A 112,460-nucleotide genomic window follows, 5' to 3' on the forward strand; every position below is an offset into this window, starting at 1 on the left:
GCCATGGGAAGCGCGCCGGCCAGAAACGCGGCCACGTCTTCTGCACGGTCTTCCTTGGCGACAATTTTCACAACGAGGGCGTGGGTAAGCATCGGTTCTCTCCTTGGGTAGGTCGTCGCAGCCACCGTGGCTGCGACTAAGCGAAACATACGCGTTCCAACCGAAAAGACTATTGCCATAATCGACAATAAAGGTATTGTTTGCGACATGCGTATCGCGATCATGGTTCTCGACGGGATGTTCGACACCGGCCTCTCCTCAGTGCTCGACACCCTCACGATGGCAAACGAGCTCGCCCCGCTCCAGGGCAAGCGGCCGCCGTTCGTTATCGAGGTCATCTCGGTGCGAAAACGCGTTCGAACTGCACTGGGGATGGAGATTCCAACCGTACGATTTGACGCGGATCAGGGTTTCGACTGGGTGCTCGTCCCCGCCCTCGGAAGCAAGACCCCGGAGACGTTGGACGCCGCACTGAAGCGCCCGGACGTTCGGGATGCGATCGCCGCCCTGGTCAAAGCCTCAAAGCGCGGGGCCAGGCTCGCCGCCGCGTGCACGGGTACCTACGTTCTGGCCGCGACGGGCATGCTTCGCGGGCGTGCCGCAACGACTACCTGGTGGCTCTCCGCCGACTTCCGGGTGCGTTTTCCTGCGGTCACGCTCGACGAAACCAGAATGGTCGTGGAAGACGGCCACTGCCTGACCGCGGGCGCCGCGCTCGCCCATGTCGATCTCGCGCTCTACCTGGTCCGGCAGCACAGCCCGTCGTTGGCGCACCTCGTAGGCCGCTACCTTCTCGTTGACGACCGACCGTCCCAGATGTCGTACGCGCTCCTCGATCACCTCTCCCACTCCGACCCGGTGGTCGAGCGATTCGAGCGCTGGACACGCGAGAACCTCCGCGACTTCTCAATGACCGAGGCTGCGCGGGCGGTCGGCACCACCGAACGAACGCTCCAACGACGCCTTCGTAAAGTTCTCGGCCGCACGCCCATCGCCTATGTGCGGGACTTGCGGGTCGAGCAGGCGATTCACCTGCTCCGCACCACGGATCAAAGCGTGGACGAGATTGCCGAGATCGTCGGGTACCAGGAGGGGGTCACGCTCCGGACCCTGCTGCGCGACAAGACCGGTCGAGGGGTGCGTGAGCTCCGGCGCTGGACATAGCCCGACACCCTACTGATCTCGTTTCTTGCCCCGCCGAACGACCGGGATGTTCTTCGCCGCTGCTTGAGCGCGACGGCGAATCGCTTACGCGTTTTCGCCGGGATCGACCACGCGAGAAAGCTGCCGCCGCCCGGCGGGCGCGCGACGTTGGCCGTCACGCCACGGTCCACCGTGGCGATGTCGAGCCCGTCGTTGAGGAAGGTCCAGTCTGTCGATGCCATCGCCCGAATCTCCTTTGAAGAGGTTGCTCTTTCAGATCGTGGTGGCGGGGTCCCAGTCGTTCTCGAAGTCCTCGCGGGCCTGCGCCCCGGCGAGGCACCTCGAGTCCTCGCGGACCTGCGCCCCGGGGAGGCACTATGAGGGCTGGTACGGGGCGCTGGTCACGGCGCTGCGAGACGCCGGCTGGCGTATTGCCCCGGGAGACCTCAAGCCGGTCCGCGTTGCGACGCTCTTCGCGGAGGGGCGGCAGCATGAGCTCGCGTGGTCCTTCGACGCCGCGTTGGAGCGCTACATCCTGACGATGTCCAGCCCGCCGTGGCCGACCGAATCCGGGTTCAGCGGAGGAGCACGCCGCCGCCTTGTCGGGCGCAGCTGTCGGGTGGAGACGTTCACGAGGCTGCTCGCGCCCACGCCCGCCGAAGGGCTCGACGAGGACGCGATCGCGCGCCTGGTCGAGGCGCTCGACGGAGCGTCACCAAGGGCACGGGAAGACGCCCGGCCTTTTTGGGAGGCCGCGCTGTCGGCGGTTGGGAACGGCGGGGTCGAGTGGCTCTCCGAGCACAAGGCTCGGGTGGTTGTCCCTCGGGGCGAGCGGGCGCACCAGATCACCCTCTACGCCTACGAGAGCGGTGTTCGTATCGTGGGCGTCGTCGCCGCCATCGACGACCTTGGCTTCCGGACCGCGTGGGGAGGCCCCCCGAACCTGGACCGGGTCCGGGACTGGGCGTTGGACGCGACCAACGAGCTCGCCCTGGGCTACCTCGATGTGCACGAGCGCGACAGTTTGGTCTTCGGCGTCCATGTCCTGCATGGCACGTTCACCGAGGAAGCCCGACGCCGCCTCGTCGTGGAGGTCGCGTGGCGGGCCGACGTCTGAGAGGCTGCGCTAACGGGCGCCGACCGTTGATAGATCAGGGCTCACAGCCGCTCGGCGAGCCCCGCCTCCAGCATCGCCCGCACGAGCGACTTCGCCTTCTCGTCGTCGGTGTCTCCCTCGACCTGCATGTCGATCTCGTTCATGCGCCGAGCCTGATCGACCGCCCAGTCGATGTACTCCGGGAGCGTGCGGTTCTCCTGCCCGAAGGCCAGCGCGTGCATGGCCTCGGCGATCTGCTTGGCGGTGCCCTCGAGCACGCGCCCGTCTGCCATCATTCGGATCCTCATCTCCAGTTCTCCTTCGGTCTGCGTCCGTCCAGTCGACGCTGGGGATGCGGGTTCGCCCTCGGGCCTGCTCCGGCGAGAGCAGGTAGGCCAGGACCTCGTCGCCGCCCTCGAGCCGGATGGCCGTGCGCTGGTAGAAGCGCGGGTGGCCTTCGAGGCGGTCGAGCGCGGCGAGGGTGACCGGGTCGATCTCGTAGACCTCACCGACCACTGCTGTCGTCCCGCCAGCGATCATCGCCGGGAACGCGCCCAGGCTCACGAGCTCGAACGCGGCCTCGGTCCGCGCGCGAGCGACGAGGTCGTGGTGGTCGAGCAGGTAGTGGTTGGGCTCGCCGGCGCGGAGCGTGCCGTAGACGAAGACCCTCGCGCGCGTCTCCATCATCGCTCACCTCCCAGGGCCAGCGAGAGCCCGTGCTCGTCGAAGCCGTGCCGCCGGTAGGCCCGCCAGATCACGCCGAGGTACGCCTCGGTGGGCAGCGCCTGCTCGGCGTCGTCCTTCACGTAGACGTGGACCCGGCGCCGACGTGCCTCGCCGGTGTCGACCAGCAGGCGCTTGCGGCGGTAGGCGAAGGGGTGCCCCTCGCAGCGGTCGAGGCGCTCGAGGTCGTCGGCGCTCACGGCCCACACGAGCCCCGGCACCCGCCCCTCGCGGTCGCGGACCACCGTCGCCACCGCGCCGCCGCTCCTGGTTCAGAGCTACGGGATCTTTGCCATCACGTACGGCATGGCCCGGGTGCTCAGACTTCCCTTCAACGTGGCGGCACCCGCCGCGATGATCGGCACCTCCAACTTCTTCGAGCTCGCCGTCGCCGTGGCGATCAGCATCTTCGGGCTCTCCTCGGTCGCGGCGCTAGCCACGGTGGTGGGGGTGCTCATCGAGGTCCCGGTCATGCTCTCACTCGTCGCGTTTGCCAACCGCACCCGGGCGTGGTTCCCGGCCACCGCCTCCGCGTATAGGTCGCCTTATGTCTGGACTACCCTTCAAGAGCATTCTCTTTCTCTGCGTGGCCAACTCCGCGCGCTCCCAGATGGCCGAGGGGCTGGCGCGCCAGATCTTTGGCGACGACCTGCGCGTGCAGTCGGCCGGCTCGGAGCCCTCCCGGGTCAACCCCTTTGCTGTGAAGGCGATGGCGGAGCTCGGCATCGATCTTGGAAGCCATGCTTCAAAGTCGGTGGACGCCATCGATCCGGAGAGCGTTGACCTTGTGATCACGCTCTGCGCCGAGGAGGTCTGCCCGGTATTTCACAGCAACTCGCAGCGGTTGCACTGGCCGCTTCAGGACCCGGACCGCAAAGACGAAGATCTGAGCGACGAGGAGAGGTTGCAGCACTTCCGCGTCGCCCGAGAGCAGATTCGGGAGCGTCTTGAGGTGTTGGCGGCGTTGTGCGACGCGGTGCCCGGGACCAATCTTCGCTAGACCTACGATCGAGTTCGCGCCTCGGAGGTGGTGACGCCGCCGATGAACCTATCAAGGAGGAGTGCTCTGGAGGGGCTAGGCTGGCATGTCACGCGAGCGCTGCGGTGAAGATGATGACCTAAGGAAGGTACCAACGGAGGCCGTGTGAGCTTATGGAACGCGCTTCATGGAGTTCAGTGGCGGTGTCTTGCTGAACGCAACGAAGAGATTCCGCGTGGCGCTGCACTCCCTCCCCACATTCCCCCGAGTTGTCTCGACGTATTCGGCAGTCGTGCAATCGTATCACTCATTCACGGAACGTCTTCAATAGTGTGTGCGTTGACGAGTAGAGATCTATCGTTTAATTGCGATAAGGTCTAGTTCTTCAGAGAGCCCTCTATGACACGATACGCCTCAGAATGCTGCCCACCCTCCCAAACCTCCAGCGAGCCTCTGCGCGATGAAGATGCCGCAAACGCGCAGCTCGCTCGCCTGGCCAAAGCGCTGGGGCATCCGGCTCGGGTGGCGATCATCCGTCTGCTCTTACGGCGCGACGCGTGCATTTGCGGCGAGATTGTCGAGGAGCTTCCGCTGGCCCAGTCGACGGTGTCGCAGCATCTGAAGCAGCTTAAAGAAGCCGGGCTTATCCGCGGCGAAGTGGACGGGCCGCGAGTCTGTTATTGCGTCGATGAAGGAGCGATTGCGTTGCTCCGGGCATTGATTGAGGGGTTGGGCTGAGCTGCAAGGGATACCGGGTTCGGTGCCAGATCGTCATAAAGCTACGGATCGAAAATCGTAATTCGACGATGGGCGATGGTGTCGGTGAGGAAACATCCACGGTTGCATTGACGCGGTGGTAACGACCGCTCACGGTCTACAAACTACGCAGGACATCATGGGAATCTTTGAGCGTTTTTTGTCCATCTGGGTCGCGTTGGCCATCGCTGCCGGTGTGGGGCTTGGCTTGCTCTTTCCGGGAGGGTTCGAGCTGATCTCTCAATTGGAGATCTTTCGGGTGAATCTGGTCGTAGCGCTGCTCATCTGGCTGATGATCTACCCGATGATGCTTAAGGTGGAGCCCTCGTGTTTGAAGGATGTGGGCAAGAAGCCAAAGGGGTTGGCGCTAACGCTGACGGTCAACTGGCTGATCAAACCCTTTACGATGGCCGCGCTGGGCGTGCTCTTCTTCAAGGTCGTGTTCGCGGGCATGGTGCCGGCCGATGATGCCTCGCAGATCATTGCGGGCATGATTTTGCTGGGGGTTGCGCCGTGTACGGCGATGGTCTTTGTGTGGAGTCATCTCACCAATGGGGATGCCAATTACACGCTGGTGCAGGTCTCTGTGAACGACATCATCATGGTGTTTGCGTTTGCGCCGATCGCCGGGCTTTTGCTGGGCGTCACCGACATCACAGTGCCCTGGGGCACGCTCTTAATCTCGGTACTTCTCTTCATTGTGGTGCCGCTGGCGGCGGGCATTGTGACGCAGCGCGCGCTCACACGTGAGCGGGTCGAGGGGCTGGCACACCGGCTCAAACCCACTTCCATTCTGGGGTTGCTCCTGACCGTCGTGCTGCTCTTCGGCTTCCAGGCCGAGACGATCATCGCACGTCCGCTGCTGGTGGTGCTCATCGCTGTGCCGCTCCTGATTCAGAGCTACGGGATCTTCGCCATCGCTTACGGGATGGCGCGGGTGCTCAAACTTCCTTTCAACGTGGCGGCGCCGGCGGCGATGATCGGCACGTCGAACTTTTTTGAGCTCGCGGTCGCTGTGGCGATCAGCCTGTTTGGACTCACGTCTGCGGCTGCGTTGGCCACGGTGGTGGGTGTGCTGATTGAGGTGCCCGTGATGCTTTCGCTCGTCGCTTTTGCCAACCGCACCAAGCAGTGGTTTCCGGCCACGGCTTCAGCCTGAGAGCTTTTCAATGAGTGGACTTCACTTCGATAGCGTTCTCTTTCTCTGCGTCGCTAACTCCGCGCGCTCGCAAATGGCCGAGGGGCTGGCCCGCGGGATCTTTGGCGACGCGGTGCGCGTACAATCGGCGGGCTCCGCGCCATCCAGCGTGAACCCCTTTGCCGTCAAAGCGATGGCCGAGCTGGAGATTGATCTTACTGACCACAGCTCCAAGTCGGTGGACACCATCGACCCTCAGAGCGTGGATCTTGTGATCACGCTCTGCGCCGAGGAGGTCTGCCCGGTCTTTCTGTCAAATGCCGCGCGGATGCACTGGCCGCTTCAGGATCCTGACCGCAAGAACGAAGATCTGAGCGACGACGAGCGTTTGTCGCATTTCCGCACCGCCCGCGATCAGATTCGGAGGCGTCTCGAAGTTCTGGCAGCGTTGCGGGAGGTGGGGGAGGGGCTTGAGCCGCAGGAGTTTCACGCCAGTATCCGGGTTCCGGATCTCGCTGCAGGTGCGCGCTTTTACGCGTGGCTTCTGGGGGTGACACCAAAGGCCTGGACGCATCGCTACGTGACCTTTGTGAGTGAGGCCCTGCGCACGAACTTTGTGTTGCTCGTCTCCGATGGAAAAGAGCTTCATCAGGATACGCTTTACCATCTGGGCGTGGATGTGGGCTCTCGGCAGGCGGTCATCGACGCTCACCATCGCGCGCGCAACGCGGGTTGGACGATTCATAAACCTGCGCGAACCACCTGGCGCGGCACGCCCTTGCATGAGCTCTGGCTCAAAGATCCAGGGGGCAATCTCATTGAGATTTACGCGCGGCTCACCGATGCGGAGCTCGGGGAGATGCCGGCGGATCAAGAACCTCTCGTACTTGCGGAGGCGTGATGAGTTATCGTGATGGCAACCCGCCACCCCTGGCCACACCGGAGCTTTCGGAGCAGTCGATTCGCACCGATCCTCCCAAAATCCTGATGCTCTACGGGTCGCTGCGCGAGCGTTCCTACAGCCGTCTTCTGGCTGAAGAAGCCGGTCGAATCCTCACCGATCTTGGCTGTGAGGTGCGCTTCTTTGACCCGAGAGGTCTTCCCGTGAAAGCGCCCGGGTTCGAGGAGCACCCCAAAGTGCAGGAGCTTCGCGAGCTTTCGATGTGGTCGGAGGGGCAGGTGTGGTCGTGCCCGGAGATGCACGGTACGATCACCGGTGTGTTCAAAAATCAAATCGACTGGATCCCGCTCTCCATCGGTGCGGTGCGACCGACCCAGGGGCGCACGCTGGCGGTGATGCAGGTTAGCGGTGGCTCGCAGTCCTTTAATGTGGTGAACACGCTTCGCGTGCTGGGCCGCTGGATGCGGATGCTGACCATTCCCAACCAGTCTTCGGTGCCCAAGGCCTATCAGGAGTTTCATGAGGACGGGCGCATGAAAGATTCCGCATATCGCGATCGCGTCGTCGACGTGATGGAGGAACTCTACAAGTTCACGCTCCTGACGCGTGACCGCCGTGACTTTCTGGTGGACCGCTACAGCGAGCGACGCGAAGCGGCGGCGAAAGAGGCGCTTGAGGCTGAGAGTCCGAAACATCGGATTGGGAAAGATGGCCTCTGAGGCCATCGCCTTCCGAGGAGAGCTTATCAGGGTGGACCGTTGAGAGTGGAAGGCAAGGGCGCGAGCATGCGCCCCCGTAGTTTCGCTTAACCTCTCAAGGAGGCGTGCTCTGCAGGTAGCCGTTGTCACCCCAGCAGGTCACCTCTCCGGCGTTGTTGATCGCACAGGAGTGACGGTGCCCGACGCTGATCTGGGCAAAGGTTGCGGGGGCTGCGGGAGTGTCGGTGATCTGGTCATCATCATCGCGGCCCCAGCAGGTCACGGTGCCCGTGTCGTGGAGCGCACAGGTGTGGAACGTCCCCGCGCTGACCTGCACCACTGCGGCAAGCGGAGAGGGGACGTCGGACTCGCCATAGCCATTGTACCCCCAGCAACTTACCGCCCCCTGTGCGTCGACGGCGCAGGTATGGAAATCTCCGGCGTAAAGTTGCACAACGTCGCTAAGGCTGCTCGGTACCGCCAGCTGGCCTTCGTCGTTATCTCCCCAGCAGGCGACGGTGCCATCCCTTTTGAGCGCGCAGGTATGGCGGGTACCTGCGCTGACGTGCTTCACCGCCGAGAGAGAAGCGGGCACGGTGCTCTGGTCGTAGTTGTCGCGACCCCAGCACGTCACCAGGCCATCTTCATCGAGCGCACAGCTGTGGTCTCTGCCGGCGCTGACCTGCACGACCTCGTCAAGAGCTGCGGGCACATCGCATTGGCCATAGTTGTTCATTCCCCAACAGCTCACCTGACCATCTGTGTTGAGCGCGCACGTCGAGTTGTACCCGGAGTTCACCCGGGTCACCGTACCGAGGGAGCCGGGCACGGTAGTTTGACCGTAGTCATTGTTGGCGTTGGGTTGCCCCCAGCAGATCACCTGGTGGTTGTCGTTGACCATACAGGTGTGGGACGCCCCGGCGCTCACGTGCGGGCGAAAGGTTGAGGTGCACTCGCGGTCGCTCGTCGGGGTCGGCGGTGTGGACTCACTCTCGCCGGGCGAGCAGACCGTGAGAGGTGTGCATTCGCGGTCGCTGGTGGGAGTGGGGGCTGTCGACTGGTACTCGTCTGAGGTGCACACGGTGAGCGCCGTGCATTCACGGTCGCTGGTCGGCGTCGGCGGCGTTGATTCAAATTCGTTGGAGGCGCAGACACTCAGGGCGGTGCACACGCGGTCATGTGTCGCATCACCCTCATCGTCGGCGTATTGGGTGGCGGTGCATGAGGTGCGCGCGACACACTCCGTGGCAGGGTTGGCGTCGTGATCCCAGGTGTCAGCCCCGGCGCCGCAGTGCGTGATCGGGGCCTCGCCGCCGGCGCAGTATTGACCCGACGCGCAGGCGTCGCAGTCAGTGGATGAAGACGCAGATTGGACCGTTCCGGCGGGGCAGACGTCAGGCTCAAGGCACACCGTCTGGTTGGGACCCGAGGTCGACGTCCCCTCTTCGCAAGGCGCGCATTCGCGATCGCTTGTGGGGCTGCCTGCCGAGACCACAAACTCGCCAGCCACGCACACCGTCCAATCCGTGCAGGTTGCTGCATTGGTCTCGGTGCTGAATGTGCCGCTCGAACACGCGGCGCACTCACGGTCGCTCGTGGCGTTGGCCGCAACGCTTATGTACTCGCCAGGAGCACAGTCGGTGATAGGGAGGCATTCGTCATTATCACCTGCGTATTCCCCGGAATCGCATTCCGGGATGGGGAGGCACTCCGAGCCGTCATCGGCCAGGTATTCGTCGGGACCGCAGTCGAGCACATCCTCGTCGTCGACGTCGACGTCGCCACCGGCATCGGAAGTCGCGTCGTGCTCTGCGTCCAGGCCAGCATCTTCATTCTCGCAACCAGCACCGTCAGGGCAGGGGGGCGAGGTCTGTGGATCCTCGCCACAGCTCGCACCGAGGAGCGCGATCATAAGCAACGCCACCGCCATCCAGGAGCGCGTTGAGGTGGGTGACACGCATAGCGTGCGTCGACGGTTTTTAGGATATCGCGCCATGAAAGGAGGCCTGTTTCAAAAGTGTATTTGATTCGCGGCTTAGGGGGGCGCAGCACGACGCCAATCGTTTTTAGATTTAGAACATAAACCAGGCGTCGTCATGGTGCGGAGCAATCTGGAGTGCGATGCCAACGTACTCAAGCGACAAGCGTATGTCACGCTACGCGCTTCGGCTGAGGTGGGGAGAAGGTTGCGTAGCGCGTGGCGCATTGGAGCCATCGGACTGGCGAACTCGGATGTGACGCTACGCGCTTCGGCTGAGGTGGGGAGAAGGTTGCGTAGCGCGTGGCGCATTGGAGCCATCGGACTGGCGAACTCGGATGTGACGTTGTGGGACGGCCATTCCTTCCCGAGTTCACGAGCAAGCGGCAAGAGATTCGATTACCTTGCGCGGGCAGCTTGCGGGGTACCTTCGTGCCGGATGAGTGTGGGTAGGGGGACGCCGACTTCGTTGAGATGGGGAACATGTTGGTGTGAAGCGGGTTGACTTGTTATGACGACCGGTCTACTTTTTGCCCGGTCAGCTCGAACGGACGCACTTGTTGAGGCGAAGATGAGCAAAGGCGACGACACACGCGAGAAGATGATCGAGACGGCGACACGTCTTTTCCAGGCGCAGGGGTACGCCGCAACGGGGTTGAAGCAGATTCTCAGTGAGAGCGGCACACCGCGTGGCTCGATGTATTTTCATTTTCCCGACGGCAAAGAAGAGCTCGCCGAGGAGGTTGTGACCCGCCATGGCGAGGACTTCGGGATGATGTTGGAGGAGGTGCTCGATGGCGCCGGCGATGTGGTCGAGGCGGCGCAGCAGATGGTGGATGTGCTCGCCAGCCAGTGCGAGGCCACCGGCTGCCAGACCGGCTGTCCGGTGGGGGCGATCGCGTTTGAGATGGCCAACACCTCGGAGCGGCTGCGAGAGGCCGCGCGTGCGGTCTTTGAGCGCTGGAGCGGCATCCTGGCCAGGCGCCTGAGCGCGGAGGGCATGCCCGAGGACGACGCGCGCCAGCGCGCTCGCGCCGTGATCTGCGCGATCGAGGGAGGGCTTGTTCTTAGTCGGGCGTATGGCGACGCCAGCATTCTTTGTGATCTTCGGACGAGGCTTCCCGCGCTGCTTTCCGACTGATCTTCACGGCAGATACCCGATGCGCGTGGACTCACGCGTTTCACCAACGGGCCCGCTTCAGGGCCCCTTTTTAGGAGTGTAAATATGATGACCGGTCTACATTTTAGTGTCGCTCTCGTCACGGGTGCCACCGGCTTTATTGGCCGCTGGCTGATGCTGGAGCTGACCTCCAACGGAGTGGAGGTGTGTGCGCTGATTCGAAACCCCGAAGATCGTTTGCCGAAGCTGCGGGCGTGGGTCGACGCGCGTGGCGGCGATGGCAGCAAGCTGCATGCGACCCCCTTCGACTTAAGCCACCCCGACCTCGGGCTCAATGAGTCGGGGCGAGCGTGGCTGATGCGCGCGGAGGCGGTCTACCATCTGGCGGCACGGTTTGATTTTGGAATGCCGCTGGAGGTCACGCGTCGCGACAATGTGGATGCATCGGTGCGCCTGGTGGAGCTCCTTGCGTCGAGTGAGCGCCTTCAGCGTCTGGTCCACCTCAGCGGCTACCGCACCGAAGGCCGGGAGGCGCGCGAGTTGGATGTGCATGATGCCCGGGCGCTGGCGCGCTTCTACCGGGCGCATGGTCCTTATGAGGGCTCCAAGGTCGAGGCGCATTACCGCGTCGCCGAGGCTGCTGCGGCTTTTGATGTGCCGCTGACCCGCATCAGCCCTGCCGTAGTGATCGGTGATAGTCGCAGCGGTGAGACCACGCAGTATCTCGGTCTGGCGGAGACGTTGCAGCGCCTGCACGCCGGAAAACTCCCGGCGCTTCCGGGAAATCGTCACACCTGGCTCCCGGTCATCCCCGTCGACACCCTGGGGGCGTTGCTGGCCAGGGTGCCCGACGACGCCGGTTCGCTCGGAGGGCATGTGGTGGTTCTCGACGAGCACACCCCGAACTTGCGCGAGCTTGTTGCCCTTGCCGCTCGCCAGATGGGGGCCACCGCCCCGCGTTTTTCGGTGCCGGTCGGCATCTTGCGTTGTCTGCCGATGGCGCTCTCGGGCGTTCACCCGGAGGCGCTCACGTTCATCAGCGACGATCGTTATGACGCGGCGCCCGTCGCCGAACTTGCTGCCCGCGTTGGCATCACGCTGCCGGATGTCGAGACGAGTCTTACGCGCTGGATCGACTATCTGGTCACGACAGACTTCGGGCAACGCGAGCCTGATGGGGGCGCGACGACACAGGGTGCGGCGTAAACGACCGAAACCCGATGCGAGGTTAGGGCGGAGACGTTAAGCTACCGCCAGCACACAGGAGCGTGCCAGGCTCCGACGAAGCCCGGGTGGCTCAGGCCACGACCTCGCGGCCCGGGGGGAGGGCACCGCAAGTGTTGTCGGCCGGCTATCTTTCGTAGGATGCGTCTCGAGACGCTACTTCTCGCGCGATGAATGGCGCTCAGGTTGGTCGTGATGGTCGAGTATCTCCCCCTTGTTCAGTCGATGGTGCATTATAGCCTGCATCTACTCGCGCCCGGGCTTATCGCCTGGATCGTCTTTCGGAAGCAGTGGAAGAAGGCGTGGCTGATCATGCTGGCGACGATGCTCGTCGACCTCGACCACCTCTTCGCGTGGCCCGATGTGTTTGTGCCCGATCGGTGTGGGATCGGATTTCATCCGCTGCATTCGTATCCGGCGATCGCCGTGTATGCGGTGGGATGCTTCTTTCGCCCGCTGCGCATCGTCGCGGTCGGACTCCTCTTCCACATGGTCACGGATTTTCAAGATTGCGTGTGGATGCGGTGTCTGAGTTCGATGTGAGGCCGGAGGGATCTGGATGAAAGGGGGGATCGCATGCACCGGAGGGCATGTACGTCACAGCCCGCACGTGAGCTGGCGTGGGTGTATGAGGCCAGCACCGACGTTTGCTATCGTGTCATGGTGCGCCAAACACATCCGGCTGGCACGCCAGAAGAGTTCATCATGAGGAGAGCGTTTATGAGCGGCCTGCGACACATCCTGCTGATCGTTTCCCTCTTGCTCTCGCCGGGGTGTGGAGGCGCGTTCACCTCCACGATCGTGCGAACCGACGGCGCCACGTTGGAGGCGGTTCCAGGCTGCGTGACCCCGGGCGCCGACGGCATGCGTATGTTGCGTGGCACGGGTTTGGGAGATGGCATTGCGGCGAGCAACGTGGAGACGATTCGCAGCCACGCGGGGATGGAGGGCGAAGTCGAAGGGCTCGTCTCCGAGGATCGGGCGCTCAAACTTCGACTCACGACCGGCGAGTCGCTTGAGGTGCAGCGGGTGCTTCTGGCAACCGGTTTCCGGTCGGAGCGACCCGGCGGAGCGATGCTCGATGAGCTGATTACTTCGGCATCGTTACCCTGCGCGGACTGCGGCTATCCCATCGTCGATGCCTCGCTTCGCTGGCATCCAAGGGTTCATGTCTGCGGCCCCCTGGCGGAATTGGAGTTGGGGCCTGCGTCACGAAATATTGCCGGTGCTCGGCGGGCTGGCGATCGGCTCGTTTCGGTGGCGCGTGCGCAGCGTACGACGGGGCGGTGGCAGGCGTCGTGAGCCCACGAGCTATGGGCTGAGGGGGGAGTTTGCGGGTGCACACCTCAACGACGCCACCTGCCTTCCGGAAAAAGTCGCGGCACGCATTCAAACGATTCAGCTCTTGTCCTCAACATCCTCACATCGAAACACTCTCCCCGTGCCGCTGTAGAGGTTGTCTTCCAACACCAGCGTGATGGGAGGGAAGGTTCCGTGTGTGGCCGACGTGAGTGCGAAGATGCCCCTGCTTGTTGTATTCGGGATGAAAGGTAGGTACGTTGCGTTACGTTTTTTCACCTCAGGTCGCTCACGCGGCGCTTTGTTTTTTCTCCGGTGCTTCTCCGACATGTCGGAGGCCCCCTTCGTCGCAAAAGGTAGTTCATGATCTGGTCGAGTGTGTGTCGATCGTTCTGCTCGGCTCTCATCATTGCGGGTGTGTCGGCGAGCGTCATCTCAGGCTGCTCAGGTGACCCTTCAGATGCCGAAGACGTCGTCACGTCAGTGCAAACGACGCCGATCGACGGGCTGTTGCTGCTCTCCTACAATTCAGCAAGTGAGCATATCGCGCTGTTGGACCCCTCCACCGGGAAGATGTCGCCGATGTACGCGACGCGCTCGGCGGCCGGCGTCGCCATCTCGCCGGACAGCTCGCGGGTGGCTTATGTCGATGACTTCGGAATCACGATTGCGCGCGTCGTCGTCAACGGAAGTGGTCCTATGCTGGTGGAGGAAAAGAAGTTCGCGCAGACGCGAAACATCATGTCGCAATGGACTCTGCGCTGGACCCCCGATGGGCGAAGGCTCGTGTTTGATGACGGTTTCATCGATCCCGATCAGGAGATCCTCTATCCCTGCCCGGACCTTGACCCGCTGCGAGTTCGCTACGCGACGGTGGTTCCCGGCAGCCATGACGTTGTCTGTCAGACGAATTACACGCTGCGCCGCGACGACCAGATCATCGCCTCGGGGGCCTTTGGCTTTCCAACTTCCGATGGGCAGCTGCTTCAAAACGGAACCGTCGTCGCTCACGGCGCGCAGCCAGTGCCCCTACCCGAGGTTGGCGCCAGCACCGTCCCGGCATTGCCGGAGGGCTCGTTTGCGAACTTTCCGCCCGGTGTTCACGGCAAGTACATCGTTGAAGAGGCCGCAGGGTTCGTGACGCTTTATAAGGTCGAGGAGAATCTCGGTGCGCCTGCCGACGGCAGCGTGATCTCCACTGGCGTCGAAGTGTCCGGGGCGTCCAGCGGCGCATCTGAAACCTGGCCATTGGCGGAGGCGTTGATGCCCTGGTTCACCGACGGGGAGGGACGGCGCTTCACGCATCTGGGGACTTCGCCGGATGGGGAAGAGGTCTTTTACGGGATTGTCTCGTATGTCATTGAGTCCGATCTCATCACCAACGTGCTGCGGGCGACTCCCGTGGAAGGGGCGCTGGTGGGGATCCGTCGCGACGGGACCTCGCGCGGATTTCGGACCTCGACTCTGGGGCGCACGACCATCGCTGGCGGTGGCCTGCCGGATCCCGGTGAGAGGTTGAATCAGATTCCGCCGCATCTGATGCCGGGCCTGGTCATGTCGTTTGGTAATGGCGACACGCTCGTTGCCATCGATATCGACATCAACGGGCGTCCCGACTCCTGGATTGGATGGCGCGGTGGCGAGCCGTGGCTTGGCGAGCGCATTGGCATGGTGTCGCCCGATGGCCGCGACTTTGCGACGGTTGTCGACGAGGGGACGACGGTGCCGCGCAAGCTCTGCGTTTCTCGGATCTCCGAGGGCCTGCGCACGCAGTGCCTGGATGTCCCTTACGACTTCACGCACGCCCGCGTGCTCGGCATCGTGGGCGTGGGGAGCGATGCGGGTTATGCAGGCGACGCGCCGCGCATCCTGCATACCTCGCGTGCTGCGGCGTATCCCGGATCGACCGTGGAGGTCTTTGGCGTGCGCTTTGGTCAGAGCGGGGAGTTATTCATCGGGGACATGGCGGTCCCGCAGTCGGCGATCACGGAGTGGACCGATCGCCGCATTGCGTTTGTGATGGACGCGGCGATGCCCCCGGAGGGGCCGCTGATGGTTCGCACGGACGCCGGCGATAGCGCGTCTCAACGCGAGTTCTGGCTCCATCGCACCACGCAGGTGCAGACCCCCTTTGACGATGTTCCCACGGGCCGGGTCGCGCTTGGTCAGGGACTCAACGCGCTCGATCTCGGGTCGCTCACCGAGTTCGAGTTTCAGACCGAAGGTCATCGGCGCTGGGTGCTCTCGCAGGACATGCATGACGATGAAGGACATTACTATGCGTATGCTGAGGGCGCTTCGGAGACCTACCAGGACAGCGCCCGGCTGGTGAGTGGCGACTACAGTCGCGAGATGTTCTTTGAGCATGGTACGGGTTTAAGTGACGGCTCGCGCTGGCAGCCGGTGGCTCTGCAGTATCGCCAGCCCGGACAGCCGACGATCATCGCCCGCGAGCTCGGAGAGCTGCGCGCGCTCGGCCCCAACGGACGCTTTATGATTCCCCTGGACGAGCGTGTTCTGCCGGTGGAACCCTCGACTCAGGACCGCTGGTCCTTCTCGCGTCCTGTGGAAGATGGCAGCGGGATCTGGCGGGTGCGCGAAAACCGTGGTTTTCCGTCGCGTCTTCTCCTCCAGACGGGATGGAATCGGATCGAGCAGCCCCCTGAGATGCGTGCGGAGTACGCCCAGGAGGTCACGTCGTTGCCGATTGGCATGTCGGCCGTGGAGCAGGCCGGCGATGTGATGATCGCGACCGGAAGCGTCGGTGGCGTGGGCGCCTACGCGATGAGCAGCGACCGGGGCGCAACGTTTGGGGAGCCTGTCGCAGTGCCGACCGTTGCAGGGCAGTTGCGAGAGCCTATCCGGGTGCACGCTTCAAGCGGCACGTTTTTCCTGGTGTTTAGCAGCCCGGCGAATTCGGCCGGCCTTAGCGGGGTGCACGCGATCACGCTCGATGGAACGTTCATCGAGCTCGTCGGAGATCTTCCGAACGGACAGCTCGGGGGTGGGCTCGCGCCTGATATCCGACCTCTGACCTATGCGGAGCGTGAGGGTGAAGTGCTCGTCTATTTTCCGCAAACGAATGTGCTGGTTCGTTCCGACCTCTCCGGCTTCTCGCCAGCGGCCAACACGGTCTCCTGGGAGGTCGTGCCGAGCGCTGCGGCCGACGAGCAGGTGGTCAGTGTGTACTACGATGAAGATAGCCAGACCTTCTACGCGCTCCTGGACGATGGCACGGTCATGAGCGCGAGCGAGGACTGGAGCGCCTGGTCGGTCGAGGACTTCGGGTTTGATCTGGCGCTGCCGACGCAGGTTGTTCCGCGCGGTCTGGGTCGAATGAGCGATGGTCGCTGGTTGATCGAGGCGAGGCTTTTTGATGCGCGAGCCGGTGCGGCACCGCAGACTCCAAGCCCGCTGCGTCAGGAGGCGTTTCTGGTTTCTCCGCTCTGAGTCCGGCGGCGTGATGCTCGACCGTCGATGCCAGGTGCAATCGCTTGTTCACGTCAGCCTGCACCTGGCTCGCGCTCGGGATTCTCTTCCACATGCTTACGGGGGTTACGAGTTGCGTGTGAATGTCGTGCTTGACCTACATCTGATGGTCGACGACGAGCAGCGGTGTCAGGTTGGTGAGTTAGTTGTCATAATATTGATTATCGAGGGTGCGTCGTCTGGAGGGTTGCTCAGGTCGTGCCCAGGGTCAGCACAAACACGCCGTCCTCAAGCGCGTGCACGTCATGGGGGAGGTCTTTGCCCAGGGCCAGAAGGTTGCCTGCGAGAAGCTCCACCTGGCGATCGGGGAGTTGCAGGCGCAGTCTGCCGCTCAGGCAGTGGACGGTCACCGTGGCGCTGGCGTGGTGCTCAGCGATGGTGCGGTCGGCGGCCAGGGCGATAATGACCACGCGAAGATCCGGGGTGTGTACGAGGGTGCGCGCGAGCTGACCTTTGCGCTGGTAGTTTTCGTCGGAACGCAGGTCGGCGGCGAGTGTGTTGAGGTCGATGAAGTGTCCGTTTTCGGGGGAGTTCAGGCTGCTCATGGAGGCTCCTTTGCGCGATGCGTTAATAGAATCTACTTGTATAGATTAAATTCGAGACTAGTCTGGGCAAGGGGGGAGTGCATCGCTTCGTTGAGAGCCAGATCGGCTGCAGGCGTTCGTCTGAAAACCCATGTGCAGGTGTGGACCATGCTACGACCCGTTACTCCCAAAGTTGAAGAGCGCCGCGAGCGCTTTTCCATCGCCGACATCAACCTGATGGTGCACACCTTCTACGCGCAGGTGCGCGACGATGAGGAGCTGGGGCCGATCTTTGAGCGTCGCATCGACAGTTGGCCCGAACATCTGGAGCGGATGGTGCTCTTCTGGCGCGCGGTCTTGCGCTCCGAGCCCACCTTTACGATGTCGGAGCGTGGGGCGCCGCCGGTGTTGCACTGGTCGATGGAGGAGGTGGAGCGCCACCACTATCAGCGTTGGCTCTCGCTCTTCTCGGAGGTGGTTGAGGGCATCTACGAGCCTGACGACGCCGAGCAGGTGTTTGCAGCGGCCAGCCGCATCGCGGAGGCGTTCTCGCGTTATCTGCCAGCGGATGCGAACGAGGGTGAGCGATGAGCACGGAGGGGTTGAGCGATTCGCGGCGAGTCGTTCTGGATGTGTTGCGCCAGCACCGGGCCACGACGATCGACGCGCTGGTGGAGGAGACGGGGCTCTCCAAGACGGCGGTGCGGGCGCATCTGGTGCGCCTGGAGCGGGATGGTGCGGTGGAACGTACGTCGCTGGAACACGAGGGGCCGGGGCGGCCGCCAGTTGCGTTCTCGCTCACCGAGCAGGGGGCGGCCCTTTTTCCGAGCAGCGACGCGGCGATGCTCTCCGGGCTGCTCAAGTACCTGAAGGGGCAGGGCGCCGGTGAGCTCGTGGAAGGGTATTTCGCCGAGGTCTGGGCGGATCGAGCGATGGATGTCTTAGAGGAGCTTCAGGCCTCGGACTTTCGGAGCTCGCCGCTTGTCGAGAGGTTGCGGGCGTTGGAGGCGGTGCTCACGCGTAGCGACTTTATGCCGCGGATTGAGCGTGAGGTGGACGGGAGCGGCACGGAACACGTGCGCGTCTGCGAGTGCAACTGCCCCCTTCCGGCGGCGGCCCAGGCCAGCCGCGCCCCGTGCCGGCTGGAGGTGCAGTTTCTCTCGGAGGTGATCGGCGCCAGGCCCTCGTCGGTGAACATCTGCACGCGGCGACGGGAGCCCTGTGTGTTTGAGTTCAGGTTGCAGAGGCACGAGAACTAAGTGGCGTAAGTGACGACACGACGGCCATCGAAGATCCTCGGCGGCTCGGCCAGCGACTGTGGTTTTTGCGACGCATGTACAGGGGGGCGCAGAGTTGGAGTTGGGGTCTGCGTCACGAAATATTGCCGGTGCTCGACGGGCTGGCGATCGGCTCGTTTCGGTGGCGCGTGCGCAGCGTACGAGGGGTCGGTGGCAGGCGTCGTGAGCACACGAGGCATGGACCGAGGGGGAGTGGGCGCACACCTCAACGACGCCACCTGCCTTCCGGAAAAAGTCGCGGCACCCGGTCAAAAGGTTCAGCGCTCGTCCTCAACATCCTCACATCGAAACACTCTCCCCGTGCCGCTGTAGAGGTTGTCTTCCAAGACCAGCGTGTCTCGAAGCACGACGTTGGCATCGTAGTTGGTCGCAGCTTCATTGCGCAGGTAGACGTTGACGTCGTTGGGCTCACGGAACCAGTGGTTATTTGTGGTGACGTGACCCACTTCCGGGCAGTCGGGCTCGGCGTTGGTCATCAGTCGAATGGCGCTTCCTTCATCGCTGAGGACCGGTTGGGTCACGCAGGCTGCGCTGGCGCAGATGAGCGTGAGCAGAGCAATGGTTTTCATAAGGCTATTCGTGGCTGTAATCCGGGTCGGTGTGGGGGCAGGTTTGGTGATGGTATCAGTTCTATATTTCTATAACGGACGTCCCGATTCCTGGATGGGATGGCGCGGTGGTGAGCCGTGGATTGGCGAACGCATTGGTATGGTGTTTCTCGATGGCCGCGATATTGCGACGGTTGTCGACGGCGCCACACAAACTCCGTGTCTCCCGCATCACCGGGGGGCTGCGCACGCAGTGCCTCGACGTCTTATACGACTTCACGCACGCTGGCGTGCTCCGTCCGCGTTGTCGATTGGGCATTTTGGGGCAGTGTGCTGAGCATGTGAAGATCGGTACGTGAGGGCATCCAAAAATACCCTCCGCCGCGAACTTTAACGCACGAGGCCCAGGGAACCCGAATGCGGAAGGGGCGCGCCGGAATGGTGAACCTTTCGGTGACCATACTTTGGATGCCCCCGCCGGTGATGGGGTCGATCTCGTCGTGAAGGCCACGAAACTTCGGGTTGTTGAGCCAGGTTTGTTGAATGAACTCAAATTGCCGCGAGATGTCGGAGTTTAAACACGCAAAGAGCAGACCTCGCTCCTGAGATTCACATCGTCCGAGCTCGTTGGGTTCAATGCTGAGATCTGCCGGAAATGCCTGGGAGGGAGCAGCCGGCCCGTAGACGCGTCCTCGGCGAGCGATGCGATGTTGAGCAGTGTTGTTGTGATGACTGCTTTCGTCCCGGGGATTGGAGCGACGAATATGGGCACCAAGAGGGCAGCGATGGCCCAGCGGATCGTCATCAAAGGAGTCGATAGCAAGGGAGGGCGACGCTGGCGGCATCGGGCAAGGGGCTGTCGCGTTCATCGGCATTCCGTTTGGCCAACGACCGACGGCTTTGGACGCAAGCCAGATGGCGAGCGTGCTGTCTCCCCGGGCTGCATTGAGCCACATGCGCCAGAAGGCGTGCACGTTCTGCTGCAACTGGCGAATGACCAGATAGGTGCCGTTGGCGTGTGCCTGGACGCGGCCGAGATCTGGGCCGTCAGCGTTCTGTCCTCGGGCGTCGCGATAACCGAAGACGAAGTCTCCGGTCACCGCCCCGTTTGCGTCTCCCTGGCCCGGCCAGGGAAGACGATGAGAGGTGATGCCGTCGCGAAAGCCGAAATGTTCGCGTTGATCGGGAAGTGCAAGGGTGGCGATGGAGTGCTCGACAGACCATGCGGTGTCGTCTCCCAAGATGTCTTTAAGTTGGGCCTGGGCGTGGGCGATAGTAGGAGCGAAGGTCCAGATCGCGAGGTGACTCGTCGCATCACTGAATCGCCATTGCGATGGCGAGTTTTGATCGATATCGCCCAGCGCACGACTTCGAGCCGCGGCGGTCATGCCCTCGGTAAAGGGCCGGTGCAGAGGGTCTACGGGAAGGTGGGCACAGCCCAGAGCTTCAAGCCCTTTCGCGGTAAACGCCACTTGAGTGACGGCGCCTTTGGACTTCTCGGGGAGCCCGAAGCTGACGCGTTCGCTCACCTTTTGCAGTGTCGACGTCGGGTCGCCTGTGAAACGAATCAAGGTCAGCAATGAAGCCGGCAGATAGCTCAGGCCGGAGAGAATATAGGTTTGAATCTCGTCCACATCCAACTCGGTCATCGTGGTGTCCCTCACGGCGTTTTAGCGGTTTAGAAGATCCAACCATAGCTGCGCATCGTCGCGGGTCATTGACGGCTGGAAGAGGCCATCTCGCAGCGCCTTGTTGCTGAGCTTGTTCGGCATGCTCACGTTGGGATAGGCGCAGAACCACAGGAGCGGCTCAATTTGTTGAGCACGTGTAAAGCGAAGGAAGGCCGAGGCGAAGTCTGGGGTCGTTTTAAAGAGCCAGCGCGTTTTAGGGCAGCCAGCGAGGTTGGACCAGATGGGGACAACAGCGCGACTTCCCGGGCCGAGAAAATCGCCCAGATAACGTCTCCAGGTACCGTCATAGTCGCTCATAAAGAGGAGGCGTCGTCCGCCATCAAGGCTCAGAAAACGGGCGAAATGAATGGTATCGATGCCTGCCAATTCGCCGTCCACCCAGAGGTGGCGACTGCCACGCTCGGCCCCGTTGAGAATAATGCGAAGGAGCATGCGACGAAGGCGGCTCCCCTTGACCGGGGCGAGGAAGGTGAGGTTGTTCATTAAGCGATGATCTTCGCTCGCTTCCAACTGAGCCAGTCGCTCGGGGGAGAGCTCCGCAGGTTGTGCATCTGGCTCCCTGGCCTCCAGGAGTCGAATAAGCGTGAGAATCACAAGGGTGGGTAGCGCCGTGTATAGCCCCCACGGTATCAACGCGAGTCCAAGGAGGACCCGTTTTTGAAGCGGGCGGCGACCGACCCAGCGTAGAATATCCCGCGCCAGAAGACCGGAGACGGGATTGGCCAGCGAGTACACAAGGTCGAGCCCGGCCCGAGCGCGTGCCAAAAGGCTGAGTGCAGCCGAGGGGGCCTGGGGCAGTCCTTCGTAGGGGGCTGCGTCAAGAATCACTCGGAGGAGGTGTTGGCGAATCGCTTCGGGGTCCATCGAACGCAGAAGACCATCGTGGGCGCTTAACTCATCGTGGAGTCTCAGCCGCAGGCGTTGATTCTCTAAGATCTCCGAACGAGTCTGGCCGACGGCTCCGACGTAGAAGGCGTTTTCTTTGAGCGAAGTCTTCAAAAGCCACTCTCGGAGCCGATGTGGGTTCGAAGAAGGGCCACGGATGACCGCTTTTAGGACGTCGCCGAAGAGTTCGCTTGAATCAAAGATCAATTCATCGAGGTGGTCGCGAAGCTCACCGTCATAGACCGTATTGATCATGAGCATCGGCTGCGCTTCGCTGTCATCGGCGTCCAGTACGCAGAAGCGAAGGGAGTGAAGTGTCGTGATATCAGGCAGCGTCTCATACCATTGCTCGCGCGAGGAGCGCAGCAACGCCTGGACCTTCTGGTGTTTGGCGGATGAGAGGGGAATGGCAAAGGTCGCAGTGCGTGGCGTGCGAAAGCGCTTCCAGACGGCGAGTTTCGGGCGGTCCCATTGCACGGGCATTCCGAGTCCAAGTGACACGCGGGTCCGCTGGAGCAGGGCGCGCCAGGACTGAACAACGGGATAGATTCGTGCTCGCATCCAGCCAATCGACCGATAGTCGATGGGGCTCAATGGCTCGGGGAGGCTTAACGCAGGCGGGAGATGGGAGACGCGAAAGCGCAGGGACTCGGTGGTTGAGGAGGAGAGGGGCTCGGTGAGCGTGAGCCGGCCGAGATCCATCCAGGGGTGTGTCTCCGGATGCCAGGCCCGGCCGATATTATAGATGGCCTGGGTGTCCTGCGGAGCACATTCGTGGATCTGGATCTGAAGCTGGTACTCGATGCTCCCCTGCTGGGTGAGACGTTGGTGGTACTCGCGGCGCAGGTGGTCGGGGGACTTCCACTCCTGGGGGCGTCGGCGTTCGTTCCAGGGCTCCTGCCGGTCCTGTGTATCGGGCAGGCCCGATTCCTCGCCGCCGTCCAGGGGGATGACGCGAAAGCGGCACAGGCGCCGTCGGCCGTCATCGGCATGAAAATCAAATGAGAGAGCGGCGTAATAATGAAGGCGCGCGTAGCTGGAAGGCGCGCGCCGAATACCGTCATTGACGTTTTGAAAGGCCGGCGGCTGCGCGCGAATATAGGCCTTTCGTCCTCGCTGACCGAAGGCCCCACCAAGCACCCCGAGCAGAAAGTTAGGTGCGTGCCAGAATCCCTGAACGGTGCCCGTGTTCATGATCAGGTCAAAGGGGCTTTCCTGGGAGTGATGGGAGAACTTAAGAGCGATGCTCCGAAAATCTTTGGAGGCCTCGTCCGCTCGAAGCGCCGTTGCGTGCCGAATCTGCACAGGGAATGTGCGTCCGGGACGAAACCATCGGTTCGATGGAAATTGTGGAGTATCCACGATCTGGACCTGCCCTTTTGCCCCGACGCCGAGTGTGTGGGTGCCACGTCCGCCTCGCACCAGGGCACGGCCGCAGAATGCGCCGATCAGTACCCCCGTGCACAGGTGGAGGCCCGCGTGGCCAAGCCATTTTCGCGCTGTTGAGGGGGAGCTGGTTGAGTTGGGTACTACCAAGGACTACCCCGCTGCTGAGGACGGTGTTGGCTGTTTAAAGAAGGCCGACAAAAGTGCGCCCACCTCATCGGGGGCTTCCTCTTGGAGAAAGTGGCCGCAATGCTCGAAGGTGTGGAGTCGAGCCTGGGGCAGGTCTCGAAGAAGGCGTGCCGCAGTCTGGCCCATCTTTGGGAGAATGCGATCGCCGGCGCCGTGGATGATCTGCACCGGGATGTTCAGCGCTGGCAGCCAGGCAACGATGTCGGAGAAAGCGTCGGTGTCGAGGTCGTTGAGGGTTCGCATCAGGGCTTTGCGTGAGGGGCGATCGGGGTAGGGCGTGCAGACCCCATCGCAGGCGCGTTGATCGATGCATGTTTGGTTTCTGACGCCAAAGCGAAGCGTCTGCCGAAGGGACCAGGGGGTCGCCAGGAATCGACTCAGGCCGGGAGTGCGGCAGGCCAGAAGAAAGGCGCGGACCATCAGCGAGAGATCGGGGTAGAGGAGGGTGTTCAACACAGCCAGTCGCTCCAGGCGGTAGGAAGACCCCATGGCCCAATGAAGCCCAATGGGTCCTCCGATGTCATGAACGACCAGGCTAAGTGTGGGACCGATACCGACGAGATCGCAGAATTCTTCGAGGACGGAGCCGTAGAACGCCATGTCGTATGTGAGGTTCAGGGGCTTATCTGAGCCCCCAAACCCCGGCAGGTCGATGGCCACCGCGCGACAGGATACGCCGATGTAAGGCATTACGTTTCGCCAGACGAAGGACGAGGTCGGCCATCCATGGATCAAGAGTACCGGCGGCCCCTGGCCCAGCTCACGGTAGCGGATCGTCAGCCCCCTGGCGGTGACGCTCTTGAGCTCCGCGTGCGCACTCATCATAGCTCATCTCCCTCGGGTGGACGTAGAAAGGAGAGCTTAACGAGCAATTGGCGATCGCGCCAGCGGCTCGGTGCGAGGGGAGCGTTAGGCGCAAACACGTCGAGGTGGGGCGTCAGTCGTTGTAGCAGTTGTCATCGTACGGATTATCTCGCGTAAATGACGAGCGGCCTTGAGCACAACGCACCCAGGGTCTGCACGAACACTCTGTCGTTGAGCGCATACATGTCTTGGGAGAGGGCTGCGCCCAGCGCCTCAGATCTGCGCCAGGCGGCGCGAGCCCCGGAGCTTCGAGTTTGAAGTCTGCCTGCCGAGAGAGGGATAGGCTGGCGATGCGCCATTGCTTCGTCCGGGGGGGAGCCGTGTTTGGCGTGCTCCTCCCATTCTGGGAGCTCTGGCAGCGATGCAGGCGCACGCGCTCGAGTTGCACCTTGCAGGGGCCGCTATTGCATCGGGCTAACGTCAGACCCTCGGCCGTATCCCTGACCCGAAACGCCTTGCTCCTCGTGTTTGCCTTCGCAGAACTCTTCAATCGCTTTGGCGATGAAGGCGTCGAGGTCGCCGGGGTTGCGGCTGGTCACGAGGCCCTCGTCGACGACGACCTCTTCGTCGACCCAGTTGGCGCCGGCGTTTTTCAGATCAGTCTTAATTGATGGGTAGGAGGTGAGTTTGCGGCCTCGCACTACATCGGCTTCGACCAGCATCCACGGCCCGTGGCAGATCGAGGCCACCGGTTTATGCTGCTCAAAGAAGGCGCGCACAAAACGCACCGCGTCCTCATTCTGACGCAGAAAATCGGGGTTCATCACGCCACCCGGGATGAGCAGCCCATTATAGTCCTCCGCGCGGGCCTCCGAGACGGCCACATCGACCTTGATATGGGTGCCCCACTGGTCCTGGTCCCAGGCTTTGATCTGGCCTTCTTCGGGGCTGATGATGTGCACGGTGGCCCCTTCGTCGCGCAGGGCTTTGACGGGCTCGGTGAGCTCCACCTGCTCGAATCCGGTGGTGGCGAGTACGGCAATCGACGTGTTGTTCAGTCTCCTGTTCATGGTCGGAACTCCTCTTGGAAAAGACGGCAGTTTTGCCCCGAATGGGACAGGCTTGAACCTTGGGTCAAGTGCCGAGAAGTCCAGTAAACGGGCCATGAAGGGCGTGTGCGAGGAAGGTGTACGCTGTGGTAGTTTGGGGGACGCGCCGAGCGCTCAGGGCGGTCTTCTCGGCGACGCAACGATGAGCCATGGGAAGGGAGATAGTGGATGAATACCGGTGATGTGGACTCTTATCTCGAAGAGGGTTGTGGGCGCTGCAAGCACTACCAGACCCCGGAGTGCAAAGTGCATCAGTGGGCCGAGGGGCTTCGGGCGCTTCGGGAGGTGGTGCGCTCCACTGAGCTCGAGGAGCAGCTCAAGTGGGGTTCTCCCTGCTACTCGCTGCAGGGGCAAAATGTGGCGATGATCGGCGCGTACCGCGACAACTTCGTGTTGAGCTTATTGAAAGGCGCCGCGCTGCCGGACCCGACGAAGATTCTGGAGAAGCCGGGGCCGAATACCCGCTACGCGCGGGTGGTGCGATTTCGCTCGGCGGAGGAGGTCGTGGAGCGACGCGAAGCGCTGGCACAGCTTCTTCACGAGGCGCTCGTTTTTGAGCGCTCCGGGAAAGAGGTGGAGGTCGATGACGACGACGCGCTTCCCGCGGAGTTGGAAGAGCGTCTGGAGAGCGATCCCGACTTTAAAGAGGCGTTCGAGGCGCTGACGCCCGGGCGCCAGCGCAGCTACCAGATCTACATCGGAGGAGCGAAGAAGCGGGAGACACGCGAGGCGCGCGTGGAGCGCGCCGTGCCGAAGATCATGGAAGGCAAGGGCTGGAACGAGCGCTGAGAGCGAGGGGCCAGAAGGGGGCGCGTCGCCACGTGACGCTGGCCGGGGGAGGTATTCAAGAGGTTGGTTGAATAACTGCCTGTGCGCCTTGTTCAAGTGTTTGTTTGAACGCTTGATCTTTGCGCGCGGAGTTTTATATGGCCTCATCCTCTTTTCGACACTTTAAAGACACGGCCTACGCCCATCTGGCACAGGTGGGTAAGGCGCTCTCCAGCCCGGCGCGGCTGGAGATTCTTGAGCTTCTGGCTCAGGCCCCGCGCACCGTGGAGGTGGTGGCCGGCGAGATCCATCAGTCGGTGGCCAACACCTCGCACCATCTTCAGTCGTTGAAGCGCGCCGAGCTGGTGCGCTCTCAGCGTGATGGGCTGCATGTTCGCTACTCGCTGGCTGGCGATGATGTAGCCGCCCTGCTGGTGCGGCTTCAGGCCGTCGCTCAGCATCATATTGCGGGGTTGGAGAAGTTAACGCGGGAGTTTTTCGACGAGCCGCAGGACCTGGAGTCGCTGGACGCGGCCACGCTCCGGGCGCGCATGGATGCTGGCGAGGTCGTGTTGATCGACGTGCGGCCCCGGGTGGAGTTTGAGGAGGGGCATCTTGCGGGGGCGTTGTCGATTCCGCTCTCCGAGCTTGAGGCTCACCTCGATGAGCTGCCGCGTGATCGGGAGATTGTGGCGTACTGTCGCGGACCCTTCTGCACGTTCTCGGCTGAGGCGGCGCGCAGGCTACGCGAGCTGGGGTATGACGCCCGCCGCGCTGATATCTCGGTGCACAGTCTCGGGGAGTCGGGAGCGCGGGCATGAAGAAGTCATCGAAGAATGCTCCCGAGGTGCGATTGGGCCTGCGCGAGAACCTCGCGCAGTTCTCGTTGCTGGTGCTCGTCAACGCCTTCGTGGGCGCGATGATCGGGATGGAGCGCAGCATCCTGCCGGCCATCGCCGAGGAGGAGTTCGAGCTGGCAGCGCGCACCGCCATCCTCTCGTTCATCATGGTCTTCGGGGTGACCAAGGCGCTGACCAACTACATGGCCGGGCGCTGGTCGGACCGATTCGGGCGCAAGGCGGTGCTGATTGCCGGGTGGCTTGTGGCCGCGCCGGTGCCTTTTTTGTTGATGTGGGCGCCCACCTGGAGCTGGATTCTGGGGGCCAACGTGCTGCTCGGCATCAGCCAGGGGCTGACCTGGTCGACGACGGTGATCATGAAGATCGACCTGGCCGGTCCCAGAAACCGGGGCCTGGCGATGGGGCTCAATGAGTTTGCGGGATACTTCGCGGTGGCGCTCAGCGCGCTGGCCACCGGGTTCATTGCTGCGGAGTATGGGCTGCGACCGCAACCCTTCTACCCGGGAATTGTGTTTGTGGTGCTGGGCACCTTGCTCTCGATTTTTGCCGTGCGGGAGACGAAGCATCACGTGACCCTGGAGTCGTCTCAGACCACGACGACGGACGCCGCTACGTTATCGGCCTTCGGGGTCATCAAGCGCACGAGTTTCACCGATCCGGACCTCTCGTCGGTGAGTCAGGCCGGGTTGGTCAACAACCTCAACGACGGGATGGCCTGGGGGCTCTTTCCGCTGGTGTTTGCGGCCGCCTCGATGTCGCTCGGGGAGATTGGCACCCTGGCGGCGATTTACCCGGCAGTGTGGGGGCTGGGGCAACTCTTTACCGGCGCGTGGAGCGATAAAGTAGGTCGAAAGGGGCTGATTGTGGCCGGGATGTGGACGCAGGCCGCGGGTATCGTGGTCATCGCTTATGGTGCAACCTTCTGGGTGTTTGCGGTGGGCGCGGTGCTGCTGGGGCTGGGGACGGCGATGGTCTATCCCACGTTGCTCGCTGCGATTGGCGACGTGGCCCACCCGAGTTGGCGAGCGTCCTCGGTGGGCGTCTACCGTCTGTGGCGCGATATGGGTTACGCCTTCGGCGCGCTTGTGGCGGGGATCGTGGCCGACGCGTTTGGGCTTTCGGTGGCGACGCTGACGATCGCGGCGCTGACCTTTGCGTCAGGTGGTGTGGTGGCGGTGCGGATGCGGGAGACGTTGCGTACCCACGCTGCGGCGAGCACGACCGGTGCGCTGTAGGTTTCTTTCGGGGGGGAGAGGTCGCCCAGGTCTTGGTGTGCTGACCGCCTTTAAGGCGCGGGCTGAGGCTCCAACCCGGGCGTTGAGGCGTCGTCTCTCGTGGTGGCACCGTGTCACGACGACCGAGCAGGAGGATGTCGGTCGTCGTCAAAATAGAGGGTCGCCCGGGAGGTTCGCTGCCTGCGCGATCCAATCTCCGAGTTGCACTTCATCGAGGGGCTCGTCTTCGACGAGGTGCAGGTAGCGTACGCGCTCATGTTTCGAGTCGACGGGAGGTCGGGGTCGCAGCTCGTCGCCGTTGAGGAAGGTAACCTTGATGTAGTTGGTAAAGCAGTGAAAGGAGAGAAACCACCCCTGCCCCTTGATGCCGTAAAAGGGGGAGTTCCATCGCACCGCTTTTTGAACGTCGGGGATGGCTCGTTCGATGAGGGCGTCGAGCTGGCGGCCGACCTCTGACTTCCAGTCGGGCATCGCCGCGATGTAGGCCTGCACCGGGGCGTCGCCATCCCCTTTGGGGATCTGCGGGTTACCGCCAGCGAGCAGGCGAGGCGCTTCGGGAGAGTCTGGGGAGGAGGGGGGCATGGTGGTCTCCGGTGGGTGGACAACGTGAGACGACTCAGAGCGGCGCGATCAGCATTCGACCCAGGGCGATGAAGACGCACAGGGCAGCAACGACGAGCCAGTAGTACATCGGGCTGTGATCGCTCGCGTCGCCTGCCAGGTGCAGTCCAGACATCAGCAGCATCTCGGCGGCCACGCCCAGCGCAGCGACAATGGCCAGCGGAGCCAGTGAGGGCTTGAGTGCTGGAATCACAAGGCCAATGGCCAGAACGATCTCCACCAGGCTCATCGCCCGCCACACCCCGTGGGGTAGCGCACGGATCGAAGGTACGGCCTGTTCGGTGTTTGTGAACTTCCACACCGCGCCGATCAGGGTGTGGACGGCGAGTAGGCCTTGAAGGATCCAGAGCGCGATATTCATGGGGAGCCTCTCTTCTGGGGGTGTCGGACTCAGCGTGACGGCGAGGTGGTGAGAAGTTCTTGGAGACGATTCAGCATCATGCGCCAGCCGTAGCGCGCGCCGCCGCGGTTCTGCTTTTGATCGGGGGTAAATCCGGTGTGGCGCAGCGTCAGGCGGGTGCCCTGATCGATGGGGGTCAGCGTAAAACTCACCTGCGTGTCGAGCTCACCGACGACCCACGACCATTGAATGGCGTGAGGGGGATCGATCGCGAGGAGCTCACAGCGCACCGTGCCGTCCCAGCCCGGCTGCGCGGGGGCGCGGAAGGAAAAGCGCGCGCCGGGCTCCAGGCTATGGTTGACCACCGGTAGCAGCCACCGCTCCAGAAGCTCCGGGTCGGTAAGCGCGCGCCACACCAGCTCCGGCGGGTGGGGAAGCTCCAGGGTCATCTCGATGAGGTCGGGAGGGCTCATGGGTCGAGCTCCTTTAGGAGGTTTTCAAGTTGGCCGAGGTGGTCGGTCCAGAAGGCGCGGTAGTGAGCGATCCAGTCGATCAGAGGTTTGAGTCCCTCAGGGCGCACCCGGTAGTAGACGCTGCGACCGCGTTTCTGGCCGATGACCAGGCCGGCGTCTTTGAGCTGCGCGAGGTGTTGGCTGACGGCGGGCTGCGAGATGCTGAAGCGGGCGGTGATATCCCGCACCGGCGCTTCGCCGCGCGTGAGCGACTCGAAGATCGCCCGGCGGCTGGGGTCCGCGAGTGCTTGAAAGACTTTGTTTTCGATGGGGGAGGTCGTCTGCATGTCCCGATCTATAAGTATATGCTTATGGGTTGTCAACCGATCGGTGAGAGTGCGGATGTGGCAGGACGGGCGGGAGGGCAAACCGTCAAAAGGGGTGTGTTTACTGCCGGAGTCTGCGGGTGCTCAACGTGGCGAAGTTCGCGCTGGTGCGCAGAATGAAGGCCCCGGAGTACGTGACCGTCACCATGTCCACGAGAAGGTGAGCAGGAATGAGCGAGCGCAGCGCGAGCTATGAGCAGGGAAGTCTGGGGCTGTGGCAGACCGTGGCGATGGGCACAGGCGTGATGATCGGGGCGGGGATCTTCGCGCTGACAGGTCAGATCGCGGAGCTGGCCGGCGGGCTCTTTGCGGTGGCGTTTGTTGTGGCCGCGATCATCAGCGGGTTCAGCGCCTACAGTTACATCAAGGTGGCCAGCGCGTACCCCTCGGCCGGGGGCATCGCGATGATCCTTAAGAAGGCCTACGGGAGCTCCACGGTGACCGGGGCGGCGGCGCTCTTGATGGCGCTCTCGATGGTGATCAACGAGAGCCTGGTGGCGCGCACCTTCGGCACCTACACCCTGCAGCTCTTTGAGGGGGAGGTCTCGGATATCTGGGTGCCGGTTCTTGCGGTAGGGCTGATTGTGCTTGCGTTTGTGGTGAATCTGGCGGGCAACAAGGTTATCGGCACGGTCGCAAACGTGAGCGCGGTGGTGAAGATCGGGGGGCTGCTCGTGTTTGCGGCGATCGCGGTAGTCGCGTCCGGCGTCGAGTTGCAGGTGACGATGTGGCCACCGTCTGGAGAGCCCGGAGCTGCCGGGTTTGTGGGCGGGATCGCGCTGGGTATTCTGGCGTTTAAAGGCTTTACCACGATCACCAACAGCGGCGATGAGGTCAGCGACCCGAAGAAAAACGTGGGCCGGGCGATTGTCATCTCCATTCTCATCTGCCTGGTCGTCTACCTGGCGGTGACGTACGCGGTGGCCTCCAGCCTGGATCTGGAGGAGCTGATTGCTGCCCGAGATTACGCGTTGGCCGAGGCTGCGCGTCCGGCGATTGGCGGCTACGGCACGCTCTTCACCGTCATCATCGCGATCATTGCGACCGCCTCCGGGTTGCTCGCCAGTACATTTGCGGTCTCACGGATGCTGGCGATGCTCACCGAGATGGAGTTGATACCCCACCGCCATTTCGGGATGCCCGGCGATATTCAGACGCACACGCTGGTCTACACGGTGGTCATTGCGGCGCTGCTGGCGGCGATATTCGATCTCTCGCGGATCGCGTCGATGGGGGCGATCTTTTATCTGGTGATGGATATCGCCATCCACGTGGGGGTGTACCGCCATTTGCGCGACGATGTCGGCGCGCGCGCGCCCATCCTCATTGCTGCCACCATCCTCGATGCGGTGGTGCTCGCCGGATTTCTATGGGTGAAGATCGAGAGCGACCCGTTGATCGTGGTGTTCAGCGTACTGGGCGTCGCAGCGGTCTTTGCGTTCGAGCGCTTTTATCTGCAGCGGATACGCGACGAGGCGGCCTCTGAAAACACGCAGCAGGGGACGAGCGATTAACCCGCGCAGCGAAAGGTCAGGTTAAAGCGCCGGGGGCCCACGAGGCGATGATCGTCGGGCTTGAGAGGGAGGATGCCATGAAAACGCAGGCGGTCTTCGCCGCCCCAGACCACGACGTCGCCGTGGCGAAGTTGAACGCGCCGGGTGGGTTCACTGCGCTCGATTCCGCCGAAGAGGAAGGTCGCCGGAATACCCAGCGAGACGGAGACGATGGGGGCGTTGAGGTTGGACTCGTTCTTGTCCTGATGCAGGGACATGCGGTCGCCGGGCAGGTAGCGGTTGATCAGGCAGGTGTCGGGCCTGAAGTCCGCAAAGCCGGCAGAGGCGGCGGCCTCCTGTGCGAGGTTTCTCAGGCGATCGGGCATGGCGGGCCAGGCCTTGCCAGTCAGGGGATCGACGGCGACGTAGCGGTATCCGCGTGCATCGGAGACCCACCCGAGCTGGCCGCAGCTCGTCATCGCGGCCGACATGGTGTGGCCCCCCGGCGTTGTCATATGGCGATGGGGGGAGATGTTGGCGACGCCTTCGATCTCATGGAGCAGGTCTGAGGCCTGGTTGAGGGCAAAGGCGCGCAGCACGAAGGCCGCCGGACCCAGGACCTCGGTGGAGGGCTCGGCCAGGGCGTCGTCGTCGAAGAGGGGCAGAGTCATGGTGGCGGGTTGGGGCTCGGAGAAGGGGCGCTTTACGAGGCCCCCGGGGACATCTGTGGAGCATGGGCCCGCGAGTCATTCGACTGGCGGTTTACTCGGCGATGGTAAGAACGGTCTTTCCGGCGACCGCGCCACGCTCGACCAGGTCATGGGCCTGGGATGCCTGTTCCAGGGGGAAGATCTGCCCGATGATCGGTCGAATCAGCTCATTGCTGAGCAGGTCCGCGACCTCCTGGAGGTCTTCGCCTCGTGGCTCGACCCAGACCTGCTCGAATCGTTTCTTATAGCCGAAGAGGCTCGCTGCCGGACGCAGTAGGGGGAAGCAGAAACCGGCCAGCGTGGCGACGTTTCGGACGTAAACGCCGGTCGGAGTGAGCACGTCGCAGCATTGGCTGAAGGTGCGGTTGGCGACGACGTCGTAGATGACATCGTAGCGTTGAGGTTGTTCGCAGAAGTCGACGCGCCTGTAGTCGAGAACCTCCGAGGCTCCCAGATCCCGCATCAATGCGGCGTTCGCAGCGCTGCAGACCGCCGTCACCTCGGCATCAAGCGCGACGGCGAGTTGCAACGCGAAGGTGCCCACGCCGCCGGAGGCGCCGTTGATCAAGACGCGGTCGCCTGGCGAGACCTCTGCCTTGTGCACCAGGGCCTGGAACGCGGTGAGCGCTGCCAGCGGGACCGCCGCGGCCTCGGTATGGGTGAGGTTGTCGGGTTTGAAGCTCAATGTATCGGCACGCGTGACCACGTATTCGGCGTGACTGCCGCTGAGCGCAAAGCCGTTGCAGGCAGGTGAGGGGTTGGCGTCGACCATACAAAAGACCTCGTCACCCACCTCAAAGTCGGTGACCTCGGAGCCCACACGCGCCACGGTGCCGGAGGCGTCACTCCCCAGGATGAGTGGAAAGCTGCGCGGTGCAAGCCAGCGCAGCTCCCCGTTGCGGGTCTTTGTGTCGAGCGGGTTGAGGGAGGCCGCCGCGACTTTGATCACCACCTGGTTTGGGGCGCATTGAGGCATCGGTGCGTCGTGTACAAGCGTGAGCTTTGAAGCGTCGCCATAACCCTGAAGCGTGACTGCTTTCACGTGGTCGTCCTGAAGTCGAAGGAGCGTTCGAAGAGGGTGACGTGGTGATATTCGATTCGTCGCCGGGCGAAGAGCCCTGATTGATAAGCGCTGGTGTGAGGCAGTCAACCGAAAGGGCGAGTTGATGACCGCGAGGTGGGGCTGGACCGGGAGGTGGGAAGGTTGGTGCCCGATCCCCTGTGATGGGCGCGCCACGTTCTTATGCTCTCATCATCACAGGTGGTTCAACCGCAGGGCGGCAAGGCGCGGATGCGTCCGTGGACGCGCTCTGAGCGAAGGAGGAATTATGGACGTTTCTGGAAAGGTGGTGGTGGTGACCGGTGCAGCCAGCGGGATAGGTCGCGCGCTGGTCGAGGCGTTGCTTGCAAAGGGGGCGCGAGTGGCCGCCGTGGATCTCAAGGTGGAGGCGCTTGAGGCGCTTGTGGCCCGGGTTAACGCCGGCGAACGCCTCTCGACACATGAGCTGAATATCACCGATCGCGCTGCGGTGCGCGCGCTACCGGCGGAGGTGGTTGCGCACCACGGGGCGGTGGACGCGGTGATCAATAACGCCGGTATCATTCAGCCCTTTGAGCGGGTGCACGAGCTCAGCGATGAGGTGATTGAGCGGACGATGGACGTGAACTTCTTCGGCACGGTGTGGATGGTGCGCGCGTTTCTGCCCATATTGCTGCAACGGCCGGAGGCCTATCTTGTGAACGTGGCGAGCATGGGAGCGTTTTTGCCCGTGCCGGGTCAGGCGATCTACGGAGCGTCGAAGGCCGCGGTGAAGTTGATGACCGAGGGGCTCTATGCCGAGCTTATGGAGACGGCGGTCAAGGTCTCACTGGTGATGCCCGGGGCGGTGGCCACCGATATTGCGGCGAACTCGGGTGTGACGATGGGGGATGGCGAGGAGGGTGCTGAGGCCGGGGAGGGCTACCAGGCGTTGGCGGCCGATAAGGCCGCCGAGATCATTCTGGAGGGCATTGAGGATGAGCGCCTGCATATCCTGGTCGGGTCGGATGCGCGGCTGATGCAGCTTGCCAATCGCATCGCTCCGAAGGGCTCGATTCGGCTGATCCAGCGAAAAATGCGCGATTTGCTGGGGGATGCGTAGGCGGTTGCCGATACTTGCGCGGGCGTTGAATACGCAGGGTGACTGGCGCGTCAGTGGAGGCGCCGAGGCCCCGAGATTGGCTCCGGGCCTTGCGAGTTAAACACCTGGTTGATGGAGCATGTATGAAGCTGAAGACGCTGTTGATGATGATTTGTGTGGGGTTGGCGTGTGCTTGTGGCGAGGCCGAAGGCGATGATACGCCGATCGATGGGCCGGACAGCGGCAATGAGGACCAGAACGAGCAGAACGACCCGAGCGCCGGCACGTTCAGCCTGACGGTCCAGGAGACGAACATCGGCACGCCGCCGGCTGTGGAGCTTGAGGGGCAGACGAATGAAGCCAGCGCGGAGTTCGGGGCGAGTGTGTCGGAGGGGCGGCTTCGGGTGGTTGCGAGCGATGATCGCTTTAAGCTGACGATTGGTATCGACACCTCGGAGAACAACACGCTGCCGGGGGAGAAAGCGACCACCTCAGGGTTTGCGGTTGATACCTACGCGATTCTCGAGATCGATAACATCTACCACGGTATGCAGGGCGGAGGTTCGGTGAACTTTGACGCCTGCCCGCAGGAGGTGGGGGATCGTGTGACGCTCACTCTCAACGAGGTGCGGTTGGCCTCGGATACGAGTGACCACATCAAGAACACCTCGGGCATCGTGGAGGTGGAGGTCTATGAGAGTGATGGGTCGCTTTTTTGTGAGTGAGCGTCTCTCTTAAACGCATCATGCTTGATGTCGTTGGTATGAGGTTGCCAGAGAGGACCGGCCCTGTGGGTCGGTCCTTTTTTTGGAGGGTGGTGGTGCGCGCGGAGTTTTGTTCAGGTGCGCAGGTAGGATTCGAGCTGGTCGAGGGTGCCCGTCCACCCTTGAAGACTCGCCGGGTGCAGCGCGACAAATCCTTGCACCTCTCGCTCGGTAGCGTCGCGGGGCGTCCAGCGGATGGTGATGTCGGTGTCATCGCCATTGGGAGCAAACTCTACGCAGATATGGGTTTTTAAGGGCCAGTCCGGCTCGAAGGGATGGCGAAGCGGTCTCTGACCATGTTCATCGCAAAAGGTCTGTACCGCCGAGATGCGTCGCTCGATGACAAAGGCGTCGAAGTCCCAACGCCCCCATATCGGGTTACCTTCTGTTTTCAGCCCGTAGAAGAAGCTGCCGGAGGGGGAGGCGTCGAGCTCGACGTGGAGGGCGGGGTTTCCTTTGGGTCCCCACCAGCGGCTCAGGGCGTCGGGGGAGGTCCAGGCGGCCCAGACGCGTTGAAGCGGGGCATGCAGGGTGCGACGCATCTCAAAGACGACGTCTTCGCCTACACCTTCGTACGCGGCGCGAAGCGGGCGCAGGTTTAACTTCTTCTTGGCGAGCATCGCCTCGGTGACGCGTTTAACGCGTGACGAATCGGGGTCGCTCATCGCTTCGATCAGCGCCACCGGGGTGACTTGCCAGGAGACCCCGAACGGATCTTTGAGCCAGCCGCATTGCTGCGCCTGCGGATCACCGCCTCGGGTGAGGTGCTCCCAGTAGTGGTCGACTTCGGCCTGGGTCTGGCAGAGGATCTGCTGGGAGATGGCCTCGTTGAACGTGAACGCCGGGCCGCCGTTGAGGGCGACGAAGCGGTGGCCGTTGAGCTCAAAGGATACGGTCATGATCGCCCCCTCGGGTTGCCCGTGGATGTCGGTGCCGGCGTCGGTGTAGCGCTGGACGGGACCGATGACGCTCTCCTCGAAGATCGACGTGTAGAAACGAGCGGCCTCCTCGGCCTGATGATCAAACCAGAGGCAGGTGACGATGGGGGGCTGTTCCGACATGGTTCCTCCGTGGCGGGGAAAGGGCGGCGGGCATGTCGCCCCGGCGATCGAGGCGCTCTTCAACACGTGGTCGAGTGCGGCCCGGTGATTTCGACGCGGTATTGGCAAGAACATAAGAACGCGCAGCGCCTGGCACGTGCGGGAAGCTGGCGAAACAGGCCCAGTCGTGCAAAGGATGAGGAGCGCGACGCCGGGGAAGGGGAGGCGCCTGACGAGGGTTCGTAAGCGAGGACATCGCGTTGATGCGGTGATGACGTTGTTGTGAGGCATCCATGCAAGAGATCGAGATCGACGCGTTTCTGGCCAAAATGGCCGATGGGCTCGTCGCCTTTGACGTGCGCACCCCGGCGGAGTTTGAAAAGGGCCATATCCCGGGCGCGCTGAGCCTGCCGCTTTTTGAGGACGAGGAGCGCGTCGTGGTGGGGACGCTCTACAAGGAGGAGGGACGCCAGCGCGCGATCCTGGAGGGGCTGGGCTACGTGGGGCCGCGGATGCGCGAGCTTGTGGAGCGCGTTGAGACCGAGGTGGGCGCGGCATCGGGGCCGGTGTTGGTGCATTGCTGGCGCGGGGGGATGCGCAGTCAGAGCGTGGCTTGGCTGCTGGAGCTTTACGGCTTTGAGGTCTTTGTGTTGAAGGGGGGGTATAAGTCGTACCGGCGCTGGGCGATCGCGCAGATGGAGGATGTGCCGCCGCTGGTGGTGCTGGGCGGTCGCACCGGGGTGGGGAAGACCGAGATCCTGTGGGCGCTGCGAGACCTGGGCGAAGAGGTTGTGGACCTGGAGGGGCTGGCCAACCACCGGGGCTCGGCCTTCGGGGGGCTTCTGCTGGGAGAGCAGCCCACGCAGGAGCATTTTGAAAATGTGCTGGGAATGGCGCTGGCGACCACTCGCCGCTCCGGCAAAGCGGTGTGGGTGGAGGATGAGAGCCGGATGATCGGTTTTCGGCACCTGCCCAACGCACTGATCAAGGCGATCCACGCCTCACAATGTGTCGTGGTGGATGCTCCTCTCGAGGAGCGCCTGGATCGTCTGGTGGATGTCTACGGGGAGGCCGCAAACGCGCTCCTCGCGGATTCTTTTGAGCGAATTAAAAAAAGTCTGGGCGGGTTGCGAACATCGCAGGCCCGCGAGGCGCTCGCCGCGGGAGATGTTCGCGCGGCTGCCGCGCTGGCGCTTGAGTATTACGATAAAGCCTACGCAAAGGGCATCGCGCGTCGCGATGCCGACACTGTCATCTATATCGAGACGCAGGGGACGCCGCAGCACGTGGCGCGCCGGCTGATCGAGGTGCGAGAAGAACTGTCGCCCACCGGAGAAGTGCTATGAGCGAGCTGAACGAGACCCTTCGATTGACGCAGTACAGTCACGGTGCCGGATGCGGATGCAAGCTGTCTCCGGCGGTGCTGGATCGGATTCTGTCCAACCGGGTGACCACACCCGATGCGATGGCGAAGTTGCTGGTGGGCAACAGCTCGCGCGATGACGCCGGGGCGATGGACCTGGGCGATGGTCGTGTGCTGCTGAGCACGACGGACTTCTTTATGCCCATCGTCGATGATCCCTATGAGTTTGGGCGCATCGCATCCGCCAACGCCATCAGCGACATCTATGCGATGGGGGGCGACCCGGTGATGGCGATCGCCATTCTGGGCTGGCCCATCAACGTGCTGCCGGCCGAAGTGGCCGGGGAGGTGATGGAGGGGGCGCGTTCGATCTGCGCGGAGGCCGGTGTCGCGCTGGCCGGCGGGCATAGCATCGACAGCCCGGAGCCGATCTTCGGGTTGGCGGTCAACGGGCTGGTGGCGCTGAATCATCTCCAGCGAAACGATGCGGGTCAGGCCGGCGATACGCTCTTTCTGACCAAAGCGCTGGGCGTGGGCATCTTATCGACGGCCGAGAAAAAGGGCGTGCTTCGGGATGACGATCGGGGGCTTGCGGCGAGCTCGATGATGCGACTTAACGCGGTGGGAGCGACGCTGGCGAAGATCGAGGGGGTGCACGCGATGACCGACGTCACGGGCTTCGGGCTGCTGGGGCATCTCTCGGAGATGTGTGTGGGTGCCGGCGTGAACGCGCGGGTGAGGTTGGGGGCGGTCCGTCAGCTCACCGACCTTTCGTACTACCTGGATGCCGGCGCGGTTCCCGGTGGGACCGGGCGTAACTGGGAGAGCTACGGGCACCACGTGGTCGACCCGGGAGAGCGTGTGCGTCAGATTCTCTGCGATCCTCAGACCAGCGGTGGGTTGCTCGTGGCGGTGGCGCCCGAGGCGATCGATGCGGTGCAACGTGCGCTTACCGATGCCGGGCTTCACGAACATCTTGAGCCGATCGGCGAGCTGGTGGCGCGGGAGGGTGAGGGCGCGCATATCGAAGTTGAGGTGTGATGAGGCCGATGCCCTCGCTCAATGGCAGATGTATGGGGACAGGCACCGCATTTCAGCGCAGGGCTTTTCGCCACGCGGCCCGAAGTTTTTTGGTGAGCCCGGGGTCGTCCACCGAGGCGATGAGCGACTCCGCCAGCTCCTGGACGGGCGCGGACTCGGTGGCCTGCACGAGGGCCGCGAGGGCGATGATGATATCGTAGCGCACCATGGAGGCGTGCTTGAGGTCGGTGCAGTCCTCAAAACGCGTTTTCAGCGCCTGCATCACGCGCTCCCGCTGCGCATCACCGGCCAGCCCGACGCGCCAGATGCTCTGGAGCGTGTGGCGCGCGGTGACGGTGCGCTCGTCGTAGAGCAGGGCTTGCAGTCGTGGGAAGTCGCGGAGGATGCGCTCCTCGGGATCGCTGAGCGCCAGGCGTGCGAGAAGTTGCGCGGCGAAGGCGCGAACAGGGCCATCGCGATGATCGAGCTGCTCGACGAACTCGTCCCACACGTCGTAGGCCCATGGTACGGGGGCCTCGGTGATCGCAAAGAGCGTGACGAGCGCGTCGTAGGCTTCGGTGCGATCGTCGGAGGCGCGCGCGTCGAAGAGATGCTGGATCTTCTCGGGGAGTCGGGTCATGGCGACGTATCCGGGGATGAGTTCGGTGAAACGATCAGCTCAAGATGAGGATCAACGATGGTGGATGTGAAGCGTCTCGTCGCATGGTGTGCGGCGGTGGTGTGGGCCGGGTGCGCCGCGCCGCAGAGTGTTCTCGGCGATGGTAGTGGGCCGGAGGAGGGTGTGTCGAGCAAGGGGGCCGAGGTCTCCGGGGTGAGCTTCGAGGAGCTTGTGCCAGGGGTGTGGCTGCATCTGAGCCATCGACGCGTGGAGCCCTGGGGGAATGTGCCCTCCTACGGGCTTGTGGTGGAGCGTGAGGCGGGAGCGCTACTGATCGACAGCGCCTGGACGGACGCGCAGACCGCCGAGATTCTGGCGTGGAGCGAGGCGCGTTTGGCGCAGCCGGTCACCGAGGCGATCCTCACGCACGCGCACGACGATAAGATGGGAGGGGTGGGGATGCTGCGCGACCGCGGGGTGAAGACCTATGCGGCCGCAGACTCCAACGCGCTGGCGGCGGAGCGGGGGCTTGTGCCGGCCGAGCACCCACTCAGGTTCGACGCCGATGGAAACGTCGCGATCGGTCCGGCGATCGTCTTTGATCCGGGGCCGGGGCACACGGTGGATAACATCGTTGTGGGGTTGCCCGAGCACGACATCATCTTCGGAGGGTGTTTGATCCGCCCGGCGGGCGCGACCGACGCCGGCAACACAGCGGACGCCGATCTGGAGCATTGGGATCGGGCGGTGGACGCCGTCGCCAGCAGGTTTGAAGACCTGCAGATCGTCGTACCCAGCCACGGGCCACCTGCCGGGCGCGAGGTGCTGGCGCTGACGGTGCAGCTGGTTCGCGAGGCGCGCGGGGAGCAGCCGCGCTAAGAGAGCGGCACCTGATGGCGCGCTACAGGGGAAGTTTACCCTGCATGGGCGGAGTCGGGACCACCGACGCCCCGGGGTTGAGGGTGCCGCCGACGAGAATCTCGGCGTTGAGCCCGCCGCGGTGCACGAAGGCTTTAATCGCCCCCTTTTCGCCGGAGAGGCGCGCCATGCGTCGGCAGGGCTCACAGAGCTCAACACCACGCAGGCGAACCTCACCGACCCTGAACTCCTGGCCGACGAGCGCGTTGAGAGGGACACCCTCGACGACGAGCTGACGGCGGTGGCGACCGTCGCGAAGATCGATGTGATGGTCGCGGGCAACCTCTTCGAGGACCTCCCGCGCGATGAGGGTGACCTGGCGAGCGGGGTCGCGACCCAGGGCGGGGGAGAAGTAGCGGTCGCCGCGCAGTCCCGTGGCGGCGACGGCCTCGGCCTGAGCGACGGGACCTGGCAAGCCCCCTCGCTCGGCGCAGATCCAGATCTGGTGGAGAGTTCCCTTCCACGCTTCCGACATCGTGACCATCCATCCAGGGGCGCGTCGCGCGCCGTGGGGGCGTTATTCGGCGGGATCTTGAGAGGGGAGCTTGTCGGCGGTGCGAAGCTCAAAATCGCTGGCGTCGTGACGCTCGTGGAGCTGTTTCTCGGCCGGTCCCCAGGTGCGGTTGACCATCACGCCGCGTTGTACGGCAGGTCGCGCTTCGATGGCGTTCGCCCAGCGCAGCACGTTTTTGTAGGTGTGCACGCTGAGAAACTCCCCGGCGTCGTAGAGCTCTCCGAGCGCGAGTTTTCCGTACCAGGGCCAGTTGGCGATGTCGGCGATGCTGTAGTCGTCGCCGGCCAGGTAGGCCGACTCGGCCAGGCGTCGGTCGAGGACGTCGAGTTGGCGCTTGGCCTCCATCGTAAAGCGGTTGATGGGGTACTCCATCTTGGTCGGAGCGTAGGCGTAGAAGTGGCCAAAGCCTCCGCCCAGGTAGGGCGCCGAGCCCATCTGCCAGAAGAGCCAGGAGAGGCACTCGGTGCGCGCGGCGGCGTCGGTGGGGATGAAGGCGTCAAAGCGCTCCGCCAGGTAGAGCAGGATCGCGCCGGATTCAAAGACGCGGGTGGGCGGGGAGGTGGAGCGGTCCAGGAGGGCGGGGATTTTTGAGTTCGGGTTGACCTCAACGAAGCCTGAGGAGAACTGGTCGCCCTCCAGGATGTTGATCAAGAACGCGTCGTACTCCGCATCGGTGATGCCGCGATCCAGAAGCTCTTCAAAAAGAATGGTGACTTTCTGGCCGTTGGGCGTGCCCAGAGAGTAGAGCTGGAAAGGATGCTGGCCTACGGGCAGATCTTTGTCGTGGGTGGGGCCGGCGATGGGGCGGTTAATGCTGGCAAACGCGCCGCCGCTCTTTTGTTCCCAGGTCCAGACAGCGGGCGGGGTGTAGGGGGTATCTCCAGACATCCATGATCTCCAGGGTCAGGGGAAAAGAATCGAGGTGCCCGCGGGCACCTCATCGACGTTCATCACCCGAAGAAAAGGCACGCGCGGCGACGATCATTCCGGCGCTCGTTTAGAATTGATCGAAGTGCACATCGACGCCGACCATGGCCTCCCAGCCGCGGTGGGTGGCGGTGCGGCCGCCCCAGTAGAAGCGGTTATGACGCCAGCCCACCTGAAGCGAAGGGGTGACGTAGGTGAAGTTCCATCGCCAGCCGGCCTGGGCGCCATAATCGAAGTTGTCGAGGAAGCTCTCTTTCTCTTCGCCGTAGTTGGCCAGCGCGGAGGCACCGTCGACGCCTCCCCACAGCGTGATACCCAGGCCGAAGAGGTACCAGGGGTTGAAGGTGATCCCGGTGGCGATGGGGATGACGAAGTAGCCGTTCTTCTCGTCAATGCGCTCGGGGGCGGGGGAGGCCGGGGCGATCGGTGCGCTGAGGGTCATGCTTCCCAGCGAGAGGCGGAAGCTGAAGAGCCAGCCCAGCCCCGATCCCTCGATGATCGGGCCTCGCCCCCCGATGTGCAGGCCGCCCTCGGTCAGGGTGTGATCGGCGCCGGTGTGGGTGAAGAGGCCGTAGCCGCGGTTGTCGTAGGGGGGCTGGACCTGGGAGTAGTCGGTGAGGCCGGTGTCGACGCCGGAGCCCCAGCGGAAGAAGCCGCCGCATTCGATGCCGGCGTACTCACTGGCGTGACGCTCGCGCCAGGAGTATTCGCCTCGCATGCGTCCCTCTTCGGCCATCTCGCGTTCTTCGGCGATGCGGGAAGACGCGCGATCGCCGGCCTCCAGCATGCCGGCGCAGAAGGCGCCGCTGCGGTCGTAGAGGTTAATCTCGTTGAGGACGAGGTTGTACTCGTGGCGAGGCTCAGTGGGCTCAAAATCGGAGTATTCGATCGTGGATCCGCTGACCTCGGCGCGTTGGTACGAGAGGTGGGAACAGGCCGAAGAGACGACGGTAAACAGGATAACGAATAAGACGCGAAAGTGGCCTGGGAACATCGGCATACTCCATGTGCTTCATAGCATCGCGGCGAGCGCGCAGGTCGCGCGATGGGCGACGTGACGGATAGGTCGAATGTGCGTGCAACACGTCGTTACATGCTGTCGAAGCTCTTCTGTGCCGTCAATCGATGCGCGCGTCCATCAGTCTTGGCTGGCTAGTGCGGCGTGCTCGAGGAGCGACCGCAGAACGTCGCGGTCGAAGGGTTTGTCGAGGATCGGGTTGTCGACGCTTTCGACGAACGCTCGGGCCTGCGCAGTGAAGGCTCCGCCGGAGATGAAGATCATACGGGGCGCGAGATGGGGAAGGAGGCGTTGGATGTGCCCGTGGAGGGTGATGCCCGACATCTCGGGCATCATGAGGTCGGAGAAGATGAGATCGACGTCCAGCCCCTGCTGCAGGAGCGCGAGCGCCTCCTTGCCGGAGTGAGCGACGTGGACGTTGTGGTCACCGATGAGGCGCTGCAGGGCGCGGCCGACGCGAGGCTCATCGTCGATGACGAGGATGGAGAGGCGGCGACCGGGAGGCGGCGGCGTCTGGGGCACCGGGGGGCCGGGCGAAGCGAGGGGCGGGGGGGCGTCGACTGCGGGCAGCGTTAAGGTGAACGTGGAACCTTCGCCGGGGACGCTGTCGACCTTCAGCTCGCCGCCGTGGGTGGTGGCGATGCTGTGGCAGATGGAGAGCCCCAGCCCCGTGCCTCCTGCGTGGGGTCGGGTGGTGAAGAAGGGATCGAAGATGCGCGAGAGGTGCTCCGGGTCGATCCCCTCCCCGCTATCACTTACCGAAATCTGAGCGTCGCCGCAGGCCGTTGTACTCGCCGACAACGCAACGACGTGCGCAGCGGAGCTCGTCTCCGGGATGGACTGGGCGGCGTTGAGGAGAAGGTTGACCAGCACCTGTCCGATGCGCGCTTCGTTGGCCCGAACGCGGGGCAGCGGCCCGAGGGTGGTCGTCAGGCGCGCGCGATGTCGAACCTCGTTGGCGGTCATGTTGATCGCACGATCGATGACGGGGCCGAGGTCGATGATCTCAACGCGGTCATCTTCGGCGCGCGAGAAGGATTTCAGCCCGGCGACAATGGAGCGAATGCGATCGGCGCCCGCTCTCGCTTCGGTGAGCATATCGTGCAGATCGTCCAGGTCGGTGTGGGGCAGTGGGGCCGGAGAGGCGACGAGGAGGTCAGTCACCAGGTCAATGTTCGTGAGCACGTAGGTGAGCGGGTTGTTGATCTCATGAGCGACGCCTGCGGCCAGAGTACCGACGCTGGCCATACGCTCGGCGAAGACGAGCCGTCGTTGGAGATCGAGCTGGTCCTGCCGCGCTTTGTGTAGGCGCTCTTCATTGATCTTCTGTTCGGTGATGTCGCGCGCCACGGCATAGACGAGTCGACGCTCGGCGTGGGCGACCGATCGCCACTCCATCCAGCGGTAGCTGCCATCTTTGCAGATGTAGCGGTTGATCAGGTGCTGGAGCGATGTCCCGGTGTGGAGCTGCCGGCGAGCGCTGATGACTCCGTCGTGATCGTCGGGATGCACAAAGTCGAGGATGGGGCGTTGCAGGAGCTCGTCGACGGACCATCCCAGGGTTTTGACCCAGGAGGGGTTAACGCGTTTGAAGTACCCGTCGAAGCCAGCGACGCATACGCCGTCGATGATTCTCTCGAAGATGTCTTCGGCGACCGTGTAGGACGAAGGGTGGGAGGTGTCGGCGGCCGGATGGGCAGTGGCCATCAACCCCACCAACTCCCCACTGTCGGAAAAACGCGGCGAGACGGTGACGTGCAGGGAAAGCAATGAGCCCCCGGCGGCAGCGATGCGCGCCTGGATGCTGGCGAGTTCCGAGCCGCCGAGCACGCTGGCATGCGTCTGAAGGACCGCGTCGCGGTCGTCGACGTGGACGCTGGTCAGCCAGCCATCGCCGAGCAGCTCCGCGCGCGGGCGACGGGTGAGCTCGACCCACGCTTCGTTGACATGGGTGCAGTGCCCCGTGCGGTCCCCGATCCAGATGAGGGGAGAGCGCGAGATGTCGGTTGCCACAGCTGTCATACAACCTCGGGAAGCGGCGCTGAGAGAGAGCGACTCTTCAACGATACTACCATCGGATGCTTCCGAAGGCCTACCTTCGGAGACATCGAAACATACGCGCTCCGGTGACGTCTGCGCGATAGGAGATGTTCCATTGAGGCGGGCGTGAAGGAATTTCGAGTGCGATGGAAGTACCGGTTGGGGCGTCTGCAGGTCCATGGGAGATGACGAAAGCCGACGCAGGATGGGAGCATTGTTTGGAGGGCGTGTGGCCGATAAGGTGGCCAGCTTCGGGTGTCGTCGCGGGCGTCGGCGCCCTCAAATACCATGTGATGATGACGAGGAGAGCGCCATGACCCAGTCCCTGAAGTTGTATACGAACCCGATGTCACGCGGCCGCATCGCGCGCTGGATGCTCGAAGAGGTGGGGCAGGCCTACGAGGTCGAGGTGCTTGAATACGACACGACCATGAAGTCACCGGAGTATCTGAAGATCAACCCGTTGGGGAAGGTGCCGACGGTGGCGCACGGGGAGCATGTCGTGACTGAGTGTGCGGCGATCTGCGCGTATCTTGCCGACGCGTTCCCGGAGGCGGAACTTGGACCTCGGGCCGAGGAGCGCGCGGCGTACTACCGGTGGCTCTTTTTTGCGGCCGGACCGCTGGATGCGGCTGTGACGAACAGAACCGCCGGGTTCGTGGTGAAGCCGAAGCAGCGGAGGCAATTTGGGTATGGAAGTTACGAAGGCGCCGTCGACACCCTGGCGTATGCCGTGAGTCAGCACGACTACATCGCCGGGGATCGCTTCACCGCCGCCGATGTGTATGTGGGGATGCAGGTGGGGTGGGGGCTGGAGTTCGGCACGTTGGATGTCCGGCCGGAGTTTGAGGCGTACTGGGGACGTTTAAAGGAACGTGAGGCGCTTCAGCGCGCTAGCGCCCTGGATGACGCGCTGGTGAAGGGCGAGTGAAGGACTGCTACGTTTAGGGGCATACGCGCGTTTTGTAAGCGCGGGGGGGAATCCCGTGCTGCGATATCCCATGATATGAACATTGCTCCGACTGAAGCTGGCTGTCATGATGTTCAGTGCTTGTGTGGCGTTGCATGGTGCGCCGTCGCTCAAAGGGATGCTGATGTTGGAGAGGAGAGTGTCATGACCGAGTCTTTGAAGCTGTACACGAACCCGATGTCACGTGGACGTATCGCCCGTTGGATGCTTGAGGAGGTCGGTGAACCCTATGAGGCGATCGTGATGGGGTATGGCGAGTCGATGAAGTCGCCGGATTACCTGAAGATCAACCCGATGGGGAAGGTGCCATCCCTGGTGCATGAGGGGGCGGTGGTGACCGAGTGTGCTGCGATCTGCACCTACCTCGCCGAGGTGTTTCCGGAGGCTGATCTCGGCCCAACGGCCGCGGAACGCGCGGCGTACTATCGATGGCTGTATTTTGCGGCGGGGCCGGTGGAAGCAGCGATCACCAACAAGTCGGCCGGTTTCGAAGTTTCGCCCGAGCGTCGTGGCACGGTTGGGTATGGCAGCTATGAGGCTACGATTGAAACGCTGGCGTATGCGGTCCGCCAGCACGATTACATCGCTGGCGATCGCTTCACGGCCGCCGATGTCTACGTGGGCTCGCAAGTGGGATGGGGGCTACAATTTGGCACGATCGAGGCGCGTCCGGAGTTCAGCGCCTACTGGTCAAGGTTGAGCGAGCGGGAGGCTTATAAGCGCGCCAGCGCTTTGGATGACGCACTTGTGAAAGGGCAGTAAAGCCTGACGGAGCACCGATCGAGTGACCGAACGCCCGACCTCGTTGAGGTCGGGCGTTTTTACTCTGCGCGAAGCGCGTTGGCCTCGTTTATTCGGATGGTGGAATTTTGTTGAACGTGTTTAATGTTTTTGTTAAACGTGTTTAGCGAAGGCGACGTGTCGTCGTCGCCGGACTGAACCCCGTACGATACCGAGCGCCTGCGGAGCGACGATGACACCCTCGCGAGACGAAAAGAAGAAGATCACGCGCCAGACCATCCTGGAGGCTGCGCGCGCCTGCTTTGAGGCGGAGGGGTACGAGGCAACCAGCGTGCGCGATATCGCCTCGGCGGCCGAGGTAAGCGCCGGCAGTGTGATTCATCATTTTGGAAGCAAGCGCGAGCTGCTCTACGCCACCCTCTTTGAAGATCTCGAAACCACGATGCGCGAGGCGCTCTCGCTCTGCACTTCGCCGCCGCTTGGCGCCCAGCTCGACGCGATGACGCGCCACATCTTTTCGTATTACCTGCGCCGCCCCCGGCTCAGCCGGGTTTTGCTCAAAGAGTCGCTCTTTGCTGAGGAGCCCTGGGCGAGCCGTTTTCGGGAGCAGACCGCGCGATTGCACGGGGCGGTGGAGGCGCTGGCTGGCGACGCGATGCGACGCGGGGAGCTCTCCCCGGTGGTCGACGCCCGCATGCTCGCGATGGCGTATGTATCGTTTTACTACTTCGCGCTGCTGGCCTGGGCGCAGGGTGGCCATGAGGATCCGGCGCGTCTGGTGTCGGTGCAAATGGCTCAACATCTGCGGGGTTTGAGCTCCGCGCGAACAACCGGAGGTTGAAATGACGTCGATCTTTAAGAGCGAAGAGGCACGAGTCGATCTGGTCGGCTGGCATGAGCGTTTTCGGCAAAACATCGGCGCTCCGACCGAAGCGCGGCGGGTGGAGACCTCCTTTGGGGAGACTCACCTTCTGGTGGGGGGACCGGAGGAGGCGCCACCGCTGGTGCTCCTGCACGGCGCGCTGGCCAGCTCAGCCCACGCGCTGCGAGAGCTCGAAGGGCTGCTGGAGCACTACCGCGTCTATGCCATCGACATCCTCGGGCAATCGGCGATGAGCGCGGATGTGCGCCTTGCGGTGGGTGATGACACCTACGGCCGGTGGCTTGATGAGGTTTTTGCGTTGCTGGGGCTGGATGAGGCGCTGGTGGTGGGCGTGAGCTGGGGAGGCTTTGTGGCGATTCGGCTTGCGGCGCTGGCGCCCGAGCGCATCGCAAAGCTCGCGCTGCTGGTGCCGGCCGGCATGGTGAAGAGCCCGATCTCCAGCAGTTGGAAGATGGGGTGGCCGATGACGAAGTTCATGATGGCGCCGTCGGAGAAGCGGCTGCGAGGATTTCTGAGTCGGCTGCTGACGACGATGGACGACGAGTGGGTGGGGTATCTGGGGGCGGCGTTTACCGGGTTTCATCTGAACATGAAGGTGCCCGCGCTGGCGCAGGTCGAGGATCTGCAACGCTTCACGTCGCCGGTCCTTGTGCTGGGGGCCGATGAAGACTTGAGCTTTCCCGGGGAGGCGGTCGTGGCGCGCGCGTCCGAGCTTTTTCCGAATCTTCAGAAGGCCCGTGTGTTGGAGGGCTCAAAGCATTGCCCGCCGACCACCGAGGCGTTCCGCACCGCGCTGGTCAGCGAACTTCATGCGTTTTTTCAGGGGGCGTCGCGTTAGCGAGCCTGGCCGCGGAAAAAGCGCCAGATCACCTCGCTGGCCGCAAAGTCGGTGCTGTGCTGGCCGCCCTCGCAGCGGCGCAGGTTGATCGCCGGCGGGTAGCCGCCCGGCCAGGAGTGGCCGCCTCCCTCGATGAGGCAGCGCACCACCGGGCGCTCGCAGGAGCCCAGGGTCTGGCAGAGTCCGTCGCCCAGATCGAGAAGATCGGCGGAGGGGCCTTCGCAGAGGTTGGCGTCCCGCCACAGCTCGACGCCCTCCATGGTGGGGGGGAATGCGAAGTTGGAAAAGCCGCAGCCTTCCCCTCCTTCATAAGGAGCGTTGGGATCGTCGGTGCCGTGGATGTGCAGGAGGGCGACGGGGTGGGTTGGCTCGCAGGGCTCAAAGGCCTGGGGGGCAGCCACCGGGGCGATGGCGGCGATGCGATCGGAGGCCTCACAGGCCAGGCGGTAGCTCATGATCGCGCCGTTGGACATGCCCGTGCTGTAAACGCGGGCGGTGTCGACACAGAGCTCGGCCTCCAGCTCGTCGAGCAGGGCCATTAAGAAGCCGACGTCGTCGATGTTGGCTTCGGAGGCGTATCCACAGCAGTCGCCGCCGTTCCATGTGCGGGCTTTGAGCAGGCCGTCGGACGCCACGCCATCGGGGTAAATCACGATGAACCCTTCGCGCTCAGCGATGGGGTTAAATTCGGCGGAGCGCTCTTCGATTTGCTCGCCGCTCCCAAAGCCGCCATGCAGCACGAAGACCACGGGCATGGGTTCGCCAGGCGTATAGGTTGAGGGGATAAAGACGCGCGCGGTGCGCTCCAGGCGGTCGTGGAGGATGGCTCGCGCGTGGGAGATGCCACCGGCGTGTGGTGAGGCGTCGGAGGCGCAGCCCGTTGAGGCGACCTCCGGGGCGGCCTGTGGCGCGTCGACGTCGCTGAAGGCCGCATCGATGCGCTCCCGTGTTTCGGGCTGTGAGACCGGTGCGGGTTCCTCATCGGAGCGCAGGGCACGGCAGCCGCTGAGAAGCGTCACGACCAGGAGCACTACGAGCAAGGCGGCGGTGCGTGGGGAGGGGCTGGCGCTTCGGGACATCACGTTCCTCGTCTGCGATCGTGTGGCGAGCGGACGGACGCAGGGGCTGATACGTCGTCGCGTCGGGTCACTATCCGTGCGTACCCTTTCAGTGTGCCAATATCCCGGTGAAGGAGCCACCATGACCGATGTTAGCGTACGAGATGCCACCGTTGACGATGTCGCGCTGCTGCGCGCCTGGGACGATGAGCCGCATGTGATCGACGCCGATCCCAACGACGACTGGCAGTGGGAGAAGGAGCTGCAGCGCAGCCCGGATTGGCGCGAGATGTGGATTGCCGAGGTCGATGAGCGTCCCATCGGGTTCTTGCAGATCATCGATCCCGCCCGTGAAGACTCGCACTACTGGGGTGAGTGCGCGCCGGATCTGCGGGCGATTGATATCTGGATCGGTCCCGCCGACGCGCTGGGAAAGGGCTACGGCACACAGATGATGCGCCTCGCCATCGACCATTGCTTTGCGAACGCGGAGGTGCGCGCGATCCTCATCGATCCCCTGGCGCGAAATACGCGTGCGCGTCGATTTTATGAGCGCCTGGGCTTCGAGTTTGTCGAGGAGCGCACCTTTGGCGAAGACCATTGCGCGGTGTACCGGCTGGATCGCGAGCGCTGGGAGGGGCGTTGATCTCGATGTTCGGGGGGAGTGAGGACGTCAATGCGACTTTATTGCAATTGACTTGCGGTTGGTGTCGTGGTTAATGCAATTTAGTTGCGTTAGTGGCGCTTTGATGCGCCGGATTTGTCCTCATAAGGGAGCACGACCATGACTCAGTTGAACTCGAAACCATCGAACGATCGACGCCTGCCCGTGACCGTCCTCTCCGGCTTTCTCGGGGCCGGAAAGACCACGCTGCTCAATCACGTGTTGAACAATCGCGAGGGGCTTCGTGTGGCGGTGATCGTCAACGATATGAGCGAGGTGAACGTGGACGCGGAGCTGATCGAGCGCGGCGGTGCAGCGCTCTCCCGCACCGAAGAGACGATGGTGGAGCTCTCCAACGGGTGCATCTGCTGCACGCTTCGCGACGATCTTTTGAGTGAGGTGCGACGGCTGGCCGAGGAGCAGCGCTTCGACTACCTGCTCATCGAATCGACCGGGATCTCGGAGCCGGTGCCGGTGGCCCAGACCTTCGTCTTTGAGGGGGAGGATGGCGAGTCGCTCTCCGACATCGCGCGCCTCGATACGATGGTGACCGTGGTGGACGCGGCGAGCTTCTTGCGAGACTTTCGCGCGTCCGAGAGGTTGGAGGAGCGCGGCGCGTCGTTGGGAGAGGGGGACGAGCGCACCGTCACGGACCTGCTGATCGAACAGGTCGAGTTTGCCGATGTGATCGTGCTCAACAAGACCGACCTCCTCGATGAGGAGGCGCTGGGGGAGGTGGAGGCGGTGATTGCCTCGCTCAATCCGGGGGCGCGACGCCTTAAGGCGACGCGCGGGCGAGTGTCGCCGGGGGCGATCCTGAACACGGAGCTCTTTGACTTTGAGGACGCCATGAACTCCGCGGCCTGGATCCGTGAGCTGGCTGGCGAGCACACCCCGGAGACCGAGGAGTACGGGATCGGGAGCTTTGTCTACCGCGCTCGAAAGCCCTTTGACGCCGAGAAGATCTGGGCGTTCTTTCACGATGCGTCGCAGTGGAAGGGCGTGCTGCGTTCCAAAGGCTTTTTCTGGGTCGCCTCGGATCATCGCGCAGTCTATGAGTGGGCTCAGGCCGGGGGCGTCAGTGAGGTCAAGCCTATCGGGATGTGGTGGGGGGCGATTCCGCAGGAACACTGGGACTTTGAGCCCGCCGATCGCCCGGACGCGCACCCGGAGTGGGACGAGCGTTATGGTGATCGCGCCCAGCAGATCGTGGTGATCGGACAGCATCTCGATCGCGAGGCGTTTTGCGCGCAGCTTGATCAGTGCTTGCTCGACGATGAGCATCTCACGCAAAGCAGCGTGGTGTGGTCGTCTTTTCCTAACCCGCTGCCGGCGCTCGTGATGGGGGAAGCATCGTAAGGCCCACAGCGCCAGAGCGTCAGGCCAGCGCTTGACTTCCGGATGCCTCGCGCCGAATCTGTCGCGCGTTGCACCTGGTGAGTTCACGCATGCGTGAACACAATGACCTGAACCTTTCGGACCTCACTCATGACCACCACCTCATGGGCCTCCAGGCCGCTGGCCGGCTGGGGCCGTTACCCGATCGTCGAGGCGCTTTGCGCGCGCCCGGAGTCGCAGTTGCAGACGTTAAACGCGTTCAACGACCGCCAGGGCGACGCGATGCTCGCGCATGGTTTTGGGCGAAGTTACGGCGACGCCGCGCTGCTCAGCGAGGGGCGCGTGGTGCTGACGCGGCGACTTAAAAAGATGCTGGCCTTCGATGAGGTCAGCGGCGTGCTGCAGGTGGAAGCGGGGGTGACCATCGGCGAGCTCATCGAGGTGTTTTTGCCCCGGGGATGGTTTGTTCCGGTGGTGCCGGGGACGCAGTTTGTGAGCGTCGGCGGGGCGATTGGCTGCAACATCCACGGCAAGAACCACGGCCACGCCGGCTGCTTTGGCGACCATGTGCGCGCGATGGAGGTGCTGCTGGCCAGCGGGGAGGTGGTGCGCTGCAGCCGCAAGCAGCACGACGACCTCTTCTGGGCCACGATCGGCGGGATGGGGCTGACCGGCATCATCCTCAACGCCGAGATTCAACTGCAGGCCGTGCAGAGCGGGGCGATCGACATGGAGTCGATCCGCTTTAACAACCTCGATGAGTTTTTTCAGATCAGCGAGGAGAGCACCGGCTACTTTCACACGGTCTCCTGGATCGACTGTGTGAAGGGGGGCGCGCAGATGGGGCGCGGGATCTTCATGCGGGGGAGGCACGCGTCAGCGCAGCAGGCCGCGACGCTCTCGGAGGGGCCGCTGGAGCGCGTCGTGGAGCTCGTCCAGCGCGCGCTGGACGGCCGCGTCTTTGAGTCGAACATGCTCCTGAACCGGGCGACCATCCGGCTCTTTAATGAGGCGTACTACCACAAGCATCCGGCTGGCGAGCATCATTCGGTGGTGGGTTATCAGCCCTTCTTCTTCCCGCTGGATGCGGTGGAGAACTGGAACTACGTCTACGGCAAGCGCGGGTTCTTGCAGTACCAGATGGTCGTTCCGGAGCGCGAAGCGGTGCGCGACATTCTCAAAGTGATCTCCGAGAGCAAGATGGCGTCGTTTCTGGCGGTCATCAAAGAGTTCGGGGATCAGGACCACGGGGGGCTCTCGTTTCCGTGTGCCGGGACCACTCTGGCCCTGGATTTTCCGAACTTCGGGGAGCCGCTGCTGAAGATGATGGACCGCCTCGATGCGCTGGTGGCGGAGGTCGGCGGGCGGATCTACCTGGGGAAAGACGCGCGGCTGAGCGCTGAGATGTTTCGGCGGATGTATCCGCAGTGGGAGGCCTGGCGAGAGGTGCGGGATCGCTGGGATCCGCAGGGCGTGTTTCAATCCGATTTGAGCCGTCGCCTGGGTCTGACACCCGCTTAAACGACGCATCCCCCATGCCTCTGGAGTTGTTATGACTGTTCTGATCCTCGGGGCGACCTCGCCCATCGCTCAGGCTGTGGCCGATGTGTACGCCGCGGCCGGATGTTCGGTGGCCCTGGCCGCCCGTGATGTGGAGGAAGCGCGCCGCGCCGCCAGCGATCTGACGATCCGCTACGGTGTGGAGGCGCAGGGTTTTGCCTTCGATGCCTGTGACGCGTTTGAGCATCACAGCGCGCTTGTGAGCGAGGTGGAGGAGGCGTTGGGGCCGGTCGATGTCGCGCTTGTGGCCTTTGGGTTTATGGGCGACCAGCAGGCCTCCGAAGAGGATTTTGAGAAGGCGCGCCGGGTCATTGAGGTGAATTACACCGGCGCGGTCAGCGTGTGTGAGGCGGTGGCGCGGGCCATGGAGAGCCGGGGCGCAGGGAGCATCATCGGGCTCTCATCGGTTGCCGGGGAGCGGGGGCGCGCGTCGAATTACTTTTACGGGAGCGCCAAGGGGGCGTTGACGCTTTATCTGCAGGGGCTGCGTAATCGCCTGGCGTCGAAGAACGTGCACGTGATGACGGTGAAGCTCGGCTTTATCGATACGCCGATGACCTTTGAGCTCGAGACGGGCATCCCTGTGGCGAGCCCGCAGAAGGCCGCCAAGGCGATCTTTAACGCGCAGGGGCGTGGGGTCGAGACGTTTTATTACCCGCGCTTCTGGGGCGGGATCATGGGGGTGATCAAGTCGATCCCGGAAAAGATGTTTAAGCGTCTTTCGCTCTGACTTCGCCCGTAAGCAATCAAGGTTCATCGACCTCGGGAGGCAACATGAGCAACGCCACTTCGACCGAACATATTGTGTTGCTGCGCGGCATCAACGTCGGCGGCGTGCGTCTGAAGATGGCGGAGCTGCGCGAGGCGCTGGAGCGGGCCGGCTTTGAGCAGGTGCGCACCGTGTTGGCCAGCGGCAATGTGGTGTTGGAGAGCGCCGAGAGCGATCCGGAGCAGGTCAAAGCACAGGCTGAAGCGACGCTACGAGAGGCGTTTGGCTATGAGGCCTGGGTGGTCGTGACGTCCGCGGATGAGCTCAGCGAGGTGGTGCGAGGGTACCCCTTCGATGAAGATGATGAGGGCATGCAGCCCTACGTGATGTTCGCCTCGGAGTCCGCGTCACTCGATGCGCTCGAAGCGCTCGGCCCGAAGCTGGACGCGGAGGTGGAGCGCATCAAGAGGGCGCCGGCGGTGCTTTACTGGGAGGTCACGCGCGGCCAGTCGACCAAGAGTCGTCTGGGCAAAGAGGCCGCCCGGGTGCGCTATAAGTCGACGACGACCACGCGTAACATGCGCACGCTGCGCAAGATCCTGGCGCTGACGCGCTGAGGCACGCTTACCAGCTGGAGCCTGCGCCGCCTCCCCCGGAGCTTCCGCCGCCAAAACTTCCCCCACCGCCGCGCCGACGGCTGCTACTTTTGGAACGTCGGCTGCTGCTTCCGCCACCGCCGCTGTAACTTCCGCCTCCGCCACCGAAGCTGCTCGAATCATCATCGTCGTCGCTGGATGAGCGGCTCGGTGAGGGTTTGGGTCTGGTGCGGCGAGGAATCGTGGTGGTGTAGGTGTGGGTATAAGGGCAATGCGCGCAGTCTACCGTGACGCGTTTTCGTCCGGTCGAATCGTAGGTGGGGTGACTGAGAATCTCATCGCGAGACGCGAGGGTGCGGTTTTTGCACTCGGGGCAATTGGCGTACCCGCTAAACCAGCCTGAGTTGGCGTGAATGCGCTGCACCCCGCAGTTTTCGCACTCGTAGACATCATAGTTCATAGAGCCGATCTTTTCTTCGGTCTCCTGACCCTCGTGCAGGTAGCCATCTTCTTCGTACTCTTCGAGGATGCGCATGGTGCTTTTGCACTTGGGGCAGGTTTGAAGCCACCTGGCGCGTGCAACGAAGCCAGCAATGCCGCCGGCTCCCAGAAGCCAGACCCACCAGGGCGTCCCCTGTGAGGACCGAGTTGGAGCAGGTTTGGTCGGTGGTTCGGGGGCGGGATCACGGGAGCCAGGTGTGGTGTGGCTCCCGAAGTTCGCTTCGCTTCTAAGTCGCCGGTCGAGGGCGAAGACGCCGGCAGTGAGACCGGCCGCGAAGTTGCCTTCACGAAAGCGGGGCACCATGTCGCGCTCCTGCATGACTTTAAGCCAGCCGTCGGTGAGCACGCCTTCGAGGCCGTAGCCGGTTTCCATTTCGAGACGACGCTCCTCGCTCACCAGCACGATGAGCAGGCCGTTATTCTCCTCAGCTTTGCCGACGCCCCAGTGGTTGAAAAGCTCGGTGGTGAAGTCTTTGGGCGTTGGCGAGTCGACAGACTCAACGGTGACCACCGCGATCTCAATGCCGGTATCGGCCTCAAGTTGGGTAAGCGCCCGGTTGATCGACTCGCGGTGAAAGGCGTCCAGGAGGTTCGCTTCATCGGCGACCCATTCCCTCCGTTCTTGAGGGTTGGGCACCTCTTCGGGGCTCATGGCGCTGGCCAGAGCCGGAAACATCAGCGTGATGACGAGGGGCAAGAGTCGCAGCGCGAGCATGGACATCCAAAACCTGAAGGGGAAAGTGCGCAGCGCTTATCATGTGGAGGTACGCGCTGCGTTTGAGAGGTTTGGGGCATATCACCAGCTCGAGCCGGCACCACCGCCGCCGGAGCTGCCGCCCCCGAAACTTCCTCCGCCACCACCGCCGGAGAAACCTCCGCCACCTCCGCCGGAGATACCCCCGCCGGAAGAGCTTGATGAAGCGTGGGTGAGTCGCGGTAACGTGACCCTCGTGCGACTGAGATGGTCGCAATGGGCGCATCTTACTATGACTTCTTTGATGCCCGTCGATGTGTAGGTGGGTTTTTGGATCACGTCGTGGTGCGACTTGAGTGTGCGATGTGAGCAGTCCGGGCACGCTGCGAAGCCGCTAAACCAGTGCGAGATACCCTGGATTCGAAGATCGCCGCAGGACTGACACTCGTAGACGTCATAGCTGATCGAACCGATGGACTCCTCGGTCTGCTTGCCACCTTCGAGGTGATCGTCCTCTTCGTGTTCTTCGAGAAGTCGCATGGTGCCTTTGCATTTCGGGCAGGTACGCATCCACTTGTAGCGCGCGGCTGCGGTGCAGCCGACGACGCCGAAGACTCCCAAGAGCCAACCCCACAATGGTATTTTTGGCAAGGAGGGGGATCGGGTCGAGGAAGCGCTGAGGTTGTCGTCACCCTCGCTGTCGATGAACTCGAGAGGATCTTCTCGAAGTCTTCGATCGACGGCGAAGATGCCGTCTTTCAGACCGCCGGCGAAGTCGCCCTCTCGGAAGCGGGGCACCATCTCGCGCTCTTGCATCGTCTTGAGCCAGCCGTCGGTGAGAACGCCTTCGAGGCCGTAGCCGGTCTCCATCTCCAGACGCCGTTCTCCGGTGACAAGCACGATCAAGAGTCCGTTGTCCAAGTCCGCTTTGCCGATGCCCCAGAGGTTAAAGAGTTCGGTGGTGAAGTCTTTGGGCGTTGGTGAGTCGACGGAGCGCACGGTGACTACAGTGATCTCAATGCCAGTGTGGGCCTCGAGATGAGTAAGCGCCCGGTTGATTGACTTGTGGTGAGAGGAGTCCAGAAGACCGGCTTCATCGGCGATCCACTCGCCGCGTTCTCGGGGGTTGGGCACCTCTTCGGGGCTCATGGCGCTGGCCATGGCCGGAAGCATCAGTGTGATGAGCAGGGGCAGTAGTCGCAGCGAGACCATGAAAGGACCAAAACGAGAGGAGGAGTGAATAGCGGCTATGGCGCTGCGTGAGGCGCTGCGCCTAAGTGATCGAGTTACGTTACCAGCTGGAGCCTGCGCCACCGCCCCCGGAGCTTCCGCCGCCAAAACTTCCCCCGCCACCGCCACCGCTGGAGAAGCCCCCGCCCGACGACGATGAGGTGGAGCGGGTGCGTTTGGGGATCGTCACCGTGAAGGTGCGGGTGTGCGGGCAATGAGCGCAGGTGACGGTGACGCGTTTGCTGCCTGTGGAGGTGTAGGTCGGCTGGCGTGTGACGTTGGACTCCGAGGCCAGGGTTCGGTTTTTACACTCCGGGCAGTTTGCGTAGCCGCTGAACCAGCGCGTGTTGGCGTGCACGCGTTGCACGCCGCACGAGGCACACTCAAAGACCTCGTAATTGATCGATGCGACCGCCTCTTCGGTGATCTGTCCGGGGTTGAGGTAGGCGTCATCTTCGTCTTCTTCGAGGACGCGCATGGTGTCTTTGCATTGGGGGCAGGTCTTTAGCCATTTGCGGCGCGCGACTGCGGCGGCGACACCGCCGGCGCCCAGAAGCCAGCCCCAGGGGGGAAGGGTGGGGGCCCCCGAAGAGCGACGGGATGAGGAGGTGGGCTCGGAGGGCGGAGAGGATGAAGGTGCGAGAGGCCTGGCCGGGGCGCGCAACTGCTGGTCGACGGCGAAGATGCCCGCGGAGAGGCCCTGGTCGAAGTCACCCTGGCGAAAATGAGGCACCATCTCGCGCTCCTGCATCACCTTAAGCCAGCCGTCGGTCAGGGTGGCTTCCAGGCCGTATCCGGTCTCCATCTCCAGGCGACGCTCACCGGTCACGAGCACAATCAGGAGCCCGTTGTCCGCGTCGGCTTGGCCCACGCCCCAGAGGTTAAAGAGCTCGGTGGTGAAGTCTTTGGGCGTCGGCGAACTGACGGAGGGCACGGTGACGACAGCGACCTCCGCGCCGGTTTGCGCCTCGAGCTCCGTCAGCACGCTGTTGATCTGGGAGATCTTGGCGTCATCCAGAAGACCCGCTTCGTCGGAGATCCAGCCGCCGCTGTGGCGGGGGTTGGGCACCTCCTCGGGGCTCATCGCGCTGGCGAGTGTCGGAAGGACAAGTGTGACGAACACAACAGCAAGTCGAAGCGCGAGCATGGGCAGGCCGGGGGGTGAGAGCAGCGGGTCCGTGAAGGGGCAATTGAGGATGCGACCGCACCTAATTCGGCGGGGCGGTGTCGTGATCGAGCGGCACCATGCTCGGCAGGCTCCCGCCGGTGAGCATGGAGGCCGGTGGTAGTCGCACCGCGCGGTTGTAGCGAGCCGCCGCCTCATTGAAGCGCTGGGTGGCCACGCGCACGCGATTCTCCGCGCCGATGAGCTCGGCCTGCTTGTCGAGGGAGTCGGGCAGATCACGGTAATGCGCCTCAACGGAGGCCTGCCGCGCCTTCTGGTTGGCGACCTCGGCCTGGTGCTGCTCGACCTCCGCGTAGAGGTCGTTCAGACGCGAGGTGGTGGAGCTGTAGCTCACCGCCCCGGCCACCAGGATCAGCACCAGAATGCCACCGATGATCGCGAGCATGCGTTGCCTTCGGTTTTTCTGGCGGATGGCGGCGATGGTCTCGGCGCGCCGCTCTTCCTGTAACTTCTGATGGGCGCGATCGATGAAGTCGGCCGGGATGCCGACCTCGGCGCCGACCTCGCGCATCTCCTCGAGCGTAAGCTCGTTTCGGGCCTTCTCGCGCAGACGCTCGGCGGTGGCGATGATGTCGTCGACGTCGTCGTAATCGACGGTGGGATCGGGCGGGGAGCTCATCGAGGTCGGTCCTTATCGGGGCATCGTGCGGGCGCCCGCGCGGCGCAGACGAAGCGCGGGCGCCGCAGATCAGGGCAAAAGCAGATCAGTCGTCCTTTAAGGGAAGCACAAAGGCCTTGATGCCCGCAACTTTAGGTTCGGATTCGCCGCGCAACGCGTAGAGGTCGCAGAAGGCGAAATGATACTCTTTCCCCGCGGCGTTGCGGGTGCGCATCGTTCCGTGGACGGCGCCTTTGCCCTCGCTGAAAATGATGTCATCGACGTGCATCTCCAGAGTCGTCATGCCCTCCATCTGCTTCATGGCGCGGGTGAAGGCGGCCTTCCCCTCAATAATGGGCTCGCCCACCATCTCCCAGCGCACGTCGTCGGTGACGTTGTCGAGGATGAAGTTCAGGTCCGGGGCGATAAAGGCGTTGTTGTAAGCGCGAAGAAAGTCGAGGTGCGTCTGGCTCATGGTGTCCTCCTTTGGGTTGTGATCCGGCGATGTGCGATGCGCTTTACGCGTCCAGAGGACGGTAAAGGTCGGTGCGCCACTTCGCGGGTGAAGGCTCGTTATGCGGACCGACCGTATAGCTCTCCCAGAAGGTCTGCGCTGTGCTCAGCGCCTGATCGGATATCCAGGATTCAAACGCGGCCCACGACGCACTGAGACCGTCGTAGGGGCCTACGTGCGTGGCGTGGGCAACGCGCGGGCAGGCCGGGAGCTCGCCGGCTTTCACTCGGCCTGTAGGCGAAACAGGCCTGGCGACAGGAAGGCCGACCTCGAAATCGAAATGCGTGGTGGGCACGGAGAAGTGATGCGCAAAGGCCGGTCCAACAGGCTCAAGCCCCTGAGCCTGGAGGGTGGCGACGATCTCGTCGATCGCCGGTCCGAAGACCTGCTGCATCTCTTCGCAGGGGACCTTCAGGTGGATCACGGCGGCATGAAGGTTGTCTGTGGCGATAACTTCGGGAGCATGGAGCATGGTGACCTCGGGGGGCTTAAGGTTGACTGTGGGATGCGCCCCCTTGGCGCATCTACTCCCTGGTCGAAGGGCATGCTTTAAGATCGACACATCGTCTGCGTGCGCCTGACTGAATCGAGCTGCAGGGGGCTCAGAGCGGCACTTATTCTGCCCGGGCCAGGGCCGCTTCGAGCGCATCGACGCTTTTATGCCATGCCTGCGCGTCGTCGCTCTCTTCCCAGAGTTCGGCGAGCTCCGAGTCGACGCGGACGCGCGCGACGGCGGCGCGGGCGACCGGGGCATGTTTGGCATAGAGCTCCTGAACCACCTCCTCGTCCTGGTCGTCGATCCATTCGGTGAGATCTTCGGGGAGGTGCCCATCGTCATAGCCTCCGAGCGCTGCCACGAGCGCAGCGGCGGCCAGCGCGATGCTTCCGAGGTCGGCGTCGAGGTACTCGCCAGGCTCGGCGCCGGCGACTTCGCCCAACGCCTCAATCAGGGGCTCGTCGTCTTCGGCATCGAGCATCTCGTTGAGCCAGTCCATTGCGTCGTCATTTGAGAAAGGTTCGTGGCCCCAGGCGCCCATGGTGTCCTCGGTAGGAAGATAGAGATGGCTTCGACGGAGTGTTTTGCGTGGTGAATCGCTTCTACACGCTGAGCGGCCCTCGGGGCAACGTCGCCGGGCGCTGGGCTGGCGAAGCCGGTCGCTGCGAGGTACCTTCCGCCCGACCAAAAGATTTGGGCGCCCTATGTTCAGGGGGCGTCGTCACATGAGTTCAAGAGCGAGGAGTGCGCGATGAGCAACGTTCCCCAGGGTGCGTCGACCCACGAATGGGTCAAAGACTATTATGGCAAGTTGCTGGCGAGTTCGGACGACTTGCAGACCAACGCCTGCTGCGCGGCGGGAGCACCGGCCGGCTGGATCGCCTCGCGCTTGCAGCATGTGCACCCCGAGGTCAGTGAGCGCTTCTACGGTTGCGGCTTTCCGATCCCGCAGGCCGTCGAGGGTGCCACGGTGCTGGATCTGGGCTGCGGCACCGGTCGCGACGCCTTTGTGATCGCGCAGCTCGTTGGCGAGCAGGGGCGTGTCATCGGCCTGGATATGACCGAGGAGCAGCTTGCCACGGCGAAAAAGACCGAGGACTGGCACGCCGAGCGTTTTGGTTATGCGCAGCCCAATACCTCCTTTGTGCAGGGCTACATCGAAGATCTGAAAGGTGCGGACATCGAGGATGGGTCGGTCGATGTGATCGTGTCGAACTGCGTGGTCAACTTAAGTCCCCGCAAAGATCTGGTGCTCACTGAGGCCTATCGGGCGCTCAAACCCGGCGGGGAGCTCTACTTCAGCGATGTGTTTGTGGACCGCCGTCTTCCGGAAGCCATCGCCAACGATCCGCTTTTGCATGCCGAATGTCTGGGTGGGGCGCTCTACCAGTTCGACTTTGAGACGTTGGCCAAAACCACCGGGTTTTCGGATCCCCGCGTCGTCTCCACCTCGCCAATCACCATTAATAACCCGGAGATCATCGCGAAGGTGGGCCTGGCGAGCTTTGTCTCAGTGACCTACCGCCTCTTTAAGCTCGATGGTCTCGATGCGCAGTGTGAGGACTACGGGCAGTCAGCGACCTACCTCGGTGGGGTGGAGGGGGCGGAGCGACTCTTCTGGCTCGACGATCACCATGCCTTTGAGGCGGGTCGGCCCGAGCGCGTGTGCGGCAACACCGCGGCGATGCTTGCGTCGACGCGCTTTGCGGACTTCTTTGAGGTGCGGGGCTGCCGTCAGACCCATTATGGGGCTTTCGCCTGCGGGCCGACGATGGCAGCGGCGCAGTACGCGGGGCGCGAAATAAAAAGCCCCGCTGCGGCTGCGACGATCAATGCCCCTAAGACGAGCTGTTGCTGAGCGACGCTCGGTGACCCGATCCAGGATGAGGAAGGTATGAGTCAGAGTTATAGCGAGGCCATCGCGCTGACGCGCGATGACGAGGGCATCTTTCACGGTCAGATCGATCGCAGCTGGTATCAGGGCCGAGGCGCCTTTGGTGGGGTGAGTGGCGCGGCGATGGTGCGAGCGATGGAGCGGCAGCTTGAAGCGCCGGAGTTTGCGCTGCGCGCGCTGGCGGTGAACTTCTGCGCGCCGGTGACCGACGCGCCTTTTGAGGTTCACGTCGATGTGGTGCGGCGAGGGTCGTCGGTGATCTGCGCGGAGTCGCGGATTGTGCAGGAGGGCCAGGCGCGGATGGTGGCGATTGGAACCTTTGCCCGAGAGCGGAGCTCGGGCTCAGATTTTGAGCAGCGCGCGATGCCCGAGGTGCCCCCGGCGGCCGAGGTGCCTACCGCGCCGGAGAGCCCGCTCTTTCCGAAGTTCGCAACATACTACGAGTACAAGTTCTGCCACGGGGCGATCCCGTATACCGGCCATGATGAGGCGGAGCTCGGCGGGTGGTGTCGTCTCAAAGAGGCGCCCGGGCCGCTGGATGCCGCGCAGTTGATCGGTTTGCTGGATATGTGGCCTCCGGCGGTGATCACGCGCATGACCAGCCCGGCGCCGGCGGCGACGGTGTCGTGGCAGGTGGTCATCAACGAGCGCCTGCCGCTCGACGGTGCTGCGGCGGATGATTTTTACCTGGTCACGGCGCGTTCGGAGCGCGCGGTGGGCGGGTTCTCGGAGGAGCGCGCGGCAGTCTACAGCGCCGACGGGCGTTGTCTGGGCCAGGCGTTGCAGCTCGTGGCGATCTTCGGTGGTTGAATGAGGTCGGCGATTCGTTTCAGACGCGGGGGGAGCGCTCGGTGCGGCGCCATGTTGCGTGGGGTGCTGGTGGCCCTGGCGTTGCTCAGCGGTTGTGAGCGGGGGGCCGGTGCACCCCAGACCGCGCCGTTGCAGATCTTCGTGGCGTCTTCACTGACCGAGGTCTTTGAGACCTTTGAGGCGATGTACGAGGCTGAACATCCCGACGTGGACGTGGTGATCAGCGCTGCGGGTAGTCAGGCGCTGCGCCTTCAGATCGAAGAGGGGGCGCCGGCCGATGTCTTTGTGAGCGCGAGTATGGCGCATCTTCAGGCGCTGGTGGAGGCGGGGCTGCTTGGCGAGGAGCGCACTTTTGCCAGTAACACCCTGGTGGCGATCGTCGAGCGCGAAAACCCTCTTAAGATCGCGCGCTTCGAGGAACTCGTTCGGGCCCAACGGCTTGTGGTCGGGGCGCCGGAGGTTCCCGTGGGAGCTTACACCGAGGCGATGTTTGAGCGCGTGGGCACTGCAAACCCTGAGCTGGCCGCCGAACTTCGCCGGCGCGTCGTCTCTCGCGAGCGCAACGTGCGGCAGGTACGCGCGAAGGTCGAGCTTGGCGAGGCCGATGCGGCCTTTGTGTATCGAAGTGATGCCGTGAACGTTGACGGGGTCGCGAGGGTGGACATCCCCGAAGCGTTTCAGGTTCGAGCGAGCTACGGGCTGGGTGTGTCGCGCGGGCTCGCGGGGCATCGGCGAGAGGCGGTCGAGGATTTCGTGGCGCTGACGATGTCGGCGCGGGGGGACGAGGTGCTGCGCGAGCATGGCTTCGAGCGAGAGGGGCTGTGAGGACGTCGCCGGGTTGGATGAAGGTGGGGGTGGGGCGCGTCGCTGCGCTGGGTTTGTTGGGAGCGCTCTTGCTTCCCCTGGTCGGGCTGGCGCTGGCCATCTCACCAGCCGAGTTGTGGGCGGGCGTTCAGGATGCGCGTTTTGGGCCGGCGCTATTGCTGAGCCTGCGCACCTCCCTGCTGAGCCTCGGGGTGGTGGTGGCCGGGGGGCTGCCGCTGGCATGGTGGCTGGCGCGCTCGCGCTCGCGTATCGCGAGGCTGGTGGAGGTGCTGGTGGATCTTCCCCTGGTGCTGCCGCCGGCGGTTGTGGGGGTGGGGTTGTTGATGGCCTACGGCCGCCGAGGACTTCTGGGCGGTGTGCTGGAGAGCGTCGGGGTGAGTCTTCCTTTTACCAGCGCGGCGGTGGTGGTGGCGCAGGTGGTGGTGGCGGCGCCTTTTTTTGTGCAGGCCGCGGCCACCGCGTTTCGGTCGGTGCGCGAGGAGCAGCTGCTGGTGGCACAGACTCTGGGCGCATCGCGCGCGGAGGCGATCTGGAGGGTGGCGGTGCCGGCGGCGTTGCCCGGGCTTGTGGCCGGGGCGTCGCTGGCCTGGGCGCGGGCGCTCGGAGAGTTCGGCGCGACGCTGATCTTTGCGGGAAGTCTTCCCGGCATCACCCAGACGATGCCGATCGCGATCTACGCGGCGTTGGAGCGTGATGTGAGCCTGGCGGTGACCTTTGCGCTGGCGCTGGCGGCGATCGCCACCGTGATCTTGCTGGCGTTGCGGCTTGGGCCGGGACGAGGTGTGGGCGCCGGGCTGCGCAGGGGGCGGCGATGAGCGCGCGCACGCTGCAGGTGAAGCTTCGCCATCGGGTCGGGGCGCTGGAGATCGACGTGGCGTTTGAGCTGGGCGCGCGCCCGCTGGCGCTGATCGGGCCTAACGGCGCGGGTAAGAGCACGGTGCTCAAGCTCCTGGCCGGGGGGCTTGTGCCCGATGAGGGGCGTGTGGCGTGGGGGGAGCGCCTGTGGGTGGCCACCGGCGCCGGGGTGGCGCTTTCGCCGGCAGAGAGGCGCGTGGGCTACGTGCCCCAGGGGCCGAGCCTCTTTGAGACGATGCGGGTGTGGGAGAACGTGGCGTTTGGGCTGCGCGATGTCGCCGGCGGTCGGCAGGCGCAGCGCGCCGAAGCGCTGCGCTGGCTTGAGCGTTGGGGGGCGTCTTCACTCTCGGAGCGCCGGGTGCAGGCCCTCTCCGGCGGTGAGGCGCAGCGGGTTGCGCTGGTGCGAGCGCTGGCTGCCAGACCCGATGTGGTGCTGCTCGATGAGCCGCTCTCGGCGCTCGATGCCATCGCCCGGCGTCAGCTCCGCGTTCGTCTCAGTGAGGCGCTCGTGGAGCTTCAGGTGCCCACGATCCTCGTCACCCACGACTGGCGCGACGTGGCCGCGCTCGGTGCCCGGGTGGTGGCGATGGAGGAGGGGCGCGTCGTGCAGAGCGGGGAGCTTCAGGCGCTCAGTGAGGCTCCGGCCACGGCGTTTATCGCTGAGTTTTCAGGGGTTTAGCGTATGTTTTTGAGGGCGTGGGGATCGTTGCCCTCAAGGCCCTCCAGCCACACCTCGCGCCCGGGGGAGGGCTCGCCATTGACGCGGGCCTCCAGGCGATGCAGGCCGGTGTAGACCTTGCGGGTGCTGCGGTGGGCGAAGCTGTGGGTCGTCTCCAGGGTCTGCGACTGGCCGGGCTTGAGCTCCAGGTCGCTCCAGCGAAAGACCTTCGAGAAGGCGCGCCCGCTCTTTGTGGGACCGCTGAGCGCGTAGTCCACCCGCACGTCGAGGGACCGGTCGGTGGGGTTGGTCAGAGTTAACGCGAGCGTGAGCGTGTCGCCGGCGCGAAGCTCGTCGTGCGAGAGGGTGAATTGCCCAATGCCCACCACACCGGGCTCAAAACCGAAGATGCGCAGCGCGCGGGGATGGCCGGCCTTGAGCTGGCCGCGGGCGGCGTGGCGCACGACCCACAGGAGGTCGCCTGCGCTCGAGTTGGACTCGCCGTCGGTCGCCCAGCGCTCCAGAGTGTCGAGCCCTGTGGGGAGGTCGTCTTTGACGATGTCCTGGAGGTGGTTGGCCACCGAGCGCTGTACGTAGCGCTCCGGATCATAGCGCAGCGCTTCGAGCAGCCTCAGGCGTCGGGGCTGAGCCTTTTTGAGCCCGGGCACCCCCTTGGCCCACGGAAGACGGGTGCGCGTGCCCTCACTGACCCAGCGCCGCACGTGAAGGTTCGGGTGGTCGACGAGGGCTTCGAGTCGGTCGAGCGCGCCGTGAAGGTCGGCCGCCAGAAAGGGCCGAATCGCAAACTCGGAGGTGAAGCGTTTGGTGAGCTCCACCATCGCCTCAAAGCTCGCGTCGACGTCGTCGAGCCCCTGGCGGGCGATGAACTCGCCAAAGGGCCAGAAGCGGTAGCCTTTCTCGGTGACACCCTCCTCGTCGGGAAGCTCCGGCGGCAGCGCGGCGATGAGCGTCTGCATGCGCTCGGCGGTGGGCCAGGGCATCGCCAGCGCCATGGCGTCGGCGATGTGCAGGGTGCGATCTTTGAACTCGAGCGTGTCGAGCCCGTGGGTGGCCTCGCGGCGAAAGAGCGCCTGATCGAAGTCTTGATGCGCATCGCCCAGGAGCGTGGCGAGCTCGTCGACCAGCGCCGCGTCAAACCAGAGTTTGTAGGGTGTGCGAGTTGTCTCAGATTGCGTGCCAGCGACCACGTCGGCCTCCTTGTTCAGCGTCGTCAGGTGGCGTGACTATGGCGAGGATGTAGGCTGAACGCAAGTGCAGTCTTTGTGGAAAAACTAAGGTGGCAGCCCCGGTCGGGGCGCGCAAAAAAGCCCGGGCCCTCACCGATGCGAGGGCCCGGGCTGCGGTGGTCAGCGCCAAGACGTGCTCAGCGCTTCCTTATGCTCACTCGAAGTAGCTGAGCATGTTGCCACCGGTGACCGCCGCGGTGGTGCCGGGCGGGGTGGTGCCGATCAGGCAGATGTTGCTGCCAAAGCTCACACCCACCGGGCAGGCGTACTTCGCGGTGAAGTAGAGCATGCCCTGCCAGATGAAGGGCTGGTGACCGGCGATGGGCTGGGCAATCTGGCAGTTGGCGCCGTCAAACCAGCCGTCCGGGCAGACCCCGCCCGGGAGCGCGGTGGTGTAGAGGTGTCCCTGCCAGATGAAGGGAGAGACGCTCGGGTGGGGAGTGAGCACATGGCAGTTGGCGCCGTCGTAGTTGCCCACCGGGCAGATCGGCGTCTTCTCGGCGTACCAGACGCGTCCGCTGACCTGAACGTTGGCCGAGGCGGGAGCGGGCGTCACCTCACAGTGGTTCGGGGCAATGGTGGCACCCTGAGGCTGGCCGTTGGCCATGATCGCCGGCTGACTGCAGCGCTTAAAGCAGCTCTGGCTCGGGTTGCTCCCGTGGAGTGGGTTGAGGAAGGGCAGGCGCTGCGGGAGGAAGTAGGCGTGGGCTTCATTGATGGCGGCAAAGCGCTGCATGAAGTCCACAAGATCGTTGCCCTGAACGATGGAGAAGTGGCTGCCAAAGCCTTTGCTCGGGTCGGCCCGGAAGGCCCAGAGCAGATCCCAGAAGTCGTAGTCGGTCTTGCCCCAGTAGCATTGCGAGGGGAGGTTGACCCAGGGCTGCACGTGGGCAATCGAGCCATTGCTCGTGAAGTTGCGGCGGTAGAAGTTGTCGGCGGTCAACAACTTCAGCCCGTGGGTGACGCCGTCATCCTGGCGGATCACGCGGTAGGGCGAGTCCAGAGGCGGCTCGCCTTCGGAGGCGCAGGTACCGTCGCTGTAGAGGCCGTGCATGCTCAGAGGGCTTGTGTAGTAGGAGCCTACACATTGCCCGGAGTTGAAGATCGAGCCGCAGAGAGCCTCGTGGGCGAAGTACTCGGCGAACCCTTCGAGGAAGGCGACGTTATCGTCTTCCTGGCAGTTGTGGGTGTCCCATCCGTCGATGAGGCTGGTGATGATGTTGGGGATGTTGCCGCTCTTATGTTTGTAGTGCCAGGTGTGGGCGATCTCGTGAATCACCGTCCTGAGCGACCAGGCATCTTCGGAGAGAAAGACCCCGTGGCCGGTGGGCAAGGGGTTGATCGGGGCGAGCACGTTGGCCGGGTTCGGAGGCGCGACGCCCACGTTGTTGAAGGGCACCGGGTAGTGGAACATCACCGGTCCGTTAAAACGCAGCCAGCTGTTCTGCGCGCCGGCGGCCTGATCGATGCGGCGCATCGAGTCAAACGCGACGGCCTGCTCGCGGCGCATGCTCTCACCGAGCGCGCCGGGCTGACCCGGGGCAAAGAGCAGGTTGCCGGCGTTGAAGCCCGAGGAGCTGTGCGAGTGCCAGCCGATCTCGCGGGCGATGGAGAAGCCCTGGCGGAAGATCCCGTCGAAGGAGAAGGTGTTCCAGGTGCCGAAGTGACCGTCGCGCAGGCGGTACTGAATGCGGGCGCGGCGGCTGGCACCGGCGAACATCCCGGTGAACGTGCGCGAGACGCTAAAGCAGCCCTGGGAGTTGGTGCGCGTGGGAGCCCAGGGGCGGTAGAAGAAGCCGTCGAGGCTGGTCGAGACGCGCACATCGATGTTGTGCAGCGGCTCCACCGTGGTGCTCTGCGAGAACTCCGCCTGGTTTTGGAACTTCAGGCACCCGGAGTAGGTCCAGGTCTTATCGGGGAAGAGCCAACCGAAGATCGGGGCGATGACGATGCCGACGTCTTCGATGCCATCACCGGGGGCCTGCAGCGCGATGAGGGTCTCGGGGCTGAAGCCATCTTCGGGGGCCTGGACGCGCACCGTGTTTTCGCCGGTCTGCTCAAACTTAAGCGGCTTCTGGCTGCCGTCCTCCAGGATCATCACGGCGCCTTCCGGGCGTACCCGGCTGGCGGCCCACTTCAGGGTGACGGTGCCGCGATCTTCCTCGACGGACTCCACGCTGATGGTGCCAAAGACGCTGCGATCCTCGACGTAGTCGGTGATCAGCTCCGAGGGAGAGGCGTCTTCGTGCAGGGCGGGCATCGCGTCGAAGTTCGACGTGATGCAGCTGCTGTGCGCCTGAAGCATGCAGGCGACATCGCCGGAGGCGCATTCGCGCTCGGCCCCCTCACAGCTCAGCGGCTCGTCGAGCACGGCCAGGGCGAAGACGTCGTCGCCGAGCGCTTCGAGGTCGGCGTCGGCGCTGCCTAGAAGCAGGAATCCCGCTGCAGGAAGATCACTGGCGAGGATGCGCAGCTCGGCCAGGCCTCCGTCGACCTCTTCGAGGGCGTAGGCGACCTCGTGGAGGCGGCCGGAGGTGTCGCGAAGCTTGAGCTGAATCTCGGCGCCGGCGGCGATCAGCAGGTGCAGATCGGGGCTGTTGGCGTGGCGGATGTAGACCGGCTCACGTGCGTCGGCGTAATCGATGATCGGCCCCTGGGTGACGAGCTGGACCGGGCCGCGCGTCGCATAGAGCGCCGCGAGCGCCTCGTTGAGCGAGCGGACGTCGGCCTGGGCCACCAGGCGGCTGAGCTCATCGAGGTTGCCGCGTTCGCCGATGCGAAGCGGGGCGGGCGCAGCGACCGCCTCCAGCGCTTGATCGGCTTGAGCCGGGGTGCTGCTCTCGTCGGGGGAGGTGTCTGTGGCGTCGCCACAGGCCATCGCCGTGCAGGCCAGGAGGCCTGCGGCGAGCAGGGCAGGTGAGCGCTTAAACAAGACATTCATACAGTTGCTCCTTCTGCGGTATGCAGATGTTGTGCACCGGCGCCCCGGGCATGGCTCCGCCAGGGCCTGTTACGGAGCGTAACGGCGAAAGAGGAGCACGGCCCTCGCGGCGACTATCGCCGCGTGGCGCGGTGGTGCGTGATGTGGGAGCAGAGAAGCTTATCTGAGGGGGGGAGTGCAAAAGGTTTTGAAAAAGAGTGCAATTCTAAGGGTTTAGTCGGGGTGGGGTTTAGAGTCCTAACCGGTGGGTAAGTGTACTCCACCGCGTCCTCCGACCTGTCGCAAAGCACCCGTCCCGACCTGAGGTTGTCGAGCCGGGGATACCGACACCGGCCGAAACGGGTGTGCTGAAGGGCGCCGTCCGGGGGGCGAGGGGGGGCGGCTGGCGATATGGGACCCGACATCGCCAGGGAGGCGCCTCTCGAACTCATCTCTCGGTATGAATGTCGGAGAGCGGCCCGCCCTGGCGGGAGGTGCGCAGGGCGTTGATCACTGCGAGCAGATCGATGCCCTCCTGGGCCAGGGCGCCGGCGATGGGGGGAAGCATGCCGAAAGCGGCAAAGCCCATGCCGATCATGCTCAGGGCGATGCCGCCTACCGCGCTCTGCAGGGCGACGCGCCGCATGCGCGCGGAGATGTGCAGCAGCTCGTCGAGGTGGGTGAGGGTGGGCTCCAGCAGCACCGCGCCAGCAGCTTCCGAGGTGACCTCGTGGGCCTGGCCGAAGGCAACACCGACGGTGGCGGTGGCCATCGCCGGTGCGTCGTTGACGCCGTCGCCCACAAAGAGGGTCTGCGCGGTCTCGCTCTCCTTTCGCACAATCTCGACTTTGTCTTCAGGGCTCTGCTCGGCGTAGGTGCGCTCGATGCCCATGAGGTTGGCCAGATAGGTAACTTCGCGCTCACGATCGCCGCTGACCAGGAGAACCTCGTTGAAGCCATGGCGAGGTTTGAGATGCTGAATAAAGGGGCGACCGTCGTCTCGGGGGGCGTCGTGAAAGCGCAGCGTGGCCTGGTAGCGGTCGTCGACCAGGACGACGCACTCCAGTCCGGACTCCACCGGCGGGATGAGGTGGAGGTCGGGATGGTTGTGTTTTGCGAGCTTGCTGCGGCTCGTGACAACAACTTCGCGGCCCTCGACCCTGCCGGTGAGGCCCTGGCCGGGAGGTTCGCTGACCTCGGAGGCGGAGTGTGGCGCGAGGCCACGGGCCTTGCTGGCGCGGATGATGGCGTCGGCCAGAGGGTGCCGGGAGTAATGCTCCAATGAGGCTGTCAGCGCGATCACATCGTCCTCATTGAGTTCGCCGCGCACCACAACCTCGGTGAGCTCGGGCTCGCCCACGGTCAGCGTGCCGGTCTTGTCGATGATGAGCGTGGAGCAGCGTGAGGCACGCTCGAGCACGCGGGGATCTTTGATGATGATGCCGCGTTTGGCGGCCAGCGAGATCGAGCCGATCAGCGCCACCGGGATGCCGATGAGCAGCGGGCAGGGAGTGGCCACGATGACCACCGCCAGAAAACGGACCGGATCGCCGCTCAAGGCCCAGGCGGCAAGGCCCATCGCCACGGCCAGCGGGGTGTAAAAGGCGCCGAGCTGGTCGGCCAGGCGGCGAAGGCGAGGGCGGCGCTGTTCGGATTCTTGCATCACCTGCATGATGCGGGCGTAGCGAGAGTCTTCGGGAAGTCGGGTGGCGCGGATGGTCAGCGCGTGTTCACCGTTAATCGCCCCGGAGATCACCGCCGCCCCGGGAGCCTTTGAGATCATGTAAGGTTCGCCGGTGAGAAAGGATTCGTCCATCGCGCCGTGTCCCTCCACGACCTCGCCATCGGTGGGGCCGGGCTCGTGGGGAAGGATGGCCAGAAGATCGCCCACGGCGATGTCGTTGAGCTCGATGTCGACCATGGTGCCGCCCTCGAGCCGATGCGCGAGGTTGGGCATGCGCGCGGCCAGGGCTTCCAGGACGGATGAGGCGCGCCCGGCGGCGTAGCGCTCCAGCGCCTCACCACCCGAGAGCATCAGCACGACGATGCTGCCCGCCAGGTATTCGCCGAGCAGCACCGAGGTGACGATGGAGATGCCGGCCAGCCAGTCCGCCCCGAAGTTGAGGCGGCGAAGTTGCTTGAGCAGCTCCCAGATGAGCGGGATGCCCCCCAGGGTCAGGGCAGCGAAGAGGGGCCAGTCCTGCATTGATGCGGGACCGGGGCCGAAGCGCAAGAGCAGGTGAGTGAGGATCGCCAGCACGGTGAAGATGGCGATGATGCTTTCCTGGCTGAGCCAGCTACGTCGAAATGTCACGCGAGACTCCCGGACAGGTCATCAGAATGTCGTGCCGGTAGTAAGCTCAGGGCCTTTACAGGCCAGAGCAGATCCGTAGCGTGGCACCTGCCGCAGAGACGGCGTCCCGATCACGCGCTCCACCCGGAGGTTTTGATGAAGGTGTTAGGTATTCGCTATTGCACGGTGAGCCCGGAGGCCCGCGCGCTCGCTGAGTTTCTGGGAAAGTTGGGGCTTCCCGAGCGTGAGATGGAGCGGCCCGAGGGGCTCGACCCCGACGTGTTTATGGGGGCGGTGTTTCCAGCTGGCGAGAGCTGGGTGGAGATCTGGGAAGAGGGCAAGGGGATGCCGGCGGGCACGATGCTGCAGGTGGTGGTTGATGATGCCGACGCCTTCGCCGAACACGCCCGGGCCAACGGGCTCTCCCCCAGAGGGCCGATGGATATGCACGGAGAGCGCATCTATTTTGCAAAAGGCCCCGGGGGCTTGCAGGTCTCGTTTCAGTCGAAGCTCCCCGGGGCGGAGGGCGAGGCTTAGGCTCGATCGCCGGGCGTCAGGCTGTAGATCTCGCGAACCTCGCTGAGGAGGTCCTCGAAGTTGATGTTGAGGTCTTTGAGCAGGCCACTCGAGAGGTCGTAGACCCAGCCGTGGACGGTGGGGGCGCCGCGCTCCAGGAAGTTGCGCTGAACCTCGGCGGTCTTGATGACGTTGAGGCATTGCTCGCGCACGTTGAGCTCGACCAGGCGGCGGTAGCGTTGCTCCTGGTCTTCAATGGCGTCGAGCTCTTTGCGGTGGAGGCGGTAGACGTCGCGGATCTCGCGCAGCCAGCCGTTGAGCACGCCCAGGTCTCTGGACTGCATGGCGGCCATCACCCCGCCGCAGCCGTAATGACCGCAGACCACCACGTGTTTTACTTTGAGGTGGTCGACGGCGTAGTTGATGGTCGAGGCGACGTTGAGGTCGGTGTTGACCACCAGGTTGGCGACGTTGCGTGTCACAAAGACCTCGCCGGGCTCCACCCCCATGATGGTGGAGGCGGGCACGCGGCTGTCGGCGCAGCCGATAAAGAGGAAGTCGGGGTTCTGCTCCCGGGCCAGCTTCTCAAAGAAGGTGGGATCTTCGGCGTTGCGTTCTTCGACCCAGCGGCGGTTCAACTCAAAGATGCGCTGGTACGTCTCATCGCTCATGTCATCACTCCAGTCAGGGGGTTAAAGCATCATCAAGTCAGGCTGACTTGCCAGGAGACGCCAAAGCGGTCGTTGCACCAGCCGAAGCGCTCGCTGAAGGGGTAGGCATCCAGGGGCATCATCACAGCGCCGCCTTCGCTGAGCGCGGTGAAGATGCGATCGACCTCCTCGACGCTCTCGCAGCGCACAAAGAAGGAGACCGAGGGCGTGAACGAGAAGCTGTGCACATCGGGGCTGTCGGTGAAGAGCAACGTCTGGTTTTGCAGACGAAGCTCGGCCTGCATGATCTGGCCTTCCATCTCGGGGTTGGAAGCGTCGTAGCGATCGACGCGCACAAGCTCGGCGTCGTCGAAGATGGAAGTGTAGAGGTCGACGGCCTCGCTGGCCTTTCCGATGAACATCAGGGAGGGGGTCAGGGTGGTCGACATGCGCGCGCTCCTCGTGGCGTCGTGGAGGTAAGGGGCGGCGCGCCGACGGGTGGCGGCGGCATCGCCCGACGAAAGGTTTGCGCCGAGACTATACGCGCGGGCCGGTGGTCGTCGAGCCGCGCGTATCGAGGGTCGCCACCCTGGATGTGGGGCGAGTGCCGGGGGGGCTCAGGGGCGCATCACGACCTTGACGCACTCATCCTGTTTGTCACGGAAGGTTCGGTAGGCTTCGGGGCCGTCTTCCAGGGTGAGGCGGTGGGTGATGAGGAAGGAGGGATCGATCTCGTTTTTCTCGATCCTGGCCAGCAGAGGTTTGAGGTAGCGATGCACGTGGGTCTGGCCCATCTTGAAGGTGAGGCCCTTGCTGAAGGCAGCGCCGATGGGGAGCTTGTCGATGATGCCCCCGAAGACGCCGGGGATGACCAGGGTGCCGCCTTTGGCGCAGGCCATGATGGCCTCTCGGAGCGCGTGGGGGCGTCCGGTCTCCAGGCGCAGGGTCTGTTTGGCCTTGTCGTAATAGTCCATCAGTCCGGTGCCGTGGGCCTCCATGCCGACGGCTTCGATGCAGGTCTGGGGGCCGCGGCCGTCGGTCATCTCTTTGAGGGCTTCAAGGATGGGGTCGTCAGTGAAGTTGAGGACCTCGGCGCCGGCCTGGTGGCGCGCCATGGCCAGGCGCTCGGGCACGTGGTCGATGGCGATGACCTTTTCGGCACCGAGCATATACGCGCTCTTGATGGCGAAGAGTCCCACGGGACCGCAGCCCCACACCGCCACGGTGCTGCCCGGCTCAATGTTGGCCACATCGACCGCCTGGTAGCCGGTGGGGAAGATGTCGGAGAGGAAGAGGACGTCTTCATCACTCAAGGTGTCGGGGACTTTGATAGGACCGACATCGGCAAAGGGCACGCGCACGTACTCGGCCTGCCCGCCGGCGTAGCCGCCGTAGAGATGGGAGTAGCCAAAGATGCCCGCCGGGGAGTGGCCGAAGGCGCGCTCGGCCATCCAGGCGTTGGGGTTGGAGTTGTCGCAGAGGGCGAACGCGTCGGTGTGGCAGTGGTGGCAGTGGCCGCAGGCGATGGGGAAGGGGACGACCACGCGATCGCCGACGTTGAGGTTCTGCACCTCGGGGCCGACCTCGACGACCTTGCCCATGAACTCGTGGCCCAGGATGTCGCCGGATTCCATGGTGGGTATGTAGCCGTCGTAGAGGTGCAGGTCGGAGCCGCAGATGGCGGTGAGGCTGACCTCGATGATGGCATCGTGGGGGTTGAGGATCGTGGGATCGGGGACGTCCTGGAGGCGGACGTCTTCTTTTCCAAACCAGCAAAGCGCGCGCATAGGGGCTCCGTGGCAAAGGTATAAGCGTCAGAGTATGCCGGGGTGAGGGGTGTTACCCGGGAGATTCAGCGGTTGGTGAGCATGCTCAACCCCTGCTCGCGGTTCTGCGTGCCGCCGTAGGGTTGGCCGCGTACCGTGGCGACTTCTCCGGCTTCGGCCAGCTGCTTGAAGGCGCGCAGCTCCTCACGCAGGATCTGCTCGGGGATGGCCTTGAAGAAGCGCTCAATGGAGGCGCCAAACTCTCCTCCGGGCGGCTGATAGCGAAGGCGCAGGTGGACGCGGGTCTGCCCGTCATCGAGCTTAAAGAAGCTCACCACCCCGGAGCTTACGAGCTCCGAGCCCTCCAGTGAGCGCCAGGCGATGAGCTCGTTTTTGTGGTCTTCGGTGATCTCGGCGTTCCAGCACAGCTCCAGATCGCCGGGCACCTCGGCCACCCAGCGGGTGAGGCGTTCGCCGAGGTGCTCGACGCGTTTGATGTGGCGAAAAAAGCGCGGGATCTGCACCGGGTCGCGCCACATCTGATAGAGCTCGGAGGCGGGGCGAGCGATGGTGGTGGCGATGTCGATCTCCACCGGCTCGGTGGCGGCGGTGTTGGCCAGGAGGCGTTTGAAGCCTTTGTCGAAGCCGGGCTTGAGGCCGTTGTAGATCAGGCCGGCGCCGGCGGCGGCGACGAAGATCTGTTTGACGCCGTGCTGGCGGGCAAAAGCCCAGGTGGCCAGGGCCGCCCCCAGGCCGATCGACGGCCACCCCAGCTCCTGAAGTCCGGGCTCGGTGTCGGGGGCGGCGGTGCGCTTGAGAGCGCGCTCCTCCTCCTCGATCATCGGTGTGTGTTGGGCGTGGTGGATCGATGTTTGCGCCATAGGAGTCTCCCCGGAGCCGAAGTCCGTCAGTGGCCGGCGCCCTCAAGGGCGGCCAGCCGACCAGGTGTCGGGTGGTCCTATGAAAGTTAGAAGCAAAGCGCGCATCCCCAAGCACTTTCGACGCCAGCGCGGAGGTGAGTGCGGCTAGCCGGCCTGCTCCAGCAGGTTAAAGGCGATGGCGGCGCCGGCCAGGTGGCCCGTGGTCCAGGCGTTCTGGAAGTTGAAGCCGCCGGTGACGCCATCCACATCGAGAAGTTCGCCGGCGATAAAGGCGCCGGGGCAGATCCGGCTCTCCATGGTGCGCATGTCCACGTCGTCGGTGGGGACGCCGCCGGCGGTGACGAACTCATCTTTGTGGGTGCTCTTGCCGGTGACCTCAAAGGTCGCGTCGGTGAGCTGAGCGATGAGCGCGTCGCGGGGGCCGGCCTGGAGTGTGGCCCAGGTCTGCTGCTCGTCGATGCGGGCGGCGGCCACCAGGCGCTGCCAGAGGCGCCGGGGGATGGCGTCGAATGGCGAGCGGGTGTGCACATGGCGCGTGCCCGCCCGGGCGCGAAGTGTGGCGAAGGTAGGCGAGGGATCGTCGCCGTGGAGCCAGTCGACGCGGAGCGTAAACGTGTAGTCGAGCGCGTGCAGCTTGCGTGCGCCCCAGGCCGAGAGCTTTAAGATCGCCGGGGCGCTAAAACCCCGGTGGGTGATCAGCAGCGGCCCCTCATTTTTCAGATCCGCCTCGTCGATGCGCACACCCACCGGATCGACGGCAAGTCCCTGCAGATCGCGGATGCGCCAGTCGTCGACGTGGAAGGTAAAAAGCGAGGGAACGGGCTCAATGAGTTTGTGGCCGAGCTGTCTGGCGAGCTCGGCACCGGCGCCGGCGCGAGCCCCCCCGGTGGCCAGCACCAGGTAGCGCGTGCGCAGCGTCTCACCGCCCTTTAAACACACCTCAAAGCGAGTTTGCGTCGTATCGGCATCATTGAAGGCCTCGACCGAGCGCACCGCCGCGCGGGTGCGCACGTTGACGCCGGCGGCGTCGGCGGCACCTCGCAGCACATCGATCACCGACTGCGAGGTGTTGGAGGTGGGGAACATGCGGCCGTCAGCTTCGGTCTTCAGCTCCAGGCCATGCTCGGCGAACCAGGCGACGGTCTCGGTGACGCCGAAGCGGTGCAGCGGGCCGATCAGCGCTTTGTTACCCCGGGGGTAATTCGTGGCCATGCGCTTCGCATCGAAACAATGGTGGGTCACGTTGCAGCGACCGCCCCCGGAGATGCGCACTTTATCGAGCACCCGCGAGGACTTCTCCAGGATGAGCACCCGGGGTGAGGCGCCATAAAGCGCGCTCTGCTCCGCGCAGGTGATCGCGGCGTAGAAGCCAGCGGCCCCCCCGCCGATGACGATCAGGTCGTATGTTTGAGACATGGCAGCACGCATCGGCCCGCAGATGTGCAACGCGCGTCTGCAGAGCCGTCTTCAGGCAGGGGAGGGGGCAGCGGGGTTCAGGCCGGTGGAGTCGCGTCGCGATCGTCGCGAAGCTCGATGCCCAGCATCGTGCCCCCTACCACAGCCACCGGCATCACCAAAAGGTTGACCACCGGGATGAGCATCAAGAGCGCGCTCCCCACGCCGAAGCCGCCCGCGAGATCGATCTGGGCGCGCACCCGACCGATCTTCTCCCTGAGCGAGAAGCCCTGCCGGTCGAGTGCGGCGTCGCTGTACTCAAACGATAAGAAGACCGCGCTGACGGCGGTCCCCAGCACCGTGTTGAGCAGGCTCCCCAGCCCCGGGATCAGGTGCAGAAAGAGAAGGGGGATGATGCAGGCCAGGTAGGCGATAAGCGTGATCAGGCTGATGGCGATCGAGCGCAGGATGCCCCGCACCAGCGACTCCCCGTCGCGGGCGTTGGCGACCGTGCCGCAGAGCTCCCGCTCGGTGATCACCGAGAGCTGATCGTTAAAGGGGCTGGCGACGACGCCGGCGGCCATCAGCACCGCGAAGTAGGAGAGCACCACCGAGGCCAGGAGCACCACGCCGAGCACGGCGTACCAGACGACTTTGAGCCAGGTGGCCTCGGGCTGCGCCCACAGCCAGCCTAAGAGTTCCGGGGCGTTCATCAGCAGGGCGGCCGCCGTGATCACAAAGAGCACGATGTTGATCAGCGCCGGGATGATCATCCAGGGCCACATCTTTGGGTGAGCGGCGATAAAGCGCACCGCCTTGAGCGGGATCTTGATGCCACCGAAGAAGCGGCGCATGCCCGATTGGCCGCGCAGCGCGCGCAGATCGTCGAGGACGGTCGGGTCGGCGAGGGCGTCGGTGGCAGGTTGCATGGCAGGACTCGTGGTGGTGTGAGAGCGGATGGGGATGTAGGGAGATGGCCGGTGTGTGCGCATCTTCAACACGGACGACGCGTATGTCGATGACTTCAGCAAGGACCACGCATGAGGCCGACCATGATTCAATTGCAAGGTGCAGTCTACCCGGTGCGCGATCTTAAGAGAGCCGCGCGATGGTATCAGGAATGGCTCGAGTGCTCACCTGCGGCGGAGGGGCGCTCCGAGGTGCGCTTTGAGACCGCGACGGGCGAACTTCTTCTCGTCGAGCTCGTCGATGGTCGCCCGGAGCGCAACCCGGCGAGTTGTGGCGCTCGGTGGCAGACCGCGGATGTTCGGGCGGCCTGGGAGCGGCTGCTGAAGCTCGGTGCCGATGAGGTCGAGGCTCCCCGCATGCGCGAGGATGGCGTGTGGGTCGGTATCGCGTGCGACCCCTTCGGCAACCGCTTAAACCTCGTGGAGGGAGCAGGCGCGCAGGGGCCTTTGAGGATCGCGGCCTCAGGGGAGTCGTCGCGGGCCATTGAGGTGGAGCGCATCATCTCGGCCCCGCGCACCCGCGTCTGGCGAGCCTGGACCCGCCAGGAGGAGCTGGGTGCGTGGTTCGGCAGCGACGCCCACGTGGAGCTGCGGGTGGGCGGCCCCTTCGAGATCTACATGCTGGCAGAGCCTGCCGGGCTTCGCGGCAGCGAGGGCTGCCGGGTGCTCAGCTACCTGGAAGAGCGCATGCTCAGCTTTAGCTGGAACGCGCCGCCCGATCATTCCACGCGTGACTGGCAGACCCGGGTGGTGGTGGAGCTCTCGGATATCGACAGCGTCAAGGCGGTCACCCGCGTGCGCCTCACCCACACCGGCTGGCCGCGTGCAACGGGCGACGAGGCGCAAAACGACGCCGCGCCGGGAGAGCCCGACGCGGCGGAGTGGGACGCGACCTTTGCATATTTTCAGCGGGCCTGGCCCAGGGTGATGACCTCCCTGGAGCGTCATCTCAGCCGGGCGACCGGCCACCACTGAGTACGCGATTTAACCGTTGTAACAGGTCCCGGCCGAGGGCCAGTGGCAGCATTGCCCTGGGCCATCGGGGTTGTCCGCGCAGTTTGAGATCTGGCAGGTGTAACACTTCAGCGTGCGTTGTTGTCCACAGCTGTCGGTGACGGTGTGTTGGTCGCAGCGGTAGGGGTAGGCCGCGCAGAGGTCTTCATCTCTCTCGGGGCGGCAGCAGGTCAGATCGGGGGCGCAGACGTTCTGGCCGTTGCAGGCGTTCGCGCCGCCGCAGTCCACAGTTCGGGTCGCACCGCAGTTGTCGACGTAGTCAACGAGGGTGCCGCACTCGGCGCCCTCGGCCTGACAGATGTCGTTATCACTCTGGGGCTGGCAGGATTCGCACTGGTTGGTTTCGTTGCAGATGTCGCCGTTTGTGCAATCGCCACATTGAATCGTGCGGGGCTGACCGCAATTATCCGCGGCCAACTCCAGGGTGCCGCATTGCGCTCCTTCGTCGGTGCAGTAGGTCTCGTCGGGGATGGGGTTGCAGACGCATTGATTGTCCAGCGAGCAGCTAGCGCCAGTGCCGGTGCATGAGCCGCAGTCGATGTTGCGGAGGTCGCCGCAGTTGTTTTGCGCCGAACGCATGCCACACTCGGCGTTGTTGCGAGCACAGAAGGCTTCCTCGGACTCCGGTGCGCAGTGGCACTGGTTCTGAGCGTTGCAGGACTCGCCAGTGCCGGTGCAGCCGCCGCAATTGAGTGTGCGCTCCTCACCGCAATTGTCGGTCACGGTGAGGGGGCCGCACTGTGCGGATTCTTGCTCGCAGAGGTCCTCTTCGGAGAGGGGCGTGCAGACGCAGAGGTTGTCGAGGGTGCAGATCTCCCCGGTGCCGGTGCAGCTGTCACAGTTGATCTCGCGGGTCTGGCCGCAGCCGTCGACCACGGTGCGCGTGCCGCACTCCAGGCTGTTTTGCTCGCAGAGCTCACTGACCGATTCGCCGGGGCAGGTGCAGCGGTTGTCTTCGCCGCAGATGTATCCCTCCTCACAGTCGCCGCAGGTGACGGTGCGCTCCTCGCCACAGTTGTCCGGGGCGATGACCGTGCCGCAGTCGGCGGCCAGACGCGCGCAGAAGGCGTCGTTCTCTTCGGGCTGGCAGACGCAGGTGCCGCTCTCGCAGAGCTCGTCGTCTTCGCAGGTTCCGCAGGTGATGGAGCGTTGCGTGCCGCAGCGATCGACGACCTCCAGCGGGCCGCAGCTCAGCACGGCCTCGTCGCAGAGCTCCTGCTCGGTGGGCGCTTCGCAGCCGGTGTCGGTGTCGGGAAGATCGGTGTCGGTATCGGGAAGATCGGTGTCGGTATCGGGAAGATCGGTGTCGGCGTCAGGGAGATCGGTGTCGGTATCGGGCGTACCGATGTCGAGATCGTCGACCGCCACCCAGAAGCCATTCTGGCAGGTGGCGCCGTCGCGCGTTTCGCCCTCGTTCTCGCAACGAACCTCCGAGAAACTTGCGGGCTCAAAGGAGCAGGCCGCGAATCCGAGCAGTGTGAGCAGGCTCAGAGTGCGCAGGACGCGGGTGAGCGGGCGATATTGGGGGGTGAGATTCGACACAGCGAGCTCCGAGGCAGTTGGCACGCGCGGCGCAAGAACACAGAAAGCGTAGAACGTGCTCTAAGGCTAGCGCGAGATGCCGCCGATGCCAACGATGCTCGCAATGTCCGCACCCGCCGGATGTTTTCGGCGGCCGCTTCCGACCACTCAGGGCTCGACAGCGCACCCATCATCGGTGCAGGCGGCGTCGTCGGAGGGAGCGGGGGCGTCGCCGGGAGAGGATTGCAGGGCTTCCTGCAACACCTGCAGGAAGGTGGCCGGTGGTTGAGCGCCGCTGATGCCGACGCGGCGATCAATGACAAAGAAGGGGACGCCCCGAATGCCCAGCTCGCTTGCGAGCGCCTCATCGTCGCGGACCGCCCGGGAGGTGGCCTCATCATGCAGTGCGGCTTCGGCGTCACCGCGCTCCAGGCCAACCTCGTCGGCCAGGGGGAGCAGGACCTCGGAGTCTCCGATGGCTTTGCCTTCGGTGAAGTAGGCTTTCAGGAAGCGCTCTTTCATCGCGTCGCCCAGGCCTTTCTCTTGCGCGAGGTGAATGAGGCGGTGGGCGTTGAAGGTGTTGCCGCTTTTTGCAGCGTCGAGGTCAAACGCCAGGCCCTCGTCGCGGGCGGCGTCGCTGACCTGGGTTTGAATCTCGCGGGCGCGCGCCACGCTCATGCCGTACTTTTTAGCGAGGTGCTCGACCATCGGTTCGGTGCGCTGCTGCGGCGCGCCCGGGTCGAGCTCAAAGCTGCGCCAGGCGATGTTCACCTCGACCTCGGGGTGGGCGTTGCGGAAGTCGGAAAGCGCGCTCTCGAAGCGGCGCTTTCCGATGTAGCACCAGGGGCAGACGACGTCGGACCAGATCTCGATCAGCATAGGGTTCTCGGGAGTGTGGGGAGCTTAGCGATCCCAGTGTTTTCGGCGCGAGCCTTTGCGGGTGCGGAGTTTGTTTTGTTTGCCGCGCTCGCGCCGGGCGTTGAGGCGCTCGGTGCTCTCGGCGGCCAGCGCTTCGGTCTCAGCGAGCTCTTCGAGCGCGCGCAGGTAGCGGGCGTAGCGATCTTCGTCGATGGTCTCATCGTCGAGGGCCGCGAGCAGGCCGCAGCCCGGCTCGTCGACGTGGGTGCAGTCGCGGAAGTGGCAGGATTCGGTGGCGGCGTGAATCTCGGGAAAGAGCTTTGCGACGCCGTCGCGGGCGTCCCACAGGCCGAACTCACGCATGCCGGGCGTGTCGATGATGAGCGCGCCGCCGGGCGCGCGCCAGAGCTCGCGACGGGTGGTGGTGTGGCGGCCGCGGTCGTCGGTGTGGCGCACATCACCGGTGGCAAGGCGGTCGGTCTGCAGAATGCGGTTGGCCAGGGTGGATTTGCCCACGCCGGAGGAGCCCACAAGCGCCACCGAGGATCCCGGGCGCAGGTAGGGCTCAAGCGTGTCGATGCCGCCCGGTTCCAGCGCACAGGTAAAGAGGACAGGCACGTCGATGCCGAGCTCTTTGAGCAGCGCGTCGATCTCAGCGCGGTCGTGCTCGCGGTCAATCTTGTTGATGACGATCACGGGCGCAATGTCGGCGGCGAGGCTCCCGATGAGGTAGCGCTCCAGACGGCCCAGGTTGAGATCGAAGCCGATGGCGGTGACGATGAAGAGGTAATCCAGGTTGCAGACCACGACCTGGGCGCGGCCCTGGCGGCCCGAGGCGCGACGCAGGAGCGCGCTCCTTCTTGGCAAGACCTCGGTGATGCCTGGCGTGCCCTCGCGCACTACCAGCGCGACCCAGTCGCCGACGGCAGGCTGGGCGGTGGAGTCGAGCTCGGTGCCTTCGAGCCTGGCAAGCGTGGGGGCGTCGATGGCGGCGGCGTTCTCCACCACAAAAAAGCCACCGCGCTCCACCGAGGCCACCCGCGCCGGGCGGGTGTCGGGGCTGGCCAGGCGTAAAAAGTCGGCCTCCAGCGTGTCGTTCCAGCCGAGCTCCAGAAGTCCCTCGCGCTGCTCCGGGGTAACTCGCAGCGCCGCGTTGGCTGTGGGGTCGTGTTCGGTCATAGGTGCCAGGGGTGATGCGTGGTCATGGCGAGAGCGCTGCTCAGAGCGCGCCTCTCGCGTGGGTATTACGCCGTGAGCTATCGTTGACGCCGCGTCTGCTGCGTTGGGAGCATCTCGGGCCGCGTTGCAAAGCCTCGACGATGCCTAAAGCATCGCCTGCGTTTCGCGCCTTGCCCGAGAAGCTCTCAACCTCGCAGCCATCGACGTCAACTTCTGCTCACGGCGTCGTAACGGCCGGCGCCGACAAACTATGCCCGACCTTCGAGAAGTCGTGAGCGGAAGCGGCTCAACGTGAGGTCGCGTCGTCGCGGTCTTCGGAAAAGAGCAGCTGAACGTGCTCCTCCTGACTTAAAAAATCGATCAGGGCCCGGATGCGCTGCGCCAGATGCCGGCTCGCCGGCCAGAAGAGCGAAAAACGACCGGTGGCGCTGCCGATCTCGGGCAAAACGCGGGTGAGCAGCCCGGCGCGCACGTGATCGCGCGCGAAGAAGGTGGGGACCTCTCCGATGCCCGCGCCGGCGATCAGAAGTTGCACGACCAGCCCGAAGTCGTTGACGCGCATGATGGGCTGGGGTGTGTGCGGATCGAAGACGCTGTTTCGCTCCCGCAGCATCGTCTGGTGTGCCACGACGCGGTGCGACTTCAGATCGTCAACGCTTGCCGGCGTGCCGTGTGCGTCGAGGTAGGCGGGGCTCGCGTAGAGGCCGCGCTCCACCCGGGTGAGCGGGCGGATCATCAGGCCGGTGTCGTCGGGGAGGTTGGGGCCGTGGGCGCGGATGGCGGCGTCGAAACCCTCTTCCACCAGATCGACGACGCGGTTGGTCAGCTCGATGCGAAGTTCGATGTCGGGGAAGGTCGCCTCAAAGCGGGTCATCAGCTCGGCGAAGCTGGCCATCGCCCCGAAGTCGTGGGGGGCGGTCAGCCGGAGGATGCCGGTGGGCTTGAGGGCGGTGTCGGCCAGGGCGCGCTCCACCTGGGAGAGCTCCCGGATCGCCGGCGCGCTGCGAGCGTAGAGGTGGCGTCCGTCGGCGCTGAGTGTGTTGCCCTGGTTGGAGCGGTGCACAAGCGTCACGCCGAGGGCTTCTTCGAGGCGAGCGACGCGGCGGCTGACCGTGGAGCGGGGAACGCCGAGCTCGTCGGCCGCCGCGCTCATCGTCTCGGTCTCGGCGACGACGACAAAGGTCTGCAGATCGGTGAGGTTCATCGCGTGCTCCGTCCGGGGCAGTGAGAGAGAAGGGGGAAGGGGAGCCGGGGGCGGAAAGGGTGCAAAAGAGCAGGGGGCGCGTCAACGTCGGGGAGGTCGGGCGTAAGGCCGGGTGGGGGCCATGAAAAAACCGCCGGGCGGGGCGCGGCGGTTTTTTCATGCGTCCGATGATCCCGTCCGGCTCACATCGAGATCGAGCCCTTGCGGAAGTCGGTCTGCTCGATGTGCAGGTTGATGACCACCGGGCGGCCCTCCTTCGAGAGCTTCTTGGCCTTGTCGATGGCGCGGTTGATGTCGCTCTTGCGCTTCACCAGGATGCCCTCGGCGCCGTAGCCCTTGGCCACGGTGTGGTAGTCGTTGCGGGTGAGCACGGTGGCCACGTCGTCGCCCAGGATCTCGACCTGCTCGCGGGCGATCTGGGCCCAGGCGCCGTCGTTGCCAATCACCGCAATGGGCGCCAGGCCGTGGCGCACGCAGGTGTCGAACTCCGCCAGGCTGTACGCCGAAGAGCCGTCGCCCCAGATCAGCCAGACCTCGGCGTCTTTGCGGGCCAGGCCTGCGCCCAGAGCAAAGCCGCCGCCGACGCCCAGGGTGCCGAAGACGCCCGGGTCAAGCCAGGCCATCGGGCTGCGCGGGCGCAGCACGTAGGCGCCGGTGGCCACAAAGTCGCCGCCGTCGACCACCAGCACGCTGTTGTCGTCGAGCTTCGCGTCCAGGCGCTTAAAGAAGTCGATCGGGTTGACCAGCCCACCGGCATCCTGTTCGCCCATCGCATCGATCTCGGCGTCGCGCGCGTCTTCGCGCTGCTGGAGGTCGCCGAACCAGGCCGGGCGCGAGGCGGCCGGACCCATACGGTAGGAGAGCTCGCGCAAAAAGTCGCCCGGGTGGATGTTGAGGCCGATCTCCGGGCGGCGGTTCTTACGCAGATCTTCCTGGGAGAGGTTCGCCGAGACCACGCGGGTCTTCGACCCGAAGGTGCGGCCGTAGCCCATGCGGAAGTCGAAGGGGAAGCCGGCGATGATCGCAAGATCGGCCGCGCGCAACGCTTTGGAGCGTTTGTGGCGGAACTGAAGATCGCTCTCCGCCCCCAGCAGTCCGCGAGCGCCGCCTCCGAGGAAGGTCGGGATGCCCAGCTTCTCGACCGCCGTGGCCAGGCTCGCCGCCTCGCCAGGGGAGTAGTTGACCAGGGCCTGCGAGCCGATCACCAGCACCGGACGCTCTGCGCGCGCGAGCTCGTCGGCGACCTGGTCGATCTGCTTTTCGGGATCGGTGAAGTCGGGCAGCGGCAGGGAGGTGTCGGCAAACTTGAGCGGGTTATAGGGCGCGCTGAACTGACGCAGAAGATGAGCACGAAGGTAGAGCTCAAGCGCTTTGGCGCTGACGCCGCTCATCTTGTCGAGGCCACTCTCCTTGATGAACCACTCCTCGACGATGGTCTGCGGGTAGAGCAGGTCGACGGGGATCTCCAGAAAGACCGGGCCAGGGGTGCCGCTGGTGGCAACTTCCAGGGCGTAATCGATCGCCGGGGCAAGCTCGCTGACCATGGAGAGTGAGGCGGCCCATTTGGTGATCGGGCGCATCAGGCTGATCTGGTCGATGTCCTGCAGCGCGCCGCGACCTTTAAGTACGGTGGCCGGAGCGCCGCCGATGATCAGCACCGGGGACTGCGCCATCTGCGCGTTCTTGACCGCGGTGACCGTGTTGGTGACCCCCGGGCCGGCGGTGACCGCGGCCACGCCGGGCACACCGGTCATGCGTGCCATGGCGTCGGCGGCAAACACCGCCGAGACCTCGTCGCGGACATCGACCACCTCAATGCCCTCGGACTTCGCGCCGGTGAAGATCGGCGAGATATGGCCTCCGCAGAGGGTAAAGAGGTGAGAGACCCCTCGACGTGAGAGGCGCTGAGCGATCACTTCACCACCGTGCGCGTGCGACATAACACTCCTCAAGGTAACAGACTCAAAGCAGGTTCCAGCCAATGAGGGAGGTTTTGAGCAGGTTTTGCGCCGCTTGTCCAGCCTGCCACCACCGAGGGAGGCCACGCGAGCGCGGAAATCACCAAGAATTTGCCGGGCGAGCTTGTTCCCCGCGCGGATCGGTTTATGGTGACTGGCGAGTCTGTAAACGTGCAACGCACAGGTGCGCCCCGCCGGTGGGCGCGCCGATTGAGGAGAGAGTGAGTCTATGAGCGATCTTTTTAACCCGACCGAAGAACACAAAGTGCTGCGCGAGATGGTGCGCTCGTTTGCCGAGCGCGAGGTCGCGCCCCAGGCCGAGCATCATGACCGGGAAGAGCGCTTTAATATCGAGCTCTTCAAAAAGCTCGGGGAGCTGGGCCTGCTGGGGGTGACCGCGCCGGAGCAGTTCGGGGGATCGGGGATGGACGCCACAGCCGCGGTCATCGCGCATGAGGAGTTGGCCGCAGCCGACCCGGGGTTCTGTCTGGCGTATCTGGCGCACTCGATGCTCTTTGTGAACAACCTGGCGGTGAACGGCAACGACGACCAGCGCTCACGCTACCTTCCGGGCGCCTGCAGCGGGGAGCTCATCGGGGGCATGTGCATGAGCGAGCCCAACGCCGGCACCGATGTGCTGGGCATGGGCTCGGTGGCGCGCCGTGACGGTGAGGATTACATCCTCAACGGCCAGAAGATGTGGATCACCAACGGCGCGGTCTCCGAGGGAGAGCTGGGCGATGTCTTTCTGGTGTACGCTCGTGAAGAGGGCGGCGAGCGCGCCGTCTCGCTCTTCCTGGTGGAGAAGGGCATGAAGGGCTTCTCGCTGGGCCAGAAGATCACCGGGAAGCTGGGGATGCGCGCCTCCACCACCGCCGAGCTCGTCTTTGAAGATGTGCGCGTGCCGGCGGCCAACCTCGTGGGTAAGCCCGGCAGCGCGGTGCGCTCGATGATGCGCAACCTCGCCATTGAGCGCGTCACCCTGGCGGCGATGAGCGTGGGCATCGCCCGCCGCTCCGTCGAGATCATGAACCGCTACGGCGCGGAGCGCGTGGCGTTTGGTGAGCCCATCAACCGGTTTGGGCAGATCCAACGCCACATCGCCGAGAGCTATGCCGAGTACATGGCCGGGCGCAGCTACCTCTATAAGACGGCCGCAGACTTAAGCCTGGACGCCTTCGGCAGCCGCGCGGACTCCGACGGCGTAAAACTCTACTGCTCGACGATGGGTAAGAATGTGGCCGATCGCGCCATTCAGGTGCTCGGCGGCTACGGGTATGTCGCTGAGTACGACGTGGAGCGCCTGTGGCGCGACGCGAAGTTGCTGGAGATCGGCGGGGGCACCAATGAGGCCCACCAGAAGAACATCACCCGCGACCTCTCGAAGATCGAGCGCTTACTCTGATGAGATCGAGCGGGTAGCGACGACGTTGCTGACGTCGTTCTAGCGCAGAAGGCGCGCGGAGCCGCCGTCCTTAAAGGGCGGCGGCTTTTTCTATTGCGGGAGCGTCTTCCGGCACCAGCGTCAGGGCGTGCTCCAGGGTGTGGATGCCCGCGCCCTCGCGCCAGGCGTTCTCGGAGAGGTGGCGGCGGTAGCGGCGCGCGCCGGGCTGGCCGGCAAAGAGCTGCAGCATATGCCCGCTGATGTGCGAGAGCTTTCCACCCTCGCTCAGATGTTGCTCAATGTAGGGGAACATCGCCCGGGCCACCTCGTGGCGGGTTGGCGGTGCGGTCTGCTCCCCGTAAAAACGCCGGTCGACCTCCGAGAACTGGTACGGATTGTCGTAGGCCGCTCTCCCGATCATCACCGCGTCGACGTGCTCGAGGTGCTCTGCGGCCTGGTCCATGGTGAGGATGCCGCCGTTGATCTCAATGATCAGCTCGGGGCGCTCTTCTTTGAGGCGCCAGACCTCGGGGTAGCGCAGGGGCGGGATGTTGCGGTTTTCTTTGGGGCTCAATCCCTGCAGCCAGGCCTTGCGGGCGTGCACCGAGAAGCGGGTGCATCCGGCGGCGGCCACCGTATCGACAAAGCGCAGCATATGCGCGTAGTCGTCGAGCTCGTCGACGCCGATGCGGTGCTTGACGGTGACCTCGATATCCACCGCCTCGCGCATCGCCTCGACCGCGCGGGCGACCGTCTCGGGGGTCTTCATCAGGCAGGCGCCGAAGTTCCCGTTTTGCACCCGATCGCTGGGGCAACCCACGTTGAGGTTGACCTCGTCGTAGCCCCATTCCTGCGCGATTTTTGCACATTGAGCGAGTTCGACCGGATCATCGCCGCCGAGCTGCAGGCTGATGGGATGCTCAAGCTCATCAAAACGCAGATGTTGCTCGCGCTCACCGTGCAAGATGGCGCCGGTGGTGACCATCTCGGTGTAGAGCAGCGTGCGGCGTGAGATCAGGCGCATGAAGAAGCGGAAGTGCCGGTCCGTGCGCTTCATCATCGGGGCGATGCTGATGGGGTGTTTAAAACTCATAGGGTGCTCTCTCGAAGTTCGACGGGCGCATTGTAGGCAAGGGAGCGCAGATGAAAAGCGCGCTCCCCCGGCGTTCGTCAGAATAAGCATGCACGCCCTTGACCGCGGGCGTTCGGTGCTCAATCTTGGATTTCCTATCAGGCTGGTAGGATATTTTTTGAGGACCCGACGTTATCCCCAGACCCTTCAGTAAGACGAGGACATCATGACGCTTCAACTCGGCGACACCGCACCCAATTTCCAGGCCACCACCACCGCCGGCGACATCGACTTCTATGAGTGGGCCGGTGACTCCTGGGTGATCTTCTTCAGCCACCCGGCCGATTACACCCCGGTATGCACCACGGAGCTGGGTACGGTGGCGCGCTACAAGGACGACTTTGAGAAGCGCGGGGTCAAGACCATCGCCATCTCGGTCGATGGGATCGACGACCACCACGGCTGGATCAAAGATATCGAAGAGACGCAGGACACCAGCGTGGAGTTCCCGATTGTGGCCGATGAGGATAAGTCGGTGGCCAACGCCTACGGCATGATTCACCCCAAAGCGGACACCACCGCCACGGTGCGCTCGGTCTTCATTATTGATCCCGACAAGAAGATTCGCCTGACGTTGACCTACCCGGCGGCCACCGGGCGTAACTTCAAGGAGCTCCTGCGCGTGATCGATGCCCTGCAGCTCACCGACAACCACAAGGTCGCCACTCCCGCCAACTGGGAGCAGGGCGACGATGTGATCATCGTGCCCTCACTCAAAGATGAGGAGGAGATCGCCCGGCGCTTCCCCAAAGGCTACAAAGAGATCAAGCCCTACCTGCGCGTAACCCCGCAGCCCGATAAGGCTTGAGGTCAGCCTGCTTTCTTTCTAATGAAGATCCTGGCCCTCCGGGGACGCTGAGCGGGTGTGTGCGTTGTCGTAATCACCCTCCCATGCGGGCAAAAAGACTGAGAAAAGCGTGCCTCTCCCCGGAGTGCTCTCGACCTCGATGAAGCCGCCGTGCGAGCGCACGATGGAGATGGAGGTCGAGAGCCCGATACCCGTGCCTTGCTGCAGGTCTTTGGTCGTGTAGAAGGGCTCAAAGACGCGGTTGAGAACCTCGGGACTCATGCCCTGACCGTCGTCCCGGACCTCGATGCGTAAAAAGTTGCCCGGGCTGGCATCGGGGTCCGCCTCGGCTTGCTCCGGGGTCACGGTACATTCGACAATGGCGATCGCGATGGAGCCATCGCCTTCGATGGCGTCGCGGGCGTTGACGCAGAGGTTGAGCACCAGCTGATGAATCTGGGTGGGGACGCCCATGACCTGCCAGCGTGGCGCGTTGTCGGTGACCTGGGTTGTGATGCGGTGGGCGTGGCCGCGGGTCACGATGCGCAGCGCTTCGCAGGCCACCTGACGAAGATCGAGGAGCTCGCGGGTTGCGCCGTTGCCGCGCGCGAAGTCGAGGATGTGGTGGACCATGGAGCTTGCGCTGCGCACGCTGTCGGCCACTTCGTCCAGTACCTCGCGGACAGGCGCGTTTGCTGGAGGTATGAGCTCGTCGCGCAGGTATTCGATCCCGAAGTGAATCGGCGCAAGAAGGTTGTTGAGATCGTGGGCGATGCCGGCGGCGAGGCTCCCCATACTCTCCATGCGCTGGATGCGCAGAAACTGAGTTTGCAGGTGATGGCGCTCGGTGATGTCGCTTCCGACGATGAGGATGGCGTGAGGCGCGTCGTGCCCGTCACGCAATAGCGTCCAGCGCTCCTCCAAGATGACTTCGTTGCCGTGGCGATCGTAGCGGTGCACTACCCCGCTCCAGCTTCCTCGCCGTTTGACGTGCTCAAGAGAGGGCGTCTCGGCATGGAGTGCGTGTTCTCGCAGGGCACGGTCGATGATGTCTTCGCGCGCTTGTCCGAAGATGCGCTCGGCGCCCGGGTTCCAGAAGCGAACGATGCCCTCGAAGTCGCGGACCCAGATCGCGTCGTGGGTTTGCTCGATGAGCCGGGCCTGCTGGCGGATGGTGGCGTTGGCCTGGCGGTCGGCGGTGACGTCGTTGATACCACCGATGAGGCGGGTGGGGCGGTCGCCGTCGAAGGCGATGGCAAATCCCCGGTCGACGACCTGCGCCCAGGTGCCGTCCGCGCGGCGAAATCGATACTCTTCGACCCAGACGGACTTGCCCGACTCCACCGCGCGATGAAGCGAGGCCACAACGCGGTCGTGATCATCGGGATGAACATGCGCGGCCCAGGCGTCCAGCGTAGGATCGAAGGTCTGCTCATCGTAGCCCAGCACGTCTTGCAGGCCGGCATGCCAGTAGAGGGCGTCGCTCTCGCAGTCCCACTCCCAGATGGCGTCGTGAGTACCCCGGGCCATCGTGCGAAAGCGTTGCTCTGGAGCGACAACCGGCGCCGAGGTGTGAGCTGAGTCCGCGAGTAGTGTTACGACGACAAATGCTTCGTCGCCAAAGAGGTGGGCATGGAAGCGCCAGCGACTCCCCTGAGTCAGCTCCAGGGGCGAATCGAACGCGATGGCGGGCATGTGGCGATTAAGCGCTGCGAGGGCATCTTCGATGCGCGCGCGCTCCGTAGGAATCGCGAGGCTGGCAAGCGTAAGAGGTTCTCCCGACGAGGTCTGCTGGGATGCGTATCCGTGATCGGCCGCAGTGTTGCGATACACGATGTGGCCTGAGCGTGTGCAGACGAAGGTCGGGTGTGGCGAGTGCCCGAAACTCTGATGCAGGGTCTGGACCTGAGACGCGGCGAGTTCTGGGGAAGGCATGATACGTCGGGGGGTGAGTCAGCCGGGAGTGCTGATACAAAGCGTAACATTGCGAAGTGAAGAGAGCAATTTTAGCGCATTCACCGACGAAATCTACCATGAACGTGGGTGATGTTGGAGGCGCGATCAGCGCGAGATCGCACTCGTGTCATCGGGCTGCATCAGGGTGCTGGCCAGAAAGAGCGTCGCAATCCACAGCACCTGCGCAACCAGGAGGTGCAACAGCTGCACCCAGCCGGGGGCGGAGAGGAGGATGTTGAAGACGCCGACCATCGTCTGCCCGATCACAAGCGCGATGACCACGTTGGCCCAGGTGACCGATGAGGGGGAGGGCTCGCGTAGCTTCACGATCCAGCCCACGACGAGCAGGTAAGCGGCGGTGCCCACGGCGATGACGGGGTGAAAGATGCGCAGGCGCACCAAAAAATGGTTTGCTGCCGAGAGGTCATCACGGACGCGGTCAAGCAACCCGCTTCCGACGGTGGGGTCGACCGGGAAGAGGGTGTCGCCCAGAGCGGTGACCGCGCCGGACATGCTCGTGGCGATCAGCCCCAGCATGCCCACGAGGAGAAGCCCCCGGAAGACGCCGCCCGAGCGCAGGCGGGGCAGCGTGCGCCCGGTGGAGAGCCAGGCCGTAAAGGCGGTCGCGCCGCTGAGAATCAGGGTGTTGACCAGGTGGATGGCGATGACCACCGCGCGGGCCACCGAGTCGTCATCGGCCACCAGCTCCGCCAGGACCAGCCCCGCGCCGATCGCGCCCTCAAAGAGGATGAAGATAAAGGTGACGACGCTGGCCCAGAAGGCCGGATGGCTCTTAAAGAGGCGCCAGGACCAACCCACTAAGATGATGCCCAGGATGCCCAGAAAGCCGCTGGTCAGCCGGTGGGTGTATTCGATCATCGTCTGGACGCTGGGAGAGGGCGGAATGATCTCCCCGTGGCAGGTGGGCCAGTGCGAGCCGCAGCCGGCTCCGGAGCCGGTGATGCGGACCCAGGCGCCGAAGAGAATTACAGCGAGCATGTAGACGAGGAAGATCCAGGCGTAGGCGGTAAAGGCGCGGCTGGTGCGGGGGGCTGGGCTGGACATCGTCACTTCCGGGGAGAGCCTTGAGGTGGGCAGGACCGTTCTTCGAGTGCCCATAACATTGTGGAGCGCGGCGGTCATCCATCGCCAGGTGGGGCGAATCGCCGCATGCCCCCGGCGCTCTCCTTGCTCGCCAGGTGAGCGAGGTGGTAACTAGCCCCGGATATCGCGCGCTGCGCCGCCGAAGGTGCCAGCCCGGCGATGTCTCGGGGCGAGGACTAACTTCGAAGATAAAGGTACGTGAGATGATTAAAGGATTGCTGGAAGGCCAGACTCCCACGGGCACCGAGGTGCTCATCAAGGGATGGGTTCGCACACGACGAGACTCCAAGGCGGGGTTTTCGTTCATCAATGTGCACGACGGCTCGTGTTTCGATGCGATTCAGGTCGTCGCTCCCAACGATCTGGATAATTATGACGATGAGATTCTCAAGCTGACCGCGGGCTGCTCCATTGAAGTGCGTGGCGAGCTGGTCGAGTCGAAGGGCAAGGGCCAGTCCGTCGAGGTGCAGGCCTCCAGCATCACCGTGGTGGGCTGGGTCGATGATCCGGACACCTACCCCATGGCACCGAAGCGCCACAGCATGGAGCATTTGCGGGCGAACGCGCACCTTCGTCCGCGCACCAACCTCATCGGGGCGATCACGCGGGTGCGTCATCGTCTCGCGATGGCCACCCACCGCTACTTCGATGAGCAGGGGTTCTACTGGGTTCATACCCCGATCATCACCGCCTCGGACGCGGAGGGTGCCGGGGAAATGTTCCGCGTCTCCACGCTCGATATGGCCAACCCGCCGCGGCTGGAGAATGGCGAGGTCGACTTCTCCCAGGACTTTTTCGGGCGAGAGGCGCACCTGACCGTTTCGGGCCAGCTCAACGTGGAGGCGTACTGCCTGGCGATGAGCAAGGTCTACACCTTCGGGCCGACCTTCCGGGCAGAAAACTCCAATACCTCGCGCCACCTGGCGGAGTTCTGGATGATCGAGCCTGAGATCGCGTTTGCCGATCTCAATGATGACGCAGACCTGGCCGAAGACTTCCTGAAGTATCTCTTGAAAGATCTTCTGGATGCGCTGCCGGCGGACATGGATTTCTTCAACAAGTTCGTGAAGAAAGGCGTCAAAGATCGCATGGAAGCGCTGGTGGACTCGAGCTTTGAGCGCATGGACTACACCGAGGCCATCGCGATTCTGGAGAAGGCCGCCGAGAAGGAGAAGTTCGAGTTTCCCGTGTCGTGGGGCGTCGACCTTCAGTCGGAGCATGAGCGCTACTTGAGCGAGAAGCACGTCGGTAAGCCTGTGGTCGTGATGAACTACCCGCGCGACATCAAGGCGTTTTATATGCGCCAGAACGACGATGGACGCACGGTGGCGGCGATGGACGTGCTGGCGCCGGGCATTGGCGAGATCATCGGCGGGAGCCAGCGTGAGGAACGCCTCGACGTGCTCGATGCGCGCATCGAGCAGATGGGGCTGCCGAAAGAAAACTACGGGTGGTACCGCGACCTGCGACGCTACGGGACGGTGCCGCACGCCGGCTTCGGGCTGGGCTTTGAGCGTTTGATCGCCTACGCCACCGGGGTCGACAATATTCGCGAGGTGATCCCCTTCCCGCGGGCGCCGCGCAGCGCGGATTTCTGAAGCGCTACTTCAGGTTTTGCAGGGCTTTTATGATGGCGAGCGCTCGCATGGCGGGGCTCGCCATCTTTGATCCGGCGCGGGCAGGGTGGTAGCCACAGAGGGGAGAGCGACAACGTGCGAGGCATCCGAGGAGTCGAGACGTGGGACGATGGCAGGCGTGGTGTGTGATGGGCGTGGTGTGGGCCGTGGGATGTTCCTCGTCGCCGGCGGATCCCGTCGATGCCGATGCGGACAGTCCGGGGCTTGAGGCGCGTTGTGAGGCGGCCGGGGGCGACTTCTACGAGCAGGTGCCGGCGACACTCTGCATCTTCGGGGAGCGGCAGGGTACGCCTGTGGGGCCGGGCTTTGCCTGCCCGGAGGGGTTTCCTAACCGTCTGGGAGATGAGGCGCTGCTCTTTTGCAACGCGAGCGATGTGTTTCCGACCGAGATGTTGGTCGAGCTCGACGCGAGGTACCCCGCGTGCACCGATTGCGTGGAGGATGCCGGTGATGCCGGGTCCGATGCGCCGCTGCAAGATGTGGGGGAGCCCGGTGAGCTTGAGAGCTGCGCACAACCCGGAGATCTCGTGTGGGTGGATGGGCAGGCCGAGGTCGAGGGGAGTTTTGTGGGCACGGCCGCTGGCGAGGCGTTGAGCTGTGATGCCAACGCGACGGTGGGTCATGTGTACGCCCTCACCACGGACGTGCCGGGAGATCTGGTCGTTGAGGTTGAGGCCGATGAGGGGACCTTTGTGCCCTCGCTCGCGCTGCGCACGGTGTGCGGGCAGCGAGCTTCGGTGTTGCCGGGCGCCTGTGTGGACCATCGCGCGCGGCCCGCGAAGAACGTCGCGGTGCTCCTGAGCGCGGAGCCGGCCACCTACTATGTCTGGGTCGCCACCCCGGCTGCAGAACGCGGGGCGTATCGACTTCGGGCGAGTTTTATGGCGCGGGAGGGGGCGCAAGCGCTGGAGACGTGCGAGGTGTTGCCGGAGGTTGCCCTGGGTGATGGTGAGCGTCTGGGGCTGGGCGTGAGCGCGCGGGGGCAGTTCGAGGTCGCGGGGCCCTTGTGTGAGCACAGTGCAACGTCGCGCGCCGAGGTGGGCGTTGATGTGGAGGTCGACGGGTTTTTGACCATCGACTTGCTGCGTGAAGCAGGACAGGGTTTTGCCGCTCGCCTCCGGGAGACATGCGGTAATGCGGCTGGCGAGGTCTGCGGTGACATCATTGTGGGGGAGCGCCGGCGCAACCTTTTGCGTCGGGAGGTCGAGGCCGGGAGCAAAACGCTCTCGCTGGGCAACCTGCCGGACTCGGCGATTCCCGGCTACGCGCTGGAGCTTCGCCACAGCTCGGAGCTCGCCGGCCAGAGGTGCGCGCGCCCGCAAGTGCTGGATGTGAGCGCGCGCGATGAGGAGGGCGTCTTTGAAGGCGTGATCGCCGCATCGCTTCTCGGTTATGAGGATAACGCCGCGGCGGAGTGCGGCGTGAACGGGCGCGATCGGGTCTGGGAGCTCGTATTGACGGAACCTTCGGATGTGCGGGTGGAGGCGCGCAGCTTGTCGGGAGCGGCGCTGAGCGTGACGCTGACGAGCAGCTGCGACGCGCCGGGGTATTGTTCGGTGGAGGGCGTGGCGCGATCGGGGCTGGCCGCGGGGACGTACTATGTGAGGGTGGACGGGGATCTCGACGACCCGGCCGAGTTTGAGCTGGATGTTCGCGTGCGGCCCGCGCTGGAGGGCGGAAGTTGTGAGGTGCCCGGGGATGCTGTGGTGTTGGGCATCGGTGACTCAGCGCCGGTGACCCTTCGCCAGGCGGATGGTCCCTCCGGGATGATTCGCTGTGAGGCGGAGGTGTCGCGTGACCGGGTGGTACCCCTCGAACTGGCGGAGGCGGGGGATCTGGCGATCGATGCTGCGGGTGAAGTGTTACTTGAGGAACTTGTGATCGAGCACGCACCGAGCTGTGAGACGGCGGGGAGTTGCGGGGGCGCCATCCAGGGCATCGCCGCGCTGGAGGCGGGGAATCAGGTGCTCCGGCTCGGGAGCCGATCAGGGGCCGATGAGGAGGATATTGAAGTAATGCTTGAGCTGTTGAGGCAGGGTGAGCGCTGTTTTGGCGCGCAGGTGGTGCCGCTAAATGACGACTACGAGGTCAGCCTGATCGGGTATCAACCCGACGCGGCGCCGGGGTGCGTGAGCGGGGAGCTCGATGCCGACCGGGCGTATGCGTTTGAGCTCAGCCAGACGAGTACTGTGATTGTGACCCTGACGCCTGCCGATGTGCAGCAGGCGGTAGCGCTGTGGTTGGAGCGGGGAGCCTGTGGCGAGGCGCAAGAGTTGGGGTGTGAGCACGGGGAGGCTGGTCAGCCGGCGACGCTCGTGTTAGGGGCGCTGCAGCCGGGCATCTACCGGGTCTGGGTCGGTGGCGACCCGGGCGACTCCACGCTTCATATCTCGACGAACTGAAGGACGACTGCCGATGGCGCACTACCTGTTTACGATCTCGGAGGACGATGCTGGCGAGCGTCTCGATAAGGCGCTGACGCGTCTTCTGGACGAGCAGCATCCCGGCGGGTTCTCGCGCAAAAAGACCAAGGCGCTGGTCGACGCGGGCCAGGTTAAACTCAACGGGCGGGCGCAACGCATCGCCTCGTTTACGCTCTCGGCGGGGGATCGGCTGGCAGTGGAGGTCGAGGCTCCAGAGCGTGGCGACACCTCCTCGGAGGGGCGTTTTGAGCTCGATGGCTCGACGGTGCTTCTGGAAGACGGCGATCTTCTGGCGATCGCCAAGCCGGCGGGGCTGCCCAGCCAGGGCACCCGCGATCGGAGCCGCGATCACGCGGTGGCGGTGGCCAAACGCTACCTGGAGGCGCAGGGCAAAAAGAAGCCTTACGTGGCGATTCATCACCGGCTTGATGTGGGCACCTCCGGGGTGCTGGCGTTGGTGACGGCGCGGCGATCCAATAAAGGGATGGCGCGCGCGTTTCGCGAGCATCTGGCGCAGAAGACGTATGTGGCTGTGGCGCGCGCGCTGCGCCCGGAGCTGGAGCGGGAGGTCGGAGAGCGCTGGGAGGTGAAGAATCATCTGGGGCGCGTGGGAGAGCGGCGCCAGGGGGAGGTCAAGGCCGGTGGGGATTGGGCGGAGACCTCGTTTGTGGTGCGCGAGCGCTGGGGCTCACTGCACCTGATTGAGGCGCGCCCGCTGACCGGACGGATGCACCAGATTCGCGCACACCTGGCCGAAGGCGGGCTGCCGATCGTGGGCGACAAGGACTACGGCGGGGTGCGTCGCGTGGGCTCGCAGCGCTTTACGCGGGTGATGCTGCATGCCGAGCGCCTGGAGCTGCCGCATCCGCACAACGGCGATCCGGTGGATGTGACCTGCCCGTGGCCGCACGATTTCATCGAGGCGCGCGAGGTCTTCGACGGCGAGTGAGGGGCGTTCGTCATGGAGGGTGAGCGCCCGGGGTGAAATTAAGCGTCGCCGAGCTTCGCCCGGAGCTCGGCGATGGCGCCGGTGGGGAGGTCAAGGGACTCACCTTTCTGAATGTAGTCGTCGAGAAACATCCGGGTCTGCGCGCCGACCTTGGTGAAGTGGACCTGCAGGTAAACTTCAAAATCGAAGGGAGGCACGCGCGGGGCGAGCCGGGTTAAGAGCCGCACCGTCGCAGGGTTGAGAAGTCGCATGGGTAGAGGGGCTCGGGCCTGGAGGGTGGCCTCGAGGATGGCGCGGATTTGCGACATCGTCGTGACCAGCTCAGACACCTTCTCCTCGTCCTCGCGCACGCGCTCCAGGCTCCAGCCCACGGTCTCCATATGAGCGACGATGGGCATGAGCACGCCGCTGCCAAAGGCGGCTTTCTCAGCCAGGCCGGTGACGCGTCTGGAGCTCATATGCCCGCGCTTGAGCGCGGCGACGATCGGCGTCACGCGATCGTTCGGGCCCTCAAAGAGGGCGGGGGTCAGCGGCGGAAACCAGTAGGCGGTTCCCGGCTGCGGGCAGGACTCCCCGGGGAACGGCGCCGGATAGCTCACCGAGGTGATCAGACCACGCGCGATCTGGTCTGGGGGCACGTGCTCCGCGAGCGTCTGCACATCGTCGAGGCCCGGGGTCAGTGTCAGGAGCGTGGCGTCGCCAAGCTGCCTGGCGAGCGAAGCGAGCCAGGGGCCTCTGAGGCCGGTGGAGGGGATAGCGAGGATGACCGCGTCGAAATGCCCCGGTGGAAGTTCTGCGGCGTCGGTCCAGACGCCATCCGGCGTGAAGATGGCGTGCTGCTTGAAGTCTCGTCGGCGCTCATAGAGGCGATAGCCCAGGCGGGCCTCCTCGGCGTAGCGCGGGCGCACCAGCACGTGCACCTCCTCGCCGGCCCGCGCCAGATGAAGTCCATAAAGTTGCCCGACGCTTCCGGCGCCAACGATCAGAATACGCATAGGAGTCTCCATCCATGATTCATCATCCGAGGATCATCGAGCGGTACGCCCGGGCCCATCCCTGCGCGTTGTCGGCCGGCAGCGCGATGTTGAGGCGGCCGGCGAGCATGACGAGATCGTCGGCCAGTGGCGCGATCAGCGGTTCGTCGGGCAGGGCGTCATGACCTGCGTGGTTGAACAGCCCCAGCGCGTGCAGCGCCTGACGAGGGTGCAGCGCGCAGGGGATGCTGTTGTAAAGCGTCTCTCCAAGCAAAGGATGCCCGGCGTGCTGCAGGTGCGCCCGGAGCTGGTGGGTGCGCCCGGTGAGAAGCTCGGCGGCGATGAGGCTGTAGTTGCCATCGGGGCTGGATGCCCATCGCCACACCCGGGTTTTGGCGTCTTTGCCTGAGCGGTGTACGTCGACCACCGAGCGTCCCTGCTGCGAGCGCTTTCGCAGCGGGGCGTCGATGAGGAGGCTGGCCTGGCTCGGGCACCCGTGCACCAGCGCGAGGTAGATCTTCTGAAGTTCGCGCGTGGCCAGCGCCTGCTGCGCGCGCAAAAGCGCGCTCTTTTTTGTGGCGAAGAGCAGCAGGCCGGAGGTGTCGCGGTCGAGCTGGTGCACCGCCCAGACCATGCGCCCGGCCCAGGCCATCGCCCGGGCCTGGGCGCACGCGGGGTCGGTCAGCGTGCGGCCGGTGCTGGGCAGACCGGCCGGTTTATCCCAGGCCACGAGGCCCCGGTGCTCGGCGACGATGCGACGAGCAAACTCATCGTGGGGAGGCTCGGGCAAACTCAGCCCTCGGCCTCAAGGGCCTCGGCGACATCATCGGAGAGCTCGAGGTTGTGGTAGACGTTCTCCACGTCATCATCCTCTTCGAGCAGGTCGATAAGCTTCATGTTGCGCCGCGCGGTGGCCAGGTCGGGGGAGAGGTCGGTCTCGGCGACTTTGGTGATCTCGTCGCTCAAAAAGTCCTCGTAGCCGGCGGCGTTGAGGGCGTCGCGCAGCGTCATAAAGTCGTCGGGGCCGCTGGTGATGGTGATCACGCCGTCTTCCACCTCGAAGTCTTCGGCGCCGTTCTCCAGGGCGACCTCCATGAGCGCGTCGTTGTTATCGACCTGCTCCTGCTCGATGCTGATGATGCCCTTATCGTGGAACATCCAGGCCACGCACCCATTTTCGCCAAGGTTTCCGCCCTGCTTGCTGAAGAAGTGGCGGATGTTGGCGACGGTGCGGTTTTTGTTATCGGTGGAGCCTTCGAGCAAGAACGCCACGCCGCCCGGGCCGTAGCCCTCGTAGGTGAAGTCGGTGTAGGTGACGCCTTCGAGCTGGCCGGTGGCCTTGAGGATGGCCCGATCGATGTTGTCGTTGGGCATGTTGGCCGCTTTGGCCTTCTGGACCCAGAGGCGCAGCTCGTTGTTGGTATCAAGGTCACCGCCGCCGCGGCGTGCCGCCGACGAGATCTTTTTGCTCAGGCGGCTAAACACCTTTCCGCGTTTCGCGTCCTGAGCGGCCTTCTTATGTTTGATGTTGGCCCATTTACTATGTCCAGCCATAGAAGCTCCTTGGGAGGTATAAAGATAGGGTCGGTGCCGAAGCGGCGGGACTATACCACCGGGGCCGTGGAGGCTAAAAGTGGCGAGTCGCGCGCACCCGGTACCAGCCGGTGATGCTCAAGCGCTCGGTGTGGGCCGGTAAGACCTCGTGGTAGAAGCGCGAGCTTAAGAAGGTGACAAGCGTGCCGCCGCGCGGCTCAAGGTCGATGTAGGGCTCCATCTCGGCGCCGTCAAGGTAGAGGCGAAGTTCGCCGCCGTCACCCGGCTGCCAGTTAGGGTTGAGGTAGAGGATGGTGGTCAGCTGTCGCTCGCGCGCGTTGGCGAAGACGTCGATGTGGCGTTTGTAGAAGGTGCCCGGCGGGTAGAGCGCCAGGTGTCCCTCCCAGTCAACAAGGCCCATCATGGTGGCGCGGTTGATGCGCTGGCGCAGCGCGTCGAGGGCGTCGAAGTAGACCTGCTGCGGGGCGCTGAGCTGGTCGTTGTCCAGCCAAAGGATGCGGTCGCTACGCACCTGGGGGCAGCGCTGGCGGTTTGCGCCGGAGCCGATGCGCGCGAACTGAAACTCACCGTCATCCCAGAGCCTCAGCGTCTCGGCAGCGAGCGCGTGCACCTGCGGAGGGCTCAAAAACCCGGGCACACAGGCATAGCCCTTCTCGATGAGCGCATCTTCAATGGTGTCCGGCAGGTCGGGCTGGATCGGCGGCAGGGCAAAAGGGGAGGGCTGGCGCATGGAGACGCTCGGTGTCAGGGGGCCGGGGCGGCCGGTCGTGGAGCGATAGAGACCTCGTGTGGCGTACGAAAAATTTGCATCTTTAAATCGCGGGAAAAAACGCTACGCACCCTGCATCAGGCGGTCAATAAAAAGCAGCGATCGCGGGGAGATATTGCAGAACCGGCGCGCTTTTCCGGGGCGTCGGGGCGGCGCGTCACAGGTACGTTTGGGGATGGCGCCGTGACGCCACCGCGTTGCTTCGGGTTGAGTCGGGCGGGGGAGTGCCGCAGACTGCGGCCCTGTTGTACGGAACGAGACGCGTTGGAGGCTGATCTGCGTCTTGCTCCCCCGTCTTCATGACCCTGTCAGGCGGTGACCGACTCGCCGCGCTGCGACGCCTCAGGAGAATCGATGTCCGATCTTATGTCCCGACCGCTGCGCATCGGCGTGAGCGCGAACTGGATGCACGCCGACCCGGATCGCGTCATCTACAACGGCCGGCCGCTGCTCTATGTGGAGCAGTCGATGAGCGACTGGTTTCTGGCCGCCGGAGCGCTGCCGTTGATGATGCCTGCGCCGAGCTCCGACTGTACGCCCGCGATTGGCGCGGCGCAGATGGTCGGTGAACTCGATGCGCTGGTGATCGCCGGAGGGGCCGATGTGTGGCCCGGAAGCTATGGCGAGCGTGCGCTTCGCCCGGAGTGGGAGGGGGACCGCAAGCGAGATGAGGCCGAGATCGCCCTTATCGAGGCCGCGCTTGAGCTGGAGGTGCCCGTGCTCGGCATCTGCCGCGGTCACCAGGTGCTCAACGTGGCGCTCGGAGGCACGCTCTTCCAGGACATCACCACCCAGGTGGAAGGTGCGCTCCAGCACCGAGATGCCGAGCGCTACGCCCGAAACAGCCACGATGTCACCCTTTTGGAGGATGGCTACCTGCACAGGATCTATGGTGTGACGCAGGCGCACATCAACAGCGTGCACCATCAGGCGATCAAAGACCTCGCCGCCGGGCTGCGCGTGACCGCGCGCTCGACGCAGGACAACGTCATTGAAGGGATACAGCTCGACGACGGCACGGATCGTTGGGCGGTCGGCGTGCAGTGGCACCCGGAGTTTCAGCGCCCTGAGCATCGCGAGCTGCTATCCACGGAACCGCTGATGACGGACTTTCTCAACGCCGCGCGTCAACGCGCTCTACGGCGGTAGCGGTTGGGCCGTGGTGCCCCTTGTGTTACCTTCCGCAACATCTCAGGCGTGCCTCACCGCAGGGTCACGCCAGGTTTTCAGGTTTGATGAGGTTATGTTTGGAAAATCCCTACAAATTCAACATCTTAGAGCCTCTTGAGGGGTTCGGGGGTCCGGGCGATCGTCGCCTCCATATCGTGCTGCATGAGCCCGAGATCCCGGGCAATACCGGCAATATCGGTCGGCTCTGCGCCGGCACCAACGTGTGGCTTCATCTGGTCAAGCCGCTGGGGTTCGACCTGGATGATCGCTACCTCAAGCGTGCCGGGCTGGACTACTGGCCCCACGTCAACATCAGCCTGCATGAGAACTTTGAGGCGGTGGAGGCCATCTTCCCACGGGAGCGCATGCACTTCTTCACCAAGAAGACCACCCGCGCCTACGATCAGGCCAACTGGCAGGGGGGCAGCGTGCTGATCTTCGGAAAAGAGACTCTGGGCTTGCCCGCGGAGATGCGCGAGCGCTACGAAGATCGCTGTTTCCGCATCCCGACCACCGACAAGGTGCGCAGTTTGAATCTTTCCAACGCGTGCGCGATTGTGTTGTATGACGCAATGCGTCAGCTGAACTGGGAGCCCCTTCAGGGCTAGAACCTGCCGGTCAAACGGTCGTGGTGGTGAAGCGTTGTGAGCGAGCCCTTTGGGACATACATGCTGGGAGAGCGCATCGGCGTGGGCGGGATGGCCGAGGTGTTTCTTGCGCGCAGCGTGGGGGCCGAGGGGGTTGAGAAGACGCTGGTCATCAAGAAGATTCTGCCCGAGTTGGCGACCGATGAACGTTTTGTGGAGATGTTCATCGCCGAGGCCAAGATCGCCATGGGGCTCAACCACCCCAACGTCGTGCAGATCTACGACTTCGGGAAGGTAGGGCGAGATTATTACCTGGCGATGGAGCACGTCGATGGCGTGGACCTGGGGCATTTGCTTCGGGCCGGCCAGCGGGCCGGACGCCCGCTGGCGCTTGGGGATGCGCTCTTTGTGGCGATTGAGCTTGCCCGCGGGCTTGATTACGCCCACCGCCGCACCGATGGCTTCGGGCGCAGTCTGGAACTCGTGCACCGCGACGTGAGCCCGCAAAACGTGCTTATCTCGCGAGATGGTGCCGTCAAGCTGGTGGACTTTGGCATCGCCAAGGCCACCAGTGTGCGGGAGGACCGCCCCGGGTTGGTCAAGGGCAAGTACCGCTACATGAGCCCGGAGCAGGCCCGTGGCGAGGAGGTCGATCAGCGCAGCGATCTTTTCAGCCTTGGCGCGCTGATGTTTGAGCTTGTGTGCGGCCGCCCGCTTTTTCGGGCCGAGAGCACCGAAGATCTGCTCAGCCTGGTCACGGGGGCGGTGGTGCCCGATATCAAGGCGATCCACCCGCAAACTCCCGAGGCGCTGGAACACCTGATGTACAAGGCGCTCTCCCGGGAGCGTGACGAGCGCCCGGCCAGCGCGCGGGAGATGCAGCGGGCGATGACCCGCGTGCTCTACGGGCTCAGCGAGATTCACGATGAAATGACCCTCGCCCAGCATCTGCGCGAGGTCAGCCCGCATCTCGACCCGGAGGGTCGGCGTGGCGAGAGCGCTTCGGTGGGAGCGCAGCCCTCGGTGTCGACGGTGGTGGGACGCACGCAGGTGGCGCGGGCCGGGGCGTCAGCGCGCGCAGCGAGCCTGCGCACCTCGCTGCAGGTTACCCCGGCGATGGTGCAACGCCGTAAGGAGGTGGTGACCATCGCCGGCAAGCTCGAGGGGCTGGCGGAGCTTGAGCGTGCGCTGAGCCCGGAGCGCTGGCGCCATCTGGGCGCCGAGCTTACCCGGATTGTGGACGCGATCGCGTTTAAAAATGACGGGGTCTTGCATCGCATCGACGCCGCGGGGTTTGTGGTCGTGCTGGGCCTGCCCATCTCCAGTGAGAACGACGGGGTGCGCGCCGCCCGGGTGGCTCGCGATCTGCACGAGGCGGTCGCCGGGATGAACTTCAGCCTCGATGTGCCGCTTCTGGTCAGCCTGGGAATCGCGACCTCGGAAGTGCTCATTGAGCATCCGTCCAGCGGCCTCAAGCAGGGCTACCGCTGGGAGTACCTGGAGCGCGGCGACGACGATGCGCGCTCGCTCGCGGCGGCCGCCATGGCGCGGGAGACGTTGATCGGCCCGCAGGTCTTTCAGCGGGTTCGGCGGGCGTTTTATTGCGAGGCCATCCAGCCGATGGCCGGCAACGACGAGGTCGGCGCGGGTGGGGCGACAGCTGGAGGGGCCGGAGCGGCGGCGTACCGGCTGGTGGGGCCAAAGAGCGCGCGGGATCGCATCAAAGAGCTGCGCCGGTCGGTGACCTCCTTCTACGGGCGCGATGTGGAGCGGCGCGTCGTGCGACAGGCTTACCGTCGCGTGGCGATGGATCGCCGCGCCGGCGCGTTGATGCTGGTCGGACCAGCAGGCGTCGGGAAGTCCGCGCTCTTGGAGGAGTTCCTCGCCGGCTTTGATGGCGGCCAGGCGCGGGTATTGCGGGCCGTGGCCTCCCCCTATGAGCGGGATCAGCCGCTGGGGAGCGCGGCGGCCTTCTTTGCCGAGGCGCTCGGGCTCGGACCTCGCGATGATCTTCGACAGCTGGCTGCCCGCCTGGAGAAGGTCATTGAGACGATCTTCTCCCAGGAGGATGAGGATGAGCGCGAGCTGCTCTTCGACTCGATGGCGACCGTCTTCGGGGTGCCGGTCTCGGAGCGCGCGTTCTCGCGCCTCGACCGCGAGGAGCGCCAGCGACGTATCTACCTCTCGCTGAGCAAGCTCGTCAGCGGCTTCGCGTCGTCGGGGCCTGTGATCATCGCCATTGATGACGCGCATTATATCGATCCGGTGATGCTGGAGTTCACGGCGCGTTATTTTGAGACCGATCGAGATGTGCCGGTCTTTATGGTGTGCACCGCCCGCGATCTGGGGCCGCATACCGAGAGCGACGCCTGGCGGCGACTTCTGGAGAGTCCGCGCGTGGCGTTTGAGACGGTCGGCGAGCTCTCCGGGCGAGAGTCGCGTCGGCTGGTTCGCGACCTCTTGCGTCTGGATGTGGGCGAAGATCAGGCCCTGGTCGAGGAGGTGCTCAGCCGCACCGGGGGAAACCCGCTCTACATTCGGGAGGTGGTCGAGGCGATCCGCGATCGGGTGGGCTTTGGGCTCGCGACCGACTCGGTCGAACTCAGCGATGAGGCGGTGTGGCTGCCGGCGAGTGTCGAGGGGATCATCGACGCGAAGCTGGAGCGGCTGCCCTCGGAGGCGCGCGCGGTGCTCGTGCGCGTCGCGCTCTTCGGAGTGCCTTTTGAGCGTGCGCGGGCGGAGCGTCTTCTGGAGCAGCCCTGTGGCGAGGCCATCGCCCGGCTGGTCGAGGAGGGCATTCTGGAGGAGGTGGGGGCGGAGGGAAGTCTGCGCTATCGCTTCTGCAATGAGCTCACGCGGGAGGTGGCCGCCCGGGGGCTTTTGCCCGAGCATGCCGCGCAGCTGCACGGGCGCATCGCCTCGGAGTTGATCGCGCGGGATGGGCAGGGTGGCGCACGTCGGAGCGCGCTGATCGCCCGGCACCTTGAAGCGTGCGGCGATGCGGAGGGCGCTCGGAGCTACTATGTGGGTGCCGCCCGGGAGGCCTCACGGCTGGTAGGGGCGCAGGTCTGCGTGCGCCATTGTGAGCGGGTCCTGGAGATGGGCGGGGCGCCGGTCGATGAGCTCATCGAGGTCTTGCTGCTCAAAGAAGAAGCCTGTCAGGAGCTCGGTGATGACGCCGGCGCTCGAAGCGCGCTGAACGCACTGGAGGAGCTTGTGACTCGTGGCGACGCCAATGAGCGCGCCTCCGAGGTGTGGTTGCGCCAGGCGCGTTACTGCTTCCAACGCGCGAGCTTTCGGGAGGCGCGGGACTACCTGCGACGTGCCGAAGAGGTGGCGCAACGCCAGGATGACTGCATCAGCCTGGCTCAGGCCGCGCGTCAGCGCGCCGTGATCGATCTGACCGAGGGTCACCGCGACGGCGCCCTTGAGGTGGTCGATGCCGGCTTGTTGCTGCTCGATGAGGCCAGCATCCATCAGGTCGATAAGCGCCGGGCCGGCGAAGCCGCGGTCGAGCTTTATACGGTGCGCGGGGTGGTGCTACGCCAGACGGGGCGCCACCGCGAGGCGCTCATCGCCTACGACCGCGCCTTGAGCCGCGCCCGGGAGCTGGAGCTCCCCCGTCACCAGCGACAGATTCTGACCAACTCCGGGCTGGCGTTGGCCTACGTAGGCCGCTTTGCAGCAGCGATGGCTCGCTATGAGAGCGCGCTGGCGATGTGTCGGCAGCTCGGGCATCGCCGCGACGAGGCGCTCTTGCTCGTCAACATCGGCCACGTCAACTTCCTGCTCGGGCAGACCCGCCAGGCGATCTCCGAGATTCAGCGCGGGCTGCATCTGGCTCGCCGCACCGCGTACACGACGACGGAGGCCGACGGTCAGATCTCCCTGGGGTTATGTTACCTGGAGTTGGGGCAGACTGAGCAGGCCGAGCAGGCGCTCCACGAGGGGTTGCGTCTGGCGGACTCCATCCCGCACGCGTATCTGGCGGTCTGCGCGACCCTGGCGCTGGCTCAGGTTAAGCTGCAGGGGGGCGGCCCGAGTGATGCGCGCGTGGCGTTGCTCCAGGCCGAAGATGCCCTGGAGCGCGCAGACCAGGCCGACATGCGCTGGGGCAAGGCGTTTGCGTTGAGCCTGATGGCGCGGTCGCACGCTCGCCAGGACCGCCTTGAACAGGCGATCGCGCTCTCTCGCCAGGCGTTGGCGATGCTCGACGCGATTGAGATCTACGGCGAAGACGAGGTCCACTTCGCCCACGCGAGCCTTCTGGCTCAGGTGGGCGATGCGGCGCTCGACGATGAGCGCGTGCGTTCATTGCGCCGGGCGCAGGCGGTGGTCCGAGAGCGCGCGGCGGCCATCGACGACGAGCGGCTGCGACGAGACTACCTGGCGCGGCCCCTCAACGCCCGGATCATGGACGCGCTGGCCGACGCGGAGTCGGTTGAGGATTAACGCCAGTCCCGGCCAGCGCGCAGCGCTTCCAGGGCGCCGGAGAAGTCGTCGGGGTACTCCGCCACGCAGTGCACGCGTTGGCCATCGGGGTGCTCAAAGCCCAGCGTGCGCGCATGCAGGGCCTGCCGCCCGATCAACGAGCATTGCGAGGTGCGTTTGCCGCCGTAGAGCACATCACCCAGAAGCGGGGCGTCGGCGTCGGCGAAATGCATGCGGATCTGGTGGGTGCGCCCGGTCTCCAGGCGACACTCCACGAGGACCGCGCCACTGTCGTAGCGCTCCATCACCCGGTAGTGCGTCACCGCGTGGCGTCCCTTTGTCACTCGCCCCGTAAAACGCATGCGGTGGTTGGGGTCGCGCCCGTGCAGCGTATCGAAGGTCCCCTCATCGGCAAGCCCCGGCCCAAACACCAGGGCGTGGTAGACCCGGTCGATGCTGTGGTCGCGAAACTGGGCCGAGAGGTGATGGTGGGCGCGGTCAGTCTTGGTGACCGCCAGCGCCCCGGAGGTGTCTTTGTCGATGCGGTGCACGATCCCCGGACGCAGCTCTCCACCGATGGTGGGGAGCTCGTCGAAGTGGTGCATCAACGCGTTGACAAGCGTGCCGTCGGGGTGGCCAATCGAGGGGTGCACGACCATGCCCACGGGCTTGTCGACCACGGCCACCTCATCGTCCTCGTAGAGGAGGTTGAGCGCGATGGCCTGGGCTTTGATGTTGGGTTCGGTCGGGGGGATGTGCGACCAGAAGATGCGGTCGTCTTCACGCAACTTATAGCCAGCCTTGACCTGCGCGCCGTTGACGGTGATCTCGCCGCGGTCCAGGAACTTGCGCACCTGGGAGCGGGTCAGCGGCGGATCGTCCTGCTCGGCCAGGTACACATCGAGGCGCTGGCCGGCGTCTTCCGGCTCAACCTGAAAGCTGAATTCGGTGGTGCTCAAAGCATGCCGGGGGCAGCGGGTTACCAGATCGAGCTTTCGATATGGCCGCAGTTGGCGAAGACGATGTCGATAAACGCCTTCTCCAGGATGTTGGTGTTCTCCAGCATGTCTTCGTCGACGTACTGACGCATGTGCGTGAGCGCCTCGCGCCAGATGCCGTCGAGCTCATCGAAGAGGTTGTCATTCTTGATGCCCGCTTCGATCTTTTTCTGGATGTCCGGGTAGATCGTCAGGTCGGAGGCGATAACGCGGGCGCGCTGAGCGGCCTTCTTCGGATCGGTGATCTTGGACATGCGTTCCTCATGGCGAGGGGTTCGACGTGAACTCGAGCCTTGGAGCCCGAGGGAGGGGAGGGCGGCAGGCCGCCTGTCCGGGCGACCTTATCACGATTGATCGAGATATCGGAAGTAGTCTTCAATCAGGGGTTGGGCCGGGACATCGAAGACCCGGGAGATCTCGCGCAGGTAGCCGCGCAGATAAACCGGTCGCGGGAGCACATCGGAGTCGACGGTCTCAATGGCGGCCAGGTATTTGACGCCGATGTGGGTGCGCGAGCTCAGCTCCTGAAGGCTCAGCCCGTGACGTCGTCGCAGCGCGGCGATGGCGTCTCCGGGCGACTTGGTGGCCACGGCGCGGCGCGCGCCGGCGCCCTCTTCGGCGGCCGGGGCATCGGGTTGCTCCGGGGGCGTCTCGGCCTCGTGGGCCGAAGGCTGGGCCGGGGGAGTGAACTCCGGAGGTCGAGGAGGCTGGGGGGTGGGGTGCTCCTGACGGGCCGGTGCCGGTGTGGCAGTGCGCTCCCGCTCGTAGTTGCGCACCGCCTCATCGACCTCCGCCCGCGAGAAGTTCTCACTGGGCATGGTCAACACGTGACGGTAGAGCCCTTCGAGCTCCTCGGCGATCTCCATGCGGCGGGTGGGCTCGGTGAAGACCAGGCTGATGGAGGCCTCGCGCCGATACCCCTCCCAGAGCCTGCGGCAGTACTGGCGCACTTCGTTGCGGCTGAGCTCGGGGTTGAGCCCCATCAGCATCGCCGGGTGCGCGTCACCGCGGGTGGGGATCGGCCTGGGGTAGCGCATATCGACCAGCTGCACGTCGCGGATGTGACGCGAGAGCAACTCGATGTCGTTGGTCAGCCCCTCCTCATTGCGGGAGGTGCCGGTGCCGGTGGTGCGGCGGTTATAAAACCAGCGGCGGTCGGCGTAATCGATGCTGGCCAGCACCCGGGGGAAGACCTGTAGCTCGCGGTGAAGGGCGTGGCTGAGCACAAACCCCAGATCGTGCTCGGCGCCCTCGCGCACCATGTTGACCACCATGTAGACCTCCAGCTGGCGGGCGGTCTCATCAATGATGGCGCGCGATTGGGCCGAGGGCGCGTCGTAGCGAAGCGAGCGGGTGTTCAGCCAGAGGGGCTGCTTATAGAGCACCTCCACCAGCTCCTCTTCAAAGTCGGGAGCCTGCGGGTGGTATCCGATGGCGCTAAAGAGCGAGGCGCGCAGAAACTGCGCCATCACCCGGATCGCCGCCGGGTCGGGCGTGCCCACCAGGATCGGCGTATCGCTCAACGTAAAGAGCCCCACATCAAAGGGCGAGAGGCTGGGGGGAAGATCGATGAGCACCCAGTCGAAGTCGAGCTGATGCAGCTGCGCGATGATCTCCTCGGGACGCACCCGCGGGCGCGTAAACGGATAACGTCGGGCTGCGGCCAGAGAGGCCAGATACACATTCGTGTACGCCGTGCCGACGATGAAGTCGGCGATGTGTGCGCCCTCTTCGCCAAGGCAATGCGAGCCATCGGCGCCCAGATCGAAGGCGGGCTCATTGGCACCGAGCAAGATATTGAGCGTGGGCGTATGCCAGGAGGCGTCGACGCAGAGCACGCGCCCCTGATAGCGGGTCAGCGCCCGGGCAATGTCGGCGCACAGGGTGCTCTTGCCGGTACCGCCTTTGCCGCCCCCGAAGGTGACGACGCGCGGGCGGTCGGGATGTTGGGGAGGAGCGATCTGGTTCAACGGGCCTACTCCGCATGGCGAGGGCATCAGATGCCGGGCTCAAGCCCGAGCGGGCGCGCCATCTTCGTCGACCGATCGTCACTTGGCAAGGGGACAGACGCGGGTTAGGTTAGGGGCGCTTCTCGGCTGAAAAAACGACGTCCGGGGCCCGCTTTCGCCGGCGCCCCCGGAGCCATGCCGGGAGCCTGATTCTTCGCCACTAAACCGACCTACGCCAGCGCCGACGCATTCGAGCCAAGGTGGACACGTGCCAAAGCTGATCTATCAGGATCCCGAGATCGGGACCGAGGTCATCGTTGAGATCAACTCGGAAGTTCCCGAAGTCACCATCGGGAGAAATCCGGGCAACATCATTCGCATCAACAACCCGTCGGTCTCTCGTCGACACACGAAGTTTGTCTACGAGAACGGTCGCTGCACCCTCTACGATCTCAACAGCTCCAATGGCACTTACGTCAATGGCATGCGCATCCAGAGCCAGGTGCTGGAGCACGGTGACCTGGTGCGCGTGGGCGAGTTCCCGCTGGAGTTTGCGGAAGAGCAGCCGGTGGTCAGCACCCAGGTCGAAGATCCGGGTATCGCGTCGATGGCCAAAGCCACCTCGATGGGGATGGGCTTTGGAATGGATGATTTCGGACCGGAGGAGATCGAGCTCGATGCGTCTTCGCTGGTCGAGGAGCATGAACTCGACGATCAGCCCATGATGATCGGGGAGGACGAGGTCCACGAGGTGCTCGACCCCGATGAGCTCTACCCGGAGCTTGAGCCGGAGTCTTTTGGGGATGATACCGTCGATGGGGGTGCCGAGATTGCAGCGAGCCTCGCCGCGCTGCGCGCGGCCGCTCAGGAGTCGGCCGGGCCCGATGCCCATGAACACACGCAGCGTGCGGATGGTCACGCGCTCAATCTTCAAAATTGGGAGCGCGAGTTCAGCAGCGGGGAGCATGAGCAGCCGCCGTTGGAAGCTGTGGCGCCTGGCCCGGTATCACAACCCATAGCGCAACCTGCAGCGCAGCCCACCGGCGGGGCTCCGCCGCGCCAGAGCGTGGCGATGCAGTCGCCGGGCAATGACGAAGAGGTTGAGGCGCTGCGCGCCGAAGTCGCCTCCCTGCGTCAGATGCTGGATGCCGGCGTCGCCGACTCCGACGACATGCAGGTGGAGAGGCTGCGGGGTGAGCGGGACCGTTTGATGGACGAGCGCCGCACGCTGGTGCGTCAGCTCAATGAGACACGTCAGGCCCTGGAGCAGGCCCCCACCGATGAGGCGATGGCCGAGGCGCAGGCTGCGCTCGACGCGGAGCGCCGGCGCGCCGCTGAGGCTGAGGCGCAGCTCGAAGCGCTCCGCGAGGAGTCCGGCTCGCGCGCCCGCCAGCTCGAAGAGGCGGCCGAGCGCGAAGAGGCGCTCAACGCGCAGCTCACAGCGGTGCAGCAGGAGCTGGAGTCGCATCAGCAGGCGCAGGCGCTTGTGGATTCGGAGCGCGCCGAGCTGGGCAGTCAGGTCAGTGAACTGCGCGATGAGATGCAGAGCTTTGAGGATCGCTACCATCAGGCGCTCTTGCGCATCGATGACGTGACCGAGGAGCTCAGCGCGAGCCTTAAGCAGGTCGAAGAACTCGAGGACGCCGCACAAATCGGCCAGGCTGAGCGCGACGCCCTGCAGTCCGAGCTCGCCGACCGCGTGCATGATCTGGAGCTTCGCGATGAGCGCATCGAAGCGCTCAGCGCCTCGCTGGAGGCCGAGCAGCAGAAAGTCGTCGAGCTTGAGGCCACCCTCGAAGCGCTCAACGAGGAGCTCTCTCGCCGGCCGCCCGAAGATGAAGCCAACGCGCTGCTGGCGCGCGCCACAACCCTCGACGCAGACCTTGTGGCGATGACCTCGGCGCGCGACGACCTACAAGCCCAACTCAATCAGACGAACGCCGAGTTGACCCGGCAACGTCAACTGCTCGAAGACCTTGAGGCGCGCCATAGCCGGGTCGCCGCCGAGCGCGACCAGGTCTCGCGGGAGCGCGACGGTCTCAAACAGGAGAAGGCCGCCTTCGCCCGCGAGACGGACTACCTGCAGGTCGAGCGCCGCAAACTCGGCGATGAGAATCAGTCGCTGAAAGCCCGCGTCGAAGAGCTGGAGAAAGACCGCAAACGCAAGCGCAAGATCTTCGAAGAGCTCTCCGGCGATCTTCGCGGGTTGGTCGAAGAGAACGATCGCCTGGGTGGCGAACTCGCCAGCGCCCGCGCGAGCCTGGAGCAGGCCCCCACCGGGGAGGCGCTCGAAGCGTTGCGTTCCGAGCTCGCCGAGCGCGACGAGCTCATCACCTCACTCTCCGCCCAGATCGAGGAGCTGGAGAGCGACGCCTCCAACCTCACCCGCGACCTGGGGCAGATCGCCGAGGAACGCGACGCGCTGGCCGAGCGGGAGACCGAGCTCCGAGAGCAGCTCGAGGCCGCCCGGGCCGCGCAGAGCGCCGACCTCGAAGAGGGCGAGGCGCTGGAGGCTTTGCGCAACGAGATGGCCGAGCTGCAGACGCAGCTTGAGGCTGCCCAGGCTGAGCTTGAAGACGCACGTCAGGCCGCTGCCGAGGCTGCCGAAGCCGAGGAAGGCGCCGACGCCGAGAGCGCCGAAGCGCTCGCGACACTCAAAGCCGAACTCGAGGAGGCCCGCGAGCAGATCGCTGGCTTTGAAGAGGAGCGCGACGCACTCAACGCCCGTCTGGCCGAACTCGAAGCCGAGCTTGAAGCCCGCGATGAGGCGGCGAGTGAGCCCGGTGAGGGGAGCGCGATCGATGAGGAAGAGGTGTCCAAACTCGTCGAGGAGAAGACCGCGCTGGAGGCCACGCTGGCCGAGATCATTCTGGAGCGCGACCGCCTCGAAGATCAGCTCCGCCAGCTCGCCGAAGCCTGAGCGCTCATAGCTCCCAGAGGGTGAGCACGCCCAGGTGGTCGGAGGCGGTGTCGTTCTCCAAGACCCGGTGGGCCAGGGCGCGGGCGCCCTGGCCCAGCACGAAGTCGATGCGGCGGTCGGGCTGCTGCGCCGGGAAGGTCTTCATGGCCTCGGGCGCGCCCGGATCGTCGCAGACCTCCACCAGCGCCTCAAGCCACTCGGTGCGCTCCGGCTCATTAAAATCCCCCATCACAAAGCGCGCCACCGGCGCGTCATCGGCCCCGCATATCGGTGCGGCGCAGATGCGCTCTCGCAGCACTTCGCCTTGCTGCGGGCGGTCTTCGGCGAGGTAGGAGAGGTGCGTGCAGAAGATCTCGACCACGCCGGCCGGGCTCTCAATCAGGGCGCGCGCCAGCCGCCGCGGCTCGTCCATGATCTGAGGAAGCGGGTCGACCTGAACCTCCAGAATCGGCCAGCGACTTAAGATCGCCTGGCCGTAGCGCGCCGGCTCCTGACCGGGGCGATCTTCGATGATCGCCGGGATAAAGACGTGATGTTCAAGCCCGCTCAGCGCGCTGAGCCGGGCGGTGGAGTCGCCCGAGGGGCCCATTGTCCAGTGATGCCCGACCTCCTGGAGCGCGACCACGTCGGCGTTGGCCTCCGCGATCACGTCAGCGACCGCCTTCAGTCCCTCCTGAATGCCCAGGCGAATGTTGTAGGTCATCACACGAAGTTGGTGGGGCATCGAAGCCTCCCGACGTTGGTGGGGGTGGGGAAGTGTGCTAGGGCTCAAAGCGTGGTTCAGGAAACTTCAAGGGGCTCCAAAGGGCGAGCCCGGCGCGCGGAGAGAAGTATGGTGGAGAGGCGTTCGGATGGGAAGAAGTCGCACGCGGCGTTTCGCTCGGTGCCCAAGACCGGCGTGATCTATGTGATGAGTGAGGCGGGCCGTCACGGCTACCGCCCCGGTGACCCGGGCTGGACCAACCTCGGCCAGGGGCAACCGGAGACCGGGATGCTGGAGCACGCGCCGCCACGTATCGACGCCATCGCAATCACCGAAGATGATCACGAATACTCCCCGGTCACCGGGTTGTGGGAGCTTCGCGAAGCAGTGGCCGACCACTACAACCGCCGCTACCGCCGCGGGATGGCGAGCCAGTACTCCGCCGAAAACGTCGCCATCTGCGGTGGCGGGCGTACCGCGCTCTCTCGCCTGGCCGCCGCGCTCGGGCCGATCAACCTGGGGCATTTTCTGCCCGATTACACGGCGTATGAAGAGCTGCTCGATCTTTTTCGCCTCTTCAATCCCATCCCCATTTTGCTCGACCCGCGACGCGGCTACGCATTTAGCGCCGGTGAGCTGGAGGATGAGATCAAAGGGCGAGGCCTCTCGGCCTTGTTGCTCTCGAACCCCTGCAATCCCACCGGAAAGCTGGTCGGAGGCGACGAGCTCGGGCAGTGGCTGCGCGTGGCACGCGAGCTCGACTGCGCGATGATCTTTGACGAGTTCTACAGCCACTACGTCTGGGGCAAGTCGGTCGAGGAGGCCACCGCGGCGCGCTACGTCGAAGATGTGGAGCGGG

At 64.4% G+C, this 112,460-nt stretch carries 104 protein-coding genes and 2 pseudogenes (2 of these 106 cut by a window edge); 50 read left to right on the plus strand and 56 right to left on the minus strand.

The features are described 5' to 3' along the window. Positions 1-92: the start of a putative quinol monooxygenase gene (locus FRC96_RS05590; protein ID WP_146973524.1), read on the minus strand. Its footprint begins 211 nt before the window's first position; 92 of the gene's 303 nt are visible here — the first part of the coding sequence; the start codon lies at positions 90-92; its stop codon lies off the left edge, out of view. 115 nt (positions 93-207) lie between these two features. Here FRC96_RS05590 and FRC96_RS05595 point away from each other — a divergent pair, with 115 nt between their 5' ends. After that, positions 208-1,164, plus strand: coding sequence for a GlxA family transcriptional regulator (locus FRC96_RS05595; RefSeq protein WP_146973525.1), 957 nt, complete (start codon positions 208-210; stop codon positions 1,162-1,164). Positions 1,165-1,399: 235 nt separating this feature from the next. Beyond that, positions 1,400-2,260 carry a hypothetical protein gene (locus tag FRC96_RS05605; protein ID WP_146973527.1) on the plus strand — a complete coding sequence of 287 codons (861 nt, stop codon included), beginning with the start codon at positions 1,400-1,402 and terminating at the stop codon, positions 2,258-2,260. Between the two features lie 41 nt (positions 2,261-2,301). On the opposite strand, the gene FRC96_RS05610 is transcribed toward FRC96_RS05605, so the two are convergent. The 3 genes and pseudogenes from FRC96_RS05610 to FRC96_RS05620 form a co-directional block, all read right to left on the minus strand. Then, the gene (locus tag FRC96_RS05610) at positions 2,302-2,547 is read right to left on the minus strand and encodes a hypothetical protein (RefSeq protein WP_146973528.1); all 246 of its coding nucleotides are present in this window, start codon (positions 2,545-2,547) and stop codon (positions 2,302-2,304) included. Positions 2,548-2,560: 13 nt separating this feature from the next. After that, positions 2,561-2,926: pseudogene (locus tag FRC96_RS22725) on the minus strand (gamma-glutamylcyclotransferase family protein); the annotation flags it as partial. After that, positions 2,923-3,207 carry a gamma-glutamylcyclotransferase family protein gene (locus tag FRC96_RS05620; RefSeq protein ID WP_434006973.1) on the minus strand — a complete coding sequence of 95 codons (285 nt, stop codon included), beginning with the start codon at positions 3,205-3,207 and terminating at the stop codon, positions 2,923-2,925. The pseudogene FRC96_RS22725 and the gene FRC96_RS05620, both read right to left, overlap by 4 nt. Before the next feature lies 1 nt (position 3,208). Between FRC96_RS05620 and FRC96_RS22730 the strand changes: the two are divergent. The 6 genes and pseudogenes from FRC96_RS22730 to arsH all read left to right on the plus strand — a co-directional run. Next, positions 3,209-3,487, plus strand: a pseudogene (locus FRC96_RS22730) (arsenic resistance protein); the annotation flags it as partial. 22 nt (positions 3,488-3,509) lie between these two features. Then, complete coding sequence (locus FRC96_RS05630) at positions 3,510-3,962, plus strand: arsenate reductase ArsC (protein WP_146973530.1); 453 nt, start codon at positions 3,510-3,512, stop codon at positions 3,960-3,962. A gap of 378 nt (positions 3,963-4,340) precedes the next feature. Then, a complete protein-coding gene (locus FRC96_RS05635) occupies positions 4,341-4,679 on the plus strand; it encodes an ArsR/SmtB family transcription factor (protein ID WP_146973531.1) in 339 nt (112 codons plus the stop codon). A gap of 157 nt (positions 4,680-4,836) precedes the next feature. Next, positions 4,837-5,856: an ACR3 family arsenite efflux transporter gene (gene arsB / locus FRC96_RS05640; RefSeq protein ID WP_146973532.1), complete on the plus strand. Its 1,020-nt coding sequence runs from the start codon at positions 4,837-4,839 to the stop codon at positions 5,854-5,856. A gap of 10 nt (positions 5,857-5,866) precedes the next feature. Further along, positions 5,867-6,736: a VOC family protein gene (locus FRC96_RS05645; protein WP_146973533.1), complete on the plus strand. Its 870-nt coding sequence runs from the start codon at positions 5,867-5,869 to the stop codon at positions 6,734-6,736. Then, the gene (arsH, locus tag FRC96_RS05650; RefSeq protein WP_146973534.1) at positions 6,736-7,455 is read left to right on the plus strand and encodes an arsenical resistance protein ArsH; all 720 of its coding nucleotides are present in this window, start codon (positions 6,736-6,738) and stop codon (positions 7,453-7,455) included. The genes FRC96_RS05645 and arsH overlap by 1 nt, the downstream gene beginning before the upstream one ends. 94 nt (positions 7,456-7,549) lie before the next feature. Here the strand turns inward: arsH and FRC96_RS05655 are convergent, their stop codons facing one another. Beyond that, on the minus strand, positions 7,550-9,346 hold the full coding sequence (locus FRC96_RS05655; protein WP_230469914.1) for a hypothetical protein: 1,797 nt from the start codon (positions 9,344-9,346) through the stop codon (positions 7,550-7,552). A gap of 637 nt (positions 9,347-9,983) precedes the next feature. Here FRC96_RS05655 and FRC96_RS05660 point away from each other — a divergent pair. From FRC96_RS05660 to FRC96_RS05680, 5 genes are all read left to right on the plus strand, one after another. Further along, positions 9,984-10,553, plus strand: a complete 570-nt coding sequence (locus FRC96_RS05660) for a TetR/AcrR family transcriptional regulator (RefSeq protein WP_230469915.1) — start codon at positions 9,984-9,986, stop codon at positions 10,551-10,553. Between the two features lie 84 nt (positions 10,554-10,637). Next, positions 10,638-11,738 carry an SDR family oxidoreductase gene (locus FRC96_RS05665; RefSeq protein ID WP_146973537.1) on the plus strand — a complete coding sequence of 367 codons (1,101 nt, stop codon included), beginning with the start codon at positions 10,638-10,640 and terminating at the stop codon, positions 11,736-11,738. Between the two features lie 213 nt (positions 11,739-11,951). Beyond that, a complete protein-coding gene (locus tag FRC96_RS05670; RefSeq protein WP_230469916.1) occupies positions 11,952-12,299 on the plus strand; it encodes a DUF6122 family protein in 348 nt (115 codons plus the stop codon). A 177-nt stretch (positions 12,300-12,476) separates the two neighbouring features. Continuing rightward, the gene (locus FRC96_RS05675) at positions 12,477-13,058 is read left to right on the plus strand and encodes a hypothetical protein (protein WP_146973539.1); all 582 of its coding nucleotides are present in this window, start codon (positions 12,477-12,479) and stop codon (positions 13,056-13,058) included. A gap of 480 nt (positions 13,059-13,538) precedes the next feature. Then, the gene (locus FRC96_RS05680) at positions 13,539-16,505 is read left to right on the plus strand and encodes a hypothetical protein (RefSeq protein ID WP_146973540.1); all 2,967 of its coding nucleotides are present in this window, start codon (positions 13,539-13,541) and stop codon (positions 16,503-16,505) included. A gap of 230 nt (positions 16,506-16,735) precedes the next feature. Here the strand turns inward: FRC96_RS05680 and FRC96_RS05685 are convergent, their stop codons facing one another. After that, on the minus strand, positions 16,736-17,089 hold the full coding sequence (locus tag FRC96_RS05685; RefSeq protein WP_230469917.1) for a hypothetical protein: 354 nt from the start codon (positions 17,087-17,089) through the stop codon (positions 16,736-16,738). A gap of 147 nt (positions 17,090-17,236) precedes the next feature. Here FRC96_RS05685 and FRC96_RS05690 point away from each other — a divergent pair, with 147 nt between their 5' ends. Then, positions 17,237-17,659 carry a group III truncated hemoglobin gene (locus tag FRC96_RS05690; RefSeq protein ID WP_146973541.1) on the plus strand — a complete coding sequence of 141 codons (423 nt, stop codon included), beginning with the start codon at positions 17,237-17,239 and terminating at the stop codon, positions 17,657-17,659. Next, positions 17,656-18,327: a helix-turn-helix transcriptional regulator gene (locus FRC96_RS05695; RefSeq protein WP_146973542.1), complete on the plus strand. Its 672-nt coding sequence runs from the start codon at positions 17,656-17,658 to the stop codon at positions 18,325-18,327. The genes FRC96_RS05690 and FRC96_RS05695 overlap by 4 nt, the downstream gene beginning before the upstream one ends. A 296-nt stretch (positions 18,328-18,623) precedes the next feature. On the opposite strand, the gene FRC96_RS05700 is transcribed toward FRC96_RS05695, so the two are convergent. The 5 genes from FRC96_RS05700 to FRC96_RS05720 all read right to left on the minus strand — a co-directional run bounded on the left by FRC96_RS05700 (position 18,624) and on the right by FRC96_RS05720 (position 24,939). Further along, positions 18,624-18,935, minus strand: a complete 312-nt coding sequence (locus tag FRC96_RS05700) for a hypothetical protein (RefSeq protein WP_146973543.1) — start codon at positions 18,933-18,935, stop codon at positions 18,624-18,626. A 245-nt stretch (positions 18,936-19,180) separates the two neighbouring features. Beyond that, a complete protein-coding gene (locus tag FRC96_RS05705; protein ID WP_146973544.1) occupies positions 19,181-20,563 on the minus strand; it encodes a Dyp-type peroxidase in 1,383 nt (460 codons plus the stop codon). Between the two features lie 21 nt (positions 20,564-20,584). Further along, positions 20,585-22,684 carry a catalase gene (locus tag FRC96_RS05710; protein ID WP_146973545.1) on the minus strand — a complete coding sequence of 700 codons (2,100 nt, stop codon included), beginning with the start codon at positions 22,682-22,684 and terminating at the stop codon, positions 20,585-20,587. Between the two features lie 345 nt (positions 22,685-23,029). Next, a complete protein-coding gene (locus FRC96_RS05715; protein WP_146973546.1) occupies positions 23,030-23,890 on the minus strand; it encodes an alpha/beta fold hydrolase in 861 nt (286 codons plus the stop codon). A gap of 440 nt (positions 23,891-24,330) precedes the next feature. Further along, entirely contained in the window at positions 24,331-24,939 is a 609-nt protein-coding gene (locus FRC96_RS05720) for a type 1 glutamine amidotransferase domain-containing protein (protein ID WP_146973547.1), read from the minus strand. Positions 24,940-25,146: 207 nt separating this feature from the next. Here FRC96_RS05720 and FRC96_RS05725 point away from each other — a divergent pair, with 207 nt between their 5' ends. The 3 genes from FRC96_RS05725 (at position 25,147) to FRC96_RS05735 (ending at position 27,841) form a co-directional block, all read left to right on the plus strand. Beyond that, positions 25,147-25,767, plus strand: coding sequence for a YdeI/OmpD-associated family protein (locus tag FRC96_RS05725; protein ID WP_146973548.1), 621 nt, complete (start codon positions 25,147-25,149; stop codon positions 25,765-25,767). A 137-nt stretch (positions 25,768-25,904) separates the two neighbouring features. Next, entirely contained in the window at positions 25,905-26,567 is a 663-nt protein-coding gene (locus FRC96_RS05730) for an ArsR/SmtB family transcription factor (protein ID WP_146973549.1), read from the plus strand. Further along, positions 26,564-27,841 carry an MFS transporter gene (locus FRC96_RS05735; RefSeq protein WP_146973550.1) on the plus strand — a complete coding sequence of 426 codons (1,278 nt, stop codon included), beginning with the start codon at positions 26,564-26,566 and terminating at the stop codon, positions 27,839-27,841. The genes FRC96_RS05730 and FRC96_RS05735 overlap by 4 nt, the downstream gene beginning before the upstream one ends. A 147-nt stretch (positions 27,842-27,988) precedes the next feature. Here the strand turns inward: FRC96_RS05735 and FRC96_RS05740 are convergent, their stop codons facing one another. The 4 genes from FRC96_RS05740 to FRC96_RS05755 are packed head-to-tail and all read right to left on the minus strand — an operon-like array spanning position 27,989 to position 29,601. Beyond that, positions 27,989-28,423: a DUF1801 domain-containing protein gene (locus tag FRC96_RS05740; RefSeq protein WP_146973551.1), complete on the minus strand. Its 435-nt coding sequence runs from the start codon at positions 28,421-28,423 to the stop codon at positions 27,989-27,991. Between the two features lie 34 nt (positions 28,424-28,457). Next, positions 28,458-28,823 (minus strand): DoxX family protein, encoded by a 366-nt coding sequence (locus tag FRC96_RS05745; protein WP_146973552.1) that lies wholly within the window; start codon positions 28,821-28,823, stop codon positions 28,458-28,460. Between the two features lie 29 nt (positions 28,824-28,852). Then, positions 28,853-29,275: an SRPBCC family protein gene (locus tag FRC96_RS05750; RefSeq protein ID WP_146973553.1), complete on the minus strand. Its 423-nt coding sequence runs from the start codon at positions 29,273-29,275 to the stop codon at positions 28,853-28,855. Next, positions 29,272-29,601: an ArsR/SmtB family transcription factor gene (locus FRC96_RS05755; protein WP_146973554.1), complete on the minus strand. Its 330-nt coding sequence runs from the start codon at positions 29,599-29,601 to the stop codon at positions 29,272-29,274. The genes FRC96_RS05750 and FRC96_RS05755 overlap by 4 nt, the downstream gene beginning before the upstream one ends. Before the next feature lie 209 nt (positions 29,602-29,810). Here FRC96_RS05755 and FRC96_RS05760 point away from each other — a divergent pair, with 209 nt between their 5' ends. Further along, on the plus strand, positions 29,811-31,154 hold the full coding sequence (locus FRC96_RS05760; protein WP_146973555.1) for an APC family permease: 1,344 nt from the start codon (positions 29,811-29,813) through the stop codon (positions 31,152-31,154). Here the strand turns inward: FRC96_RS05760 and alkB are convergent. Then, the gene (gene alkB / locus FRC96_RS05765) at positions 31,151-31,804 is read right to left on the minus strand and encodes a DNA oxidative demethylase AlkB (protein ID WP_146973556.1); all 654 of its coding nucleotides are present in this window, start codon (positions 31,802-31,804) and stop codon (positions 31,151-31,153) included. The two genes, FRC96_RS05760 and alkB, sit on opposite strands and share 4 nt — an antisense overlap. A gap of 91 nt (positions 31,805-31,895) precedes the next feature. Beyond that, positions 31,896-32,885: an NAD(P)-dependent alcohol dehydrogenase gene (locus FRC96_RS05770; RefSeq protein WP_146973557.1), complete on the minus strand. Its 990-nt coding sequence runs from the start codon at positions 32,883-32,885 to the stop codon at positions 31,896-31,898. A 286-nt stretch (positions 32,886-33,171) separates the two neighbouring features. Here FRC96_RS05770 and FRC96_RS05775 point away from each other — a divergent pair, with 286 nt between their 5' ends. Continuing rightward, positions 33,172-33,984 carry an SDR family NAD(P)-dependent oxidoreductase gene (locus tag FRC96_RS05775; RefSeq protein WP_146973558.1) on the plus strand — a complete coding sequence of 271 codons (813 nt, stop codon included), beginning with the start codon at positions 33,172-33,174 and terminating at the stop codon, positions 33,982-33,984. Between the two features lie 122 nt (positions 33,985-34,106). Beyond that, the gene (locus FRC96_RS05780) at positions 34,107-34,688 is read left to right on the plus strand and encodes a hypothetical protein (protein ID WP_146973559.1); all 582 of its coding nucleotides are present in this window, start codon (positions 34,107-34,109) and stop codon (positions 34,686-34,688) included. A 113-nt stretch (positions 34,689-34,801) separates the two neighbouring features. On the opposite strand, the gene FRC96_RS05785 is transcribed toward FRC96_RS05780, so the two are convergent. Beyond that, on the minus strand, positions 34,802-35,788 hold the full coding sequence (locus FRC96_RS05785) for a VOC family protein (protein ID WP_146973560.1): 987 nt from the start codon (positions 35,786-35,788) through the stop codon (positions 34,802-34,804). A gap of 272 nt (positions 35,789-36,060) precedes the next feature. Here FRC96_RS05785 and mnmH point away from each other — a divergent pair, with 272 nt between their 5' ends. Further along, positions 36,061-37,113 carry a tRNA 2-selenouridine(34) synthase MnmH gene (mnmH, locus tag FRC96_RS05790; protein ID WP_146973561.1) on the plus strand — a complete coding sequence of 351 codons (1,053 nt, stop codon included), beginning with the start codon at positions 36,061-36,063 and terminating at the stop codon, positions 37,111-37,113. Between the two features lie 5 nt (positions 37,114-37,118). Then, positions 37,119-38,171, plus strand: a complete 1,053-nt coding sequence (gene selD, locus FRC96_RS05795) for a selenide, water dikinase SelD (protein WP_146973689.1) — start codon at positions 37,119-37,121, stop codon at positions 38,169-38,171. A 52-nt stretch (positions 38,172-38,223) separates the two neighbouring features. Here the strand turns inward: selD and FRC96_RS05800 are convergent, their stop codons facing one another. Next, complete coding sequence (locus FRC96_RS05800; protein WP_146973562.1) at positions 38,224-38,790, minus strand: hypothetical protein; 567 nt, start codon at positions 38,788-38,790, stop codon at positions 38,224-38,226. 57 nt (positions 38,791-38,847) lie between these two features. On the opposite strand from FRC96_RS05800, the gene bla reads away from it, so the two are divergent. Further along, positions 38,848-39,648: a subclass B1 metallo-beta-lactamase gene (bla, locus tag FRC96_RS05805; RefSeq protein WP_146973563.1), complete on the plus strand. Its 801-nt coding sequence runs from the start codon at positions 38,848-38,850 to the stop codon at positions 39,646-39,648. Positions 39,649-39,670: 22 nt separating this feature from the next. On the opposite strand, the gene FRC96_RS05810 is transcribed toward bla, so the two are convergent. The 4 genes from FRC96_RS05810 to FRC96_RS05825 form a co-directional block, all read right to left on the minus strand. Continuing rightward, the gene (locus FRC96_RS05810) at positions 39,671-40,102 is read right to left on the minus strand and encodes an MOSC domain-containing protein (protein ID WP_230469919.1); all 432 of its coding nucleotides are present in this window, start codon (positions 40,100-40,102) and stop codon (positions 39,671-39,673) included. 102 nt (positions 40,103-40,204) lie between these two features. Continuing rightward, positions 40,205-41,089, minus strand: coding sequence for a glutathione-dependent disulfide-bond oxidoreductase (gene yghU / locus FRC96_RS05815; RefSeq protein WP_146973564.1), 885 nt, complete (start codon positions 41,087-41,089; stop codon positions 40,205-40,207). Between the two features lie 109 nt (positions 41,090-41,198). Beyond that, complete coding sequence (locus FRC96_RS05820; RefSeq protein ID WP_146973565.1) at positions 41,199-42,122, minus strand: hypothetical protein; 924 nt, start codon at positions 42,120-42,122, stop codon at positions 41,199-41,201. 144 nt (positions 42,123-42,266) lie between these two features. Next, positions 42,267-44,168, minus strand: a complete 1,902-nt coding sequence (locus FRC96_RS05825) for an ATP-binding protein (RefSeq protein ID WP_230469920.1) — start codon at positions 44,166-44,168, stop codon at positions 42,267-42,269. Between the two features lie 331 nt (positions 44,169-44,499). Between FRC96_RS05825 and FRC96_RS05830 the strand changes: the two genes are divergently transcribed. From FRC96_RS05830 to FRC96_RS05845, 4 genes are all read left to right on the plus strand, one after another. After that, positions 44,500-45,117, plus strand: coding sequence for a glutathione S-transferase family protein (locus FRC96_RS05830; RefSeq protein WP_146973567.1), 618 nt, complete (start codon positions 44,500-44,502; stop codon positions 45,115-45,117). A gap of 183 nt (positions 45,118-45,300) precedes the next feature. Then, the gene (locus tag FRC96_RS05835) at positions 45,301-45,918 is read left to right on the plus strand and encodes a glutathione S-transferase family protein (RefSeq protein ID WP_146973568.1); all 618 of its coding nucleotides are present in this window, start codon (positions 45,301-45,303) and stop codon (positions 45,916-45,918) included. 211 nt (positions 45,919-46,129) lie between these two features. Next, positions 46,130-46,738: a TetR/AcrR family transcriptional regulator gene (locus FRC96_RS05840; protein WP_146973569.1), complete on the plus strand. Its 609-nt coding sequence runs from the start codon at positions 46,130-46,132 to the stop codon at positions 46,736-46,738. A gap of 1 nt (position 46,739) precedes the next feature. Continuing rightward, the gene (locus tag FRC96_RS05845; RefSeq protein WP_146973570.1) at positions 46,740-47,618 is read left to right on the plus strand and encodes an alpha/beta fold hydrolase; all 879 of its coding nucleotides are present in this window, start codon (positions 46,740-46,742) and stop codon (positions 47,616-47,618) included. On the opposite strand, the gene FRC96_RS05850 is transcribed toward FRC96_RS05845, so the two are convergent. Continuing rightward, positions 47,615-48,697: an alpha/beta hydrolase family esterase gene (locus FRC96_RS05850; RefSeq protein ID WP_230469921.1), complete on the minus strand. Its 1,083-nt coding sequence runs from the start codon at positions 48,695-48,697 to the stop codon at positions 47,615-47,617. The genes FRC96_RS05845 and FRC96_RS05850 overlap by 4 nt on opposite strands. 121 nt (positions 48,698-48,818) lie before the next feature. On the opposite strand from FRC96_RS05850, the gene FRC96_RS05855 reads away from it, so the two are divergent. From FRC96_RS05855 to FRC96_RS05875, 5 genes are all read left to right on the plus strand, one after another. Further along, positions 48,819-49,322 carry a GNAT family N-acetyltransferase gene (locus tag FRC96_RS05855; RefSeq protein WP_146973572.1) on the plus strand — a complete coding sequence of 168 codons (504 nt, stop codon included), beginning with the start codon at positions 48,819-48,821 and terminating at the stop codon, positions 49,320-49,322. 138 nt (positions 49,323-49,460) lie between these two features. After that, the gene (zigA, locus tag FRC96_RS05860) at positions 49,461-50,699 is read left to right on the plus strand and encodes a zinc metallochaperone GTPase ZigA (protein ID WP_146973573.1); all 1,239 of its coding nucleotides are present in this window, start codon (positions 49,461-49,463) and stop codon (positions 50,697-50,699) included. A gap of 129 nt (positions 50,700-50,828) precedes the next feature. Beyond that, complete coding sequence (locus FRC96_RS05865; RefSeq protein WP_146973574.1) at positions 50,829-52,199, plus strand: FAD-binding oxidoreductase; 1,371 nt, start codon at positions 50,829-50,831, stop codon at positions 52,197-52,199. A gap of 31 nt (positions 52,200-52,230) precedes the next feature. Beyond that, the gene (locus FRC96_RS05870) at positions 52,231-52,968 is read left to right on the plus strand and encodes an SDR family oxidoreductase (protein ID WP_146973575.1); all 738 of its coding nucleotides are present in this window, start codon (positions 52,231-52,233) and stop codon (positions 52,966-52,968) included. Positions 52,969-53,012: 44 nt separating this feature from the next. Beyond that, a complete protein-coding gene (locus tag FRC96_RS05875; RefSeq protein ID WP_146973576.1) occupies positions 53,013-53,564 on the plus strand; it encodes a DUF1697 domain-containing protein in 552 nt (183 codons plus the stop codon). 7 nt (positions 53,565-53,571) lie between these two features. Here FRC96_RS05875 and FRC96_RS05880 read toward each other — a convergent pair whose 3' ends face one another. The 7 genes from FRC96_RS05880 to FRC96_RS05910 form a co-directional block, all read right to left on the minus strand. After that, positions 53,572-54,765 (minus strand): TPM domain-containing protein, encoded by a 1,194-nt coding sequence (locus tag FRC96_RS05880; RefSeq protein ID WP_146973577.1) that lies wholly within the window; start codon positions 54,763-54,765, stop codon positions 53,572-53,574. Positions 54,766-54,840: 75 nt separating this feature from the next. Continuing rightward, positions 54,841-55,950, minus strand: coding sequence for a TPM domain-containing protein (locus FRC96_RS05885; RefSeq protein ID WP_146973578.1), 1,110 nt, complete (start codon positions 55,948-55,950; stop codon positions 54,841-54,843). 79 nt (positions 55,951-56,029) lie between these two features. Further along, entirely contained in the window at positions 56,030-57,091 is a 1,062-nt protein-coding gene (locus FRC96_RS05890; RefSeq protein ID WP_230469922.1) for a TPM domain-containing protein, read from the minus strand. A gap of 85 nt (positions 57,092-57,176) precedes the next feature. Further along, on the minus strand, positions 57,177-57,773 hold the full coding sequence (locus FRC96_RS05895) for a hypothetical protein (RefSeq protein WP_146973580.1): 597 nt from the start codon (positions 57,771-57,773) through the stop codon (positions 57,177-57,179). Between the two features lie 85 nt (positions 57,774-57,858). Further along, entirely contained in the window at positions 57,859-58,227 is a 369-nt protein-coding gene (locus FRC96_RS05900; protein ID WP_146973581.1) for a nuclear transport factor 2 family protein, read from the minus strand. A gap of 43 nt (positions 58,228-58,270) precedes the next feature. Beyond that, positions 58,271-58,738 carry a GyrI-like domain-containing protein gene (locus tag FRC96_RS05905; protein WP_146973582.1) on the minus strand — a complete coding sequence of 156 codons (468 nt, stop codon included), beginning with the start codon at positions 58,736-58,738 and terminating at the stop codon, positions 58,271-58,273. Positions 58,739-58,880: 142 nt separating this feature from the next. Then, positions 58,881-59,303: a DUF4259 domain-containing protein gene (locus FRC96_RS05910; RefSeq protein WP_146973583.1), complete on the minus strand. Its 423-nt coding sequence runs from the start codon at positions 59,301-59,303 to the stop codon at positions 58,881-58,883. Positions 59,304-59,513: 210 nt separating this feature from the next. Here FRC96_RS05910 and FRC96_RS05915 point away from each other — a divergent pair, with 210 nt between their 5' ends. Genes FRC96_RS05915 through FRC96_RS05935 form a run of 5 tightly spaced genes read left to right on the plus strand, consistent with a single transcriptional unit; the run spans position 59,514 to position 63,825 of the window. Then, on the plus strand, positions 59,514-60,620 hold the full coding sequence (locus FRC96_RS05915; RefSeq protein ID WP_146973584.1) for a methyltransferase domain-containing protein: 1,107 nt from the start codon (positions 59,514-59,516) through the stop codon (positions 60,618-60,620). A gap of 36 nt (positions 60,621-60,656) precedes the next feature. Continuing rightward, on the plus strand, positions 60,657-61,466 hold the full coding sequence (locus tag FRC96_RS05920; protein ID WP_146973585.1) for an acyl-CoA thioesterase: 810 nt from the start codon (positions 60,657-60,659) through the stop codon (positions 61,464-61,466). A 51-nt stretch (positions 61,467-61,517) separates the two neighbouring features. Continuing rightward, on the plus strand, positions 61,518-62,291 hold the full coding sequence (gene modA / locus FRC96_RS05925; RefSeq protein ID WP_230469924.1) for a molybdate ABC transporter substrate-binding protein: 774 nt from the start codon (positions 61,518-61,520) through the stop codon (positions 62,289-62,291). Then, complete coding sequence (locus tag FRC96_RS05930; protein WP_230469925.1) at positions 62,288-63,106, plus strand: ABC transporter permease; 819 nt, start codon at positions 62,288-62,290, stop codon at positions 63,104-63,106. The genes modA and FRC96_RS05930 overlap by 4 nt, the downstream gene beginning before the upstream one ends. Further along, positions 63,103-63,825 (plus strand): sulfate/molybdate ABC transporter ATP-binding protein, encoded by a 723-nt coding sequence (locus tag FRC96_RS05935; RefSeq protein WP_146973587.1) that lies wholly within the window; start codon positions 63,103-63,105, stop codon positions 63,823-63,825. The genes FRC96_RS05930 and FRC96_RS05935 overlap by 4 nt, the downstream gene beginning before the upstream one ends. Here FRC96_RS05935 and FRC96_RS05940 read toward each other — a convergent pair. From FRC96_RS05940 to FRC96_RS05950, 3 genes are all read right to left on the minus strand, one after another. After that, the gene (locus FRC96_RS05940) at positions 63,822-65,012 is read right to left on the minus strand and encodes a hypothetical protein (RefSeq protein ID WP_146973588.1); all 1,191 of its coding nucleotides are present in this window, start codon (positions 65,010-65,012) and stop codon (positions 63,822-63,824) included. The two genes, FRC96_RS05935 and FRC96_RS05940, sit on opposite strands and share 4 nt — an antisense overlap. A gap of 193 nt (positions 65,013-65,205) precedes the next feature. After that, positions 65,206-67,992: a hypothetical protein gene (locus tag FRC96_RS05945; protein WP_146973589.1), complete on the minus strand. Its 2,787-nt coding sequence runs from the start codon at positions 67,990-67,992 to the stop codon at positions 65,206-65,208. A 427-nt stretch (positions 67,993-68,419) separates the two neighbouring features. Then, on the minus strand, positions 68,420-70,285 hold the full coding sequence (locus tag FRC96_RS05950; protein WP_230469926.1) for a heavy metal translocating P-type ATPase: 1,866 nt from the start codon (positions 70,283-70,285) through the stop codon (positions 68,420-68,422). A 135-nt stretch (positions 70,286-70,420) separates the two neighbouring features. Here FRC96_RS05950 and FRC96_RS05955 point away from each other — a divergent pair, with 135 nt between their 5' ends. Next, complete coding sequence (locus tag FRC96_RS05955; RefSeq protein ID WP_146973590.1) at positions 70,421-70,801, plus strand: VOC family protein; 381 nt, start codon at positions 70,421-70,423, stop codon at positions 70,799-70,801. Here the strand turns inward: FRC96_RS05955 and FRC96_RS05960 are convergent. The 6 genes from FRC96_RS05960 to FRC96_RS05985 form a co-directional block, all read right to left on the minus strand. Continuing rightward, a complete protein-coding gene (locus tag FRC96_RS05960; RefSeq protein WP_146973591.1) occupies positions 70,798-71,451 on the minus strand; it encodes a carbonic anhydrase in 654 nt (217 codons plus the stop codon). The genes FRC96_RS05955 and FRC96_RS05960 overlap by 4 nt on opposite strands. 32 nt (positions 71,452-71,483) lie before the next feature. Further along, positions 71,484-71,879: a VOC family protein gene (locus FRC96_RS05965; RefSeq protein ID WP_146973592.1), complete on the minus strand. Its 396-nt coding sequence runs from the start codon at positions 71,877-71,879 to the stop codon at positions 71,484-71,486. A gap of 168 nt (positions 71,880-72,047) precedes the next feature. Continuing rightward, on the minus strand, positions 72,048-73,217 hold the full coding sequence (locus FRC96_RS05970; protein WP_146973593.1) for a zinc-dependent alcohol dehydrogenase: 1,170 nt from the start codon (positions 73,215-73,217) through the stop codon (positions 72,048-72,050). 65 nt (positions 73,218-73,282) lie between these two features. After that, positions 73,283-74,077 (minus strand): SRPBCC family protein, encoded by a 795-nt coding sequence (locus FRC96_RS05975; RefSeq protein ID WP_146973594.1) that lies wholly within the window; start codon positions 74,075-74,077, stop codon positions 73,283-73,285. Positions 74,078-74,221: 144 nt separating this feature from the next. Further along, positions 74,222-75,493 carry an aminoacetone oxidase family FAD-binding enzyme gene (locus FRC96_RS05980; RefSeq protein WP_146973595.1) on the minus strand — a complete coding sequence of 424 codons (1,272 nt, stop codon included), beginning with the start codon at positions 75,491-75,493 and terminating at the stop codon, positions 74,222-74,224. Positions 75,494-75,570: 77 nt separating this feature from the next. Continuing rightward, positions 75,571-76,401, minus strand: a complete 831-nt coding sequence (locus tag FRC96_RS05985) for an EI24 domain-containing protein (protein WP_230469927.1) — start codon at positions 76,399-76,401, stop codon at positions 75,571-75,573. Between the two features lie 123 nt (positions 76,402-76,524). Between FRC96_RS05985 and FRC96_RS05990 the strand changes: the two genes are divergently transcribed. Then, positions 76,525-77,415 (plus strand): SRPBCC domain-containing protein, encoded by an 891-nt coding sequence (locus tag FRC96_RS05990; RefSeq protein WP_230469928.1) that lies wholly within the window; start codon positions 76,525-76,527, stop codon positions 77,413-77,415. Between the two features lie 9 nt (positions 77,416-77,424). On the opposite strand, the gene FRC96_RS05995 is transcribed toward FRC96_RS05990, so the two are convergent. The 5 genes from FRC96_RS05995 to FRC96_RS06015 all read right to left on the minus strand — a co-directional run bounded on the left by FRC96_RS05995 (position 77,425) and on the right by FRC96_RS06015 (position 84,156). Then, positions 77,425-78,996, minus strand: a complete 1,572-nt coding sequence (locus FRC96_RS05995; protein WP_146973598.1) for a hypothetical protein — start codon at positions 78,994-78,996, stop codon at positions 77,425-77,427. 147 nt (positions 78,997-79,143) lie between these two features. Then, entirely contained in the window at positions 79,144-79,854 is a 711-nt protein-coding gene (locus tag FRC96_RS06000) for a DsbA family oxidoreductase (protein WP_146973599.1), read from the minus strand. A 24-nt stretch (positions 79,855-79,878) separates the two neighbouring features. Further along, positions 79,879-81,012, minus strand: a complete 1,134-nt coding sequence (gene rsgA, locus FRC96_RS06005; protein ID WP_146973600.1) for a ribosome small subunit-dependent GTPase A — start codon at positions 81,010-81,012, stop codon at positions 79,879-79,881. 286 nt (positions 81,013-81,298) lie between these two features. Next, a complete protein-coding gene (locus tag FRC96_RS06010; protein ID WP_146973601.1) occupies positions 81,299-82,216 on the minus strand; it encodes a LysR family transcriptional regulator in 918 nt (305 codons plus the stop codon). 182 nt (positions 82,217-82,398) lie between these two features. After that, positions 82,399-84,156, minus strand: coding sequence for a thiamine pyrophosphate-binding protein (locus tag FRC96_RS06015; protein WP_146973602.1), 1,758 nt, complete (start codon positions 84,154-84,156; stop codon positions 82,399-82,401). Between the two features lie 247 nt (positions 84,157-84,403). On the opposite strand from FRC96_RS06015, the gene FRC96_RS06020 reads away from it, so the two are divergent. After that, positions 84,404-85,579, plus strand: coding sequence for an acyl-CoA dehydrogenase family protein (locus FRC96_RS06020; RefSeq protein WP_146973603.1), 1,176 nt, complete (start codon positions 84,404-84,406; stop codon positions 85,577-85,579). 70 nt (positions 85,580-85,649) lie between these two features. Here FRC96_RS06020 and dusA read toward each other — a convergent pair whose 3' ends face one another. After that, positions 85,650-86,651 (minus strand): tRNA dihydrouridine(20/20a) synthase DusA, encoded by a 1,002-nt coding sequence (gene dusA / locus FRC96_RS06025; protein ID WP_146973604.1) that lies wholly within the window; start codon positions 86,649-86,651, stop codon positions 85,650-85,652. A 205-nt stretch (positions 86,652-86,856) separates the two neighbouring features. Here dusA and FRC96_RS06030 point away from each other — a divergent pair, with 205 nt between their 5' ends. Then, a complete protein-coding gene (locus FRC96_RS06030; RefSeq protein ID WP_146973605.1) occupies positions 86,857-87,498 on the plus strand; it encodes a peroxiredoxin in 642 nt (213 codons plus the stop codon). An 18-nt stretch (positions 87,499-87,516) separates the two neighbouring features. Here FRC96_RS06030 and FRC96_RS06035 read toward each other — a convergent pair whose 3' ends face one another. Continuing rightward, entirely contained in the window at positions 87,517-89,412 is a 1,896-nt protein-coding gene (locus FRC96_RS06035) for a PAS domain S-box protein (protein WP_146973606.1), read from the minus strand. Positions 89,413-89,538: 126 nt separating this feature from the next. Continuing rightward, complete coding sequence (locus FRC96_RS06040) at positions 89,539-90,498, minus strand: COX15/CtaA family protein (protein WP_230469929.1); 960 nt, start codon at positions 90,496-90,498, stop codon at positions 89,539-89,541. A 242-nt stretch (positions 90,499-90,740) separates the two neighbouring features. Between FRC96_RS06040 and asnS the strand changes: the two genes are divergently transcribed. From asnS to FRC96_RS06055, 3 genes are all read left to right on the plus strand, one after another. Then, positions 90,741-92,135, plus strand: a complete 1,395-nt coding sequence (gene asnS / locus FRC96_RS06045) for an asparagine--tRNA ligase (RefSeq protein WP_146973608.1) — start codon at positions 90,741-90,743, stop codon at positions 92,133-92,135. 140 nt (positions 92,136-92,275) lie between these two features. After that, positions 92,276-94,576, plus strand: a complete 2,301-nt coding sequence (locus FRC96_RS06050; RefSeq protein ID WP_146973609.1) for a hypothetical protein — start codon at positions 92,276-92,278, stop codon at positions 94,574-94,576. Between the two features lie 13 nt (positions 94,577-94,589). Beyond that, positions 94,590-95,546: an RluA family pseudouridine synthase gene (locus FRC96_RS06055; protein ID WP_146973610.1), complete on the plus strand. Its 957-nt coding sequence runs from the start codon at positions 94,590-94,592 to the stop codon at positions 95,544-95,546. A gap of 38 nt (positions 95,547-95,584) precedes the next feature. Here FRC96_RS06055 and FRC96_RS06060 read toward each other — a convergent pair whose 3' ends face one another. The 4 genes from FRC96_RS06060 to FRC96_RS06075 form a co-directional block, all read right to left on the minus strand. Then, positions 95,585-96,541, minus strand: coding sequence for a ketopantoate reductase family protein (locus FRC96_RS06060; RefSeq protein ID WP_230469930.1), 957 nt, complete (start codon positions 96,539-96,541; stop codon positions 95,585-95,587). A gap of 22 nt (positions 96,542-96,563) precedes the next feature. Further along, the gene (locus FRC96_RS06065) at positions 96,564-97,310 is read right to left on the minus strand and encodes a pseudouridine synthase family protein (protein ID WP_230469931.1); all 747 of its coding nucleotides are present in this window, start codon (positions 97,308-97,310) and stop codon (positions 96,564-96,566) included. 2 nt (positions 97,311-97,312) lie between these two features. Further along, the gene (locus tag FRC96_RS06070) at positions 97,313-98,074 is read right to left on the minus strand and encodes a YebC/PmpR family DNA-binding transcriptional regulator (protein WP_146973613.1); all 762 of its coding nucleotides are present in this window, start codon (positions 98,072-98,074) and stop codon (positions 97,313-97,315) included. A gap of 73 nt (positions 98,075-98,147) precedes the next feature. After that, the gene (locus tag FRC96_RS06075) at positions 98,148-98,804 is read right to left on the minus strand and encodes a 2OG-Fe(II) oxygenase (RefSeq protein WP_146973614.1); all 657 of its coding nucleotides are present in this window, start codon (positions 98,802-98,804) and stop codon (positions 98,148-98,150) included. Between the two features lie 393 nt (positions 98,805-99,197). On the opposite strand from FRC96_RS06075, the gene FRC96_RS06080 reads away from it, so the two are divergent. The 3 genes from FRC96_RS06080 (at position 99,198) to FRC96_RS06090 (ending at position 105,052) form a co-directional block, all read left to right on the plus strand. Beyond that, complete coding sequence (locus tag FRC96_RS06080; RefSeq protein ID WP_146973615.1) at positions 99,198-99,992, plus strand: gamma-glutamyl-gamma-aminobutyrate hydrolase family protein; 795 nt, start codon at positions 99,198-99,200, stop codon at positions 99,990-99,992. 122 nt (positions 99,993-100,114) lie between these two features. Beyond that, positions 100,115-100,621 carry a tRNA (cytidine(34)-2'-O)-methyltransferase gene (locus tag FRC96_RS06085; RefSeq protein WP_349632745.1) on the plus strand — a complete coding sequence of 169 codons (507 nt, stop codon included), beginning with the start codon at positions 100,115-100,117 and terminating at the stop codon, positions 100,619-100,621. A 36-nt stretch (positions 100,622-100,657) separates the two neighbouring features. Next, positions 100,658-105,052 (plus strand): serine/threonine-protein kinase, encoded by a 4,395-nt coding sequence (locus FRC96_RS06090; protein ID WP_146973616.1) that lies wholly within the window; start codon positions 100,658-100,660, stop codon positions 105,050-105,052. Here the strand turns inward: FRC96_RS06090 and FRC96_RS06095 are convergent. The 3 genes from FRC96_RS06095 to FRC96_RS06100 form a co-directional block, all read right to left on the minus strand. After that, entirely contained in the window at positions 105,049-105,990 is a 942-nt protein-coding gene (locus FRC96_RS06095; protein ID WP_230469933.1) for an RluA family pseudouridine synthase, read from the minus strand. The two genes, FRC96_RS06090 and FRC96_RS06095, sit on opposite strands and share 4 nt — an antisense overlap. A 20-nt stretch (positions 105,991-106,010) precedes the next feature. Next, entirely contained in the window at positions 106,011-106,283 is a 273-nt protein-coding gene (locus FRC96_RS21840; protein WP_115602809.1) for a hypothetical protein, read from the minus strand. Positions 106,284-106,373: 90 nt separating this feature from the next. Next, on the minus strand, positions 106,374-107,999 hold the full coding sequence (locus FRC96_RS06100; protein ID WP_230469934.1) for a helix-turn-helix domain-containing protein: 1,626 nt from the start codon (positions 107,997-107,999) through the stop codon (positions 106,374-106,376). Between the two features lie 247 nt (positions 108,000-108,246). Here FRC96_RS06100 and FRC96_RS06105 point away from each other — a divergent pair, with 247 nt between their 5' ends. Beyond that, the gene (locus FRC96_RS06105) at positions 108,247-110,898 is read left to right on the plus strand and encodes an FHA domain-containing protein (RefSeq protein ID WP_146973619.1); all 2,652 of its coding nucleotides are present in this window, start codon (positions 108,247-108,249) and stop codon (positions 110,896-110,898) included. A 4-nt stretch (positions 110,899-110,902) separates the two neighbouring features. Here the strand turns inward: FRC96_RS06105 and FRC96_RS06110 are convergent, their stop codons facing one another. Next, entirely contained in the window at positions 110,903-111,622 is a 720-nt protein-coding gene (locus FRC96_RS06110) for an endonuclease/exonuclease/phosphatase family protein (protein WP_146973620.1), read from the minus strand. A 108-nt stretch (positions 111,623-111,730) separates the two neighbouring features. Here FRC96_RS06110 and FRC96_RS06115 point away from each other — a divergent pair, with 108 nt between their 5' ends. Continuing rightward, positions 111,731-112,460, plus strand: the 5' portion of a protein-coding gene (locus tag FRC96_RS06115; protein ID WP_146973621.1) for a pyridoxal phosphate-dependent aminotransferase. Its footprint extends 560 nt past the window's final position; 730 of the gene's 1,290 nt are visible here — the first part of the coding sequence; the start codon lies at positions 111,731-111,733; the stop codon falls past the right edge of the window.

The organism is Lujinxingia vulgaris (genome assembly GCF_007997005.1).
Taxonomy (GTDB): Bacteria; Myxococcota_A; Bradymonadia; order Bradymonadales; family Bradymonadaceae; genus Lujinxingia.

Excerpts from the sequence above, each read along its gene's own strand:
- FRC96_RS05595 (WP_146973525.1), top strand. The coding sequence starts at position 208 with ATGCGTATCGCGATCATGGTTCTCGACGGGATGTTCGACACCGGCCTC.
- FRC96_RS05610 (WP_146973528.1), bottom strand. The coding sequence starts at position 2,547 with ATGAGGATCCGAATGATGGCAGACGGGCGCGTGCTCGAGGGCACCGCC.
- FRC96_RS05630 (WP_146973530.1), top strand. The coding sequence starts at position 3,510 with ATGTCTGGACTACCCTTCAAGAGCATTCTCTTTCTCTGCGTGGCCAAC.
- FRC96_RS05635 (WP_146973531.1), top strand. The coding sequence starts at position 4,341 with ATGACACGATACGCCTCAGAATGCTGCCCACCCTCCCAAACCTCCAGC.
- arsB (WP_146973532.1), top strand. The coding sequence starts at position 4,837 with ATGGGAATCTTTGAGCGTTTTTTGTCCATCTGGGTCGCGTTGGCCATC.
- FRC96_RS05645 (WP_146973533.1), top strand. The coding sequence starts at position 5,867 with ATGAGTGGACTTCACTTCGATAGCGTTCTCTTTCTCTGCGTCGCTAAC.
- arsH (WP_146973534.1), top strand. The coding sequence starts at position 6,736 with ATGAGTTATCGTGATGGCAACCCGCCACCCCTGGCCACACCGGAGCTT.
- FRC96_RS05655 (WP_230469914.1), bottom strand. The coding sequence starts at position 9,346 with ATGATCGCGCTCCTCGGTGCGAGCTGTGGCGAGGATCCACAGACCTCG.
- FRC96_RS05660 (WP_230469915.1), top strand. The coding sequence starts at position 9,984 with ATGAGCAAAGGCGACGACACACGCGAGAAGATGATCGAGACGGCGACA.
- FRC96_RS05665 (WP_146973537.1), top strand. The coding sequence starts at position 10,638 with ATGATGACCGGTCTACATTTTAGTGTCGCTCTCGTCACGGGTGCCACC.
- FRC96_RS05670 (WP_230469916.1), top strand. The coding sequence starts at position 11,952 with ATGGTCGAGTATCTCCCCCTTGTTCAGTCGATGGTGCATTATAGCCTG.
- FRC96_RS05675 (WP_146973539.1), top strand. The coding sequence starts at position 12,477 with ATGAGCGGCCTGCGACACATCCTGCTGATCGTTTCCCTCTTGCTCTCG.
- FRC96_RS05685 (WP_230469917.1), bottom strand. The coding sequence starts at position 17,089 with ATGAGCAGCCTGAACTCCCCCGAAAACGGACACTTCATCGACCTCAAC.
- FRC96_RS05690 (WP_146973541.1), top strand. The coding sequence starts at position 17,237 with ATGCTACGACCCGTTACTCCCAAAGTTGAAGAGCGCCGCGAGCGCTTT.
- FRC96_RS05695 (WP_146973542.1), top strand. The coding sequence starts at position 17,656 with ATGAGCACGGAGGGGTTGAGCGATTCGCGGCGAGTCGTTCTGGATGTG.
- FRC96_RS05700 (WP_146973543.1), bottom strand. The coding sequence starts at position 18,935 with ATGAAAACCATTGCTCTGCTCACGCTCATCTGCGCCAGCGCAGCCTGC.
- FRC96_RS05705 (WP_146973544.1), bottom strand. The coding sequence starts at position 20,563 with ATGACCGAGTTGGATGTGGACGAGATTCAAACCTATATTCTCTCCGGC.
- FRC96_RS05710 (WP_146973545.1), bottom strand. The coding sequence starts at position 22,684 with ATGAACACGGGCACCGTTCAGGGATTCTGGCACGCACCTAACTTTCTG.
- FRC96_RS05715 (WP_146973546.1), bottom strand. The coding sequence starts at position 23,890 with ATGATGAGTGCGCACGCGGAGCTCAAGAGCGTCACCGCCAGGGGGCTG.
- FRC96_RS05720 (WP_146973547.1), bottom strand. The coding sequence starts at position 24,939 with ATGAACAGGAGACTGAACAACACGTCGATTGCCGTACTCGCCACCACC.
- FRC96_RS05725 (WP_146973548.1), top strand. The coding sequence starts at position 25,147 with ATGAATACCGGTGATGTGGACTCTTATCTCGAAGAGGGTTGTGGGCGC.
- FRC96_RS05730 (WP_146973549.1), top strand. The coding sequence starts at position 25,905 with ATGGCCTCATCCTCTTTTCGACACTTTAAAGACACGGCCTACGCCCAT.
- FRC96_RS05735 (WP_146973550.1), top strand. The coding sequence starts at position 26,564 with ATGAAGAAGTCATCGAAGAATGCTCCCGAGGTGCGATTGGGCCTGCGC.
- FRC96_RS05740 (WP_146973551.1), bottom strand. The coding sequence starts at position 28,423 with ATGCCCCCCTCCTCCCCAGACTCTCCCGAAGCGCCTCGCCTGCTCGCT.
- FRC96_RS05745 (WP_146973552.1), bottom strand. The coding sequence starts at position 28,823 with ATGAATATCGCGCTCTGGATCCTTCAAGGCCTACTCGCCGTCCACACC.
- FRC96_RS05750 (WP_146973553.1), bottom strand. The coding sequence starts at position 29,275 with ATGAGCCCTCCCGACCTCATCGAGATGACCCTGGAGCTTCCCCACCCG.
- FRC96_RS05755 (WP_146973554.1), bottom strand. The coding sequence starts at position 29,601 with ATGCAGACGACCTCCCCCATCGAAAACAAAGTCTTTCAAGCACTCGCG.
- FRC96_RS05760 (WP_146973555.1), top strand. The coding sequence starts at position 29,811 with ATGAGCGAGCGCAGCGCGAGCTATGAGCAGGGAAGTCTGGGGCTGTGG.
- alkB (WP_146973556.1), bottom strand. The coding sequence starts at position 31,804 with ATGACTCTGCCCCTCTTCGACGACGACGCCCTGGCCGAGCCCTCCACC.
- FRC96_RS05775 (WP_146973558.1), top strand. The coding sequence starts at position 33,172 with ATGGACGTTTCTGGAAAGGTGGTGGTGGTGACCGGTGCAGCCAGCGGG.
- FRC96_RS05780 (WP_146973559.1), top strand. The coding sequence starts at position 34,107 with ATGAAGCTGAAGACGCTGTTGATGATGATTTGTGTGGGGTTGGCGTGT.
- FRC96_RS05785 (WP_146973560.1), bottom strand. The coding sequence starts at position 35,788 with ATGTCGGAACAGCCCCCCATCGTCACCTGCCTCTGGTTTGATCATCAG.
- mnmH (WP_146973561.1), top strand. The coding sequence starts at position 36,061 with ATGCAAGAGATCGAGATCGACGCGTTTCTGGCCAAAATGGCCGATGGG.
- FRC96_RS05800 (WP_146973562.1), bottom strand. The coding sequence starts at position 38,790 with ATGACCCGACTCCCCGAGAAGATCCAGCATCTCTTCGACGCGCGCGCC.
- bla (WP_146973563.1), top strand. The coding sequence starts at position 38,848 with ATGGTGGATGTGAAGCGTCTCGTCGCATGGTGTGCGGCGGTGGTGTGG.
- yghU (WP_146973564.1), bottom strand. The coding sequence starts at position 41,089 with ATGTCTGGAGATACCCCCTACACCCCGCCCGCTGTCTGGACCTGGGAA.
- FRC96_RS05820 (WP_146973565.1), bottom strand. The coding sequence starts at position 42,122 with ATGTTCCCAGGCCACTTTCGCGTCTTATTCGTTATCCTGTTTACCGTC.
- FRC96_RS05825 (WP_230469920.1), bottom strand. The coding sequence starts at position 44,168 with ATGACAGCTGTGGCAACCGACATCTCGCGCTCTCCCCTCATCTGGATC.
- FRC96_RS05830 (WP_146973567.1), top strand. The coding sequence starts at position 44,500 with ATGACCCAGTCCCTGAAGTTGTATACGAACCCGATGTCACGCGGCCGC.
- FRC96_RS05835 (WP_146973568.1), top strand. The coding sequence starts at position 45,301 with ATGACCGAGTCTTTGAAGCTGTACACGAACCCGATGTCACGTGGACGT.
- FRC96_RS05840 (WP_146973569.1), top strand. The coding sequence starts at position 46,130 with ATGACACCCTCGCGAGACGAAAAGAAGAAGATCACGCGCCAGACCATC.
- FRC96_RS05845 (WP_146973570.1), top strand. The coding sequence starts at position 46,740 with ATGACGTCGATCTTTAAGAGCGAAGAGGCACGAGTCGATCTGGTCGGC.
- FRC96_RS05850 (WP_230469921.1), bottom strand. The coding sequence starts at position 48,697 with ATGTCCCGAAGCGCCAGCCCCTCCCCACGCACCGCCGCCTTGCTCGTA.
- FRC96_RS05855 (WP_146973572.1), top strand. The coding sequence starts at position 48,819 with ATGACCGATGTTAGCGTACGAGATGCCACCGTTGACGATGTCGCGCTG.
- zigA (WP_146973573.1), top strand. The coding sequence starts at position 49,461 with ATGACTCAGTTGAACTCGAAACCATCGAACGATCGACGCCTGCCCGTG.
- FRC96_RS05865 (WP_146973574.1), top strand. The coding sequence starts at position 50,829 with ATGACCACCACCTCATGGGCCTCCAGGCCGCTGGCCGGCTGGGGCCGT.
- FRC96_RS05870 (WP_146973575.1), top strand. The coding sequence starts at position 52,231 with ATGACTGTTCTGATCCTCGGGGCGACCTCGCCCATCGCTCAGGCTGTG.
- FRC96_RS05875 (WP_146973576.1), top strand. The coding sequence starts at position 53,013 with ATGAGCAACGCCACTTCGACCGAACATATTGTGTTGCTGCGCGGCATC.
- FRC96_RS05880 (WP_146973577.1), bottom strand. The coding sequence starts at position 54,765 with ATGTCCATGCTCGCGCTGCGACTCTTGCCCCTCGTCATCACGCTGATG.
- FRC96_RS05885 (WP_146973578.1), bottom strand. The coding sequence starts at position 55,950 with ATGGTCTCGCTGCGACTACTGCCCCTGCTCATCACACTGATGCTTCCG.
- FRC96_RS05895 (WP_146973580.1), bottom strand. The coding sequence starts at position 57,773 with ATGAGCTCCCCGCCCGATCCCACCGTCGATTACGACGACGTCGACGAC.
- FRC96_RS05900 (WP_146973581.1), bottom strand. The coding sequence starts at position 58,227 with ATGAGCCAGACGCACCTCGACTTTCTTCGCGCTTACAACAACGCCTTT.
- FRC96_RS05905 (WP_146973582.1), bottom strand. The coding sequence starts at position 58,738 with ATGCTCCATGCTCCCGAAGTTATCGCCACAGACAACCTTCATGCCGCC.
- FRC96_RS05910 (WP_146973583.1), bottom strand. The coding sequence starts at position 59,303 with ATGGGCGCCTGGGGCCACGAACCTTTCTCAAATGACGACGCAATGGAC.
- FRC96_RS05915 (WP_146973584.1), top strand. The coding sequence starts at position 59,514 with ATGAGCAACGTTCCCCAGGGTGCGTCGACCCACGAATGGGTCAAAGAC.
- FRC96_RS05920 (WP_146973585.1), top strand. The coding sequence starts at position 60,657 with ATGAGTCAGAGTTATAGCGAGGCCATCGCGCTGACGCGCGATGACGAG.
- modA (WP_230469924.1), top strand. The coding sequence starts at position 61,518 with ATGTTGCGTGGGGTGCTGGTGGCCCTGGCGTTGCTCAGCGGTTGTGAG.
- FRC96_RS05935 (WP_146973587.1), top strand. The coding sequence starts at position 63,103 with ATGAGCGCGCGCACGCTGCAGGTGAAGCTTCGCCATCGGGTCGGGGCG.
- FRC96_RS05945 (WP_146973589.1), bottom strand. The coding sequence starts at position 67,992 with ATGAATGTCTTGTTTAAGCGCTCACCTGCCCTGCTCGCCGCAGGCCTC.
- FRC96_RS05955 (WP_146973590.1), top strand. The coding sequence starts at position 70,421 with ATGAAGGTGTTAGGTATTCGCTATTGCACGGTGAGCCCGGAGGCCCGC.
- FRC96_RS05960 (WP_146973591.1), bottom strand. The coding sequence starts at position 71,451 with ATGAGCGATGAGACGTACCAGCGCATCTTTGAGTTGAACCGCCGCTGG.
- FRC96_RS05965 (WP_146973592.1), bottom strand. The coding sequence starts at position 71,879 with ATGTCGACCACCCTGACCCCCTCCCTGATGTTCATCGGAAAGGCCAGC.
- FRC96_RS05970 (WP_146973593.1), bottom strand. The coding sequence starts at position 73,217 with ATGCGCGCGCTTTGCTGGTTTGGAAAAGAAGACGTCCGCCTCCAGGAC.
- FRC96_RS05975 (WP_146973594.1), bottom strand. The coding sequence starts at position 74,077 with ATGGCGCAAACATCGATCCACCACGCCCAACACACACCGATGATCGAG.
- FRC96_RS05980 (WP_146973595.1), bottom strand. The coding sequence starts at position 75,493 with ATGTCTCAAACATACGACCTGATCGTCATCGGCGGGGGGGCCGCTGGC.
- FRC96_RS05985 (WP_230469927.1), bottom strand. The coding sequence starts at position 76,401 with ATGCAACCTGCCACCGACGCCCTCGCCGACCCGACCGTCCTCGACGAT.
- FRC96_RS05990 (WP_230469928.1), top strand. The coding sequence starts at position 76,525 with ATGATTCAATTGCAAGGTGCAGTCTACCCGGTGCGCGATCTTAAGAGA.
- FRC96_RS06000 (WP_146973599.1), bottom strand. The coding sequence starts at position 79,854 with ATGCTGATCGAGATCTGGTCCGACGTCGTCTGCCCCTGGTGCTACATC.
- rsgA (WP_146973600.1), bottom strand. The coding sequence starts at position 81,012 with ATGACCGAACACGACCCCACAGCCAACGCGGCGCTGCGAGTTACCCCG.
- FRC96_RS06010 (WP_146973601.1), bottom strand. The coding sequence starts at position 82,216 with ATGAACCTCACCGATCTGCAGACCTTTGTCGTCGTCGCCGAGACCGAG.
- FRC96_RS06015 (WP_146973602.1), bottom strand. The coding sequence starts at position 84,156 with ATGTCGCACGCGCACGGTGGTGAAGTGATCGCTCAGCGCCTCTCACGT.
- FRC96_RS06020 (WP_146973603.1), top strand. The coding sequence starts at position 84,404 with ATGAGCGATCTTTTTAACCCGACCGAAGAACACAAAGTGCTGCGCGAG.
- dusA (WP_146973604.1), bottom strand. The coding sequence starts at position 86,651 with ATGAGTTTTAAACACCCCATCAGCATCGCCCCGATGATGAAGCGCACG.
- FRC96_RS06030 (WP_146973605.1), top strand. The coding sequence starts at position 86,857 with ATGACGCTTCAACTCGGCGACACCGCACCCAATTTCCAGGCCACCACC.
- FRC96_RS06035 (WP_146973606.1), bottom strand. The coding sequence starts at position 89,412 with ATGCCTTCCCCAGAACTCGCCGCGTCTCAGGTCCAGACCCTGCATCAG.
- FRC96_RS06040 (WP_230469929.1), bottom strand. The coding sequence starts at position 90,498 with ATGTCCAGCCCAGCCCCCCGCACCAGCCGCGCCTTTACCGCCTACGCC.
- asnS (WP_146973608.1), top strand. The coding sequence starts at position 90,741 with ATGATTAAAGGATTGCTGGAAGGCCAGACTCCCACGGGCACCGAGGTG.
- FRC96_RS06055 (WP_146973610.1), top strand. The coding sequence starts at position 94,590 with ATGGCGCACTACCTGTTTACGATCTCGGAGGACGATGCTGGCGAGCGT.
- FRC96_RS06060 (WP_230469930.1), bottom strand. The coding sequence starts at position 96,541 with ATGCGTATTCTGATCGTTGGCGCCGGAAGCGTCGGGCAACTTTATGGA.
- FRC96_RS06070 (WP_146973613.1), bottom strand. The coding sequence starts at position 98,074 with ATGGCTGGACATAGTAAATGGGCCAACATCAAACATAAGAAGGCCGCT.
- FRC96_RS06075 (WP_146973614.1), bottom strand. The coding sequence starts at position 98,804 with ATGCGCCAGCCCTCCCCTTTTGCCCTGCCGCCGATCCAGCCCGACCTG.
- FRC96_RS06080 (WP_146973615.1), top strand. The coding sequence starts at position 99,198 with ATGTCCGATCTTATGTCCCGACCGCTGCGCATCGGCGTGAGCGCGAAC.
- FRC96_RS21840 (WP_115602809.1), bottom strand. The coding sequence starts at position 106,283 with ATGTCCAAGATCACCGATCCGAAGAAGGCCGCTCAGCGCGCCCGCGTT.
- FRC96_RS06110 (WP_146973620.1), bottom strand. The coding sequence starts at position 111,622 with ATGCCCCACCAACTTCGTGTGATGACCTACAACATTCGCCTGGGCATT.